Genomic DNA, 112,564 nt, shown 5'->3' with positions numbered 1-112,564 from the left:
ATGCCGTGCAGCCCGTTGGTGTCGATCATCGCCGGAACTTCGACACAGATCCACTCCGGCAAGTTGGCGATAAAGCCCTTGTTTGGGATGTTGACGGCGGCCTCTTCGTAGGCGGGCGCGCCCAGCAGGGCTTCCATGATGGGCACCACGCGCTCTTTCAAAACGGGTTCGATCACCGGGTCCGTTTTGCCGAGGAAGTTACGGTAGTAGGTGTAGAAATCCAGAATACCCTGATGGTCAGAGCAGTCATGTGCCCACTGAATATATTCGCCAAAGTGGCTGTCATAGGTGATGGGAAGCGCGCCGAATTTCTCAAGGATTTCGGCAAACAACCAACGGTCAGACCATGGGCGAACGGTGTCGATCATGCTGAGGTCGATGTCCATCCAGCCCTCGGTTTCAATCGACGTGCCGGTTTTGCGCGAAGCTTGCAGAATTTCTGAGTAGCCCGGCATTTCCCCGAAATAGCCCTCTGCCTTGGCGCGGACATCTCCATAGGCGTCCGAGCCATCTTTGACATAGGTGCAATCCGTCATCACCGAGAAGTGGTTTAGTCCGCCCGCACGATAGCTGATGTCTGCGCGTTCAACGCCCAAGAGCGGCGCGAGGTGACGCTCCAGAGACGCGATTTCGTGGCACATGCCCACAAAGGTGAGCTCTGGGAATTTGCGGTGCACCGTTGTGCAGATCCTGCTCATCGGGTTGGAATAGTTGAACACTGTGGCGTCAGGGCAGATGTCCATGACCTGCTGGCAGATGTCGAGGATTGGCGGGATGATGCGCAGGCTGTGAAACAGACCGCCGGGTCCACCATTTTCGCCGTAGACCTGTTGAATTCCGTATTGTTGCGGGATCTTCCAGTCCATGTCCCAAAGGGCAAAACGGTCGCCAACCTCGATAGAGATGACGACAAAACGTGCGCCTTTGAGCGCTACTGGAAGATCTGTGGTCGCCGTGAGCGCATGTTGGAGGTTGTTGCCGGCCACATACCCTTCAGCCACTTTCAGCGTGCGCTGGGCGGCGTCCAGATTGATGTCATGCAGGACAATCTCGGCTTGCTCCAAATGAGTGCTTTGGAAAATATCGCCCAGCATCCCGGTGCCAAATTGCAGGCTGCCTGCCCCCACGAGTACGATTTTGGTCATGCAGTTATGTCCTTTGAGATGCCTCAGGAGGCTTGGATTGGTTTTGCAATATGAGAGATGCCCGCGTGACCTTTCGGGAAAGTCCAGTGGGTCGCGCAGGCTGGTCGGCGAAGGGCCGTTATCGGTAACATGTGCGGCGAAATTGGTTTCGGCAAGTGTGTTTTTGAACGTGCATGCTGCGAAACATGTTTCGGACGGATTTGGAGCGGAGTGAAGCATGCGAGCGCGTGATTTCAGTTGCCCCAAGGGCGGCCTTTTGCCATAGCATATTGGACAATGTTAGCGCTAATGGTCGGCTTGCTTGGGGCATCCCATATGTGAGAGGCCAGTTTGCGAGGGAGATTGCGATGAAACGCTCAACCATCAATGAGATCATGGCTGCTGCGGACGAGATGATCCGTTCTTATGGTTTCAAGCTGCCACCATTTGCCTATTGGACGCCAGACGAGTTCGTAGCGCGCAAGCAGGCTGCCAAAGCGCTGGTTGATGCGCGCTGCGGGTGGGACATCACCGACTACGGCGCTGGCAATTTTGATGAAATGGGCTTGTTCCTTTTCACGCTACGCAATGGCCGATTGGCTGATCTTCAGCGAGGTGGTGGCATGTGCTACGCGGAGAAGCTCCTGATTTCACGTCAGGATCAACTGTCTCCGATGCACACGCATGTGATCAAGGCCGAGGACATTATCAATCGTGGTGGGGCGACCATGGTGGTGGAGCTTTACGGCTCTGATGATGACGGGAACTTTGCCGAAGATCGCGGTGGTATGATCATGTGCGACGGTATCGCGCGCGAGTTTGCACCAGGTGAAAAGCTTAAGTTCGCGCCTGGAGAAAGCCTTACGCTCATGCCCGGCGATTGGCATGCCTTCTGGGGCGAAGGGGGCGATGTTCTGATTGGGGAGGTCTCGACTGTAAACGACGATGAGACCGACAATATCTTTCGTGAGCCGATTGGGCGGTTTGCCGATATCGAGGAAGATGTGGATCCGACACATCTGCTCGTGAGCGACTATGCCAAGTGGCTTGGGTGAGGAAGCACCATGATCCTGTGTTGCGGAGAAGCGCTGATTGATATGATCCCGGAAGCGACGGTGGGCGGAGCGGAAGGTTTTGTGCCACATGTCGGAGGCGCGGTGTTTAACACAGCGGTCGGGCTTGGTCGACTTGGCGCCGATGTCGGGCTTTTGAGTGGTATTTCAGAGGATCGATTTGGCGCGCAATTGATTGCGCGGCTTGAACAAAGCAAAGTTGCGACAGGGGCTGTTGTGCGCTTGGACCGCCCCACAACAATGGCCTTTGTGCACCTCGAAGACGGCCATGCGACCTATGATTTTTATGATGAAAATACGGCAGGCAGGATGATCGCAACTGAGGATGTTGCGCCGGTTTCTGACGATGTACATGCGCTCTTCTTTGGCGGCATCAGTCTCGCTGTGGAACCCTGTGCCGATACATATGCAGATGTTTTGGAGCGCGAGGGCCAAAGCCGTGCGGTGATGATTGATCCCAATATCCGCCCGGGGTTCATCCGAGATGAGGCAACCTATCGCGCTCGATTGGCCAAGATGTTTGCCAAAGCGGATGTGGTTAAAGTCTCTGATGAAGATCTGACGTGGTTGATGCCAGAGCTTGCCGATATGGAGGCGCGCGCCGCGCAGCTTCTGATGCAAGGGCCAGCCTTTGTGATTGTCACTTGTGGCGGCGACGGCGCGCGCGGGTATTTGGCTTCTGGGGAAGCGTTTTCTGTGGCGGCGGAAAAAGCCAACGTGGTGGACACCGTGGGCGCGGGCGACACATTCAACAGCGGGGTACTCGCGAAGCTTTCGGAACTTGGTGTCTTGAGCAAAGACCGGGTGCGAGCGGTTACGGCTACCGAAGCCCAGGCGGCGATGGCATTCGGGGCTAAAGTCGCTGCTGTGACGGTGGCTCGGGCTGGGGCCAATCCGCCTTGGGCAGAGGAGCTTGGCTAGGGCTCGTCTAGCAACGGTGCCGACAAGCCATGTGGAGGGCAAGACCGCAGGAGGCGGTGCTCATATCCTCTGAGAGCACGGCGCCAGATAGAGGGCGTGGTGAGCTCTTGTCTTCCGCGAGGTTGCGCGGCATGAAGCTGTGATGGTTTCAGGAGGCTGGAAATGACACCGCAGGATGTTGAAGCGCTTTTTACCCGTGCCGATGGCAGCTATGGTTTTGCCCGCTGGGGACGCCCGATTGCCCCCGTGGTGTTCGGTGTAGAAGACGCAACCCTGCGCACAGTCAAAGGCGCTCTGGAGGCGGTTGCCACGCTGGTTGGCCATCAAATGGCGGAGACGGATCCGGAACTTGGCAGCAACCTGATGATGTTCTTCTTCCGCGAGTGGGAGGAGCTGTTGGCGGTGCCGGATCTGGATCGTTTGATCCCCGACTTACCAGCTTTGGTTGCGCGTTTGCAGGCGGCAGATGCGACCCAGTACCGCGCATTTCGCTTTGACAACGACGGGGCGATTCAGGCGGCCTTTGTGTTTTTGCGCATGAGTGGCGAGATGACGAAGCTTCCTGCAGAGGCGCTCGCGCTCGGGGAGGCGGTCCAGACCATCGTGACCTGGGGGCCGGCGGCCTTTGCCGAGACGTCACCATTGGCGGTCGTGCCTGAGAGCGGAGCTACAGTGCTGCGCCCTGAGGTGGCGGCGGTGATTGCCGCAGCCTATGACCGGATGATGCCGGCCGCAGCCGAAGATCCAAGTCATGCCCTGCGCCTCTTTGCTCGGTTGCGATTGGAATAAACACCGCTTTGTTCCGCTTGCATTGAACACGTCTGCGGCCTACCCATAGAGTAGCCGAATTTGGAGCAAGTTCAATGATCTACACCCTGCCAGTCCGCATCTACTACGAAGACACCGACATGGCGGGGATTGTGTATTATGCCAACTACCTCAAATTCATCGAGCGCGGCCGCAGCGAGTGGGTGCGCGAGATCGGGCTTGATCAAAAAGAGATGAAAGACGAAGGCATCGTCTTTGTCGTGCGTCGGGTCGAGGCGGATTATCTGGGGTCTGCCGTGTTGGACGATGAGCTGACCGTTGAAACCGAAGTGCGGAGCGTGACCGGCGTGCGGCTGACAATGGATCAGCGGGTTAAGCGAGGCGAAGAGCTTCTGTTTCAGGCTGTGGTGACCGTGGTTTGCATGAATGAGGCAGGGCAACCGGTGCGTTTGCCGGCAAATATTCGCCAAATGATCCATTAGAGCGCGCAAATTTTCGCGATTGATGCCAATTCATTAGATTTCCCAGTGGAAACCCGCTAGGTTTGCTCTCAAACAAGGCTCCACAAGAGAGCCTCAGAAAAGAGCAGGCAAAATGGAACACGCAGCAGTCGATTTTTCGATGTGGGCGCTTTTCGCGCGCGCAACCCTCACCGTAAAGCTGGTCATGGTGATGCTTATTGTAGCGTCGTTCTGGTCTTGGTCGGTGATCATCCAAAAGCACATCATGTACCGCAAAGCCCGCCGTGAAGCGGCGCGGTTTGATCGTGCGTTCTGGTCTGGCGAACCACTCGATCAGCTCTTCGAAGAGCTCGGGCCTGAGCCCAGTGGGCGGTCTGAGCGTGTGTTTGCCTCAGGCATGGTGGAATGGCAGCGCAGCCATCGGCAGGATGGCGGTTTGATCGCGAATGCCACCAGCCGGATTGATCGGTCGATGGATGTGGCGATTGCCAAGGAAGCGGATGAACTGCAGCATGGCTTGCCGATCCTGGCCACAGTTGGCTCCACCGCACCATTTGTTGGGCTGTTTGGGACGGTCTGGGGCATCATGAACGCGTTTATTGAGATCGCTGCCCAGCAGAACACCAACCTTGCAGTGGTTGCTCCGGGCATTGCAGAGGCGCTTTTGGCCACGGGCCTTGGCTTGTTGGCGGCTATTCCGGCCGTGATCTTTTACAACAAACTCAGCGCGGACAGCGATCGGATCGTTTCAGGCTATGAAGCCTTTGCCGATGAGTTTGCCACCATCCTCAGCCGCCAGCTGGACGCATAAAAGATGGGTGCGGGTGTGATGAAATCTGGCGGAGGAGGCGGCAAGCGCCGCCGCCGCAATCGCCGCAGCAGCCAGCCGATGAGCGAAATCAACGTGACGCCTTTTGTGGATGTCATGTTGGTGTTGCTGATCATCTTTATGGTGGCGGCGCCGCTACTGACAGTGGGTGTGCCGGTTGAACTGCCAAAGACAGCAGCCAATCCGCTTCCCGGTGAACAGGAAGAGCCTTTGACGGTAACCATCGACGCAGATCTTGGCATCACCATCATGACCACGCCCGTTGCAGCGGAAGAACTGGTGCCCAAGCTTCGCGCGGTTGCTGCCGAACGCAGTTCGGAACGGGTTTATCTGCGCGCAGATGGCGCTATTCCTTATGAGGCTGTGGTGCAGGTGATGGGCGCGCTCAATGCGGGTGGTTTCAGTGATGTCGGCCTTGTGACCGATGTTGGCGGGCCGACGCTCAGCGGCGCGGAGCCTGCAGCGGCCGCTGGTACGGACAACTAGGACGCAGGCGTGCATATCGGCCACTATATATCCGGCATCGCCCACACCGGTCTGATTGGTTGGGTGTTGTTTGGCGGGGTGCTGAACCCTGATCCACCTCCGATGGAGGTGACGGATGTGTCCGTGATTTCCTCTGCAGAGTTTGACGCTTTGGTGCGCTCTCAGGAGTCGCCGGATACGGTCACGGAAGTTGCCTTGCCTACGCCACCTGAAGAGTTGGAGCCGACACCGGAGCTGACATCTCAAGCGGACGACACACCTGAGCAGGTGACGCCGCCTGAAGCGCTGCCCACAGAGCCGGATGTGACTCCTGAGCTGACAGAGGTCACGCCACCAGCGCCAATTGAGCCGGACGATGCTGCGCAAGAGGCGCCTGAGTTGCCGACTCCGGTGAGTGACAGCGCGGTGATCATCCCCGATGCACCTGTCCGTCCAGCCGCCCCGCAGGCAGAGCGGGTGGCGCCAGAGCCAGTGGCCCCGCCGGAGCCTGAAACAGCTATTGCGGATACATTGCAGGAAGCGACACAGCCGGACGAAAGTGCTGAGGTGCAGGACGAGGTGCAAGAAGAGACAGCGCCAGAAGCCGCCAGCACTGAAATAGCGACGGAACCCAAACAAGAAGAACTCGCCAGCGCAGCGCCAAGCCGATCCTTACGTCCACGTGTGCGCCCAACAGCGCAGCCGGCACCAGCAGCCGAAGCTCCGACAGCTGAGACAACCGATGACGCCATTGCCGCGGCCTTGGCAGAAGCCAGCGCGTCTGAGGCCACTGAAACCACCGCTGCGCCTTCGGGGCCACCCCTGAGCCAAGGGGAACGGGATGGTCTGAGAGTTGCTGTGCAGCAATGCTGGGTCGTGGATGTGGGCTCGCGTGCAGCAGACGTGACGGTGGTTGTCGGTCTTTCCTTGGACCGCAACGGTAAAGTGCAGGGCGATATTAAGTTGCTGAGCGCAGAGGGCGGCGATGACGCTGCCACGCGGACGGCTTTTCAGGCCGCAAGACGCGCGGTTTTGCGCTGTCAGAAAGACGGATATGACTTGCCAGTGGAAAAATATGACCATTGGCGAGATGTTGAGATTACATTTAACCCAGATAATATGAGGCGCCGATGAGCAGACTTTTTGCCACAGTGATGATCGGGGTGATGGCCCTGACCCCTTGGGCGCATAAGGTAGAAGCCCAAAGCACCCCTCTGCGCATCGAAATCACGGACGGGGTGATTGAGCCTTTGCCTTACGCGGTGCCAGATTTTGTTGCGGAAACGCAGGGCTCTAATCAGGTGTCGCGCGACATCAGCCAGGTGATCGCCGCAGATCTGAATGGCACGGGGCTGTTCCGTCAAATCCCGGCCAGCGCGCATATTTCAAGCATCACAAACTTTGACAGCCCGGTGCAATACGCCGACTGGAAAGCCATCAACGCTCAGGCTCTGATTTCCGGAGGCGTCTCTGTGAGCGGCAATCAGCTTGAGGTGCGCTTCCGGGTATATGATGTGTTTGCAGGGACCGAGCTGGGCAGCGGCCTGCGGTTCAAAGGCACCCTCGACGGCTGGCGGCGCATGGCCCACAAAGTGGCGGATGAAGTCTATGCGCGCATCACCGGTGAAGGTGGATACTTTGACAGCCGCGTGGTGTTTGTAAGCGAGACAGGCCCCAAGAGTGACCGCAAAAAACGACTGGCGGTGATGGACTATGACGGCGCCAATCTACAGTTTTTGACCGACAGCCGCGCGATTGTGTTGGCACCACGGTTCTCTCCGAAAGGAGACCGCGTGCTCTACACGAGTTACGAAACGGGCTTCCCGCAGGTGTATGTTCTGGATGTTGGCTCTGTGCAGCGCCGGGTGCTGTCCAATGAGAGCGGCACCATGAGCTTCGCGCCGCGTTTTTCGCCGGATGGCTCAAGTGTTGTTATGTCCGTGACCGAAGGCGGCAACACTGACCTCTACAAAATGAACATCGCAAGCGGGCAGCGCCAGCGTTTGACGTCGACTCCGTCGATTGAAACCGCACCGAGTTACAGCCCGGATGGCAGCAAGATTGTATTCGAGAGCGACCGCTCCGGCACACAGCAGCTCTACATCATGAATGCCAATGGTGGCGAGGCGACGCGTATCAGCTTTGGCAAAGGGCGTTATGGTACGCCTGTCTGGAGCCCGCGCGGTGATCTGATTGCGTTCACCAAGCAGAACAAGGGTCGTTTCCACATTGGCGTCATGCGCACCGATGGCAGCGAAGAGCGCCTGCTGACGGCTTCTTTCTTGGATGAGGGGCCAACATGGTCGCCCAATGGCCGTGTGATTATGTTCACACGCGAGACCAAAGGCTCCGGCGGTGTGTCGGCGCTCTATTCGGTGGACGTGTCCGGACGGAACCTGAAGCCGGTAAGCGTAACGGGGGGCGGTTCTGACCCAAGCTGGTCGCCACTCCAATAACGCTTGAGCGAGCAAAGCACGGCGGCGTTTTCTAAAACGCAGGCTTGTGATACACGAATGGCACAACAGGCAAGAGACGAAAGAACTTTCGGGATAAAAGGCGAGGCGATTTCATGAAAACTTGGACAAAAGCGGCGTTTTTGGTGGCCGCGGTGGCGCTTGGCGCTTGTACGGATGCCGATCGGTTTGGCGGCGGATCTGGTGGCTTTGGCGCCGATGGTACTGGTGGCGTAGCGGGAAGCAGCGCGGATCCAACCTCCATCGCCTATTTCCAGGAAGCTGTCGGAGATCGTGTGCTCTTTGCGGTGGACCAGTCCACGCTGAGTGAGCAGGGGCGTCTGACGGTTCTTTCGCAGGCAAACTGGCTGCTTGAGAACACGGATTATGTGGCGGTCGTGGAAGGCCATGCCGATGAACAGGGCACCCGTGAATACAACCTCGCGCTTGGTGCGCGGCGCGCGAGTGCTGTGAAAGAGCTGCTCGTGTCCCAAGGCGTTGCGTCCAATCGCGTGCGCACTGTGAGCTACGGCAAAGAGCGCCCGATCGAGGTTTGTTCGCAGGAAAGCTGCTACGCGCAGAACCGTCGCGCGGTGACCGTGCTGACGGCAAATGTTTCGGGATAAGTCACGATGCGAGCGCAGGTATTTGCAGGACTAAGCGCACTTGCGCTTGTATTGGCCCCAGTGATGGGCAGCGCGCAGACGCGCGAGGAAACGCTGGCGGATGTGCGCCAACAACTCTCGGTGCTCTATGTCGAAATTCAACAGCTCAAACGAGAGCTTTCGACAACCGGTGCGCCGGGCACTGTAGTGGCGGGTGCCTCCACGTTGGAGCGCGTCGATGTGATTGAGCAGCAGCTTCAGGTGCTGACCAACAAAACCGAAGAGCTGCAATATCGCGTGGCACGCATCGTTGAAGATGGCACCAACCGCATTGGGGATCTGGAGTTTCGTCTTGTGGAGCTTGAAGGTGGAGACCTGAGCCAGCTGGGCGAAACCACCACGCTGGGTGGTGATATCGAGGCTGTGCCCGATGTCACCGAAGGTGAAGATGATGGATCGGGTGATGGCGAGCCGACAGAGCTGGCCGTTGGGGAAGAAACGGATTTCAATCGCGCGATGACCGCTTTGGACAACGCAGAATATGCGTCTGCGGCAGATCAGTTCGCCTCATTTGTGCAGACCTATCCGGGGAGTCCGCTGGAATCTGAGGCGCATTTGCGGCGCGGGCAGGCGCTTGAAGGCACAGAAGACAAAACCGGCGCGGCGCGTGCGTTCTTGGAAGCCTATTCGGGTGCGCCTGTGGCGGGCACAGCCCCAGAAGCGCTGTTTCGCCTCGGAAAATCCCTTGGCGCGCTTGGTCAGGTCAACGAGGCCTGTGTGACGCTGAATGAAGTTGGTGTGCGCTTCCCGGGTGGTGTGTTTGTCTCTGAGGCGCAGGCCGAGATGGCCAACCTGCAGTGCCCCTGATCGCGCTAGCTGATGCCTTGTCAAAGGCACTTGATACGGCTTTCGGACACGACTTCCCCGACAAAATTGGCGTCGCCGTCAGCGGTGGCGGAGACTCCATGGCGCTTCTGGATTTGCTGCGCGCATGGGGCAAAGCAGAAGTTTTTGTCGCAAGCGTCGATCATGGGCTTCGGCCGGAAGCGCGCGATGAAATCGCCTTGGTTGCGGAGTACGCGGCGTGTCATGGATTGTACCACAGCGTTTTAAATTGGCGGTGGGATCGGCAAGGCAATCTGCAGCAAGCGGCCCGAGACGGGCGGCGCACGGCTTTGCGCAAATGGGCTGAAGAGTGCGGGTTGACCTGCGTTGCCTTGGGGCACACCGCTGATGATCAGGCGGAAACATTTCTGATGCGGCTTGCGCGTGGATCGGGTGTGGATGGGCTTTCTGCCATGGAGCTGACACGTCATGACGGAGAATTGACGTGGTTGCGCCCTCTCTTGAACGTGCGCCGTCAGGCACTTCGAGATCATCTGCGGCAGGCTAATGTGCCTTGGGCGGATGACCCCAGCAACGAAGATCCAGCGTTTGATCGTGTTAAAGCGCGCCAAATGATGGAGACATTGGAGCCGTTGGGATTGAGCGTGGCGCGCCTGACCCAAACCGCTGATCATATGAGAGAGCAGCGGGCGCTGGCGGCTTGGGCGGCAGAGCGTGCCGCGCAGGATTTGGTTTCACGGGATGCAGGCGACGTGATTTTTGATCACGCAGGGCTGCTAAACCTGCCCGACGCTCTGAAATCACGATTGCTCGCCGACGCTTTGGGGGCGGTGTCCGGAAATCTCTATCGGCCGCGTTTCAAGACGCTTTCGGGTGTTTGGAACATTGAGGTCCCCAAGCCCTTGCACGGATGTTTGGTGATCCCGAAAGCTGGACGGTTGCGTATCACACGTGAATGGCAGGCTGTGAAAGATTTGCGTACGTCGACAGACAGCCTTTGGGACGGACGGTGGCGCTTGGCCGCACTCGTAGAGGGTAATGAGACTGGCCTTGAAATTGCTGCGCTTGGCGAGGCGGGGCTGGCAGACGTTCCAGACTGGCGCGCCACCGGGCGTCCGCGCCAGAGCCTGCTGTCTTCACCTGCAATCTGGCAGGGCTCAAAACTGATCGCGGCCCCCATCGCAGGCCTTTCTAACGGATGGGATGCGCAGGTTTTGGCGCTTTAGTTACAAAATGGCGCGACTTGCGAGTGTGTTTGCCAAATATCGCATTGATAACGAGGCAGCGATCTCTATTTAACTGTATACGCGCCCGTGATAGGGAACGGGCGTACTTAAAGGGAGACTTGCCTTGGGCAATGCGCGAAATGTAGCTTTCTGGGTCGTGCTTTTTCTGCTGATCCTTGCCTTGTTCAATCTGTTCAGCGGTGACAGCAGCACTCTGCAAAGCCGGGAAATCAGCTATTCTGACTTTGTTGCGTCTGTGCAAAGTGACCAGGTGGCCAGCGTGACGCTTGATGGCGAGAAAGTGCGCTATGCCACGAAAGATGGCTCCAACTATGTGGCTGTGATGCCTGCGGATGCCGAAGTCACGGGCCTGCTGATCGAGCAGGGTATTCCGGTGCGCGCTGAAAGTCAGGAAACCTCCGGGTTCCAAGCCTTCCTGATCAGCCTTCTGCCCTTCCTGCTTTTGATCGGCGTCTGGGTCTACTTTATGAACCGCATGCAGGGCGGTGGCAAAGGTGGTGCAATGGGCTTTGGCAAATCCAAAGCCAAGATGCTGACCGAAAAGCAAGGCCGCGTGACATTTGATGATGTGGCAGGCATTGATGAAGCGAAGGAAGAGCTCGAAGAGATCGTTGAGTTCCTGCGCAACCCTCAGAAATTCTCCCGTCTTGGCGGCAAGATTCCAAAAGGCGCGCTGCTTGTTGGCCCTCCTGGCACCGGTAAAACATTGCTCGCGCGTGCCATTGCAGGCGAAGCGGGTGTGCCTTTCTTCACCATCTCCGGTTCTGACTTCGTTGAGATGTTTGTGGGTGTTGGTGCGTCACGTGTGCGCGACATGTTTGAGCAGGCCAAGAAAAACGCGCCTTGTATCGTGTTCATCGACGAGATCGACGCGGTTGGTCGCCATCGTGGCGCGGGTTATGGCGGCGGTAACGACGAGCGCGAACAAACCCTCAACCAGCTACTTGTTGAAATGGACGGCTTTGAAGCCAACGAAGGCGTGATCATTCTGGCGGCAACCAACCGTCGTGACGTGCTCGATCCTGCGCTTCTGCGCCCGGGCCGCTTTGACCGCAACGTGACCGTGGGTAACCCAGACATCAAAGGCCGCGAAAAGATCCTTGGCGTGCACGCACGTAAAACACCCCTTGGCCCTGACGTTGATCTGCGCATCATTGCGCGTGGTACACCGGGCTTCTCTGGTGCGGATCTTGCCAACCTCGTGAACGAAGCCGCGCTAATGGCCGCACGTGTTGGCCGTCGTTTTGTCACCATGGAGGATTTTGAATCCGCCAAAGACAAGGTGATGATGGGTGCGGAGCGTCGCTCTATGGTGCTGACGCAGGACCAGAAAGAGAAAACAGCTTACCACGAAGCCGGTCATGCGCTGGTTGGCCTCAAGCTGCCAGAATGTGATCCGGTCTATAAAGCAACCATCATTCCGCGCGGTGGTGCGCTGGGTATGGTTGTGAGCCTGCCAGAGATGGATCGTCTGAACTGGCACAAGGCTGAATGTGAGCAGAAGCTTGCTATGACCATGGCCGGCAAAGCGGCTGAGATCATCAAATACGGCGAAGACCATGTGTCCAACGGCCCTGCAGGCGACATTCAGCAGGCAAGCCAATTGGCGCGTGCGATGGTCATGCGCTGGGGTATGTCGGAGAAGGTCGGCAACATCGACTATGCCGAAGCGCATGAGGGCTATCAGGGCAACACTGGCGGTTTCTCTGTCTCCGCGCATACAAAAGAGCTGATCGAGGAAGAGGTGAAACGCCTGATCCAGGAAGGCTATGACAAAGCGCACCAGCTGCTCACCGATTTCAATGATGAATGGGAGCGTCTGGCGCAGGGGCTTCTGGAATATGAAACCCTGACAGGCGATGAAATCAAACGCGTGATGGACGGCGAGCCGCCACAATCGGGCGATGATGACAGCAATGACGCAGATGAGGGCAACGCGCCAAGCGTCACCGCGATCCCGAAGACCAAACCGCGCAGCAAACCAAGCGGTGATGGTGGGATGGAGCCGGAGCCGTCGGCCTGATCTGACCTTACTTACAAAACAAGACCCCGGAGCGATGAAACGCTCCGGGGTTTTTCGTTTTGTGCGCTCTGTTGTCTGCGCAGTTAGGGGCAGGCCAAAGGTGAGAAACGTCACCTATATTGATATTTGCCATCAAGGCTCGTCGTTTGTTGTGCTGCCCGCCTGTTGTTAGGTTCGTATGGTAGACACTCAGGAGAAGACCCAATGCCCGCGCTCAAACCCACCTCTTTTGAAGCAGAGATCACCTGGTTGGGGCGCGTTGCTCCCGCGGGAAAAGATCTGCGCGCGACTGCTGCGGAAACACTGACCTTGTCGATTGGGGGCGCGGTCGGCGAGGCGCACTCAGGCGTGACGCGGAAATCCTGTGTGCGGGTGAAGGCGCTTTATGAGAAAGGCACAGAGATTGCCAATGTGCGCCAATTGTCGGTGTTGTCACAGGAAGAGCTGGATCTGATTGCGCAAGAAATGGGGCTGGAGACAGTGAACCCGGCGTGGCTCGGTGCCTCTATCGTGGTCAAAGGCATTCCGGATTTCACCCATGTGCCTCCTAATGCGCGGCTTCAGGGGCCGAATTGGACGACCATTACGATCGATATGGAGAATCGCCCCTGCGTGTTGCCGGGGCGTGTGATCGAAGGTCACCATCCGGGGCATGGCCCGAAATTCAAGGCGGCGGCTGAAGGGCGTCGGGGCGTGACTGCCTGGGTCGAGCGGGAAGGGCATTTTGCGGTGGGCGACAAACTGCGGCTGTTTGTGCCTGATCAGCCTGTTTGGGCGCATTTAGACGCCGCGCGGGCGGATTGACCGCTGCATCGCAGCGCGCGTCGGTCCGTTGAAGCCTATATTGACGTAACGTTTCCTAAAAGAAACCGCCGCCACGATCGCCGACGCAACAAGCGCGGGAAATGTCGGAATTGCATCCCTCGGGCGACGTTGTGAGCGCTAGAAGTGGGTCAGAACGTCAACATCCTTGTGACAGGGACCGCCATGAGTTTCAAAACCGACATCGAAATCGCCCGTGAAGCCAACAAGAAACCGATTCAGGAAATCGGTGCAAAGCTGGGCATCAGCCCTGATGACCTGCTGCCATATGGCCACGACAAAGCCAAAGTCAGCCAGGAGTTCATCAACTCCGTCAAAGACAAAGAAGACGGCAAACTGATTCTGGTGACCGCCATCAACCCGACACCTGCGGGCGAAGGCAAAACCACCACCACCGTGGGTCTGGGCGACGGCCTGAACAAGATCGGCAAAAACGCCATGATCTGTATCCGCGAAGCGTCTCTCGGCCCGAACTTCGGCATGAAAGGCGGCGCAGCGGGCGGCGGCATGGCACAGGTTGTGCCAATGGAAGAAATGAACCTGCACTTCACAGGTGACTTCCACGCCATCACTTCCGCACACTCCCTGCTGTCGGCCATGATCGACAACCACATCTACTGGGGCAATGAGTGCGAAATCGACATCCGCCGCGTGGCATGGCGTCGTGTGGTCGACATGAACGACCGCGCTCTGCGTCAGATTACGGCTTCCCTGGGCGGCGTGTCCAACGGTTTCCCACGCGAAACCGGCTTTGACATCACCGTGGCGTCCGAAGTTATGGCGATCCTGTGTCTGGCAAACGATCTGGAAGATCTGGAAAAGCGTCTGGGCGACATCATCGTGGCCTACCGTCGCGACAAGACCCCGGTTTACTGCCGCGACATCAAAGCAGAAGGCGCAATGACCGTCCTGCTGAAAGACGCGATGCAACCAAACCTCGTGCAGACTCTGGAAAACAACCCAGCGTTTGTACACGGCGGCCCATTCGCCAACATCGCACATGGCTGTAACTCCGTGATCGCAACCAAAACCGCTCTGAAAGTGGCCGACTACGTTGTGACCGAAGCGGGCTTCGGTGCCGACCTCGGTGCTGAGAAGTTCATGAACATCAAGTGCCGTAAAGCAGGCATTGCGCCTTCCGCGGTTGTTCTGGTTGCCACTGTGCGCGCCATGAAGATGAACGGCGGCGTTGCCAAAGCTGATCTGGGTGCGGAAAACGTTGAAGCTGTTAAAAATGGCTGTGCCAACCTTGGCCGTCACATCGAGAACGTGAAGTCCTTCGGCGTGCCGGTTGTTGTGGGCATCAACCACTTTGTGACCGACACCGACGCAGAAGTGCAGGCCGTCAAAGACTACTGCGCAGAGCACGGTGTGGAAGCGGTTCTGTCCCGTCACTGGGAGCTGGGTTCTGAGGGCTCCGCACCGCTGGCAGAGAAAGTTGTGGAAATCGTGGAAGGCGGCTCCGCCAACTTCGCACCGATCTACCCTGACGACATGCCGCTGTTTGAGAAGATCGAAACCATCGCGAAGCGCATCTATCGCGCAGACGAAGTTCTGGCGGACAACAAAATCCGCAACCAGCTGCGCGAGTGGGAAGAAGCGGGCTACGGCAACCTGCCGGTCTGTATGGCAAAAACCCAGTACTCCTTCTCCACCGATCCGTCCCTGCGTGGAGCGCCAACCGGCCACTCTGTCCCGGTGCGTGAGGTTCGCCTGTCTGCCGGTGCTGGCTTCATCGTGGTTGTCTGCGGTGAGATCATGACCATGCCGGGTCTGCCCCGCAAGCCTGCGTCGGAAAGCATCCGTCTGAACGACGAAGGCTTGATCGAAGGCCTGTTCTGATCCGGATTGCGGTTTGGGCATAGGCAGGGTAGGGCATGCGCGACACGTTCTGGAGAACAGCGATGCTTGCCCCTGCCAATTGCCCCGACATGCCAACTTTGCGAGAGCAAATCGATATGCTGGACCGCACATTGGTCCAGCTATTGGCCAAACGGGCGAGCTACATCGACCGGGCGGTTGAGATCAAACAGGGGGTCGGTCTGCCGGCCTCCATTCCGGCCCGCATCGAAGATGTGGTGGCCAAAGTCCGCGCCACAGCCGAGGCCGAGGAACTGGATCCAGACCTCATAGAAACCTTGTGGCGTCAATTGATTGATTGGTCGATTGCGCGAGAGGCGCAGACCATAGAATTCGAATAGCGGAGCACGACATGCGCGCAGCAGTGATTGATGGGAAAGAGATTGCAGCGACGCTGCGCTCAGAGGTCAGGGCAGAGGCGCAAACGCTGAGCGAACTGGGGTGGGCCCCACGCTTGGTCTCGATTTGCGTTGGCGATACGGCCGCCGCCGAGATCTACGTCCGCAACCAGCAGAAACAAGCCGAAAGCGCGGGTGTTCAGTTTGAGGCGCGCAGCTATCCGGCAGAGACCTCTTTGGAGCAGCTGATTGGCATCCTTCAGGGGCTCAACCACGACCCACGCGTGAATGGGATCATCATCCAGCGCCCATTGCCAGAGCATATTCCGGTGAAGGCGCTGCAGAAAACGGTGCACCCGCTCAAGGACGTTGAAGGCATGCACCCGGCCTCTATCGGCAACATTGTTTACAACGATTTGGCGCTTGGCCCCTGTACGGCTGTGGCTGCGGTCGAGATCCTGAAAACCCTGCCTTTGCAGATGGAAGGTCTCAATGTCACCGTGATTGGCCACAGCGAGATCGTGGGCAAGCCAATTGCCTTCTTGATGATGGGCCTCGGTGCAACGGTTACCGTATGTCACCACATGACCCGCTCGGTCGCCATGCACAGCCGTGCCGCAGATGCGGTGTTTGTCGCGGTGGGCAAGCCGGGTCTGGTGACCGGCGACATGATCAAGCCGGGCGCAGCTGTGATTGATATTGGCATCAACCGTGTGGAGACGCCGGACGGCCCGCGCACGGTTGGCGACGCAGATTTTGCCAGCTGTTCTGAGGTGGCGGGCTGGATCACACCGGTGCCCGGCGGCGTCGGCCCTGTGACAGTGGCCACACTGATGAAAAACGCCGTGTTGGCAACACGGATGCAAATGGATCATTACCGGGCGTCTTATGCCCGGGCGGATGCGTAAGGGGAGACCAAGATGACTGCGCAAGTGATTGACGGAAAGGCCTTTGCGGCCACTGTGCGCGAGAAAGTAGCGGGCCATGTGGCACGCCTGAAAGAGGAGCATGGGATCACGCCGGGCCTCGCGGTTGTGCTGGTGGGTGAAGATCCTGCGAGCCAAGTGTATGTGCGTTCCAAGGGCAAGCAAACCGTGGAATCAGGCATGAACAGCTTTGAGCACAAGCTTGACGCAGACACGTCTGAGGCCGATCTGCTGGCGCTGATCGATCAGCTCAACAACGATGAGACCGTGCATGGCATTCTGGTGCAGTTGCCGCTGCCTGGGCATCTGAACGAAGATTTGGTGATCAACTCCATCGCGCCGGAAAAAGACGTGGACGGCTTCCACATTTCCAACGTGGGACTTCTTGGCACTGGTCAGAAATCCATGGTGCCTTGCACACCGCTGGGGTGCCTGATGATGCTGCGTGATCACCACGGCTCGATCTCCGGCATGAATGCTGTGGTGATTGGCCGTTCCAACATCGTTGGCAAGCCAATGGCGCAGCTCTTGCTGGGTGACAGCTGCACCGTGACCATCGCACACAGCCGCACCAAGGATCTGCCCGGTGTGGTCAAACAGGCCGACATCGTTGTTGCCGCTGTGGGCCGCCCAGAAATGGTGCCAGGCGACTGGATCAAAGAAGGCGCAACCGTGATTGATGTGGGCATCAACCGCATCGACGCGCCTGAAAAAGGCGAAGGCAAAACCCGCCTTGTGGGCGACGTTCACTATGAAAGCGCCGCCAAAGTGGCCGGTGCAATCACCCCGGTTCCCGGTGGCGTTGGTCCGATGACCATCGCCTGCCTGCTTGCCAATACCGTGACCGCCTGCTGCCGTGCAAACGGTTTGGAAGAGCCCGAAGGGCTGACAGCGTAAGCCTTTGGCGACACAAGATTTTAAGGCGGTCCTTTGGGCCGCCTTTTCTATTTGGGCAGGATCGGCACCATTGTGCCGGTGAGTAGAGCAATTTGCGTGCGCAGGCCTTTGTCTAAAGCAAACACTTCGGCTTGCACGATCACCAGACGGCGGCCGGGTTTGACCACGCGACCAATCGCTTCAAGATGGTCCCCCTGGGCAGGAGCCAGCAGGTGAATTTTCATTTCGCTTGTGAGAACCTCTGCCTCTTCAGGCATCATGGAAAGCGCCGCATAGCCCGCTGCGCTATCGCCCAGCCCAAAGGTCAGCGCGGCGTGGCCGAAACCATGCTGTTGCGTGCAAGTGGGCAGAATAGGCGCGCTGAGCGTCACTGTGCCAGCATCCAGGTTGGTCAGATTAGCACCCAGAGTTGTCATCATGGCCTGCTTGGCAAAGCTGTGGTGAATTTTCTGCGCGATTGGTTCTGATAGTGGCATTTGTTTTCCTCTCCCAAAGGCAGAAGAGGGCAGACAAACCCGAGCGTCAACCTTGTCAGCGCGGCATGGTGACGAGCCGTGGCGTTTGACCGGTGATCACCGCCATCGCCTCTGGCCGCATCAGCTCTGACAGCACCTTGTTGTCGCTTCGCAAACCTCCGGTATAGGTGCCAAAGGCCGGCAGGATGATGCGATCTCTGTCAAAGAGAAAGGCAGGACGAGAGATTTTTCGCAGCCGGGTCTGGACCGTGACCTTAGGGTGGTAATGCCCTGAAACCTCGCCACTTTGGCCAGGCTGCGCAATATGGCGAAAGGCCAGAGGGGGCAAAGGGAGTTCTGACAAATGTGCGCCGCCCAGATCGACGGGGCCGGGATCGTGGTTGCCCTCAATCCACACCCAACGCCGACCAGCTTGCAATCGCGCGATCCAGAGGCGTTCACCCTCTGAAAGCGCACGGGCAGCTTCTACATCGTCAAAACTGTCCCCCAGACACACCACGGTGTTGGCCTCTGTCGCTTCAAGGACCTCTTCCAAACGCAAAAGGGTGTCTCGCGTTTCATAGGGGGGAATGGCAGGCCCGCCGCGCCGCAAAACGCGTTCTGATTTGCCAAGGTGCAGGTCAGAGACCACCAAAAGCCGCTGATCTTCCCACCACAATGCGCCGGATCCCAGCGCGGAAAGCGTGCAGCCTGCAAGAGTGATCGAAACGCCGTTCATGGTACGTTCTTATGGGCTGAAGATAGCCAGATCAATGGGTATCTCTTTGTTTCTTTGACGCTTTGCACAGGTTCCGTTCAAACGCTGGCAAGGCCACTGTCTTGCATCAGCGCTGCGGTTTCTTCTGCGAGCAGGCGCTCTTCGGCGCTGCCACTCTGCACGGGGACTTTACCCACTTCCAAAAGCAGAGGTGCGGCGAGGGGCGTGACATGTGGCGCGCGCACGTGGTCGATCTGGTCTCCGACTTGGGACAGCATCGTCTCGATCCGCGCAAAGTCGACGAGCCCACGCATGGCCTCAACCCGTGTGACCTCCATCAACAAATGATCTGGGTCGTATTTGAGCAGGGTGTCGTAGAGGATGTCTGAGCTGAAAGTGGCTTGGCGGCCTGATTTCTTTGTACCCGGTGTGTTGCGTTCGATCAGTCCCGCAATTGTCGCTGAGGCTCTGAAGGTGCGTTTCATCAGCGCGTTGCCCGCCAGCCAACCGTCCAGCCCGTCGCGCAACACATTGAGATCAAAGAGAGGTTTGGGCTCTATCACCTCATCCAACCCCCAGATCAAAGTGGCATAGTCTGAAGCGACAAACCCCATGGGAGCGAGGTCCAAGTCTTCCATCCGCTTGGTGAGCAGCAACCCGAGTGTTTGCTGCGCATTGCGCCCAGCAAACCCATAGACGCACATGTTCTGCCGCCCGTCCCGTTCAAAGGTCTCGACCAGCAACCGGTCAGGCTCCGGTAGCTGGGAGATCTCCCGTTGGAGCCGCAGCCAGTCGGCGGTGTGCTCTGGCAGGTCCGGCCAATGCGCTTGCTGGAGATAGCGCAGGGTGCGTTGTGAGAGCTGTGTGGATGTTGAGAATTTGGTGCCGGAGAAGACGGCGACGCGCGGCTTGCGTGCGGCATTTCGCGAGACTTGCACCGTCATGTCGCGCAGGCCCTCATAGCGCACGATCTGCCCGCCGATGAGGAAGGTGTCTCCTGCGGAAAGCGTCGCGGCAAAAGCTTCCTCAACCTCCCCAAGCGGCTTGCCACCCCGATTGCGTTTCAGCTGCACCTTCAGGGTGTCGCTGTCCTGAATGGTGCCTGCGTTCATACGGATGCGCGCGGCGGCGCGGGGATCGCGCAACTGCCACAGCCCATCGGGGCGCTGTTGCAACCTTTGCCAACGATCATAAGCCTTTAGCGCATATCCCCCTGTGGCACAGAAATCGAGGCAGGCGTCAAAACCTGAACGGGTCAGGTCTGTGTATGCGCCGACACTGGCGACCTCATCAAAGAGGGCGTCAGCCGCAAACGGGCCAGAGGCCGCCGTGAGCAATATGTGTTGGCAGAGCACGTCGCGCGGGCCGGGGCCGCGGGGATCGCCATCTAGATCGCCGGCACGGGCTGCTTCCAGCGCATTGACGCACTCCACCACCTCCCAGCGGTTGGCAGGCACCAGCAGTGCCTTGGAAGGCGCGTTGTAGCGGTGGTTTGCGCGCCCGATGCGCTGGATCAGGCGTTTGACGTTTTTGGGGGCACCGACCTGGATCACAAGGTCCACATCGCCCCAGTCGATACCGAGATCCAGACTGCCGGTGCAGACAATAGCGCGTAGGTCGCCGCGCACCATGGCGGCCTCAACCTTCTCCCGCTGCGCGCGGTCGAGGCTGCCATGGTGGATGCCGATCGGAAGGCTCTCATCATTGGCAAGCCACAGATTATGAAAGAAAATCTCAGCCTGTGCGCGGGTGTTGTGAAAGATCAGCGTGGTCTTATGCGCTTTGACTTGCTCAAGCACCGCGGGGATGGCGTAGGCGGCTCCTCCACCCGACCAGGGTGGGGCCTCCTCGGTTGTCAGCATGGCGATGTCCGGTGCGGGGCCCGGGTCTGCATAGAGGATGTCGCAAGGGTCAGGATTTCGCGCGAGCAGGCGGGCGATTTCCTCGGGATGGTCGACGGTTGCAGACAGGCCGACACGGCGCAGATCGGGGCAAAGCGATTGCAAACGGGAGAGGGCTAGGAAGAGTTGATCCCCGCGTTTGCTCTCTGCAAGTGCATGAATTTCATCAACAACCACGCGCTTTAGTCCAGCAAAAATGCGTGGGGCATCTTCGTAAGATGTCAGGAGCGCAAGGCTTTCGGGGGTGGTCAGCAGAATGTGGGGCGGGTCGACCCGCTGGCGTTTCTTCACGGTTTGTGAGGTATCGCCGGTGCGATCCTCAATGCGAATCTGAAGGCCAATCTCCTCGACGGGTGCGCGGAGATTGCGCTTGATGTCGGCAGCTAAGGCCTTGAGAGGAGAGACATAAAGTGTGTGGAGCCCCTCGTGATCATTGCGTGCGAGGTCTGCGAGGGTGGGCAGAAAACCGGCGAGGGTCTTGCCGCCACCTGTGGGAGCGATCAGCAGTGTGCAGGGGGCGTCAGCGCGTTCCAGCATGGCGCGCTGGTGGGGATGGGGTTGCCAGCCGCGCGCTGCAAACCAATCCTCAAGGGCGGTTGGAAGCGCTTCAATCAATCAGATCTACTCCGGCTTGGGGGCGCAAAAGATGTTGTAAAGCAACGAGATAACCTGAGAGGTGTTTGAATCTGCCAGACGGTAGAAGATGGTTTTACCTTCGCGCCGGGTGGCCACCAAGCCCTCTTCGCGCAGGCGTGCGAGCATCTGGCTGACCGCCGCTTGACGCACTTCCAGCAGGGCTTCCAATTCGCCGACCGATTTTTCTCCACCCTCCAGATGACACAGAATCATAAGACGCCCGGAGTGGGCCAGAGTTTTGAGGTAAGTCGCTGCAGCATCGGCGTTTTTCGCCATTTCGGACTGCGGCGCGGTGGGGTCTTGAAGGGTCACGTCTGTTGGTTCCGGTATGGCAGAAAGTTCGTTGTCCACTTCTCATATAACATGTGTAGCATCCGGTTGCGAGATGGCTCAGACTTTTGGTGGTGCGCCTCCTTCAAAGCTGTTTCCATTGACATAATCGCACGGCGCGTCCTGCATCTGGAGGTGTAAGCCTTTGCCATCAAAGGGATTTTCACGAGCCAGAGCTTCGTCCACGTCGATGCCGAGACCGGGTTCGGTTGGCGGGATCACATATCCGCCTTCAACTTTGACGGTAGATTTGATCAGCGCATCGTGGAACGGCGTTTCGATGGTTTCGATCATCAGCAGGTTGGGAATGGAGGCGGCCAGATGGATATTGGCGGCCCATTCTATTGGCCCAGCATAGAGATGCGGCGCCATTTGGGCGTTGTAACACTCTGCAATTGCAGCAACTTTTTTCATTTCCCAGATGCCACCCGCGCGACCCAGAGCGGGTTGCAGGATCTCGGCGGCGCCGGTGCGCAGGACGGTGGCGAACTCCGATTTGGTGGTCAGACGTTCACCGGTGGCGACGGGAATGCGGACGTTACGGGCCACCCGTGCCATGTCTTCGATGTTGTCGGGCGGGGTGGGCTCTTCGAACCAGAGCGGGCTGTAGGGTTCCAACGCCTGACCAAGCCGAATGGCGCCTGCTGTGTTGAATTGGCCATGGGTGCCAAAGAGCAAATCTGCTTTGTTTCCAACGGCTTCACGGATCGCTTTGCAAAAGGCCACGGACATGGAGATGTCGCTCATGGCGGGCATGTGGCCACCGCGCATGGTGTAGGGGCCAGCGGGGTCGAACTTGACGGCGGTGTAGCCTTGATCCACAGCGGCCAGCGCACTTTCGGCGGCCATCTCAGGTGAGGTCCAGAACTCGGAAATCTTATGATTTTCAAGAGGGTAGAGATATGTGTAGGCGCGCAGGCGTTCGTTCATCAGGCCGCCCAGCAGCGCATAGACGGGGCGGTCGCGGTCTTTGCCGAGGATGTCCCAGCAGGCGATTTCCAGACCGGAAAACGCGCCCATCACTGTCAGGTCGGGGCGCTGGGTGAAGCCTGAGGAATAGGTGCGGCGGAATAATCGCTCAATGTTTTCAGGGCTTTCGCCCAAAAAGTAGCGCTCAAACACGTCGCGGATGACATGGGTCATCGCGTCGGGGCCAACGGAGGAGGCATAGCATTCGCCCCAGCCGATGATGCCGGTGTCTGTGGTGAGCTTCACCAAGATCCAGTAGCGCCCGCCCCATCCGGGGGCTGGGGGGGCGGTGATGATCACGTCCAGATCGGTGAGTTTCATGGCGCGGCTCCTCAATGCAACGGGCAAAATTAACCATAAAATTGCACGTCGGTATCGCGACTGTATTGCGACGGTGCGAATTTTGGCGAGCAAAAAACCTTACCGCACCGTGCGTTGCGTGGATTTACAGCCCTTTGGCGGCGGCGAAAGCCTCCAGTTCCTGCTCAATCTCCTGCACCGCCTCCAGCGTGCTGAAGAAGGAGAGATCCGGGGCGTTCACATCATCCATGAAGGCTTCGATTTCCAGATGAATCGGCTGACGGTCGAGATCGCAGGTCAGTTTCCAGCGCCGGGTCTCCTCGACCGCCATTTCTTGCAGATCCTGCTGCACGAGCTGCGCCACGCCTTCGGGAAACACAAACCGGGGGTTGTTGGCGAGCTGGATGAGGAAGGGGGTGACTTCCTCGGTGTCAAAATTCATGGATGTCTGCGAGGAGATCGGTGCTGGCGGTTTGGGCGCCGAAGGTTTGAAAAGATCGGTGACAAATTTCAACACAGGGGGTCTCCTCGCAGTGAGTGGTCAGTCGGCAAACACAATCACATTGCGCTTGGCGCTGCCGGTTTTGGTGTCCGCAATGGCTTCGTTGATCTGATCTAACGTCCAACGGCCAGAGATCAACTCATCAAGTTTCAATCTGCCCTGCTGATAGAGATCGACCATCCATGGGATGTCGCGCTTGATCACCACATCGCCCATCTTGGAGCCTTGCATGCCCTGACCGATGGCGGCGAGGATCACCGGCTCATAGCTCGACTTCTCGCCGGAATGCGGCATGCCAACCATGATGACCTTGCCACCCGGGGCGAGATAGCGGGGGGCCTGATCATAGGCGGGGATCGCGCCAACGGTGACGATCACCGCATCAGCGCCGCGGCCCATGGCGCGGATCGCCTGCACAAATGGTTTTTTGTCGGTGGCGAGCACGCCGTCGGTGGCACCAAACTCCTTGGCGATTTCGAGCTTCTCTTCGCTCATGTCCACGGCGACGATGCGGCGGGCTCCGGCGATGCGCGCACCCTGAATGGCGTTGAGGCCAACGCCGCCTGCGCCGATCACCACCACATCCTGACCGGCTCGGATCTGAGCCGCATTGACCACAGCACCCACGCCGGTGATCACGCCGCAGGCGATGAGGCTGGCGGCCTCCATGGGGATGTCATCAGAAATTTTCACAACTTGGGACTGATCCACCACCACCTTTTCGGCAAAGGCGCCACAGGCCATGGCCTGATGCAGGGTGCCGCCATCGGCGGTGGTCAGCGGGCCTTTGTCACCATCATAAGGCGTGCCGCAGATGGTGGGTTTGCCTTCGGCGCAGCTTGGGCAGCTGCCACAGGCACGGATCAGAGTGACCACCACCGGGTCACCTTCGGCCAGACCCACCACGCCCTCGCCAACAGAGGTCACATGACCCGCCGCTTCGTGGCCGTAGACAGCGGGCAGGCTGCCGCCCCATGCGCCTTCGGCAAAGGAGATGTCGGAATGGCAAACGGCCACAGCTTTGAGGGTGACCTCAATCTCGCCCATTTGCGGTGCGCGCAAAGTGATGTCTTCGACCACTAGGGGCTCGCCAAACGCATGGCAAACGGCGGCTTTGACTGTGCTCATGTGGATCTTTCCTCCTCCGGTCCCTGTCACTCTGGCAGCTTAGAGGTGATCGGTTGGTCAGTTCCAGACAAAGCACGTCGTTTTCAGGTTAAGTTCCCCTACGTGAGTTCATGAAGACACCAAGGGAGAGGACCATGAGCACGGCGGCCAGCAGGAAGGGCGCGCCGGGCAGGTAGAGCGGGGCGTGATCGGCGGAAAAATAGGCAAATGCCTGCGTCATCACCAAAGGCGCAAGCACATGCGCCAGTGAGGTCAGCGAGGAAGAAATGCCCTGCAGCTCGCCCTGCGCATCATCGGCAACGCGGCGGCTCATGATGCCTTGCAGCGCGGGCAGGCCCACCGAGGCGAGCGCGGCGATGGGGATGCCCATCAGGAGCAGCATGCCGGTGGGGACAAAGCCGATATAGATCAGCGCAAAGACCTCCAGCGCGAGGCCGATGATCACGGCGCGGCGGTTGCCAAACCATTTGATGGTGGGGGCAATCAGCGCGGCCTGAACTATGGCGTAACAGAGCCCGTAGGTGGAGAGAGACAGGCCGATCATGCCTTCTTCCCAGGCAAAGCGCTCGGTCACGAAATAGGCCCAGATGGCGGGATAGACGGCGGCGGCCACCTGATAGAGGAAGAACACCACCAGCAGTTTGGTCATCGTCGGCAGATGGTTGAGCGCATAAAGCGCGCCCAGCGGGTTGGCGCGGCGCCATTCAAAGGTGCGGCGGTTGGCGGCGCTGACGGTTTCCTTGAGCACCATGTAGCCCAAAAGCGCGTTGCCACCTGCCAGAAGGGCGGCGGCCCAGAAGGGGGCGCGGGTGCCGAACTGCCCAAGGATGCCGCCCATCGCGGGGCCCAGCACAAAGCCGATGCCCACACCTGCGCCGACGATGCCAAAGGCGCGGGCCTTGTCCTGCGCGCTTGAGATGTCGGCCATATAGGCCATGGCGGTGGCATAGGTGGCGGCGGTGATGCCGGCGACGATGCGGCCGACCACCAGAACCCAGATATTTTGCGCCAGCGCCATGATCACATAGTCAGCGGACATCACGGCGAGCGATATCAGCAGGACCGGGCGGCGGCCAAAGCGATCGGACAGGTTGCCCAGAAGCGGGCCGCAGAGAAATTGCATGAAGGCAAAGACCGTGGAGAGCACGCCGCCCCAGATCGCCGCCGCGCCGAGATCGCCTCCGGTGACCTCGCGGATGAGATCGGGCATGACCGGCAGGATCAGCCCGATGCCCATGGCATCAATGATGACGGTGGCGAGGATCACCAAAACGGGGAGCCGGTTTTTCATAGGTCTGTTGTCTGTCCTGCGGATGGCCGGGGCCGGGATTCTGGTGTGAGTACGCAGGGAGCGGGCCTCTGGATGTGCCGCTCTTTGAAGTGCCTCCCCACAGCTCCAAAAGTTGCGGGCAGGCTGGCGCAAGCCTTTGAAGGGTGCAATGTTTCCCTTACGGCACCTTTGGCGCGAGTGGGGTTTTTCTTACTCTTTCGGCCTTGGTGGCAATCCGTATGCGTCAGGTGTTGGGCGCGGCCATCAAGAGGAGCGACAGGCTGCCCAGAGCGATCTGCGGCAGGTGCAGGGCTTCGGCCATGGCGGCGTGGGGTTCAACCGCGCTGAGTTGCAGGGTGCCGTTGAGGGTTTGCACCTGTTGCAGTAGGGCTGCTGTGGCGGTGCAGTGGGGCATCTGAGTGGCGGCGGCCTGCGCGGCGGCAGTGAGCCATTGCGAAATGCTGCGGGTGCTCTGACGGACATCCCCAGTCGTCCCAAGGGAGAGGGCTTTGGCGATCTCACCACCGAGCTCTGTATCCTTGGCAAACGCCGCGTGGATGCTCTCTGCGCGCAGTGCGGGCAATTCCGCCAGGGCGGCGGCGGTTTGATTGGTCTCGGGCAGCGCCTTGAGGGCGGTTTCCGCGAGGCCCAACAGTTGGCGCAGGCGCAGCATCAGGGCGGTGTCGGCGATGTCCTGCGGGTCTGCGTTTTGACCGATGAAGCGGCTGTGCTCCGGCGCTTCCATGGCTTTGTCAAAGGCGGCCATCAACGCAGGCACGTAGGTTTGATCCGTGGCGAGACCATCAGACAGGCCTGCGGGGTCAACCTGCACCTCCATCGCGCTGCGGTGGATGAAAAAGCCGCTGTCTTCGGGGATGTCACTACGGGTGGCCTGAACCTTGGCCAAGGTGCCCAGCACCAGCAGGGCGGCGCGCAGCTCGGCGCTGTGGGTGAAAAGACGCCCGGCTTCCCCGACGGGGAAGCGTTTGGTGAACATCGGGCTATCAAAGACGGAAGCGGTCATCAGGAGGCTTTCAGAATGCGGTCGATCAGCGCGGCGAGCCCGGCTGGATCGGCGAAGAAGGGGGAGTGGCTTGTGGCCATCTCATAAACCTCCGCGCTTGGCCAGTCCTGCGTCATTGTGACCTGAAATTCCGGCGGGATGGTCTGGTCATCAAGGCAGCGGATGTAGCTGCGGGGCAGGGGGCGGTGGCCGTCGCCCAGCGTGATCGGATCGGATTGCGCGCGGATCGACTGGGGGCAGAGGTGTGCGTTGGCAAAATCCTCGGTGCCAGCGGGGCAGTCGTGATAGAAGGCCGCGCGGGTTTGGGCGGGATCAATGGTGTAGCTGAGGCCGTCCTCGGATTTGACCACGGCCTGCATCAGCGGCTGGCGCGGGGCTGCGCGGCGCATGTCGGCAAGGGCATGGCCATCCCACGGGGTGTAGGCACAGAGGTAGATCAGGCGCGCGATCTGTGCCGGCGCAATGTCGGCAGCGCGGGTGATCGGGAAACCGCCCCAGCTGTGCCCCAGCACCACGGTGTTCTCGCCAAGAGCATCCACAACAGCTTGCGCGCAGCTTTCCAGTGTCACCTCGGAAACGGGTGTTTGATCCTCGCCATGCGACGGCAGGTCGATGGCGCGGGGATGGTGGCCAAGCGCTTTGAGCGCGGGGATGAGGTCTCGCCAGCACCATGCGCCGTGGCAGGAGCCGTGTACCAGAAGAATGTCAGCGCCAGAGGTGGAGGTGTCAGACATGGCCGGTTTCTTTCATGAAGTCGGTGAGGAGCTGGGCGTATTCGACGGGCTTTTCCACGCAGGGCAGATGGCCTGCGCGGCGCAAAAGCGCCATGCGCGCGCCGGGGATCAGCTCGACGGTTTCGCGCACCAGATCAGGAGGCGTGGTTTTGTCCTCCGGCCCCGCGATACCAAGCGTTGGCAGGCGCAGCCCGGAGGTGGGCGTATAGAAGTCTGTGCCCTTTATGGCCGCGCAGCAGCCGATATAGCCCTCTGCCGGGGCGGCCGCCAACATCGCTTGCCAATGGGCCATCTCGGGACGTGCCTGAAAATCGCGGCCAAACCAGCGGGTCATGATCTCCGGCGCGATGGCGGCAAGCCCTTTGGTCTGAACCGCCTCGATGCGTTCATCCCACATCTTGGGGGAGCCGATCTTGGCGGCGGTATTGGAGAGCACCATGGCGCGCACCAGATCGAGCCGTTTGACCGCCAAACCCTGCGCAATCATGCCGCCGATGGAGAGGCCGACAACCAGCGCGTCTTTGACGTTCAGATGATCGAGCAGCGCCTCGGTGTCTTTTACCAATTGGCCCATGGCGTAGGGCGCGGGCGGCACGTCGGTCTGCCCATGGCCGCGCATGTCGGCGCGCAGGATGCGCAGACCGCTGGGCAGATGTTGCAGGACCGGATCCCAGAGCTGCAGCGTGCTGCCCAATGAGTTGATAAACACCACAGGCGCGCCGGTTGGGTCTCCTTCGTCGCGGTAGTGGATTTGAATGCCGTTGAGCGTGGCAAAAGGCATAGCTGTCAGTCCTTCAGGCGCATGTGGGCCATGATCTGCCCGTGATCAGACGCGAGCTTGTTGTAGGGCGCTTCGGCGTGGCTGCCATCGGTGAGATGGTCGTTCAGAACGCTGAAGTATTCCATATCGCCCAAGCGCTCGGGGTTGTCCGGGTGGAAATGGCGCGAAAGGTAGATTTGGTCAATGCTTTCATAGACCCCGCCAAAGGCTGTGGTGTAGACCATGTCGCGCAGGGATTTGCGGATGAAGAGCGCCTCGGCAGAGGTGAGGCGCACCGCACCAACGGCTTCCTGAATGGCATCGTTTTCGCCGCGCGTGTAGCGGTCGTTGGCGTGTTTGGCGTCATGGCGCAGCATCCAGCTGTAGTTTCGGAAGGGCACCTCGCCTGAGATGATTTCCGAGCTGACCGCATGCTCGCCGTCGTTGAAATCTCCGAGCACCATGACAGGGCGGCCAAGGTTCAACTCTTCGACAATGGCGCGGCGCAGCACCCAAGCCTCGGCCATGCGGCGCAGGCTGGCGCGGATCGCCCCCATGGCGCGGCCAAGCGGGTCATAGGTGGTGAGATCAGCCTCAGTGGCGGCACCGGTTTCGGGATCGCGCGGGAACTCGCCCAGCTTTGATTTGAGATGGCAGTTGAAGACGGTGATGATCTGATCGCCCACGGGAATGCGCGCCTTCAGGATCGGGCGTGAGGTGCGGGCGAGCGTGAAATGCCCAGCGTCGCCACCGCCCAAGGCCGCAAAAGGGATTTTGATCGGTTCGGCAAGTTCCTGAATGATCTCTGGTGGTTCCGCAAAGCCGAAGCGGGACAGGATGGCCACGCCCGGGCGGCGGTTGCCGGGTTCTCGCGTGTCATTCACGTTGGGGGCCACAAAGAGGCCCTCGGTGCCATAAGGCGTGTAGCCCAGTTTGCGGAAGATGGCTTTGCGGTGATAGCGCTTGGAGCGGTCGGGGATGACGGCCTCATTAGAGGCGGCCCCGATGCGGTCGGCCTCTGCCACCACATCGCGCAGCGCGCTTTCCTCAAAGATTTCCTGAAAGCCGATGATGTCGGCGTCCATGGAGAAAAGCTGGGAGGCGGTCCAGTCTTCTTTCCAGGCGTATTCCTCAGGCGTGTAGGATTGGAAGGTGTAGTATTCCTGATCCGGGCCGATGAGGTTTTTGACGTTGAAAGAGGCGATGGTGAATTGGGTCATTGAGCTACCTCTGGAACTGTGGTTCCCGGAAGGACAACAAGTGTGTGGTCCAGCCCCGAAAGCGCCTTGTCTATCGATGGAGCTATGATCGACCAGTCGCCACCTGCAAGGCCCGCCCCGATGAGGGGGTAGCCTATGCGGTGCCCCGCGAATTCAGAGGCAATACGCGCAAACACGTCGGCGACGGCTTCATAGCTGACGCGCGGCTGGGGGCCTCTGAAGTTGAACTGGGTGTAGGCGTTTACGATGTGGAAGCTGTGGTCTTGAAAAGCGACGTTGGCCACGGAGTAACTGCCGAGTTTTTCCCGACTGCCTTCGTCAGTTTTGCGGTCCGCGTTGAGTGCTTCTGGAAATTCGGCGGCGATGGCCTTGGCGATGCCAGCGCCCATCGTGCAGAAGCAATTGCAGCCATGTACCATAACATCGAACTGGCCGGATTTTGTTAGGGCAATCAGGTCGCCTTCGATCACTTGCATGGGCTGAAAATTCCTTTGTTCGCTATATAGTTTCTCAGATCGCGCCCAGCCCTTCGGGGCCGGGCGCGATCCTTTTGTTAGGCGTATTTGGCAAGAGCATCCGCGAACACATCCGCGTCCACATTGCCGCCGGTGCAGATGGCCACAACCGCGTCCCCTTCGATCTGATCGCCATGAAACAGCGCGGCGGCCAGGGCGACGGCGCCCCCCGGTTCCACGATGATTTTCAGGCGCTTGAAGGCAATTGCCATGGCGTGCAGGGCGTCGTCTTCGGTGACCACAAGGCCGGGGCCGCAGAGGCGGGACATGATCGGGAAGGTGATCTCGCCCGGGCTTGGCGTGATGATCGCGTCACAAAGCGAGCCGGAGAGGCGGGTGTTGCTTTCAATGTCGCCTGAGGCCAGCGAACGGGCCACATCGTCAAACTCTTCCGGCTCGGCGGTGCGCACGCGCATCTTAGGCGCTTCGGCCTCAAGCGCCAGCGCGATGCCAGAGGACAGTCCGCCGCCACCGCAACAGACCAGAACGTCGCCTGAGGTCACGCCCAGTTCCGCTGCCTGCTCTGCGATCTCAAGGCCGGTGGTGCCTTGACCGGCGATCACCTGCGGCTCGTCATAGGGGCGGATCAGGGTCAGGCCGCGCTCTTGGGCAATGGTGCCGCCAACCTCTTCGCGGTTCTCGCCGCCGGCGCGGTCATAAAGCACGACCTCGGCGCCAAGCGCGCGGGTGTTGTCGATTTTGAGCTGCGGCGCGTCTTTGGGCATGACAATCACGGCTGGCGCGTCATGAGCTGCCGCCGCCATCGCGACGCCTTGGGCGTGGTTGCCGGAGGAATAGGCGATGATGCCGCGTTTGCGGGTTGCCTCGTCCAAAGCGGAGACCGCCGACCAGCCGCCGCGAAACTTGAACGATCCGGTGTGCTGCAGGCATTCCGGTTTCACCAGAACGCGGCGGCCTGCGATCTCATCCAGAAAGGGTGAGGTCAGCATGGGGGTGCGCCGCGCGTGGCCGTTCAGGCGCTTCTGGGCGGCGCGGATCATGTCGATGTTCATTTGGTTTCACGCTCTTTGAGGTTGGCAATCCATTGGTGCAGCACCGCGAGGCTTTCCGGCTCGTCCAGAAACGGGACATGGGCGCGGTCTGGCACCTCTGCGAAGAGCATGGGCGCGCGGGCCTGCATCTCTTCAACGGTGTCGCGGCTGAGGATGTCGCTGTTTTCGCCGCGCAGCACCGCGAGGGGCAGGCCCGCGAGTTTGTCAAACTGGGGCCACATGTCGCTTGCGGGGGCTTTGGGATCAAACTCCGCCAACACGGCGTTGCGCAGTTTGGGGTCGTAGTTGATCGCGAGGCCCGTGTCTGTTTCGACAAAGTGGTGTTCGGCCTCTTCCGCCCAACGGCTGGCGGGGACGTTGTGAAAGCCGGGCAGGCGCTGGGCGAGGGCTTCGGCGGCTTCTGCGCGGGTTTTCCAGACCGGGTTGCGGCCAATGAAAACAAGGATGACCTCAAGCCCTTCGGTTTCAATCACCGGGCCGACGTCATTGAAACAGACGCCGGTGATGCGATGCGCGGCCATCTCCATGAGCAACAGCGCGATGAGGCCTCCGCGAGAGGTGCCAAGGATGGCAGTTTTCTCAAGGCCGAGATGGTCAAGCAGCTCCAGCGCGTCCTGGGCTTCGCGGGGCAGGCTGTAGGTGTTGAAATCCTCGGCCCAGTCCGACTGCCCACGGCCGCGGTAGTCCATACGGATCACACGGGCGTCGGACAGGTGCGGGAGGACGTAATCAAAATCGGTGGCGTTGCGGGTGAGGCCGGAGAGGCAAAGCACTGCGGGGCCGTCGCCGCCGGTGTCGTCAAAGTAGATCGACAGGCCATCAGACGTGGTAAAGTGGGGCATCAGGCGCTCGCAAGATCGGGGATGGTGGTCAGGTCAGACAGGATGTGGGCCGGTTGCCAGGGCAGGCGGTCCACCGGTTCGCCCGCGCGGTTGACCCAGGCGGTGGTGAAACCGTAGCCGGTGGCGCAGCCTGCGTCCCAGCCATTGGAGGAGACAAAGAGCACCTCGTCTTTGGCGCAGTTAAACCGTTTGCCAACAAGGTCATAGACGGAGGCGGCGGGCTTGAAGATGCCCACGTCTTCGACGCTGAGCACATCATCCAAAAATTCGCCAACCTGCGCTGATTGCACCGCGCCGTTGAGCATATCGGGCGAGCCATTGGACAGGATTGCGGTGTTGAAACCGGCGGCCTTCAGTTTGGCCAGCATGGCGGGCACTTCGGGATAGGCAGAAAGCTCCCAATAAAGCGCCAGCAGACGCTCGCGCAGCTCTGCATCTCCCTGCAGGCCCGAGGCTTCCAACGCCCAGTCCAGACCGTTTTGGGTGACTTCCCAGAAATCGGTGTGGGCATCCGCCACGGCGCGCAGCCATGTGTATTGCAGCTGTTTGAGACGCCAGTTGTTTGCCACATCCATCCAATGCGCGGCAAAAGCCTCTCGTCCCGGTTCGCTTGCGGCTTCCCGCGCGGCGGCGGCGACGTCAAAAAGCGTTCCGTAAGCGTCAAAAACACAAGTTGTGATGGCCATGTGATCCTCCCATTTAAAGTGCAGACTGGCAGGTTTGACGCAGGGCGAAAAGGCCTGTTTGCCAATTAACACCAAGGTCTATAGGGTGCGCCTTTAAAGCCGACGCTTTGGTCGGGACATGCTGACAGATGGGACATTTTATGACCGCAGCGAAATCGGGCGACACCGTCCGCATCCACTACACTGGCACCCTGAGCGACGGGTCTGTTTTCGACAGCTCTGAAGGGCGCGACCCGCTGGAGTTCACCCTTGGCTCCGGACAGGTGATTGCGGGCTTTGACAGCGCCGTGGATGGCATGAGTGTGGGCGACAAGAAAGTCGCTGAGATCCCAGCGGATCAGGCCTATGGCCCGCGTAATGATGAGGCGGTGCAGGATGTGCCGCGCGAGCAGATCCCAGCGGAGATCCCGCTGGAAATCGGCCTGCAGCTGCAGATGCAATCCCCGACAGGTCAGGTTGTGCCTGTGACCGTGGTTGAGATCACCGAAGAGATCGTGAAGTTGGATGCCAACCACATGCTGGCGGGCAAAGATCTGACCTTTGCGATCGAGCTGGTCTCGATCAACTGAGCCTGCGCTCACCAGAATAAAGTGAAGAGCCCGTCTTTTATGGCGGGCTTTTTTTGTGGGCTCAGCGATGCAGGCAGGCGACGGAATTGGGCTCTTTCGCGGGGCAACACTGAAAATTGCCTTGCTGCGTCAGCGGCCCGCCTGCCTTGGCAGGACAAGAAGAGGCCCATTGCAGCTTGGACAAATTGGCATGGGCGATGCTTTCGGAAAACGGCTCTGACTTGCCGGTGGAGGAGGTGAGCAGCGCCCAGAACACGATGCCCAGACTGAGGCCGACAAACAGCGGCTCAAGCTTTTTCAAACGCGGGGTGTCGCTGAGGATATTCGCGGCCAGAAAGACCATGAATGCCACGCCAGTGATGGCCAATAAGAGTGTGTAAAGCTGCATTTTAAAGAACGTCCGGGCAAAGACAAAATGAAGCCCTCTATATTGCGCCCAAAACCGGGGTTCCAAGGGGGGCGCTATGCTGTTTGTGACGTTCCGTTATGTAAAATTTGAAAGGCTTTACACCTTGTCAAACGAGAGGGTGCGCACGGCGTTGTCGGCTGCGCCGTGTCAAAAGATCCGCACGGCGGCGTTTCTCGGGTTTTCTTTTGGTCGCGCTGCAGTAGCGTGAGTGCAAGGAGGAGTGCTCATGGATTTGGTCACGCGGTTGGGGCTTAAGTGGCCCCTATTTCAGGCCCCGATGGCGGGGGTGTCCACGCCGGAAATGGCGGCAGCGGTCAGCAATGCGGGCGGTTTGGGCGCGCTGGGGCTTGGCTCAGCCGGTGTAGAGGGCGCGCGCGCGATGCTGCGGCAGGCGCGGGCGCTGACGGGGCGCCCGATCAATGCCAATGTGTTCTGCCATGCGCCCGCTGTGCGCGATGCGGATGTGGAAGCGGCCTGGCTGGACGCGCTTGCGCCGACCTTTGCCAGATTTGGCGCCAAGCCACCGGACGCGCTGCATGAAATTTATCAGAGTTTTGCCGTGGATCGGGCCATGTGTGAGATGTTTCTGGAGGAAAAGCCTGGCGTGGTGAGCCTACACTTCGGTCTGCCGGAGGTGGGTTGGATCAAAGAGCTGCAGGCGGCGGGCAATCTTGTTTTCGCCAGCGCCACCAGTGTGGCTGAGGCCTTGGCCTGTCAGGCGGCAGGCGTGGATGCGGTGGTGGCGCAGGGCATCGAGGCGGGTGGGCACCGGGGCGTGTTTGATCCGGATGCGGAAGATGCGGCGTTGCCAACGCTGGCGCTTGTGCGGCTGTTGGCAGAGGCCGTGGATGTTCCGGTCATTGCCGCTGGCGGGCTGATGGATGGCACGGATGTGGCGCGGGCCTTGGCGGCGGGCGCCTCTGTGGCGCAGCTTGGCACTGCGTTTCTGGACAGCGCGGAATCCGCGGCGGATTCGGGATACCGTGCAGCGCTTAAGGATGAGGCATTGCGGCCTTCGGTGCTGACACCGGTGCTGTCAGGGCGTCCGGCGCGGTGTTTGCAGAACAAATATGTGGCGTTGGGGGAGCAGCTTGGCGCACGTCTGCCGGATTATCCGGTGGCCTATGATGTGGCCAAAGCGCTGAATGCGGCGGCGAAATCGGCGGGCGAAGCGGGCTTTGGCGCGCAATGGGCCGGTGCCGGTGTGGCTCGGGTGCGCCAAGGCGGTGCCGCAGAGATCCTTCAGGCCATTGGCGCGGAGCTGGAGGCGGCCTCGGCCTAGAGGTTTTCCGTCAGCGGCATGCCCAGCACGTGGAAGCCGCCATCCACGCGCAGCACTTCGCCGGTGGTACAGGCCCCCGCGTCGGAGGCCAGATAGACGGCGGTGCCGCCCACGGCATCAAGCGTTGCGTTGGCGCGCAAAGGGGCGTTCTGCTCGGCATGTTTGAAGGTGGCACGTGCACCGCCGATCGCGGCCCCAGCCAGGGTTTTCATCGGCCCCGGCGAGATCGCGTTGACGCGAATGCCGTCAGGGCCGAGATCATTGGCGAGATAGCGCGTGGCGCTTTCAAGGGCAGCTTTGGCGACGCCCATGACGTTGTAGAATGGGGTCACGCGGTTTGCGCCCTGATAGGTCAGGGTCAGAATGGTGCCGCCGTTTTTCGCCATCATCGGATGGGTGCGGCGGGCGACTTCGATCAGGGAATAGCAGGAAATATCCAGCGAATTCTTGAAGTTGCCCCGCGTGGTGTCAACAAAGCGTCCGGTCAGCTCGTTGCGGTCTGAATAGGCAATCGCATGCACCACAAAGTCGATGGTGGGCCATGCGTCTGCCAATGAGGCAAATGCCGCATCAAGTGAGGCATCATCGGTCACATCCACGTCGAGCAGCAGATCGCTGCCGACACTTTCGACAAGCGGTTTGACCCGCTTGCCAAAGGCGTTGCCTTGGTAGGTGAAGGCGAGCTCGGCTCCGGCCTCATGCATGGCGCGGGCGATGCCCCATGCAATCGAGCGCTCGTTTGCGACGCCCATAATCAGGCCGCGCTTGCCCGCCAGAACACCTGTCATGGCGTTACCCTTTGTATTTACTGAGAACCATGGAGCCGTTGGTGCCGCCAAAGCCGAAGCTGTTGGTCATCACGCTATCAAGGCCCGCGTTCTCCACCAAAGAGGTTGCCACTTCGCCCGGCTCGATGCCGGTGGCCAGTGTGTCCACGTTGATCGACGGGGCGATGAAATCCTGATCGAGCATCAGAAGGCAGAAGATTGCCTCCAGCGCGCCTGCCGCGCCCTGTGCGTGGCCGGTCATGGATTTGGTGGAGGAGATCGGTGGCACATTGCCTGCGCCAAACACGCGGCGCGCAGCCTCAACCTCACCCACATCCCCCACAGGCGTGGAGGTGCCGTGGGCGTTGATATAATCCACTTTGCGCCCCTCAGGCAGGGTCGACAGCGCCAGACGCATGGCGCGCTCGCCGCCTTCGCCGGATGGGGCCACCATGTCATGGCCATCAGAGGTCGCGGCAAAGCCGGTGACTTCGGCGTAGATTTTTGCGCCACGGGCCAGTGCGTGCTCCAGATCCTCAAGCACCACAATGCCGCCGCCGCCGGAGATCACAAAGCCGTCGCGGTCCTCGTCAAAGGCGCGGGAGGCTTTTTCCGGGGTGTCGTTGTACTTGCTGCTCATCGCGCCCATGGCGTCAAACAGGCAGGACAGGGTCCAATCGAGCTCTTCGCCGCCACCGGCAAACATCACGTCCTGCTTGCCCATCATGATCTGCTCTGCGGCGTTGCCGATGCAGTGCAGCGAGGTCGAGCAGGCCGAGGTGATGGAGTAGTTGATGCCTTTGATCTTAAAGGCGGTGGCGAGGTTCGCCGAAATGGTCGAGCTCATGCATTTTGGCACGGCAAAAGGCCCGATGCGCTTGGTCGCGCCGGTTTTCTCCACGGTCTGGTGCGCAACCAGCATGGAAGAGGTCGAAGGGCCACCGGAGCCTGCCACAAGGCCGGTGCGCTCGTTCACAACCTGCTCTTCGGCGAGGCCGGAATCGGCAATCGCTTGGCTCATGGCGATATGGGCGTAAGCGGCACCGGGGCCCATGAAGCGCAGGGTGCGCTTGTCCACATGTTCCTTGGGGTCGATGTCAATATGACCGGCGATCTGGCTGCGGAAGCCATGCTCAGACATTTCCGGGCTGGCAGAGATGCCAGATTTGCCTGCTTTCAGCGAGGCGGTGACTTCTTCGGCATTGGTGCCGATCGAGGAAACGATACCCAGTCCGGTAACGACGACGCGACGCATGTGCGCTCTCCCTTAGTTTGCTGGCGTCTATGTAGGGGATTTGTGCAGGCAGGCGCAAGGTGGGTTGGGGTGGGAGGTAAGGCACGGTTGCGCGCTACTCGAGCCGTATTAACAATGAAATGCATCTCTGGGTTGCGTTTTAGTGCGGTGGTGCCTAATCAGGCGTGCAGAAATACTGGGGATTGCGATGTTGAACAAAACGATTGAGATACGAAATGTAAAAAGTGTTTCCAGCTTGAGGTTTGAGATGCCTCCTCCAGGCACTTGGTTGCTGACTGGACAAAACGGCGCTGGTAAAACAACGCTGTTGGCTTGCTTGGATCGTCTTGGAAACAGGCTGGCTTTTCCTCAACACTTTATGACGTCAAGAGTATCTGATCGCTTAGATTCATTTTCAAAATCTAAAGTATCTTTCTCGATCAATGAGGAAACAGTGACTTACTCTTATTCAGGTGTCAGGTGGATGCCTAAGCCTAAGAATAAGGCAAAGATTGTTGCTGGCTTTGGATATGCAGGAGTACTTTATGTCGGCGCAAATGCAGAGCGAGTGACACCTAAACCAGAAGACTTTGAACCGAAAAAAATACATTCTGTCCCTCAGCCCATCAAAGATGCGGCTAACCGGATCTTTGACACTAAAAAGTTTGACCAACTACGAAAGGTTAATGTGACGCGAGGGAATAATCAGGCTTTTGTATTTAGGGTTGGGGCCAGCTACTATTCAGAAAAGAATTTCAGCTTAGGAGAGCTTTGCACCTTAAAATTGATTTTAAAGGTTCAGCACATGCCTGCAAATAGTCTAATCGTCGTCGATGAGCTAGAAATGGCTTTGCATCCATCAGCACAGGTACGACTCTTTCAATACTTGGATCAGGTTGGCAGTCAAGCTGGCCATACAATTATCTTTTCAACTCATTCGGTGAGTTTGATTAAATCTGTTGATCGTAAACAGATTTTATATCTGAGAAGAGAAGGTGACGGTGTCATCGTGGAAAAGGAGCCATACCTTTCTGCGGTTCTGGGTGGGTTGGCATTCGTTGAGGAAAAGTCCGCAGATACAGTGATTTATGTTGAGGACTATATGGCAGAACTGGCAACCCGAACGCTTGTCCGTTTGGTGGCAGCGGAGAGGCTGAAGCATAAACAGAACTCGCGGCCCAAAGTCGAAGTTGTGCCCATAGGTGGTTTCGCTCAAGTCGTGGCTTTTCTCAAAAGGCATGACGCATTGCATCGCGCAAGCGTGAAGAGCTATGCATTGCTCGACCTTGATGTTAAGGATGAAACAGTTTCTGGATGGGAAGCTGAGAACAATCATATCAAACTTGCATGGTTTCAAGAGTACGAAAATCGGATCGAGTATCTCCCTTGGACACCCGAAAAGGGGATCGTAGATTTGTACCTAAGACCTGAAAATCAGTTGCTCGAATTTCTGCGCTCCAATCTCGATGACGCGCAACTCAGTTTTCCGCCAAAAGCCGGAGAAATTAAACTCTCAGCCAACCGAAAAGAATGTAAAAATTGGGTCCGTGAGGTGGTTGAATATTGGAGTGAACACTTTGCTATCGAGCCGAATAGGTCAAGGGAGGCGTTGTGCGCAGCGATTGCTACGACTTATTTTGAGGAGCATCGGTCTGCGGCGCTCTCAAAGATCTCTCCGCTGATTTCATGAAATAATTAATGTGTCGATCTTTTCACCCAACAAAAAAAGGCCCCTTGGGGCCTCTTCCTTATCTTCACATGTCGCTGAAGATCAGCTCTCGCTGAGCGCGACTTTCATGTCTTTCACTTCGTAGATCACTTCGCCGTCGGCTTCGACGATGCCATCCGCAACACCCATGGTCAGGCGGCGGGTTTGGACGGCTTTGGTGAAGTCGATCTTATAGGTCAGCATCTTGCGGTCCGGGCGCACCATGCCTTTGAGTTTCACTTCGCCCACACCCAGCGCGTAGCCGCGGCCGGTCCAGCCGCGCCAGCCGAGGTTGAAGCCGGTCAGCTGCCACAGGCCATCAAGACCGAGACAGCCGGGCATGATCGGGTTGTTTGGGAAGTGGCAGTCAAAGAACCAGAGGTCGGGCGTGATGTCGAATTCTGCCAGAATGTGGCCTTTGCCATGGGCGCCGCCGTCGCTGGAAACCTCGGTGATGCGGTCCATCATCAGCATGGGCGGGGCAGGGAGCTGTGCGTTGCCGGGACCAAAGAGCTCGCCACGGGCGCATTTCAGCAGATCGTCTTTGTCAAAGCTCGTTGGGTAGTCGGCCATTCTGGGAGTCCCTTGTCCATCTATCTTGATTTGGACCCCTCTAGCACTTGCTCCTATGCTCCTGCAAGGCGGCTCTCGTGCCGCAAAAGAAGCACTTTGGAGGTGCGACATCTGGTGTTGCGACTCATTTTCAATTGAAACTGCCCCTAAGGCTGCGTTAAACATGACGCGCACAAGCAGGATTTGACCCATGAGCACGACAGACGGCACACAGGCACATATCTCCGATGACCCCACCCGCGTGGGGACAAAGTGGCTGGCCTCCGGTGGTCTGCGCCCGACCCGGCAGCGGGTGGCGTTGGCGGCGTTGTTGGTGGGCGATGGCAATGACCGGCATGTGACGGCCGAAAGCCTTTATGCCTCGGTGCAGGATTCGGGGGATCGCGTGTCTCTGGCGACGGTCTACAACACCCTGCGCGCGTTCTGTGATGCGGGGCTGATGCAGGAAATCACCGTGGATGGCGCCAAAAGCTATTTTGACACCAACACCGGCGATCACCCGCATTTCTTCTGGGAAGATGACCGTATTCTGACCGACGCGCCCTCTGAAGAGCTGAAGATCGCGCGCCTACCCGATGCGCCTGAAGGTGCTGAGATCTCCAAGATCGACGTGGTGATCCGCCTGCGCCGCACCTGAGCGACGACCCAGCCAAGTTCCTTTTTCCTATTGTGACGTGGCGACGCGCGGCGACGCCCTGTGATTGTGCGCGGCTGTGGCCTGTGACAGCATGAGTGCGGCTCAGATTGGGGCGGACCACGAAGGAGAGGGCAATGAAGGCAGTGACTTGGCGCAGGTTTGGCGCAGCGCAGGATGTTTTGCAGGTTGAGGATTTGCTCAAGCCGACCCCGGCAGAGGGCGAGGTTCTGGTGCGCGTGGCGTTTTCCGGTGCGAATCCCTCGGATGCCAAGGCGCGCAGCGGCACACGTCCGGGTGTGACCAAGCCGCCCTTTGAGGTCATTGTGCCCCACAGCGACGGCTCCGGCGTGATCGAGGCGGTGGGCGCGGGCGTGGATGCGGCCCGCGTGGGCGAGCGGGTCTGGATCTGGAATGGCCAGTGGCAACGCCCTTTTGGCACCTGCGCGGATTATGTCGCCTTGCCAGCCGATCAAGCAGTGGCTTTGCCGGATTGTGTCTCCCTTGAAGTTGGGGCGGTGCTGGGCATTCCCGGGCTGACGGCGGCGCAGACGGTGTTTGGGGGCGGGGATGTCACGGGGCAGACGGTGCTGGTGGCTGGCGGCGGTGGCGCTGTGGGTTACCTGGCGGTGCAGCTTGCGGTTTGGGGCGGGGCCACGGTGATTGCCACTTGCGGCGCGCGCGATGTGGATCGGGTCCGGGCAGCAGGGGCAAGCCATGTGTTTGACTACGCGAGCCCGACATTGGCGGAGGATATTCTGGCGGCCAGCGGCGGGGGCGTGGACCGTGCTGTGGAGGTGGAGCTGGGGCCAAACCTGCCGCTGCTTGCAGAAGTTATGAAGCCGCTTAGCACCATTGCGGCTTATGGATCGGCAAAGGACATGGCGCCTGAGATGCCTTTTGGCCCAATGCTGTTCAAAGCGCTGAAGCTTGACATCACCCTGATTTATATTCTGCCAAAAGCGGCCCGCGATGCGGCGATTGCCCGCCTGCATGAGGCGCTGGAGGCGGGGGCGCTGACCTTGGAGGCTCCGAACGTCTTTGCGCCAGAAGAGGCGGGGCGCGCGCATGATCTGGTCGAAGCGGGCGGACGCAAAGGTGCGGTTTTGGTGGGGTTCTAGTGCATCGCTCAACAAATCTGAAACGGCTGTATCCGGTCACATAGGCCAGCCCCCGGCCCTGGGTGGGGGTGAAGCCCCCTCCCTTGGGGAGGGTCGGGGTCTGGTCGGCTTTGCCTCCTGAGCATTGGTTGAGACCGTGTGATCCACGATTTCAGGACGATGCTCTAAGTCAATTCTCTGGTGGGGCGATTGTGGCTGGCGACAGGCCTCCTAAAGCCCTCAGAACGCTTATCCCTAAAACCACTGCCCCGGTTCCATCAGGCCGAGGTCGAGCAATTGGCGGGAGTGCCACTCAAAGCGCACGGAGTTGTGCCAGCTGAATTGTTGAATGTCGAAAGTTGAGCCGGGGTTGGACTTCAGCGCCTTGGCGGTGCGGAAGGAGCAGACGGCGGCGGTCAGGTTGTTGTGCCACGGGCAGGCGTAGGTGTTGTATTCCTGATCGTTGAAGGTGAAATCCTCGTTCAGGATCAGGTCCGGCTTGCTGCGGAAGATCGAAATCCGGTCGATTTTACGGCGGTTGGCGGGGATATGCTCCTCAAAGCGCCAGCGCAGGCCGCCAAAGAAATCGAGTTGCCGCTCTCTGGGATGGTTGTGGTTGTCGGCATCCAGCCGTGCCAGCGCGTAGTAGCCGGAGCGGTCCAGCTGTGCGGTGTCCAGCGCCACAGCGTTTGGCGTCTGGTAGAGGTCGGCGGCATAGAGATCGATCACATAGGTGAGCATCGCGTCGCGGCGCTCCTCGGTGTGAAAGGTCAGCATTTCGCCAATGCCGCGCGTTTCACAGAACGGGAAGAACAGATACTCGGCGTTAAAGCAGTAGTAGATCCAGATGTCCGGCGCGGCCTTGGTGATCGCATTGACCGTCTCGCGCATCGGCGGGCCGGAGGGTCTGTCCATGGTCACACGCTGACAGCGGTCCACAAGATCCGTTGCCATCTCAAAAGACGCGGGCATGAAGGCGATGACGGCTTTGAAACCGAGCGACAGATGGTGGCGCAGGGTGCTGTCCACCTCCACGTCATCTTCGGCAAAGATCAGCGCCACCGGCCCCTTGGCGAGATGCTCTTGGCCGGTTTGCAGGAACTGCTCCAGCGAGTCGTATGTCATACGCTGCCCCACATGCGATTTTTGCCCGTTCTTTCATACTCTTGTTTCCGTCAAAATCAGGTAAAAGCCTCCGCATTGCAAGCACCCCTCATTTTGATGTAGGGAAACGCCTTGAAACCGCGAGACGCGACAGGATGTGAGCCATGGCCGAGAACACTGCAGCTGAGAAAAAGAAGCTCTTCATCAAGACCTACGGGTGTCAGATGAATGTTTATGACAGCGAGCGGATGGCCGAAGCCATGGGCGGCGCGGGCTATGAGACCACCGACAGCGCGGATGATGCGGATATGATCCTGCTCAACACCTGTCACATCCGGGAAAAGGCAGCCGAGAAGGTCTATTCCGAGTTGGGCCGCTTCAAGGGGCTGAAGGCGGAAAAGCCCAACCTGAAGATCGGCGTGGCGGGCTGTGTGGCCCAAGCTGAGGGCGAAGAGATCATGCGCCGCCAGCCGTTGGTGGATCTGGTTGTGGGGCCGCAGGCCTATCACCGCCTGCCGGAGATGGAGGCCAAAACCCAAGAGGGGGTGAAGGCGCTCGACACGGATTTCCCGGAAGAAGACAAATTCGAAAAGCTCAAAGGCCGCTCCAAAGCCAAGCGCGCGCCCACTGCGTTTCTGACCGTGCAGGAAGGCTGTGACAAATTCTGTGCCTTCTGCGTGGTGCCTTACACCCGTGGGGCCGAAGTGAGCCGCCCTGTGGATCGCGTGCTGACCGAGGCGCGTGATCTGGTGGAGCGCGGGGTGCGTGAGATCACTCTCCTGGGGCAGAATGTGAATGCCTATCATGGCGCCTATGGCGGCGGCGATATGACCCTCGCGGGGCTGATCTGGGAGCTCGATAAGATCGACGGGCTGGAGCGCATCCGCTTCACCACTTCCCACCCCAACGACATGATGGATGACCTGATCGAGGCCCATGGCACCTGCGAAAAACTGATGCCTTACCTGCACTTGCCGGTGCAATCAGGCTCCAACAAGATCCTCAAACGTATGAACCGCAGCCATGACCGTGACAGCTATTTGCGGCTGATCGAGCGCATTCGTGCGGCACGGCCGGACCTGCTGTTGTCTGGTGATTTTATCGTTGGCTTCCCGGAAGAGACCGAAGAGGATTTTCAGGACACCATGGATTTGATCAAAGAGGTCAAATACGGGCAGGCCTACAGCTTCAAATATTCCACACGTCCGGGCACCCCGGCAGCAGAACGTCCGCTGGTGGACGAGGCCGAGGCCAACGACCGTCTTCAGCGCCTGCAGGCCCTGCTTGGCACCCAGCAGCGTGAAATTCAGGACGGCATGGTGGGGCGTGAAGTGAGCGTGCTTTATGAAAAGCCCGGTCGCCTTGAGGGGCAGATGGTGGGCAAGTCCGACTATCTGCACGCAGTCTATGTGCAGGACCCCAAGGGCCGGGTTGGGGACATCAAACGCGTGAGAATCGTTGAGAGCAGTGCGAACTCGCTTGGTGCGGTGCTGCTGAGCGATTGATCGCGCTCTGGAAACATTTCCATACACGGTAAAATATTGGTCACGGCGTCTCATATCGGGTGGGGCGCCGTCGTCACATTCTGACCATATTTTTGTGATCTGCGCCCGAAAATGCTGCATTTTTTCTTCACTTAGGGGGCTTTTCACGGCATCTTAAGCTAATTGTGAAAGCCTTGATTTAGAACGTGTTTCAACTGAACCGGGGCCTTCGGGGGATATGGAGAGGTAATCGCAGTGGCGAAAAATTCCAAAAATATGGCGCGGGCAATTATGACAAGCGCGGCAGCTGCCTGTGTTGCGCTTATGTCTATTGCTGAACCCGCCGTCGCGCAGAACCAGCGCACCGTCTTGGGGCAGCGCTATGTGCCCACCGTCTGGGTTGATCCGGATGGCTGTGAGCACTGGGTGATGGACGATGGCGTTGAAGGCTACATGACCCCCCACGTGAACCGTCAGGGCATTCCGGTCTGCCGCCGGGGCAATGTCTGTGGCGTGATGAACTCTGACCAGTTCTTTGCCACCGACAAACATTACATCAACGCGGCCAACCGGCAGCGTCTGGCGGAATTCTTCCAGAATGCGACCGCTTCCGCCTTCATCATCACCGGTCACACCGACAGCCGGGCGAGCGATTCCTACAACATGCGCCTGAGCTACAACCGCGCCAATGCGGTGGCCAAAGTGGCCCGTCAGAGCGGTGTACGCGTTGCGGATGTGCGCGGTTATGGCGAGCGCCAGCCTCGTGCCACCAACAGCACTTCGGCGGGTCAGGCGGAAAACCGTCGCGTCGAAATCATCTGCCTGCGCTAAGGGGAGCGAATATGAAACTGATCAAAGGTGTTCTCCTTCTTGGGCTGGCCGCGAGCGTGTCTGCCTGTGTGGAGCCAAAAATTGACAAGACCGTGGACAATGGCCGCGACTCCGGCCACCTGAGCAACCTTGTTGCCGGTGTCTGGGTGGATCCAAACGGCTGTGACCACTGGATCATTGATGACGGTGTGGAGGGCTATCTGTCCCAGCGTCTTGACCCCTATGGCAAGCCGGTGTGCTCCGGTGCAGCCCCTCCCGGCGTGGCGACCGGGCCTTATAAAGAAGGCTCCGGCTTTGGCGATTGGATCTGATCCCAGCAAGCTGACATAGTGAAATGGAGCGCCGTCTGCGGATTGCAGGCGGCGTTTTCTTTTTGCGCGAGGAGGTTGGCATCGGCATTGGCAGGTGGTGACACAGCGAGGCCAAGTGGTTGCGTTTGGGATTTCAGCGCCTGTGCTGAAATTTGCCTGCGTCATGGAAAATTCATTGGCCTGCGCTTGCACGTGGCCGCGCAACTTGGCACGATAAAGACAGACCCTTCGCTACAGGAGATGTTATTGCCCACCGGCACCAAGTCCCAACCGCTCGCCGCCACCGCACCCAAGCCAACTTCGGTGGAGTTCCCAGACAACCGTTTGTTGATCGAACTCTGCGGTGAATATGATCGCAATCTCGCAGACATTGAGCAAAAGCTTGGGGTGCAGATCCTGCGCCGGGGCAATCAGCTTGATATTCATGGCGAAGAACCTGCCCAGGCAGAGGCCGTTGAGGTGCTGACCGGGCTCTACACACGTCTTGAGAGCGGAAAATCCGTGGATCCCGGCGATATTGACCGTGAGATTCGCATGGGGCCGTCTGAGGCGGAAACCGGCGCGCGTGATGGCGACCAGCTGGAGATGTTCAAAGGTGGCCCTGTTGAGATCAAGACCCGCAAAAAGCTGATTGAGCCGCGCACAGACGCACAAAAAGCCTATGTGCTGTCGCTGTTTAACAATGAGCTGGCCTTTGGCATTGGCCCGGCGGGCACCGGCAAAACCTACCTCGCCGTGGCTGTGGGCGTGAGCATGTTTATCTCCGGTCAAGTGGACCGGATCATCCTGTCCCGGCCCGCTGTGGAAGCCGGTGAGAAGCTCGGCTATCTGCCTGGGGACATGAAAGACAAAGTCGACCCCTACATGCAGCCGCTTTACGATGCGCTGAATGATTTTCTGCCCGGCAAACAGCTCGCCAAGCTGATTGAGGAAAAGAAGATTGAAATCGCGCCATTGGCGTTTATGCGGGGGCGCACGCTGTCTAATGCTTTTGTGGTGCTGGATGAGGCGCAGAACGCAACCACCATGCAGATGAAGATGTTCCTCACCCGTCTGGGCGAAGGCTCGCGCATGGTGATCACCGGCGACCGCAGCCAAATCGACCTGCCGCGCGGCGTGCCGTCCGGTCTGAAAGATGCGGAGCGTCTGCTCAAAGGCATTCCCAACATCAGCTTCAACTATTTCACGGCTGACGACGTGGTGCGCCATCCGCTGGTCGCGGCCATCATCAAGGCCTATGACGCCGATGCGGTGCGCGCTTTGGCGGAAAAAGAAAAGAAAGCATGAGCGTTTCTCATTCGGAAAATATCCACGGGGGTGCGGGGGCAGTCAGCCCCCGTGCGACGCCTGCATGCTGACCGACACGATCCTGGAAGATCCGCGGTGGGACACGCTCGATTTTGAAACCCTTGCCGAAACCGCCGCGCACGCGACCCTTGCGCATCTTGCGCTCAAGGCAGAGGATTTCGAGATTGCCGTTCTGGCCTGTGATGATGCGCGCATTGCGGTTTTGAACGCGGATTTTCGCGATAAGGACAAAGCCACCAATGTGCTGAGCTGGCCAAGTGAGGAACGCGGCGCAGAAGATGACGGGGCAGATCCGCTGCCACCGGAACAGAGCCTGCCGGGCATGCCGGAGGAGCTTGGCGACATTGCGATCTCCTATGACACCTGCCTGAAAGAGGCGGATGCGGCGGGCAAATCGCTGGCCGATCACTGCACGCATCTTGTGGTTCATGGCGTGTTACATCTTTTGGGCTATGATCACATTCGTGACAAAGATGCCACTTTGATGGAAGGTCACGAGGTGGCCATACTTGGCAAACTGGGTCTGCCGGACCCATATGACGACACTTAAGGGGCAGAAAGCCTCCAGACACAGACCAATGACACCGATCATCGGAAAGGACAGATGGGCGACAGTATAGACGGGTCTTCTAACGCAGCGCCCCGCGCGCAGCCGGAAGGCCAGAGAACCGCGTCAAAAGGCTGGCTTGGCCGCCTCTTTGGCTCAAATGACACCGCAGAACCTGGTGCAGAGCGCCCGGTCGCCCCCTTGGCACCTGCTGGGCAGGTGCATGGCATGGTCAACCTGCGCCGCATGCGCGTTGAGGATGTGGCCGTTCCCAAGGCAGATATCATCGCGGTGCCCAACACCATCACTAAGGCCGAGTTGGTGCAGCTGTTTCGCGACAGCGGCCTGACGCGCCTGCCGGTTTATGACAACACGCTGGACACGCCGGTGGGCTTTGTCCACCTGAAGGACTTTGCCCTGCGCCACGGCTTTAACGGCAATGGCGACGGCGATTTTGACGTGACCCGCGTGTTGCGCCCGCTGCTGTTTGTGCCGCCTTCGATGACCATTGGCGTGCTGCTCACCAAGATGCAGACCGAGCGGCGGCATATGGCGTTGGTGATTGATGAATATGGCGGTGTGGATGGCCTGGTGACCATCGAAGACCTGATTGAACAGGTGATTGGCGACATCGAGGACGAACATGACATCGAGGAGGCGGACCTTTTTGTCGAGGAAAAGCCCGGATGTTATCTGGCGCTTGCCAAAACCCCGCTGGAGGATTTTGAGGCTGCCATCGGCCGCTCGCTGACCCACCACGAAGAGGTGGATCGCGAAGAGATCGACACATTGGGCGGGCTGGTCTTTATGCTGTCTGGCCATGTACCCGCGCGCGGCGAGGTTGTGGAAAGCCCTGACGGTGTGGAGTTTGAGGTGGTGGACGCGGATCCGCGCCGGATCAAACGCCTGAGGGTCTTTGTGCCAAGCCCGTCGGTGGTTGTGCAGGATGGCTGATATCAACAGCTCGGAGGGGCGGCGCGGCTGGCGCGCAGTGCCCTTCCGAATTGCGGCGGGCGGGGCCATGCTGGGCTCCATGGCCGGACTGGGCCATCCGCCCTTTGATCTGTGGTGGGCAACCCTTCTGGCTTTCGCGGCGGTCTTTTACCTGCTGCATGAAGTGCAGCGCGGGCGGGAGACCGTCTGGCTTGGGCTGGGATTTGGCACCGGTTACTTCGCCATGTCCCTGCATTGGATCGTCGAGCCGTTTTTTGTCGACCCATTGCGCCACGGCTGGATGGCGCCCTTTGCCATTGTCTTTATGGCGGTGGGCCTGAGCCTGTTTTGGAGCGCGGCCTTTTGGCTGGCCAAGCGGTTGCACCCTTCGGGCTGGCCGGTTGTGCTGACACTGACCGGGGCGGAGCTGTTGCGGGCCTATGTGTTGACGGGCTTTCCTTGGGGGATGCCGTCTTATGCGCTGGTGGACCGGCTGGCAGGGCAAGGCGCGGCCTTTGTGGGGCCGCATGGGCTGAACCTCATGTTGTTTGCTGTGAGCCTGGCGCTGGGGCTGGCGGCGGTGGCGGCGCGCGGGCGTTTGCCGTTGGCGGCGCTGGGCGTGAGCGGCGCGGTGGCCTTGGCCTGGCCGATGGCTCCGGCAGAGCCTGTGGCGCAAACGGCGCAGCCTGTGGTGCGTCTGGTGCAACCCAATGCGCCGCAGCATCAGAAATGGGATCCGGAATACACCGGCCTTTTCTTTGAGCGGCTGGTGCGCGCCACCGCAGCGGGGGAGAACCGCCCTGATCTGATCGTCTGGCCGGAAACAGCGGTGCCGGTTCTTTTGAACTACGCTGAGGAGACGTTGCAGATCATCAGCCGGTCGGCTGCAGGTGTGCCGGTCGTGCTGGGCATCAATCGTTTTGAAGGCACGCGCATCCACAACGCTGCGATCTTGCTGGATGGCACTGGCGAGGTTGCCGCCACCTACGACAAACATCACCTTGTGCCCTTTGGCGAATATATCCCGCTTGGCAATCTGATGGCGCGCATTGGCATTACCGGTTTTGCAAGCCGCAGCGGGGACGGGTTCTCGCCTGGGCCGGGGCCTGCGCTGATGGATCTGGGGGCGCTGGGCAAGGCGCTGATGCTGATCTGTTATGAGGCGGTCTTTCCGCAGGATGTATTTAACGCACCGGAGCGCCCCTCATTCATTCTGCATCTGACCAATGATGCGTGGTTTGGCTCTTTCTCCGGCCCGTTTCAGCATCTCGCGCAGGCTCGAATGCGAGCAATTGAAAGCGGCTTGCCGGTGCTGCGCGCAGCCAACACGGGTGTTAGTGCCGCAATTGATGCTCAGGGGCGCGTTTTGCAGGCGCTGGAGCTCAATACCGAGGGGTATCTGGATGTTGCCTTGCCCGCGCCGCGCCCACGCACGGTTTATGCGCGCAGCGGGGATTGGCCGATCATTGCAGTGGTGTTCTTGCTGCTATGCGCGACAAGCTTAAGCCTGTGGCGTAAAAGCAATTGACCTGACATTTTTGCTCGGGTAGGGCGGAACACACTTTGTCGTCACAACGGCTTCCTGACGTGGCGATCGACTTTCTAATGGAGCACTTCATGACACGACAGAACTACACGTTTACTTCCGAAAGTGTTTCGGAAGGGCACCCAGACAAGGTCTGTGACCGTATCTCGGACGCCGTACTTGATGCCTTTTTGGCGGAAGAACCGGAGGCCCGGGTGGCCGCAGAGACCTTTGCCACCACCAATCGCGTGGTGATCGGCGGGGAGGTGGGCCTGTCAGATCAGGACAAGCTGCACGACTATATGGGCAAGATCGACGAGATCGCGCGCGCCTGTATCAAAGACATCGGCTATGAGCAGGAGAAATTTCACCACGAGACGGTGGAAATCACCAACCTGCTGCATGAGCAATCTGCCCATATCGCGCAGGGCGTGGATGCGGCCGCGGACAAAGACGAAGGTGCCGGGGATCAGGGCATCATGTTTGGCTATGCCACCACGGAAACCGAGGCGCTGATGCCGGCCCCCATCCAGTATTCCCACGCGATCCTGCGCCGTCTGGCGGAAGTGCGGAAATCTGGTCAAGAGCCAACTTTGGGCCCGGATGCGAAGTCTCAGCTTTCTGTTGTCTATGAAGGCGGCAAGCCGGTGGGTGTGAGCTCCATCGTGCTCTCAACCCAGCATCTGGATGAAAACATGTCCAGCGCGGATGTGCGCGCCGTGGTCGAGCCTTACATTCGCGAAACCCTGCCTGAAGGCTGGATCACGGATGCCACCGCATGGCACGTGAACCCGACCGGCAAGTTTGTGATCGGTGGCCCGGATGGGGACGCAGGTCTGACAGGGCGCAAGATCATCGTGGACACCTATGGTGGCGCAGCCCCACACGGCGGCGGCGCATTCTCTGGCAAAGATCCAACAAAGGTGGACCGCTCGGCCGCCTATGCGGCGCGCTACCTCGCCAAAAACGTTGTGGCTGCGGGCATGGCGGAGCGCTGCACCATTCAGCTGTCTTATGCGATTGGTGTGTCTGAGCCGCTGTCGGTCTATGCTGACACCTTCGGCACCGGTGAAGTGGCCCCGGCAGAGATCGAAAAAGCGATCCGCAAGGTGATGAGCCTGACCCCGCGTGGCATTCGCGAGAAGCTGCAGCTCAACAAGCCGATCTATCAGCGCACCGCCGCCTATGGCCACTTTGGCCGCACACCGGATGCGGATGGTGGCTTCAGCTGGGAGCGCACAGATCTGGTGGACGATCTGAAAAAAGCGATCTGAGCACCGCTGTGATCTGAAATTTGAAAGGCCCGCCGGTGATTTCGGCGGGCTTTTTTGTTGCGCACAAGGTCAGGCAGGGACCTGTGCAGTAGCTCTGCTAAGGAGCGCATTGGTTTTGCCGCGTTTTTGTGCGAGTTTTGCAAAAAACGAGGGAGGACAAAGGGATGCTGTTGGAAGTGGCACTGCCGCTGGCGCTGGCCATTATCATGTTTTCGCTGGGCTTTGGTCTGACTTTTGCGGATTTTGGCAGGGTCTTCAGCCTGCCGCGCGCGGTTCTGACGGGCATCCTGATGCAGGTGGTGGCCCTGCCTGTGGTGGCCTTTGTGTTGGTCAGCCTCACCAGCCTGCCGCCCGGTCTGGCGCTGGGGGTGATGATCCTGTCGTTCTGCCCCGGCGGCGTGACCTCCAGTATTCTCACCAAGCTCGCGGGCGGGACGGTGGCCCTGTCGATCACGCTCACAGCGGTGGTTAGCTTGCTGTCCGTGCTGACGGTGCCTGCGCTGGTGGGCTGGTCCACCGGATATTTCCTTGGCAGTGCGGCACCTGAGCTCAATGTCACGGCGATTGGCATGAGCATGTTTGTCATCACGGCGGTACCGGTGATGATTGGTTTGCTGTTGCGCTTTGTCGCACCTGCTTTTGCCGACCGTCACGAGGGCAAAGTTTCTTTGGTGGCGCTGGTGCTGTTTGTGATCATGGTGGCGGCGGCGCTGGCGGACAATTGGGCGATGTTTGCCGCCAATGTGGGCACGCTCGCGCCGGTCCTGATCGGGCTGAATGCGGTGTTGTTGCTGTTGGGGGTGGTCGTGGCACGGGTGGTTGGCCTGTCCGGTGCGGACGGCCTCTGTATCTCGGTGGAGATGGCGGTGCAAAACGCGACACTTGGCATCACCGTGGCTGGTATGGTGGCCGCAGTGGTAGGCATCCCGGAATATGCGGTGCCCTCGGCGGTTTACGGCATCACGATGTTTGTGGTGACCATTCCCGGGGTGTTCCTGTTGCGCCTGATCTTCGGCAAAACTTGACCTTTGGCGCGGCTTTGGGCAAAGGCTGCGCGCAAAGATCGAGGATCAAGCTGCCATGTCTGACGACACCAAACCCACCAACCATCCCTCAGGCGCGCCCTGGCGCAACTTTTACGGCCGCTTCAAAGGCAAGGGGCTGCGCCCAAGCCAGGAGGCCTATCTGGATGAGGATCTGGCGGTGCTGTCACCGGGCAAGGTGAGCTGGGAAGAGAACCCGGAGCGCGACCATATCGATCTGAAGGCGCTGTTTGGCGACAAGGACGTCTGGCTTGAGGTCGGCTTTGGCGGCGGTGAGCATATGGTGCATCAGGCGGTGCAGAACCCGGATGTGGGCATCATCGGCTGTGAGCCTTACATCAACGGGGTGGCCATGCTGCTGGGCAAGATCCGGCAGGCGGGGGCAAACAACATCAAGGTGCATCCCGGTGATGCGCGTGACATGTTTGACGTGCTGCCCGACCAGAGCCTCAGCCGCGCCTTTCTGCTCTATCCTGATCCATGGCCCAAGAAGCGCCACCACCGCCGCCGTTTTGTGACGCCGGACCATCTGGAGCCGCTGTCACGCAAGCTCAAGCCCGGTGCGATTTTCCGTGTGGCCACCGACATTGAGGATTACGTGCGCCAGACACTGGAGCAGGTGCCGCGCCACGGCTTTGAATGGCTGGCCGAAAAGCCCGAAGATTGGCGGGAGCCTTGGGAAGATTGGATTTCCACGCGCTATGAGCAGAAGGCGTTTCGCGAAGGCCGCAAGCCGCATTATCTGACTTTCAGGAAGGTGTGAGGGGGCCAGCCCCCTCAGCCTGCGGCTTCACCCCCGGGATATTTTTTGAATGAGAAAGCCCCACGCATTTACGGGGGGGCTTTGTTGCGCTAACAGCTTTGGCAACTGAACAAAGGATGACGCGCATATGTCCGGCCATGGCACCCCGATCCCGATGACTTCTTCCCCCTGCGGCCCGCTTTCTGGTGAGGCGCATGTGCCGGGTGACAAATCCATCAGCCACCGCAGCCTGATCCTTGGCGCGATGGCGGTGGGGGAGACCAAAATCAGTGGTTTGCTTGAAGGCGAAGACGTGCTGGACACCGGCAAGGCGATGCAGGCTTTTGGCGCGGAGGTGATCAACCACGGCGAAGGCAGCTGGTCTGTGCATGGGGTTGGTGTGGGCGGTTTTGGCGAGCCGGACACGGTGATTGATTGTGGCAACTCCGGAACCGGTGTGCGCCTGATCATGGGGGCGATGGCCACCAGCGACATCACGGTGACGTTTACCGGCGACGCAAGCCTCAATGGCCGCCCCATGGCGCGGGTGACCGATCCGATTGCGCTGTTTGGCGCCACCTCTGTGGGCCGCTCCGGTGGGCGTTTGCCCATGACCATTGTGGGCGCGCATGATCCGGTGCCGGTGCGCTATGAGGTGCCGATGCCCTCGGCGCAGGTGAAATCTGCGGTGTTGCTCGCTGGCTTGAACGCGCCGGGGCAGACTGTGGTGATCGAGAAAGAAGCCACACGCGATCACACCGAGCGGATGCTGGCAGGCTTTGGCGCGGAGATCACGGTTGAGGAAACCGATGAGGGCCGCGTGATCACCCTGACGGGCCAACCTGAGTTGAAGCCGCAGACCATTGTGGTGCCCCGTGATCCAAGCTCGGCGGCCTTCCCGGTCTGTGCGGCGATCATCACGCCCGGCTCTGATGTGCTGGTGCCCAATATTGGTCTGAACCCGACCCGTGCGGGCCTGTTTTATGCGCTGCAATCCATGGGCGCGGATCTGACCTTTGAAAACGAGCGTGAAGAGGGCGGCGAGCCTGTGGCCGATCTGCGCGCGCGGTTCTCACCTGATTTGAAGGGCGCCGAGATTGACCCGCTGCGCGCCGCCAGCATGATTGATGAATATCCGGTGCTGTCTGTTGTTGCGGCCTTTGCCGAAGGCGACACGGTCATGAAAGGCGTGAAGGAGCTGCGGGTCAAAGAAAGCGACCGGATTGACGCCATGGCCAAAGGTCTGCGCGCCAATGGCGTTGAGGTGGAAGAAGGCGAAGACTGGTGGATCGTCAAAGGGCGTGGCCACGGCAATGTGCCGGGTGGGGCGACCTGTGAGAGCTTCCTGGATCACCGCATTGCCATGAGCTTTATGGTGATGGGCATGGCCACACAGAAGCCGGTGAGCGTGGATGACGGCAGCCCGATTGCCACCTCGTTCCCGATATTTGAGCCGCTGATGGCTGGGCTGGGTGCCGCAATCACGCGGAGCTGAGGCCCGCGCTCTGGCGCTCTACATTCGATAAGACACAAAAAACGGCTCGGGTTTCCCGGGCCGTTTTGCGTTTGGGATGTCTGCGTGAGGGCTGAAAGGCGAGGTGCCTCGCGTCAGCTTTCAGGCGCGTTCAGCATATTGTCGATCATGGTGAGATGATCGCTTTTGAGCGGCTTGTTGATATAGCCGCGGACAACCGGGAAAGATTTTGCGCGCTCCATATCCGCCTCTGAAATAGAGGTGGTGAGCATGATCACAGCGGCGCGGGCAAAATCATCGCCAAATTCTTGGCTGGCGGCTTCGAGGAATTCAAAGCCGTTCATGCGGGGCATATTGATGTCGAGCAGAATGGCGTCTGTTGTGATGCCATTTTTTGAGCGCAGGAATTCCAATGCGGATTCTGGTTCATAAAACTGTTCCAGCGAGCCGACGATCTGCGAGCGCTCCACAATTTTCTGATAGATTTTTTGTTCGACTTTGCTGTCGTCGATCATCATCAGATTATTGATCATCTTAGCTTTCCTTAATGCGCACCCGGAATTGGCTGCCCTCGCCAACGTCGGACGTCACCTCAATTTTGCCGCCATGGTTCATCGCTATGCGTTGACATATCGCAAGGCCGAGCCCAGAGCCAGCATAGTCTTCTTGCGCATTAAGTCGTGTAAAAGGCGTAAAGATGCGCCCCTGAAGCTCACTTCGCATGCCAATACCGTTGTCAGTGACCGCGAAAGCCACTTCGCCGCGCCGGGATCTCTCTGTGGTGACAGAGATTTTGGGGGGCCGGTCGGGTGCACGGAATTTGATCGCATTGCTGATCAGATTTTGCAGAAGCTGCCGCATTTGCGCCGGGTGGGCGTTGATCTTGGGCAGGGGGGCGCGCTCGATTTCTGCACCGCTTGCGATGATGTCGGCTTTGAGGTCATCCAGAATCTCGCTCAGAAGCACATCCATATCCACCTCAGAGCGCTTCATCTCGCTGCCGATCGCGTTGGTGTATTCCAGCACATCGTCGATGAGCTGTGCCATGCGCTGATTGGTGGCGGTCAGATCTTCAAACATCTCTGCATCATCTTCCGACATATGCGGCGCGAGGGCTTCGCCCAGTTCAGAGATGAGCAGAGAGGTGGTGTTGGTCGGGGCCTTCAGATCGTGGGAGGTGGCATAGGCAAAGGCGCGCAGCTCGGCGTTGGCGGCGCTCGCGAGGCTCACCTGCTGAAGCAGTTTGGCATTTAGGTTGCGGATTTCAGTCAGCTGGCGGCGGTCCTCTGTCACGTCGGCGTAGGTGAGCAGCGTCCCGTCAGCACCCAGCGGCAGTGTGGTGCGCACATAGGTCTTGCCGCCGGAGAATTTGAACTCATTGGCGCTGTGCAAGCGCAGCCCATTGCCGTCGAGCTGTCCGAGAAAGGCTTCTTTGGTCCTGCCGTTCATGGAAATCGTGCCATTGTCGATCAGGGTCTCGACCATTTTTTTGAAGTTATTCCCGCGTTTCATGAGCGCGTGACCGTCTGGGGTGCGGTCTTTGACAAATTGGTTGGCGAATTCGATGACACCTTGAGGCGAGACCAGAACCATGCCGAGGGGGATCTGATCCACCAGCGTGGAGGCGAATTTGCGGCGGGCCTGCGTGGTGCGTTTTTGGCGCCAGCGGGCCCAGGCGATAAACAGCAGCAGAAGGGAGACGGCGCCGATGATCAGCGCGTTTCTGACAAATGTGATGCGGCTGTCTGTCCAGAACACCGGTGTGCCGAAATATTCTTCGCGGATTTGGGTGTCCATGGAGGAGGCGAGATAGCCGGGGATCACCGCATTGAGGCGCTCGCGGGTCTGGCCGAGCCCAAAGCGCAGCGCGATGGCGCGGTCGACGCTGTGGATCGGGGTTTCGATTTCGCGGATCTGATCCTGCACGCCGAGACGGGCGGCGGCCACGGTGATGGCATGTCGGGGGTACAGGATCGCATCAACCTGTCCAACCAAGAGACCATTTAGCAAAGCGTCCGGTCCGTCAAAGATGCGCAGTTCCAGACCTTCATGGTTTTCCGCCAGTTGCCGGGCCACGCCAACGGCCTCGACACCGAGGCGTGAGCCCATCAGGGAATAGAGGTCGGAAATCTGGCGGCCTTCGCCAACCCGCGTGAAGACCGCAAAGGAGGCCCGGTCAATCGGCGCGGTGAAATCCATGCGCTGGCGGGCCTCTTCGTTGACCGCCGCCTGAGGCAGCAGATCATAGCGGTCTGGCGCGGGGCCGAGGGCGAGGCTTTCCTCGTCGATTTCCACAAACTCGATGGCGATCCCGGCGGATTTTGTGAGATGGCGGATGGTGTCGACGGAAAACCCGGAAAAGGTGCCATCCGGATTGATCATGGAGTAGGGCGGGGCGTGAAACACCCCCACTTTCAGCACGTCAGGCTCCAGAGGCGCAACGGAAACCCGATTGATGCCGCGCAGCTCCTCTAGGGTGCCATCTGCCTCCAATTCGGCGATCGCCTGATTGATAGCGGGCATGAGGTCTGCGAGCTCGCGGCGCAGGGTGATGACACGATCAAAACTCCGAAGCGGCGGGCCGACTGCGAGGATGCGGTGATCAAGGCGCAGCGCATGGGCGTCTGCAATGGTGACGTTGTCACTGGCAATCAGCGCGTCGACTGTGCCGCGCAGGAGTTCCATGATGGAATTGGTTGAGACCGGAATGGCTACGGGGACGTTGCGCGCAATAAAGGAGGTGCCTTCGGTGCCGACCGGGACGCCGGGCACAGCGATACGGACATCTGCCATTGTGGCGGGGTCGAGGGTTTCCGCGTCTTCCGTGCGGATAAATATCCGCATGTGGGTTTGGGCTATTGGATCTGAAAAGATATTGTTTTCCGCCAGCACCGGCAGGGCGGCAATGGCCGGCATCAGGTCGATGTTGCCAAGAACCTGTGCGCGGATCAGATCTTCGGCGCGGGAAAATTTCCGAAACGAGATGTGAAAGCCTGCGCGCTCCGCCACTTCCCGCATGATCTCGGCGCCGAAACCGCCAGCCCGGCCGTCCGGCTCCGCGCGAAACAGGGGGGCGATTTCCGTCCAGCCCACAACCAGCGGTTCTTCGGAGTGCTGCGCACTTGAACGTTCTGCCACGCCAAGCATCACCAGCAGCGCGAATACAAGGATCGCAAGGTACTTATTCATAGTCGCTCTCGTATTGCGCGAATGGTTGTGGAAGGTTTAACCGTTTGACCGCTTTGCAAGATATCTGGACAATTCATGGACGATACCAGCATCTGTCGCGATGATCTACCTTTGGGTGAGGTGCATACAACTTTCGGATAGTTGCGTATTTATCACGGTCTGGCGACGCTAAGGACAGATTTGAGCCGGACTGCCTGCAGGGATTGGGTGAAAGGGTCATGAGGCGGAGGAAGCTTGCGCGCTGAGCAGTGCATTGAGAGTGGCGATCAGAAGCGGTTTGTCCTCTTGCCAGTCCGCATCGGGGCAGTGTTGCAGAGTCTGCAGCGTGTCCCACATGTCGGTTTGTCCCAATACGGCGGCAGAGCCGGAGATCTTATGCGCGGCGTCGCGGTCTGCCTCGGTCAGGTGCGTCTTCTGCTCAAGGGTTGCAATGAGTTGCGTCAGATCTGCGTTCATTTCCGCAAGCGCGCTGGCAAAGCGTTCGGGGCCAAAGCGGGCGAGATATTCGTTTTCCGGCGCGGCAGGCGCGTCGGCGGGCTGACCGCTCAGCCGCATGTCAAAGACGCCTGCGAGGCATTGATGCACCGAGGCGCGGGAGACGGGTTTGACCAGCAGGTTGTGAAAACCGGCGGCAAGGATCTTTTTGTGATCCGCGGGTGCCGCGTGCGCGGTCACGGCGATTGCCGGGAGCGGCAGAGTGCCCTGAGCGTCCTCGCGAATTCTGCGCAGGGTCTCGATGCCGTCGATTTCCGGCATGCTGATGTCGAGCATCAAAACGTCAAAGTCCTGTGCTACAACCTCGGCGATGGCGTCAAACCCGTTGGAGACAGAGGTGACGGTGGCCCCAAGCTCTTCAAGGATTGCGGACAGGATGTTGCGGTTGATCTGGTTGTCGTCACAGACCAGAGCGTGAATGGCGCGCGGTAGGCTTGTAAGCGTTGACGGGGCGGAGGTGCTTTGTGGTGCGGTTTGCGCATCGGCAACGGGAAGCGGCAGGCGCAGGACAAAGAGGCTGCCTTCGCCCAAGAGGCTGTCCGCGTCGATGTCCCCGCCCATCTGGGTGATCAGCCGTTTTGTGATCGCCAACCCGAGCCCCGTGCCGGAGTTGGTGCGGGCAAAGGCGGTGTCGATGGTGACAAACTCTTCAAAAATCCGTTCGAGATTTTCAGGGGCGATGCCCACGCCGGTGTCGGCAACACGGATTTCGACGTCGCCACCTGAGAGACGCTCGACCTCAACGTTGACGACGCCGTTTTGGGTGAACTTATTGGCATTGCCGACCAGATTGACCAGGCAGCGCTGAAGCGCGCGCGGAGCGCCGCGCACATAGCCAAGGTCCTCGGACTGGAACGAGACCGAAAGCGTGTTGTTCTGCGCTTTTGCGCCCGGTTGAAGACTGTCCGTGACTTCGGTGATCAGGGCGCTCAGATCAAAGGTGGCGCTTTCGTCGAAATCCGCGTCTGAGGTCAGCTTGGAGAAATCGAGCACGTCGTTGACATGTGACAGAAGCAGATCGCCGGAGACGGCGATGGCGTTGAGGTGCTGTTTCTGACTGTCGCCAAGTGACGTCTGATCAATCAGGTCGAGCGAGCCGAGGATGCCATTGAGAGGGGTGCGCATCTCGTGGCTCATCACGGTGAGCAGGTTTGATTTGGCCTTTTCGCCAAGTTGGGCTTTTTCCAGCGCATCCTTGAGCGCTTCTTCGGCTTCAAGCTCGGCCGTAATGTCGCGCAGGTAGGAGACAAACACAGTTTCCCCCGCCGCCAGCGACAGGGAAATGGAGAGCTCGACCGGAAAGACCTCGCCGGATTTGCGCAGGCCCTGCAGGCGAACACGGCCCGCGTCGATGACCTTGCGCTCTCCTGTGCGCAGGAAACGGGCCATACCTTCGCGGTGGGCATCGCGCAGGTGTTGCGGCACGATCAGGTCAACCATGTCCTGCCCAAGAACCTCTTCGCGCTGATAGCCAAAGACCGACTGTGCAGCGCCGTTAAACTCGATGATGTGACCCTTGGCGTCCACAACCAAGACCGCATCAAGGGAAGAAGAAATGGCCGCCTCAAAGCGGGCGCGGGCGATGTCGCTGATCAGGGAAATGGATTTGCCCTGCCGATGCAATCCGATCAGCGTGGCCAGCGCCCCAAACAGCACGGTGATCAGAACAACGATGCCAATGGCAAGGCTGCGCAGGGTGTCAGAAAAGCTTTCCCGACGGGCCGCTTCTTGCGCCGTGAAGCTTGCGATGCCGGAGTGCGCCAGGCTACGCACCGCCGGGGCCAAGGCGGTGATGTCGCGATAGATGCCATCAAGTGCTGCGCGTAAGGCCGCGTTGTCCGCGTCGATGGCGGGGGTGGTCTTGTCCAGAAAGTCGGTGGCCATCTTCAACTGGCCGACAATTTCGGGCTCGTCCTTGAAGGACTGATACAGCGCGATTTGCCGCAGGGTGGTGATGCGGCTGTAGAAGATGTCATAGCGTTTGCGCAGGACATTCAGCTCCGCCTGCGGGTCGTTCAATGCGTCCAGCGTGACATTCTGCAACCGCAGGAGTTCGACCTCCAGCTGCGACATGCGCCAGCTAACATCATCGTGCTGCGCGGTGGACAGCACGCGCAGGTCGGTGGTCACAGAGCGGCCAAGCAAGCCGATGATAATCAGACTTGCGATCAAAAGCGCGCCAAGCGCTATGAGTGGCCACCGCCCCAGCATCAAAGAGTTTCGATCGCGTATCGTGCCTACCCCAGATGGTTAATTGGCAACCACTTCAATCTGACTGAGCTGCCATATGCTGCGAGAATAATATTCTTCAGACTTATACGCCGCGTTGCCTGCGAATGGGTAAACGATCCAAAGTGGCCCTTTGTCGCGCAGGGACATTTCTTCGCCGTTGCGCAGATAGGCCACGATGGGGCCGTTGGGCACCGCGTCAGTTGTCGGGATCGACACAGCATAGTCATTGGCAGCAATGGCAATCAATTTGCCGGTGCTTGCGCCGACATGTTCCAAAAGGCTGTGAAGGGGGACGCCCACAAAGGTTTGTTCGCCTTCGGTCCAGATGGTTTCGGTCTGAAAGCTTTCCCTGGGCAGGGTGCGCAGGTCTTCAGCGCTGAAGCTCCAGGCACCGCCATCGGAAGAGGTGGCAACATCGCCGTAGACCGCAAGGATGGTTTCGCTGGCTGCCGAGGTGGCAAGGCAGGCTGCAGCGGCGGCAGAGAACAAAACGGATTTCAACATATTCATGGGGCCGACTCCTGTGGATTTCTTACATCGCAGGACTGTTGTGCCACGGCTTGATTTTGGGCGGGGACGCGCATTGGGTTACGCGACTAACCTTTCGTATAGTCGCCCATACCTTTCGCCGCGCGGGCGCACCGGAAGTGTGCCTCGCCATGGCGCAATCTATGCGGGTTTACTCAAACCTATCGAATTTGCGTTGTTTTTGACCTTGGGTCTTAGGGGAAAGGTAAGATTACTATGCCATTTGAGTACTATAAGGATAAGGGAGCGCTCTCTGGTTCTGGCACCGCTTGCGAGTTAGGCTCGGGTCAGGCCAATCACATAGGGCGACCGGTTTCGATGCGAATTTTACTTGCTGATGATCATGGAATGGTTCGTGAAACCATTTCTGCCTACCTCACCTCTGAGGGGCGGGCGGCCGTTGTTGCGGTGTCTGACTACTTTGAAGCCATGAAGGCGCTGGAGCAGAAGGGGACTTTTGATCTCGTTTTGCTGGATTTCAGCATGCCCGGCATGAACGGGCTTCAGGGATTGACCGACGCTTTGGCCAAATATCCGGAACAGCCCATTGCGATTGTCAGTGGCACCGCCCACAACAAGGTGGCGCAAGAGGCGCTGGATGCGGGGGCGATCGGGTTTCTGCCCAAAACCATGGGTGCCAAATCCTTGGTGAACGCGGCGCGCTTCATGATCGCGGGAGAGAGCTTTGTGCCGCCCAGCGTGATGGCGGGGGGCGAAGCGGATGAGGAAACCGCTTTTGCCAAGCAGTTCAGCCAGCGTGAAAAAGAAGTGCTGACCGGGCTGTGCAAAGGGCAGTCCAACAAGGAAATCGCGCGGGATCTGGATCTTCAGGAGGTCACGATCAAGCTGCATGTGCGTACCCTTTGCAAAAAGCTGAATGCGAAGAACCGCACGCAGGCGGCGCTGATCGCCAAAGAGGCGGGCTTTGAGTAGGGGCTTGCGCCCCCAAGCCCACCTCTAAGAGCCTGTCAGAACAGGATGGTGTCATAGAGATCGCCGAGATCTGCGGCTGTGCCGTCCAGCACCAGCGTGGTGCTGTTTGACAGGGAGATCTGCAGATCATCGCCAGAGCTTGTGACATGCGTGGCAAACCATTGCAGATGTTCCGCGTCACTTGCGCCCAACTCCAGGCGGCGGAAGTCCAGACGGTCGCCTCCATCTGTGTCGAAGTCCAGAATGCGGTCGGTGCTGCCATCCAGATCATCGCTGCGGAAGATGAAACGGTCAGCGCCGCTGCCGCCGGAGGCGAGGTCTGCGCCAGCCCCGAGGTAGAGCCGGTCGCCGCCTGCGCCGCCGTCCAGAGTGTCATTGCCTGACGCGCCGCTGAGATAGTCGCGATCATCGCCACCGTTCAGGACGTCGTTGCCGCTGTCGCCGCGCAGGCTGTCGCGACCCACGCCGCCGGTGAGCACATCGTCGTTCACACCGCCGCGCAGATCGTCACTGCCTGCGCCGCCATCCAGCTGGTCGTCGCCGGAACCACCTCGGAGAGAGTCTGCGCCGTCCTCGCCGTTGAGCGAGTCGTCACCTGATCCACCCACAAGACTGTCATCGGCTGCGCCGCCTGAGAGTGCATCATGGCCGCTGCCGCCTTCGAGCGTGTCAGCGTCTGCGCCGCCGTTGAGGGTATCGTAGCCGGACCCGCCGCGCAGCAGATCAGCGCCTGCGCCACCTGAGAGCGCATCGTCGCCCGAGCCGCCGTCGAGGGTGTCCGCGCCGGTGCCGCCCTCCAGCGTGTCGTCTTGGCCGCCGCCTGACAACACATCGTCGCCAGTGCCGCCATAGAGGGCGTCTGAGCCGGATCCGCCATTCAAGACATCATTGTTTGCGCCGCCATCCAGCGTGTCGTGACCCGCGGAGCCTTCTAGTGTGTCGTCTCCGGCACCGCCAAGAAGCAGGTCGTCGTCCTCCGGCAGGAGGTTGCCGTACTGGTCATAGCGCAGCCCGCCGTCGTAGTCGGATATGATGCTGCTTTCATAGTTGGGACCAGCTCCGCCGTGCAGATAGTCGTTGCCGTCGTCACCGCGCAGCGCGTCTCCGGCGCTGCCGCCGAACAGGGCGTCGGTGCCGATGCCGCCGTTGATGGTGTCATGCCCCGCATTTCCCGAGAGATGGTCATCATAGGTCAACGCGCCTTCGGTGGTGGCGACAAGCTCCAGATCGCGCAGAAGCACGGAGGAGCTGAGATCCACCTCGGCAAAGGGGCTTTCTGCGGTTGGGTCTGCGGCACCATCGTTGGAATAAGACCGCGGTGCATTGGTGATTAGGTGCAAGGCCGCTTCGCCGGTGTCCGGATCAATGATGACCTGATAGATGCCGCCGGAGCTGCGGGTGCTGTTGTTCATATCGTGATCGCCGGAGTTGCCGCCCACATAGAGCGTGCCATCGGCATCCACGATCGCAGCACCAAAGGTGATCGCAGGCGCGCCAGAAAGGGTCTGTCCATCCACCACGGTTGATGTGACCGGAACGGTGGAGAATGTGGGCTCACCAGAAGAGATGTCGACGACCAGAAGGATGGTGTCTTGACCTTCCCCCGGTGGGCGGGCAACGCCGTAGAATTTCTGGCTGCCGGCATCGTAAGCCACATCATAGACACGATGCTGCACCAGAGAGCGGGGCAGGTGATGCACGGTGACCTCGGGATTGCCGTTTTCGTCAAACGTATCGACGTCGATCACCGCGATGCGGTCCATGCTGGATTCAAAAGACCAGAGATTGCCCTGATCATCAAAATCCCCAGTCCAGGAGCGGTAAGGCGTTTCACCGATCCGGTAGCTGTGGCCTTCAGCATCGAGCATGATCAGGTCAGAGCGCTCTACCGCATTGCCAAGGCTGTCGACACCGTTGCTGACCGCAATCGCATAGAGCAGATCGTCTTCGGCGTTGTAGCCCATGGAGTTCACATTGATCGTGCCTGCGGCGCCTGCGATCTCATAGCTTTGGGTTTCCACGTCAAAGACGTGCAGCGTGCCGTTGAGCACCTGATAGAGATTGGATTGGCCATCCGCAAAGGCCGCGACTGTCACAGTCTGCCCGCCGATCTCCATCTCTTTGTCGTAGTGAAACGCGGGGCCAGAGGTGTCGATGACCGGGCCTTGGCCCTCGCCCTGAACCGAGCGGATGGTGATTTCAGGCGCATTGCTTTGCGCGGTGAAGGTGGTCTCAAAGGTGGAGAAGGCCCCGCTTTCTGAAGAGAAGTCGCCGACCACCACGCCGTCCACCAGCACCTCGATTGAGGCGTTGGTCAGACCGGCGGAGAAGTTGGCCGCGAGATCAAAGCTCAGGCGGTAGACGCCGTTTTCAGCCAGAGAGAGGCTTTGGCTCATGGATTGGTGGCCGCCATCCAGGTCGGTGATGGTCCAGTTGCCGCTGTTGGCATAATCCTGAAAGCCGGAGGCGCCAGAGGTGCCAGACAGCAGGTTTTCCTGAGCGTGATCGCCGTGGATGATATCGTTTCCTGCAGAGCCGGTGAGCGTGTCATCCCCATCCAGCCCGACCATGAGGTCGCTGGCTTGTGTGCCATCAAAGGCGTCGGACAGAATTGTCCCGATGAGTGTGTTTTCTGTTGGATCAGGCATAGCCGTTCCTTTCCTGTTTCTCGGAGGCGTGCGGGCTTACCAGCCGATGCCGTTTACGGCGATGTTGCGGGGAGCGGTGTCAAAGAGGCGCACCACGTCGATCACCTCGATGTCCGGGTGGCGGGTGACGGCCTCCCTATAGGTGTCGCTGGCGTGGCAGACGATCACCGCATCCACCGAACGCATCAGGTGGTCGATGTCGTCACACAGCATGTCTTTGAGCTGTGCCGAGAGGGTCGCCAGACCCTGGCTGCCATGTTTGGTGTAGCTGGCGAGGCCTTCCAGCGGGGTGTCTTTGGTGACGGCGGCGTCATGGGCCAGCAGCTCCACGCCCTGGGATTGCAGGGTGGCCATCGCCTCAAGGATCGGGCTTTCGCGCAGATCGTCGGTGCCCGGCTTAAACGCAAGACCGAGGACGCCGACGCGCCGGGCACCTGTGGCCGAGGCCATTTCGACTGCGCGGTTTATCTGTTCGGCGTTGGAGCTTTCCAGATTGCCGATCATCGGCAGCGACACACCGTGCTTTTGTGCCACATATTGCACCGCGCGCACCTCTTTGGGCAGGCAGGAGCCGCCATAGGCAAAGCCGGGTTTGAGGTAGTAGGAGGACAGGTTGAGTTTCTGGTCCTGAGTGAAGATGTCCATCACGGCGTGGCTGTCGACACCCAGAGGTTTGCACAGACGACCGACCTCATTGGCAAAGCAGACCTTGGTGGCGTGCCAGACGTTGTCGACATATTTGATGGTTTCCGCCACTTCGATGGTGGTGAGGATCGGATTGTCATCCACGGGGGCATAGATCCGGCGCATGATTTCTGCGGTGGCAAAATCGGTGGTGCCGATCACGGTTTTGGGCGGGTGGTGGAAATCAGAGATTGCCACGCCTTCGCGCAGAAATTCCGGATTGAAGCAGATGCCGAAATCGCGGCCCGCAACTTTGCCGGAGACCTCCTCCAGAATAGGGGTCATCACAGACATGGTGGTGCCCGGCGGGATCGAGCAGCGCATGGCGAAGACGTGAAACCCCTCTTTGTCACGCAGCCCTTCGCCCATCGCGCGGGAGGCGGCCCGAATGTATGTGTCGTCACAGCCGCCATCGGCAGCGGTTGGCGTGCCAACGGATACAAAGGTCACATCCGTCTCGCGCACAGCGGCGGTGAGATCGTCGGTTGCAGAGATCAGCCCATCCTTGACGCCCTGCGTGAGGGTTTCGTTCAGATCTGCCTCATGGATCGGGCTTTTGCCGCGGCCGATTTGCGCCACTTTGCCAAGATCAAGATCGACGCCGATCACACGGTGGCCAAGTGCTGCGAGGCAGGCGGTGGACACTGCGCCGACATAGCCGAGGCCTACGATGCTGATGCTGGACTTCTCGCTTGGGATGGGGGTGACAAGTTCAGCTGGTTGGTTTGAAAAGTCGCGGAATTCCATAAATACGTCCTCCTGTTTGAATTGAGCTTAGGAGGAAGCCCGCGGTCGTTTTGCTGGCGATAGATCAGGTGGGGATGGCTTTGGGTCACGAGGCTATCCTTTTGATAAGATTGGAGATACCTCCAAAAACGACAAAGCCTGCATGAGGGGACATGCAGGTTTGCCGCGTGGGCTGCATCGGGGTCGGCGTTGCCACAACCCACGTTGTGTCCTTCACTTTAGAGCAGGGGCGGGCCAAGCGGATTTGCGCGAAAGGATAGAACGCCCCTCAAAACGGCAGCTCGATCAGCCCGACGTATATCATCAGCAATGTCAGGAAGCCTGTGACCGCTGTGACCAGCTGGAACTTGGCAAAACCGTTGCGCAGCTGCTCCAGAAGACCATCGCCATCGCCTGCGCTTTGATTGCCCCGGTTGGACCATTTCTGCTTGGAGAGATGGAAGATCATGTAAATCTTGACCGACGCGTTGATGACCTGATTGAGATAGAGAATGAACGGCCAGGTCATGTCGGCGCGGCGGCTGTAGCCAAACAGGAACATGCAGAGCACGACGCGGGAGAAGATCACCCAGATCAGGCAGTTCCAGATGTAGCCGGGGGCCACGATGCTGCCGAGCACGGCCATGAAAGGACTTACCATCATGGTCCACATGGCGATGCGCTGATCGACCACGCACCACCAGATGAAAAACGGCATCCGGCGCGGGCCAAGCGCGATGGCGCGGCTGCCATTGCGCAACATATTGCCGGACCAGCGGCGGAAGTTCTGCACCATGCGCAACAGGCCGTTTTCTTTGATGACTTCGATGGTGTAGACTGTGGCGTCCGGCACATAGGTCATCTTGGCGCCCACGCTCAGCAGCCGGTACCAGGTGGATTTGTCATCCCCTGACAGGAAGCGGAAGCGCCCCCAGAGCCAGTGATTGAGGTGGTCGGCCTCAATGGTGCGGATGAACTTGGGATCGACAATGTGGCGGGCGCGAAAGACGCTCATCCGGCCGGTGAGGGTGAGCACCCGATTGGACAGGGCGTGGCTCTGCATGGCGAGGCGGCGCTGGGCAAAGCGCATGTCGAGCCATTTGGCGATCCATGTGGGGCCGTAGCAGATCACCTCTTCGTCGGTGGTGAGCGCCTGAAGCTCCGGATCATAGGCAAACATCGACAGGGTTTTCTTGAGAACGTCCTGCCCGTAAAGCGCGTCGCCATCCATAAAGATGACCATATCGTCGGGGTCCGCACCGGCCCGTGAAATGGCGCGTAGGATCAGCCCAATGGCCATGCGCTTGCCCGGTTGGTTTTGCCGGATAAAGACCAGCTCAGCCAGATCATCGGGGATGTCCTGGGCATAGGTGTCTACGAATTGGCGGATGATGTTTTCATCATAGGCGCTGCCGGTGCCAATGTAGAGCGTGGTGGGAATGCGCTCGCGTTTGATCTGGCCAAGGATGGAGCCGATCACCCGTTTGGTGATCGAAGGTTCCTCATAATAGGTGGTCATCTGGATGTGCAGGCGCTTGGGGCGCCAGCCTTCCTGCCAAAGCGCGTCGGCGCGGGCGCGGATGTGGGGCCACTTCAGGCGGGCGTAGATCATGGCGCGCACCGAATGGGTAAACCACCAGCCAAAGCGCCACAGGCCCAAAGCGCCTAGGATCACGGTGATATGCAAAGCGTTGGGATCGACAAAGCGGTTGGGCACATTCACCAGCAGCCAGAGCAGCGCTGCGATCACCGCCATGAGCGCCAGCATGTTGGGCAATGTCCAGCGCGCCCAATAAGGTTTGATCGGAGTCTGCAGATCGCGCAGCTTGAGGGTCAGATCCTTGTCAAAGGCGAACTCGGACAACTCACTCATCGCGGCTCACCAGGGATTGAATGCGCGCAATCATGCGCTGGCCAACCGCGCGGCGGGTCTGGATATTGACCGGCGCGTCGCGGCGCAGCAGGGATTTGGTCTGAGCCGGAGTGATGTCTTGGGGGGTGACGGTGACGATGATGCCAAATTCGCCGGGGCGGCGGGGATCAGCGCCCGCCCGCACATCGGTGACAGTGCCTGCGATGGTGGTTTTCTGACCAAGGCTGTTGACGCCGATATGCGCCTCCATCCCGATGAAGATGGCCTCTGAATACCGCTCGGAGACCCAGCCCATGGCCACGCGCGGTGTGTCGGACTCAAAGACAACCGCGAGATCATCATGGCGGTAGGGCTGCCCCTTGCGCACCAGAACCTCGTGCACCACCCCATCTGAGGGCGCGCGCACGTGGCTCATGGAGATCGCCGATTTGTTGGCGTCGCGGGTGGCGCGCAGGCGGCGCACTTTGGCGTTGTGTTCAAATTCCAGCTCTATGAGTTTATCCAGCGCAAAGGCAAAAGGGTCAAAGGCTGTGGCAGCTTCGGGATCATGTGTTTGAATATCGAGCCAACGCTTCCAGAGGGCGTCAAAGCCGCGATCTCCGATGAACTGTGCATAGATCTGGGCTGCGAGCGCGCCCCGCACCTGCAGGGGCTGAGATTCATCTAGGGCCTCCAGCATGGCGCGGGCCTCAATGACGCGATCGAGCTCCTTCTCCGCAAGGCTCAGGCGGGCGCGGGTCTGGGACAGCTCTGCCTGTGCGGCCGGATTGCGCAGGCGCACCATGACCTCGCCTGCCTCAACCCGCTGTCCGGGGACCACGTGGATGGATTTCACAAAGCCTTCGCTGGCAGGCAGGTCTTCGGCGATGGGCGCGACGACGCGGCCGTGCTGGATGTTGATGCGGGTGAGGCCGTTGAAGAGAGCCGATCCAAGAACGGTGGCGATCAGGCCTGCCAGCAGCAGGTAGATCACCACATGTATCACCGCACGCACAGAGCCGGGCATCCTGGATTGCTGGTTGGTGGTTTTCTCTTCTTCGGTTTCTTCCATGGGCACGAGATCAACGGGCGTATCAAGGCTCATGATCACGTCTTCGCTGCTGGCCATACGACCGGACAGGATGGAGCGGTAAAACAGCGCCAGCGTTTCGCGCTGACGCCCGCTGAGGCCTTCAAAGGCCACTGTGCCGTCGGCATCCGGTGCGGTCAGACGCACGTCAAAGCGGACATCAACCCCCTGAAAAGGCACGCTGAGGGTGCCGGATTGCGGGGGCGATCCGGCGTCCTCGGGCCAGTCAAAGCCAGCCAGAGACCACGCCTCAATGCGGATTTGGTCGCCGTCTGGCGTGTCCAAAAACAGCGGGGCGTGCACCTTCCAGCTGAGCTGGGCGCTGGGGTTTTCATGGCGGATTTGCACGGGCACTCTCACAGGTTGAATGCCCAGAAGGTAGCTGGCCGGTAGCGCAAGCGCGCGCCGCGCTCAGGTATGGTTGGGGTGGCAAAAGGCAGGGCGACTATACACAGGTATAGGTCAGCGCACTTTGGGTGCGACAAAGCCGGGTGCTTCGGCTCAGCGGGACAGTCCGGCGTGGGTGTTGAGGAAGAACTGCGAGAAGATCGGGCCGCTGGCGGCGCCAATTTCGCGGGCGTCCTGACCCACCACAGCCTCTTCGATACGCGGCACGATCAGGCCGCGTGTGTCCTGATTGACCAGATAGCGCCGGACCCGCTCCACCAGCTCTTGGCGGACATCGGCGGGAAAAGCCCCGTCGATCAGAATGGCCTCAAAATCGACCACGGAGCAGACAGACAGTGCGGCCTTGGCCAGCTCCTGCGCGGTCTGGCCCAGCCACGGATCGACATAGCGGCTGAGCACTGACCAATCTTGTGGCTGGCTCCAGAGCATGTCGGGGTTGAGGCCGGCCTCAATCAGCCGCGTTTCCAGAAGGTGGATCGAGGCCACATCAATGAGCTGGCGGCTTTCGCCCATAGGGCCTGTGGCGCGCATGGAGCCAAGCGCGCCTGCGTTGCCCTGATTGCCCTCAAACACACTGTCATTCATGACGATGCCGCCGCCAACAAAGGAGCCAACGAAGAAATAGGCATAGTCGCGGAACTCTTTGCCACGGCCATAGAGATGTTCGGCGCGGCAGGCGGCAGTGGCGTCATTGCCAACAAAGATGGGCAGGTCGCTGAAGCGCGCCACCTCTTCGGCAAAATCGATGTCTTTCCAGAGCTTGAATTGCTCTGCGGCGGGGCCTGCCAGATCGCTCCAGCGCCAGAGCTCAAAAGGGGCGGCGACGCCGATGCCACAAATGCGCGCGACCTCCTCGGTGCTTAGGGCGGCGAGCAAAGTCTCAAGGCTGTCATGCAGGAAGGAGAAGACATCTGCGGGCAGAGGGTAGTCGTAGGTGGTGTGCTCTGAGGCACGTACATTGCCCGCAAAATCCAGAAGCAAGAGATCCGCAGTCCGGCGGCCGATCTTCAATCCCAACGCCAGGACCCCGTCGGGGTTGAGGTGCATGGGGATGGAGGGCTTGCCCACCTTGCCGCGCGTGGGTTCGCCGCGCTGAAGCAGGCCATCGCTTTCCAGTTTGCGCAGCATGGTGGAGATCGCCGGTGGCGTCAGCCCCATGCGCTTTGCGAGGTCGATGCCGGGCAGGGCGCCCTGCCGCTGCAGGATGGACATCAGAAGGCGTTCATTGTGGTTGCGGACGCGCCGTTGATTCACGCCGCCGCTGAGTGCTCTGATTTTTCCGCCATCCATATGGCTGACCATAAAAGGCTCCTCCCAGCTTTGGAAGATAGGGCGCTTCGATTATTTAATAAAGTTAATTTATTTATTGACAGCTCTCGGGGAATCGCCGTTACCTATGGGGGCATCCTGCGTCACGAATTAGAGGCAGGCCTGGAGCTGGAGGGAGCCAGATCCAAATATTGCGAACCTTGGGAGGACATTATGAAAAAGCTACTTGCGACATCGGCCCTTGTTTTGGCCGGAATGACGGTCAGTGCGGCGGCGGATGTGAGCGCGTGCCTGATCACCAAAACAGACACCAATCCGTTCTTTGTGAAGATGCGCGAAGGCGCGACGGCAAAGGCCGAAGAGCTGGGCATCACGCTCAACAGCTATGCCGGTAAGGTGGATGGTGACCACGAAACTCAGGTGGCGGCGATTGAGACCTGCATTGCCAATGGCGCGAAAGGTATTTTGCTGACCGCCTCTGACACCAGCTCGATTGTGCCAGCGGTGCAGCAGGCGCGGGATGCGGGCCTTTTGGTGATTGCACTCGACACGCCGCTGGAGCCGATTGACTCTGCGGATATGACCTTTGCCACCGACAACTTTCTGGCCGGAGAGCTGATCGGCAAATGGGCCGCAGCGGCGCTGGGCGATGAGGCGGCCAACGCAAAGATTGCGATGCTTGATCTGGCGGTGAGCCAGCCCACTGTGGGTGTTCTGCGCGATCAGGGCTTCCTGAAAGGCTTTGGCATTGAGCTGGGCGACCCCGGTAAATGGGGCGATGAGACCGATCCACGCATCGTGGGCAATGACATCACCGCTGGCAACGAGGAGGGTGGCCGCCGCGCCATGGAGAACCTACTGGCCAAAGATCCGATGATCAACGTGGTCTACACCATCAACGAGCCTGCCGCTGCCGGTGCTTATGAAGCGCTGAAGGCGATTGGCCGTGAAAATGACGTGCTGATCGTGTCTGTGGATGGCGGCTGCCCCGGTGTGGACAACGTCAAGGACGGCGTTATTGGCGCAACCTCACAGCAATATCCGTTGTTGATGGCGTCCAAAGGCATTGAGGCGATTGCCGCCTGGGCCAAAGACGGCACCAAGCCGCAGGCCTCTGACGGCAAGGAATTCTTTGACACCGGCGTCTCGCTTGTCACCGATCAGCCGGTTGATGGTGTGGACAGTATCGACACCGCCAAAGGCACCGAGCTTTGCTGGGGCTGATCGCGGCCAAGTCGTGTTAACCTGACGCGAGAGGGTGGGGGCAGCCTCACCCTTTTGCACAAGCTCAGACAGAATGCCGGGGGAGGGCTCACATGTCTCAGTCGGAGAATTATGAGGCTGTGGTGACAGATTCAGCGTCCGAAGTTGCTCATTTTGACGAGGGCAAAAAGGGGATTGTCGGGCGGTTTCACCACGCCTTGCACACCACACCGGCGCTGGTGCCGCTGATCGTTCTGGTTGGGGCGGTGGTGATTTTTGGCCTGCTGCTGGGCAGCCGGTTTTTCTCACCCTTCGCGCTTACCCTGATTTTGCAGCAGGTGCAGATCGTCGGCATTGTGGCGGCGGCGCAAAGCCTTGTGATCCTGACCGCAGGCATCGATTTGAGTGTCGGGGCCATTGCGGTGATTTCCTCCGTGGTGATGGGGCAATTCACCTTTCGCTATGGCTTGCCACCTGCGTTGGCGGTGGCCTTCGGGCTGGCTTTTGGTACCGCGATTGGCGCGCTCAATGGCTGGCTTGTGGCACGCATGAAGCTGCCGCCGTTTATCGTCACATTGGGCATGTGGCAGATCGTTCTGGCGGCGAATTTCCTTTATTCGGCCAATGAAACCATCCGCTCACAGGACATCGCCGCAGAGGCGCCTTTGTTGCAGCTCTTGGGGGCGAAATTCAAACTGGGCGGGGCCGTTTTCACGTTGGGCGTGGTCTTCATGGTGCTTCTGGTTGTCGTACTGGCCTATGTGCTGAAACACACGGCTTGGGGCAGGCATGTCTATGCGGTGGGCGATGACCCTGAAGCGGCGGAGCTGTCGGGCGTGAATGTGAAAGGCGTGCTGATCTCTGTCTATGCGCTAGCCGGGCTGATCTGCGCCTTTGCGGGCTGGGCGTTGATCGGGCGGATTGGCTCTGTTTCGCCAACATCGGGGCAACTTCTGAACATCGAGAGCATCACCGCGGTGGTGATCGGGGGCATCTCGCTCTTTGGCGGGCGCGGCTCCATTCTGGGCACATTCTTTGGCGCGCTGATTGTGGGGGTCTTCACACTGGGGCTGCGACTGGCCGGGGCGGATGCGCAATGGACCTTCCTGCTCATCGGCGCACTCATCATCGGCGCGGTGGCCGTGGATCAGTGGATTAGAAAGGTGGCGGCATAATGGAACCGATTTTGAAAGGCCGCGGCCTGGTCAAACGCTATGGTCGTGTGACGGCGCTGGATCATTGTGACTTTGACCTGATGCCGGGCGAGATTTTGGCGGTGATTGGCGACAACGGTGCCGGGAAAAGCTCGCTGATCAAGGCGGTCTCCGGTGCGGTGATCCCCGATGAAGGCACGGTGACGCTGGAGGGCAAAGAGGTGCGCTTTACCTCCCCCATTGAGGCGCGGGAGGCGGGGATTGAGACGGTTTATCAAACTCTTGCGATGTCGCCTGCGCTGTCGATTGCTGACAATATGTTCATGGGGCGAGAACTGCGCAAACCCGGTTTTCGCGGCAAATGGATGCGCCAGCTCGACCGGCCCGCCATGGAGAAATTTGCCCGCGACAAGCTGAGCGAGCTGGGTTTGATGACCATTCAGAACATCAATCAGGCGGTGGAAACCCTCTCTGGCGGTCAGAGACAGGGCGTGGCGGTGGCGCGTGCGGCGGCGTTTGGCTCCAAGGTGATCATTCTGGATGAGCCCACCGCGGCGCTGGGGGTGAAAGAGAGCCGGAAAGTGCTGGAGCTGATTCAGGATGTGAAGGCGCGGGGCATTCCGATCATCCTGATCAGCCATAACATGCCGCATGTGTTTGAGGTGGCCGATCGCATTCATGTGCACCGTCTGGGCAAGCGGCTCTGTGTGATTGATCCAAAGGATTACACCATGTCAGATGCGGTGGCCTTTATGACGGGGGCGAAGGCTGCGCCATCGGAGGCGGCGTGAGCCGCGTGTTGCAGGATTTGGAGGTGCTGGTTGCGGCCATAGGAGCCGCGCCGCGCAAAGGTGCGCGCCGGGTTGTGGCTGTGGCGGGCGCCCCGGCGAGCGGGAAATCCACGCTGGCAGAAGAGATTGCTGTGCGGTTGAGTGCCGCCGGATCAGCGGCGCAGGTTGTGCCGATGGACGGGTTTCACATGGACAATCAAGACCTCGTGGATCTGGGGCTTCTGGCGCGCAAGGGCGCGCCAAATACCTTTGATGCCGAAGGGTTTGTGGCCTTGGCGGGCCAGCTGTCTCAAGGCGGGGTGCTGGCCTACCCAACCTTTGACCGTGCCCGCGATGTGACCATACCCGGTGGTGGCGCGGTGTCGGCGGATTGCGATACGGTGGTGGTTGAAGGCAATTACCTGCTGTTTGACGCGCCGGTCTGGCGGGCGCTGCCAGGCATTTGGGATGTATCGGTTTTTCTGTCGGTGCCAGAGGAAGAGCTGCGTCGGCGTCTGGTGGAGCGGTGGCTGACCCACGGGCTGTCACAAGAGCAGGCGGTGCAGCGCGCAGAGGAAAACGACCTGACAAACGCGCGTTTGGTGCGGAGCCAGCGATTGCGCGCGGATGTCGAGTTTCAAAACACCGGCGCTTTTTAGAGCGGGGTCTTAGCTGCGCGGCACTTCATGATCAGAGATCAGGCGCAGCCCGAGATGAGCGGGCGGGGAGCCGACGGCGCATCCACCGCGGGCTGGATCGCGGATCAGATAAGACATCGCGGCGACGTGTTCACCGCCCACAAAATATGCCGGACAACTGGCGCGGTCGATACCTTCCTCGGCACCAGCGTAGCATTCCATGGTCCATTCCCAGACGCTGCCATCCAGATCAACCACACCCTCAGGAGAGGTGGAAAAGCTGCCTTGAGGTTTCAGCGCGCGGGGTGTTGTGCCTTCGGTCAGGTAGGTTGAAGCCCAGGTGAGCGACGGATCAGTGAAGAGCGGATCGGGTTCTTCTGGTAGAACATCGACCGCCATATGTTCCCACTCCGTGGCGGTGGGCAGGCGAAAGCGCTGTCGGGTCTGCGTGTTGAGCCAGCTGATATATTGCTGCACATCTTCGTAGCTGAGGCCGGTGGCCGGTGTGGTCTCGGGCTTTTGGTCCGGCCGCACCCGCAACGACACCGCGCAGCGGCCTTCTGCCGCGCATATGTTCCACTCCGCGACAGAGACCTCAAAGCGCTGCGCAAAAAACTGTTGCCCGTCTGGCATGACAACTGCATGGGCGGCCATCTGCGGCAACAGTTCAGGCCGTGATGGTGATTTGGGGGCAAAGTGCAGGGCAGCAGCCCCTAAAAGAGCCACCGCCAAGACACCAAAAACCGCAAGACGAAGGGAGGGTCCGCTTGTGTGGTTCGGGCGCTTGGCGGCGGGCATGGGCTTATCCTTTCAGATCAGGTTTCAAAGTATCTGGGAGCGACCACCTGCTCCATCAGTTCGTTGTTCCACGTGCCATTGACAACGAAGTGGGCCGTGGCACCAAGCATGACACCTTCGATCAGGTTGTGGTTGACGTAGGCATAGACGCCCGGTTGCTCGAAGGTATACATCGCCGCCACCGCGCAGCCGCCACGCACGAACCAGGTTTCCATGTCCTGCAAGGGCGCATCAGTGAAGGAGCTTTCCCAGACATAGTTACCGTGCCCACCGATCAGGTGCGGACGGGAGTCGCGGTTGGCCTGATTGTGGATCATCAGGACCGTTTCACCCACCTCGGCTTTCAGGGCATTTTCGCCGGTCAATGCGCCCACGGCTCCGTTGAAGACAGAGTGCGTCGGGATCAGGGTGCGCATGGCGTCAAGGCTGTCAGAGAAGTCTTCGCCCGCTTGCTCATACTGAATGAAGTCGCCGTTTTCGTCTTGTGGCAGGTAGTAGTCCTGCTCGCCGATGTAGGCGATGCGGTCATAGCGCAGCGGATTGCCGTCTTTGTCCTTCAGTCCGTCTCTTGGCAGCACCATCACAGCGCCGTTCATGCCGTGGGTGACGTGGTAGGGGATCATCGCGCCGCCGGGGGCACAGTGATAGGTGAAACAACCGGGTTTGGTGGCCTTCCACCGCAACACTACCTCTTCGCCGGGCAGAACATGGGACAGCCCGCCACCGCCAAGCGCCCCGGTGGACGCGTGGAAATCGATGTTGTGCTCCATCATACTGCTCTCAGGATTGCGCAGAGTGAGCTCGATCATGTCGCCCTCGTGGCAGATGATCAGCGGGCCTGGCACCGAGCCGTTGTATGTCAGCGCCCAGATGCTGGCGCCGGTGTCTTCGTCCACCACCATCAGACGCTCTTCGGTGATCATGGTGATTTCGATGATTTTTGGCCCACCAGTGGCGACCTGCTCATGTTCAGGTGCAAAGGGCGGCGCAACCAGCTCCTGTTTCACACGGGTGTAGCCGGACAGATCTGCTGGCTTCGCGGCGCTCGCTGTCTCTTGTTTGCCAGCTGTTTTGTAAAGGTGTGTGGAGGTTGCATTGATCGCGTCGATTTTGGGCGCACGCGGTGTCGCTTTTACCGAGGCACCCGCCATAACGGCGGCCCCTGCGAGCATGCTGCCGCGCAAAACATTGCGGCGGCTTGTTTTCATGAGACCGGGATTGATGATTTTGGCCATTTTACCCTCCATGAGGTGGTTGCTTGGCACCGGGTGGTCGACCCATGTGCTGCTTTTGAAAAGAAACGCGCAGTCACGCCTTGAAAGTTTTTGCAGTGTTCAAAGTGGGCTGTGTGTTGAGGCGAGATTTACCGGGTTTGAAAATCTGAACTTTGTTCCAGCGCAAAGAACTTTGGTTTTGTCGGCGCGCGGGCCTTGCGGCAGGTGGTCTTCGCCTTGGTGTTCTGGCACAACTCATGCATGGACCGTACGCCGCCGCATAAAACGCTGCCTAGGCTGGATGAAAGCCTGCTCACGCACTTGCCGCCGTTTTCCGAACTTGAAAAACGGCAGATCCGCAGGATTTTGGATCAGGCGACCTCCAAGCGTTATGAAGCGGGGGTGGCGATTTTTGACGAAGGCGCTCCGGCAGAGCGCTTTTATATGCTGCTCGATGGGTATGTGCGCGTTGTGCGGATCACGGCGACCGGCGAGCAGGTGACTTCCCTGTATATCCCGTCGGGCCAGCTGCTCGGGATTGCAAAGGCCATTGGGCGCGAAACCTATCCCGCAACTGCAGTGACGGCGACGGAGTCGATTGTGCTAAGTTGGTCGATGGGGCTGTGGGAGAGCTTTGTTTCCGACTATCAAGGGTTTGCCGTGAACACCTATAAGACGGTGGGCAAGCGCGTCGGAGAGTTGAACACCCGCATTGTGGAGCTTGCCACGCAGCAGGTGGAACAACGTTTGGCCAATGCTTTGCTGCGGCTGATCAATCAGACCGGACGCAAGACACCCGAGGGCATTGAAATAGACTTCCCGATCACGCGGCAGGATCTTTCCGAGCTCACAGCGACCACGCTGCATACGGTTAGCCGTTTGTTGAGCGACTGGGAAAAGCGTGGGCTGGTGCAGAGCAAACGCAAACAGATCAAGGTGCTTGATCCCAGTGCGCTTGTGGATTTGAGCCAGGCCTAAACGCGGCTTTGGCCTTTACTGGCGTGCCTGAGCAACCTGCAGCGATCTCTTCTCGTCCGACATTTTCTCCGCAGGCATTGGTGTGCTGCGTTTTGAGAGCAGGTTTGCCCCAATAACCGTTTCAAAGGTTGTGCTGGCACAAACTTCCACGTGAGCTGCCCCGCTATGACAAGGCCATCCCGAATCCAAGGAGGCCGGCTCATGGCTGAATTTCTGACAAAGTCGCGGGCGCGAAACATCTTCTACGGAGGTTCGATCTTTTTTGTCGTGATCTTCGTGGGGATGACCGTCCAATCGCACAAATACGTGGTGAACACCTCGACCGCCGGAATGGCGCTGAGCGAGGCGGTGATCCACGGCAAACATGTCTGGGAAGAGAACTCCTGTATCAATTGCCACACCCTGCATGGCGAGGGCGCCTACTTCGCGCCGGAAGTGGGCAATGTGATGACTCGCTGGGGTGTGCAGGACAGCCCCGAAGACGCCTTTGAAACGCTGAAAGGGTGGATCGAAAGCCAGCCCAGCGGGATCGAAGGGCGTCGCCAGATGCCCCGCTATGAGTTGAGCGATGAAGACATACGCGGGCTGTCTGAGTTTTTGCGCTGGGCGGATCAGACAGACACGCAGGGCTGGCCGCCCAATGACGCCGGATAAGGAGGCGAAACCATGAAATATCAATCTCAAAAAGTGGCCCTTTACTATTTCGCCGCAGCGCTGGCGCTGTTTGGCGTGCAGGTATTGGGCGGTCTGCTCGCAGGTTGGGTTTACGTTTCTCCCAACTTCTTGGCGGAAATCCTGCCTTTCAACGTGATCCGTATGATCCACACCAATGCGCTGGTGGTCTGGCTGTTGCTGGGCTTTTTTGGCGCGGCTTATTTCCTGATTCCCGAAGAATCTGAGCGAGAGCTATGGTCACCCAAGTTGGCCTATATCCAGCTGATTATTCTGACAGTGGGCGCGCTGGGCGCAGTCGGCTCTTACCTTGTGGGCATCCACGGTGGCCGTGAGTTTCTGGAGCAGCCGCTGTGGGTGAAGTTCGGCATTCTTGTTGGGGCGCTGATCTTTCTGCTCAACATCTCGATGACTGTGCTGGCGGGAAAGAAAACTGCGATCACCAATGTGCTCCTGATGGGGCTTTGGCTGCTGTCGCTGTTGTGGGTATTTGCCTTCATCAATCCGGCTAACTTGAGCCTTGATAAAATGTACTGGTGGTTTGTGATCCACCTCTGGGTAGAAGCCACCTGGGAATTGGTGATGGCCGCAATCCTCGCCTTTCTGATGCTGAAGTTGACCGGCGTGGACCGTGAGGTGGTTGAAAAATGGCTCTATGTCATCGTGGCCACGGCGCTCTTCAGCGGCATTCTTGGCACGGGGCACCATTTCTACTGGATTGGCTTGCCGGGCTATTGGCAGTGGGTTGGTTCGATCTTCTCCACCTTTGAGGTGATCCCATTCTTCCTGATGATGTCCTTTGCCTTTGTGATGGTCTGGAAGGGCCGCAAGAACCACCCCAACAAAGCCGCGCTCCTGTGGTCTTTGGGGGCAAGTACAGTCGCCTTCTTTGGCGCAGGGGTCTGGGGCTTTTTGCACACGCTGCATGGTGTGAATTTCTATAGCCATGGCACGCAGATCACCGCAGCTCACGGTCACCTGGCCTTCTACGGTGCCTATGTTGCGCTCAACCTTGCGGTCTTTACCTATGCGATGCCGATGCTGCGCAACCGGATGCCGTATAATCAGGTGCTGAACATGGCGTCGTTCTGGCTGATGACCGGTGGCATGGCCTTCATGACATTTGTGCTGACCTTCGCAGGTACGATCCAGACCCATATGCAGCGCGTGGTTGGCGACTACTTCATGGACGTGCAGGAGAGCCTGTCGGTCTTCTATCTGATGCGCTTTGGCGCGGGTGCCGCTGTGGTGATTGGCGCGCTTCTGTTCATCTACTCGCTGGCCGTTGTGCGTGAAAAAGAAATCATCGCACCGGGCTCTGCCAAAATTGTTGCAGGAGAATGAGTATGAATATCGCAACTGTTCCTTCGCTGCCGTTTTATCAAGAAACCGGCCGTGAGTGCGATCTGTTTGAGACCGCTTATGACAATGGTTTGCCCCTTCTTTTGAAGGGGCCGACCGGCTGCGGCAAAACCCGCTTTGTTGAGCACATGGCCGCCAAACTAGGCAAGCCGCTTTATACGGTGGCCTGCCATGATGATCTCTCTGCGGCAGATTTGATCGGGCGTTATTTGCTCAAAGGGGGTGAGACTGTCTGGGTCGATGGACCGCTGACACGCGCGGTGCGCGAGGGCGGGATCTGTTACCTTGATGAGGTGGTCGAGGCCCGTAAAGACGTGACCGTGGTGCTTCACCCGCTCACAGACTCGCGGCGCACATTGATGATCGACCGTACCGGAGAGGAGCTGGTGGCGCCAAAGGACTTTATGTTGGTCGCCAGCTACAACCCTGGCTATCAGAACGTGCTTAAGCGGTTGAAGCCGTCTACACGCCAACGCTTTCTGTCTATCTCCTTTGACTTTCCGGATGCGGAAACCGAAATCTCGGTTGTTGCACAGGAAAGCCGTCTGGAAGTGGGGCGGGTCGCGCCCTTGGTGCGGCTTGCCGGGCATATCCGGAAGCTCTCCGGCATGGATCTTGAGGAAGGCGTTTCGACCCGTTTGCTGATCTATGCCGCCAGCCTGATGGCGGGAGGCATGGGCGTGGATCGCGCGCTTGAGGCGGCGATCATTGAACCTTTGAGTGATGAGCCAGATGTGCAGCAGTCCCTCAGGGATCTGGTTGCAACGATCTACGGGTGAGCGGTATGCGACTTCTCGATTTGATGGAGCCGGAAGAGACCGTGGGCAACCTCTGGCATGAGATGGCCAGCGGATTGGGTGCGGAGGCACATTATCCGGAGGCGGCGGTCACGTTGGCGTCTGTGCGCCCAAGTCTTGCGGTTCTGTTCCGTGCGCTGGGGGGCGATGCGGCAGTGGAACTGGGGGAGGCCGCTGCAACAGTGATGCGGCATCGCCGTCCGCTGCGCCGCAAGTTGGGTGCGGAGCGCGAACAGGAATATGTGGCGCGTTTTGATGGCGAGCGTCTGGCACTGCCGCCACAGATCGCAGTCTTTCCCGAGAAGTGGTTGAACCGCGCGGCCTATTTCTGGCTGACCGCGCTGGCGGCCAAGGCAGACATCACGCCAAACACATTCTCTGGCGATGGTGCCGCACTTGATTGCGCGCAAATTCGGGCAAATGTGCAGGCCGCAGATGCCGCTTTTGAGGCCTGCCCAGGATTGCGCAAGGGCTATGCCCAGATGGCGCGGTATTGCCTGAGTATGCGGCCCGAGGTTGCCCGCCCCGCGCAGGAGGCCGCCCTTGAGCAGGCTATCCGCGATCAGCTGTGCGGCACACAGGCCACTCTGGAAGCTGGTGTGGCAACGCGGGGCTATATGCCCTTTGCGCCAGTACCAATTTGGCTGCGTTTTGCGGCCCCCGGCACAGGTGCGGCGGCTGGCGAGGAAGACGCTGCGGATAAGGCCCCGCCAACGGCAGCGGTCTATTCAAAACGCAAAGCTGGTGAGCGCAAAGATCAGGAACAGCAAAGCCGTAAGGACAGTTTTATCATTCACCGTTTTGAATCCATCCTGTCCTGGGTGGAGTCGATGAACATCAACCGCAGTGTGGATGATGATGACGACGAAAACGCACAGAAAGCCGCGGATGATCAGGATCGCATCACTCTGTCCAAACAAAATCGCAAGGCGGCAACGCGCTTGCGCCTGCACCTCGACCTGTCCCCCGCGGATGCGGATCATGAGGCGCTTGCTGGTGTGCATACCTATGACGAATGGAACCACCGGGCGCGCAGCTATATGAAGGATCACTGCCGTGTGCTGGAAGCGCTCGCGCAGCCTGACGGTACCGAATTCATTCCCCATGCACGCACAGTGCGCGAGGTGCGCAGGCAGTTTGAAGCCTTGCGACCGCGCCGGATTTTGCAGGCCCGCCAAATCGACGGCAACGAGCTGGATCTGGAGGCTGTGCTGACGGCAAAGGCGGATCTTGCAGCCATGGGGCGTGGCTCTGATCGCATCTGGCAGGCTGCGCGCAAAGTTGAACGCGATGTCTCGGTTGCCTTCTTGATTGATGTGTCCCGCTCGACTGAGGCAGCGATTGGCGACACCAGCGTTATTGAAGTGGCCCGTCAAGCCATGGCCGCTTTGGCCGTGGGTGTGGATGCTGCCGGTGACCGGATCGGCATCTGGGGCTTTTCCTCCCTGCGCCGGGATCGGGTGTTTTTGACGCGTTGCAAGGATTTTGAGACGCCGATGACCCGTGAAATGACCGACAACATAGGCGCGCTGCGGCCCGGACACTTTACGCGGCTAGGGGCCGCGATACGGCATGTGACCGCGCAGCTGGCTGAGGAGCCGAGCGCCCATAAGCTGTTGATCGTGCTGACCGATGGCAAGCCCAACGATCTCGATCACTACGAGGGGCAGCATGGCATTGAAGACAGCCATATGGCCGTGCGGGAAGCGCGAGACATAGGGCTGAACCTGCATGGTGTGATCATTGATGAAGACGGCCAGGATTGGTTTGCCCGCATCTTTGGGCGCGGCGGCTTCACGCTATTGCCAAACCCGATGCGACTGTCGCGCGCATTGCCCGACATTTACCGCAATCTGACACAGGAGACTTGAGATGAAACATTCTGTCGCTCTTTTTGCATTGATGGCTTCGCCTGCAATGGCAGAGGCGTTTGACCGCCCGATTCCGCAGGCGCAATCTGCCACAGCGGAGTTCTGGTATGCGCTGGCCTGCCTGACGCTGGTTGCGTCCATGGCTGCGGTGCAATGGCTGGTGTCGCGGCGATGACACAAGCGGGCTGGTCAACACAGAGAATTGCGCTGGCGCTGTACCCGTTGGGGGCAGGGGCCGCAGCAGTGAACGTGTTTTTCCTATCTTTGATCTTCAGCTGGGTAGGTGGTCCGGTGGTATCGACCGGCCTTTCGATCTTGCTTGGCGCGCTGATTGGTGCGCCTGCGACATGGTACTTTGCCCGCCACATTCGCCATCTGATGGATGTGGCCGACGGCACGGATGCGCGTTGAGCGCCATCTCACACATAAGGAGGCCGCAACATGGCCCTGTCTTCTTCTGAACAAATGCGCCGCTGGTCGGGACCGGCGTTGCTGAGCTATGGGTTTCGCCCGTTCTTTCTGTTTGGCGCGCTGTGGGCGGCGCTTGCGATGCCGGTCTGGATTGCCGCGCTGAGCGGCGCCGTGGAGCTGCCGTCACGCTTTGACCCGGTGACATGGCATGCACATGAATTTCTTTTTGGCTATCTTGGCGCGATCTTGGCGGGGTTTCTGCTCACCGCGGTGCCAAATTGGACAGGGCGTTTGCCTCTGGTGGGCTGGCGGCTGGGTGGGTTGTTTGCGCTTTGGGGAGCAGGGCGCTTGGCAGTGCTTTTCTCGGCAAGCTTACCCCTAGGGGGCGCTGCCGCTGTTGATCTGGCTTTTCCCATCGTTTTGGGCGGCGTGATTTTGCGAGAGATCATTTCTGGTCAGAATTGGCGCAACCTGATTGTACTGGCGATGCTGGCCGTTTTCACGCTTGCGAATGGGGTGTTTCACCTTGAGGCGCTGGTGGACGGCTTTGCCGCGCAGGGGCTGGGCCTTCGTTTGGGTCTCGCGACCTCTGTGATGATGATTGTCGTGATCGGTGGGCGCATCGTGCCATCGTTCACGCGCAACTGGTTGGTCAAGCAGGGCAGCGATGTGCGCCCCGCACCTCCGATGCCGCGCTTTGACAAGTTTGTACTGCTGACAACGGTTGCGGTGCTTCTGCTTTGGAGTTTTTGGCCAGAGGAGGCTGGCGTAGATGGGCTGTTGATCGGTTTGGCACTGCTGCATGTGGCGCGCCTCTGGCGTTGGAAAGGCACGCATACGCTGGCTGAACCGTTGCTGTCGGTGCTGCATGCTTCCTATGCTCTGATCCCGCTGGGAGCCTTGGCGTTGGGAGTCTCCATTCTGGGAGGCGGGGCAAGGCAGGCTGCCGCGCAACACATATGGATGGCAGGTGCGATCGGGGCAATGACCTTGGCGGTCATGACGCGGGCGACGCTGGGCCATACTGGGCGCGCGTTGAAAGCGGATGGGCCCACACTTGCGATCTATCTTAGCCTCTTTGGCTCCGTCATCGCACGGTGGCTGGCGGGCGAAGTGCCTGTGTTTCTGGAGATTTCCGCCGTGCTTTGGGTTGCGGCATTTGGCGGATTTGCGCTGTGCTATGGCGCTGCGCTGATGCGGCCAAAACCGCGCAAAGAAGGTTAGTGGCCCTTCCCACAAAAAAATAGCCGCCGCAGAGGGTGTCTGCGGCGGCTATATTTTTCGCTAAGCGCTGGGCTTAGAGGTTCGGGTAGAGTGGGAAGCGTGCGCAGAGATCTGCCACTTTGGCTTTCACAGCCTCTTCCACTTCGCCGTTGCCCTCTTCGCCATTGGCGGCCAGACCGTCGACCACTTCCACAATCATGTCAGCAATCGCGCGGAACTCTTCCTCGCCAAAGCCACGGGTGGTGCCGGCTGGGGTACCCAGACGGATGCCGGAGGTGACCATTGGCTTTTCAGGGTCAAACGGGATGCCGTTTTTGTTGCAGGTGATGTGCGCGCGGCCGAGAGCTTTCTCGGTGGCGTTGCCTTTCACACCTTTGGGGCGCAGGTCGACCAGCATCACGTGGGTGTCGGTGCCACCGGTGACGATGTCCAGACCACCTTTGACCAGCTGATCCGCCAGTGCCACAGCGTTGGCGCGAACCTGCTTCTGGTAGGCTTTGAACTCAGGACGCAGCGCTTCGCCAAAGGCGGCGGCTTTGCCTGCGATCACATGCATCAGCGGGCCACCCTGAATGCCGGGGAAGATCGCGGAGTTCACTTTCTTGGCAATTGCCTCATCGTTGGTCACGATCATGCCGCCGCGCGGGCCGCGCAGGGTTTTGTGGGTCGTGGTGGTCGCTACATCCGCATATGGGAATGGGGAGGGGTGCTCACCTGCGGCCACGAGGCCAGCGAAGTGTGCCATGTCGACCATCAGGTATGCGCCAACGGAGTCCGCGATTTCACGGAACTTCGCGAAGTCGATTTGACGCGGGATGGCGGAACCGCCTGCGATGATCAGCTTTGGCTTGTGCTCGTTGGCCAGCTCTTGAACCTGATCGTAGTCCAGCAGGCTGTCTTGCTTGCGCACGCCGTACTGCACCGCGTTGAACCATTTGCCGGACTGGTTTGGTTTTGCGCCGTGGGTCAGGTGGCCACCTGCGTCCAGGGACATGCCGAGGATAGTGTCGCCAGGCTGCAGCAGTGCGGTGAACACACCCTGGTTGGCCTGGGAGCCGGAGTTTGGCTGTACGTTTGCGTACTCAACGCCAAAGAGCTCTTTTGCGCGGTCGATGGCGAGGTTTTCCGCCACATCCACGTGCTGACAGCCACCATAGTAGCGGCGGCCCGGGTAGCCTTCTGCGTATTTGTTGGTCAGCACAGAGCCCTGCGCTTCCATAACGGCCGCAGACACGATGTTTTCAGACGCGATCAGTTCGATCTCGTCGCGCTGGCGGGCCAGCTCATCGGTGATGGAGCCAAACAGCTCCGGGTCGCGGGATGCGAGGGTTTCTGTGAAAAAGCCAGAATCACGGGAGGTGCTCATGGACGTTTGCTCCTGTTGAACGGTTCGTGTTGCGAGTTTCCTAATGGAAACATGCCCGGCTTGAAAGGTCCCAAAGCGACGCAACACCTTGCCTGAGCGCCGCAGATGGTGCAGGGGGTAAACATATGTCGCTATCGGAAACCTTTGGCGGCGCAGGGAAACCTGCTTTTTGGGAGTTGGGAGCATGAGCGACGATGTCTGAAAGAATCGCTTTTATGGCCAGCGATGCGCCAGTTGCGCAGACCGCACGGGCGGCCCTGATCGGGCGTTACGGCAATGTCGCGCCTGAGGAGGCGGATGTGATTGTCGCGCTTGGCGGGGATGGTTTCATGCTTCAGGCCCTGCACATGACGCAGGCGATGTCTGCGCCGGTCTACGGCATGAACCGCGGCACGGTGGGCTTTTTGATGAATGCCTATTCCGAAAGCGATCTGCTGGAGCGGCTGGGGGCCGCAGAAGAAGAGATGCTCAATCCGCTGGCGATGCGCGCCACAGCTGCGGACGGATCGGTGCATGAAGCGCTCGCCATCAACGAAGTCTCGCTGCTGCGGGCAGGGCCACAGGCGGCCAAGCTGAAGATTTCGATTGATGGGCGTCTGCGCATGGAAGAGCTGGTCTGTGACGGGGCATTGATCAGCACCCCAGCGGGTTCCACAGCCTACAACTATTCAGCCCACGGACCCATTTTGCCCATCGGGTCGGATGTGCTTGCTCTGACGGCGATTGCGCCGTTCCGCCCGCGGCGCTGGCGCGGGGCGCTGCTGCCAAAATCTGCGGCAGTGACCTTTGATGTTCTGGAGCCGCAGAAACGCCCGGTGATGGCCCATGCCGACAGCCGCGCGATTGAGAATGTGTCGCGGGTTGAAATCCGCTCGGACGCCCAAATCGCGCACCGCATTCTGTTTGACCCGGGCCATGGGCTCGAAGAGCGGCTTATTCGCGAACAGTTTGTCTAGAAACAAAAGAGGCGCGCGAGCGGGGTGCGCGCCTCTCTGACACAGGTCACGCGGATGCGTAGCCTATGGTTTTCAGGGCCTCGGTGATTTCATCGAGGATGACGGGATCGTCGATGGTGGCGGGCATTTTCCAGTCTGTGCCATCGGCGATGGAGACCATGGTGCCGCGCAGGATTTTGCCCGAGCGGGTTTTGGGCAAACGATCCACCACAACCGCGAGCTTGAAGGCGGCAACGGGGCCGATTTTCTGGCGCACCAGAGCGACAACCTCTTTGACCACATCGTCATGGGCGCGGTCGCTGCCAGCGTTGAGGCAGAGGAAACCGACGGGCATCTGGCCCTTGAGCTGATCCGCCACGCCAATCACCGCGCATTCCGCCACATCCGGGTGCTCTGCAAGCACCTCTTCCATGCCACCCGTGGAGAGGCGGTGCCCAGCGACGTTGATGACGTCATCGGTGCGCGCCATGATATAGACGTAGCCGTCCTCATCCTTCATGCCCGCATCGCCGGTCTCATAGTAGCCCGGGAAGTGGGTGAGGTAGGAGGATTTGAAGCGCTCTTCGGCATTCCACAGGGTGGGCAGCGTGCCGGGAGGCAAGGGCAGTTTGATGGCGATAGCGCCAAGTTCGCCAGCCGCGACGGGATGGCCGCCTTCGTCCAGAATTTCGACGTCATATCCGGGCATGGGAACGGTTGGGGACCCCAGTTTGATGGGCAGCTCTTCGATGCCGAGCGGGTTGGCGGCAATCGACCAGCCGGTCTCTGTTTGCCACCAGTGGTCCACGATTGGCACGCCCAGTTGCTCCTGCGCCCAGACGATGGTGTCCGGATCAGCGCGTTCCCCCGCGAGATAGACCTGCTCGAGGCAGCTGAGATCATATTTCTTGACGTATTCGCCTGTTGGGTCTTCACGCTTCACGGCGCGGAAGGCGGTGGGGGCGGTGAAGAAGCTCTTGACGTTGTGCTCTGAAATCACGCGCCAGAAGGTGCCCGCATCCGGCGTGCCAACCGGTTTGCCCTCAAACACAATGGTGGTGTTGCCATGGATCAGAGGGGCGTAGCAGATATAGCTGTGGCCCACGACCCAGCCCACATCGGAGGCCGCCCAGAACACATCGCCGGGGTCGACATTGTAGATGTTTTTCATGGTCCAGTTCAGCGCGACCAGCTGGCCTGCGGTGTGGCGGATCACACCTTTGGGCTGCCCTGTGGTGCCGGAGGTGTAGAGGATATAGGAGGGGTGGTTGCCTTCGACCGGAACACATTCGGCCGGCTCCACGCCATACTGAAAGCCGTGCCAGTTGACGTCCCGCCCCTCGACCAGCTGCGCCACCTCTTGTTCGCGTTGGAGGATCACGCAAAAATCGGGCTTGTGTGTGGAGAGGTCGATGGCGCCGTCGAGCAGAGGTTTGTAATGCACCACGCGGCCCGGCTCCAACCCGCAGGAGGCGGCGATGATGGCTTTGGGCTTGGCGTCGTCGATGCGCACCGCAAGTTCGTTGGCGGCAAATCCGCCAAATACCACGGAATGGATGGCCCCCAAGCGGGCACAGGCCAGCATGGCTTCCAGCGCCTCGGGGATCATCGGCATGTAGATGATGACGCGATCGCCTTTCTCAATGCCTTTGGCGCGCAGGGCGCCTGCGAGTGTGGCGACACGGTTGCGCAGCTCAACATAGGAGATTTCGCGTTTGGTGTGGGTGATCGGGCTGTCATAGATGATGGCGGTCTGCTCGCCGCGCCCGGCTTCGACGTGGCGGTCCACCGCGTTCCAGCAGGTGTTGACCTTTGCGTCCGCGAACCACTCATAAAGATGGTCACCTTTGTCTGTCAGAGCCTTACTGGGCGGCGTATGCCAATCAATTGCTTCTGCCGCCTGCATCCAGAAAGCTTCCGGATCATTTTTCCAGCGTTCGTATACGTCTTGATATGACATGTGGTCCTCCTCTTCCTGCCAAAAGCCATAGAGGAGGTATTGCCGTGGCGGCAAGTCCGGGGCGAAAAAGCGGGACAGATTATCGCATTTGTCGGGCCAGTTTTCGGGCTTTGAAATTGCAAAGTTTAGTAAAGTCGCCAATTTTTGCAGGAAAAATTGAGAAATTTAGCGTTTTTGCAAATTTGCAAATTTTGCGACAGTGGCTGATGGCCGGCTCACCTTTTCTCGCAGAAACGTGCAACTCTGTAACGGTTTTCTCTGCCATAGTGAGGGGGACTTGCCCATCCGGGCCTGTGAACTGGGAGGAAGATCATGATTGGGACATTGGTTAGCGTGAAAGGAAGACGTCATGGTCTTTGGAGTGGCTTGCGCGTTTTGGCGGCTGTGACACTGCTTGGTGGGGCTGTTGCGCAACCCGCGCAGGCGGCGCCCGTGCAATATGAGCTTGATAAATCGGCCAGCGTTGTTGGCTTCACCTATTACTTCAATCAGGACGGCACAGAAGGTCAGATGCCGGTTGAGGCAGCAGATCTGCAGTTGGATCTGGGCAATGTCTCCCGCAGCAAGATTGATGTGACCCTGAGCCCCAAGCGGGCAAAGGCAGGGTTCCTCTTTGCCACAGAGGCGCTTAAGGGCGCGCAGGTGCTTGATGCCAGCAACCACCCCACCATCCGTTTTGTTGCGCGTGAAATTTCGGGCACGATTCACGGGGCCAAGGTGCTGGGGGATCTGACAGTGCGGGGCGTGTCGCGCCCAGTGACGCTGGCGGCGCAGCTGTTCCGTCAGCGCGGGACTGATGCTGGCGATCTGGACAAGCTGTCGATTTTGCTGACGGGCAGTCTGGATCGGCGGGAGTTCGGCGCGGATGGCTATCCCGATCTGGTGGGGCCAACCATTGATTTGCGCATCCTTGCGCGGGTGAACCGCTCAGACAGTTGAGCGGTACGGCGGGCTTTGGGCGCCCGCCGCTAAGTGCTTCAGACGTTAGCCGTAGTGGGTGACCGGAGAGCCAGCAATAGCGGCCATGTTCAGCAGGCCGCGTGGCGTGATGGATGGGCTGACAATATGGGCGCGGTTGCCCATGCCCATCAGGATCGGCCCAACTTCCAAGGCATCAGCGCGCATTTTCAGGATGTTACGCACCCCTGACGCCGCATCGGCGTGGGCAAAGACCAGCACGTTGGCGGCCCCTTCAAGGCGCGTGCGCGGGAAAATGCGGCTGCGCAGCTCTGGGTCAAGCGCGGTGTCCACGTTCATTTCCCCTTCATAGGCAAAATCGCGCGGCTTGCTGTCCAAGATTGCGATGGCTTCGCGCAGACGCTTGCCGGAGCCCTGACGGTGGTTGCCAAACTGGCTTTGCGAGCACAGGGCGATTTTTGGCTCCAGACCAAACCGGCGCACGTGACGCGCGGCGCCTTCCGCGATGCGGGCGATGTCCTCAGGGCTTGGCAGCTCATGCACCTGCGTATCGGCGATGAAGAGCGGACCATCTTCCAAAATCATCAAGGACAGCGCGCCATGCGGAGAGAGTGTGCCTTTGCCCAGCACCTGTTCAACATAGTTGAGGTGCCAGCGGTATTCACCAAAGGTGCCGCAGATCAGGCTGTCGGCCTCCTCGCGGTGCACCATAATCGCGCCGATTGCCGTGGTGTTGGTGCGCATGATGGCCTTGGCCAGATCAGGTGTGACCCCCTCGCGCTCCATCAGCTCATGATAGCTGTTCCAGTAGTCATAATACCGGGGATCGTTTTCCGGGTTCACGATCTGGAAATCACGGCCGGGGCGGATTGATAGGCCCGCGCGTTCACAGCGGGCTTCGATCACCTCGGGACGGCCAATCAGGATGGGGGTTTCGGTGGTCTCTTCCAGAATTGCCTGCGCGCCGCGCAGCACGCGCTCATCTTCGCCTTCGGCAAAAACGATGCGACGGGAGGCTTTCTGGGCGGTCTCAAACACCGGACGCATCAGCAGGGCGGATTTGAAGACCGATTGATTGAGCTTGTGGACATAGGCGTCGATGTTTTCAATCGGGCGGGTCGCGACGCCGCTGTCCATGGCCGCTTGGGCCACGGCGGCGGACACCACGCCGACAAGGCGCGGGTCAAACGGTTTGGGGATCAGATACTCTGCGCCAAAGGTCAGCTGTTCGCCTTTGTAGGCTGCCGCGGCCTCAGCTGACGTGGTCGCGCGGGCCAGCTCGGCAATTCCGTTCACGCAGGCGACGCACATTTCATCGTTGATCTCTGTTGCGCCCACATCAAGCGCGCCGCGGAAGATGAACGGGAAGCACAGGACGTTGTTGACCTGATTTGGGAAATCGGAGCGGCCGGTTGCGATGATCGCATCCGGTGCCACTTTGCGTGCCAGATCCGGCATGATTTCTGGAGTTGGGTTTGCCAGAGCAAAGATGATCGGCTGGCTGGTCATCTTTTCGACCAGCTCAGGTTTGAGGACGCCCGGCCCGGACAGGCCGAGGAACATATCCGCGCCGTCGATCACCTCTTCGAGCGTGCGCAGCTCGGAGTTTTGGGCAAACTCGGCTTTTTGCGGATTCATATCCTCTTCGCGGCCTTCATAGACGAGCCCGTGGATGTCGCAGAGCCAGATGTTCTCGCGTTTGACGCCAAGCTTCACCAGCATGTTGAGGCAGGCAATGCCCGCCGCGCCGCCACCGGTGGAGACAATTTTGATGTCTTCAAACTTTTTGCCCGCCACGCGCAATGCGTTGGTGGCTGCGGCGCCGACCACGATGGCGGTGCCGTGTTGGTCGTCGTGAAACACCGGGATGTTCATCCGCTCGCGGCAGATTTTTTCCACGATAAAGCAATCAGGGGCTTTGATGTCTTCAAGGTTGATCGCACCAAACGTTGGCCCCATGGCGCAGACGATGTCCGCCAGTTTTTCCGGGTCTGCTTCGTCCAGCTCGATGTCAAAGCAGTCGATGTTGGCAAATTGCTTAAAGAGAACAGCCTTGCCCTCCATCACCGGCTTTGAAGCCAGCGCGCCAATGTTGCCAAGGCCAAGCACGGCGGAGCCGTTGGAGACCACCGCCACAAGGTTTTGGCGCGCAGTGTAGAGCGCGGCATTTGCCGGATCATCTTTGATCTCAAGGCAGGCCTCGGCCACGCCGGGGGAATAGGCGCGCGACAGGTCGCGCCCGTTGGCGAGCGGTTTGGTCGCGCGGATCTCCAGTTTGCCGGGTTTTGGGTTGGCGTGATAGGCCAGCGCCGCCTCGCGCAGGGATTGGTTGCGGTTTTCAGACATCGGAGACCTCTGTTTGGCACTTTGGGTGCGGTCAAAAAGAAATTAGTTCAGCCTTAAACCAATTTTCTCCCAGTTAAAATGCACAAATCTGACGCAACGGCACAAGCTTGTATTTTTGACCATTTGGTCTCAATCTCGCGCAATCAAATGAGCGGAGAGTGACACCTTGGAGATCAAAGCCGAATTTCGCCTGCCAACGCAGGAATTGCGCGACGATATCCCGTTTTACACCAAAGTGCTGAAAATGCGGATGGACATGATCTATCCCGCGGATGACCCGACGATTGCGGTGTTTTCCGGCCATGGACTGCGGCTGCGGATTGAGAAGGGGGCTGAAGAAGCGCCGGGCACGCTGCGGATTTTAACCGATGATCCGGACGGGTTTGCTGACGGACAGCGTCATCTGACCGCGCCCAATGGCACAAAAATCGAGATCGAAGAGCTGAACCCGCCGCTGGTTTTGCCCAAGGTGCAGCATTCTTTTGTTGTGCGGCGGCTTGCGGATCAGGCGCCCTGGGTGATCGGGCGGGCCGGAATGCACTATCGGGATCTGGTCCCTGATCGGCTGGGCGGTGCGATGATCGCGAGCCACATTCGCATTCCTGACGGCGGGCCGGTGCCGGATATGGTGCATTATCATAAGGTTGGATTTCAGCTGATCTTCTGCGTCAACGGGTGGGTCGACGTGCTTTACGAAGATCAGGGGGGTATGCGCCGCCTGAATGCGGGCGATTGCTTTATTCAGCCGCCTGAAATCCGCCATCGGGTTTGTGAGGCGAGTGATGATCTGCAGGTGATCGAGATTGGCGTGCCAGCCGATCATGTCACTGAGATTGATCATGAGATGGAGCTGCCGACACCCCATGAGCAGCCTGAGCGTGAATGGGATGGCCAGCGTTTTGTGCACAATCTGGCAGAAGGTGCGGCGTGGGAGCCGTTCCGCTTGCCCGGATTTGAATGCCGCGACACCACCATTGCGGCCAACACCAAAGATGTTGCGGGTGTGCAAGTTGTGCGCCGGGGCGCGGGCACACCACAGTGGAGCCGCCATGACGCGGATATCCACTTTACCTTTGTGATGAAGGGCACGATGCTTTTGGAAGGGGAAGAGCGCGCGCCATTCCCGCTTGAAGCCGGTGATGCCTTTGTTATCCCGCCGGGCATGAAAACCCGCTACGCCGAGCCAAGCGACGACATCGAACTGTTGGAAGTGACCTTGTCAGGTGCGTTTAAGACGAAAGTGATCGAGACATGAGCCAAGACAAAAGCCTTGAAACCCTTGCATTTGAGGTGCGTGAAAACGCCTATGCGCCTTATTCCAACTTCAAGGTTGGGGCGGCGATCCTGTCTGAAGGCGGCGTGAAATACGCAGGCTGCAATGTGGAGAACATTGCCTATCCTGAGGGCACATGCGCGGAGGCCGGAGCCATCGCGGCCATGGTGGCGGCAGGGGAGACCCGTCTGACCGAGGTTTTTGTGGTGGCCGACAGCAAACAGCCAGTGAGCCCCTGTGGCGGATGTCGTCAGAAGCTGGCGGAGTTTGGCGGCAAGGACACCAAGGTCACTTTGGCCAATCTGGAGGGCGTGCGGGTTTCCATGACCATGGCAGAGCTGCTGCCCGGTGCCTTTGGCACAGATCATATGGGCGCTGATCACAAGGACCGCGACTAAATGGACGCGCGGGCGATTATCGCGCATCTGCGCCGCGGAGAGACGCCAAGCCGAGAGGAATTGGCGTGGTTTGCCAAGGGCCTCGCGGATGGCACTGTGTCTGATGCTCAGGCCGGGGCCTTTGCCATGGGCGTTTGCTTGCGCGGACTTTCAGAGGAGGGCCGCGTCGCGCTGACACTTGCGATGCGCGACAGTGGCGACCGTATGGCGTGGGATTTGCCCGGCCCGGTGTTGGACAAACACTCCACCGGTGGCGTTGGCGATTGCGTTTCGCTGGTGCTTGCCCCGGCTTTGGCGGCCTGCGGGGCTTATGTGCCCATGATTTCCGGGCGCGGCCTGGGGCATACGGGTGGCACGCTCGACAAAATGGAGGCCATTCCGGGGCTGTCCACGAACCTGACGGAAGAACGCTTCAAAGAGGTGGTGGCCGATGTGGGCTGCGCCATTGTCAGCGCCACGGCGGAGATCGCCCCGGCTGACAAGCGCCTCTATGCCATCCGCGATGTGACCGCGACTGTTGAAAGCCTCGATCTGATCACCGCCTCCATTCTGTCCAAGAAACTTGCGGCGGGGCTTGAGGGCTTGGTGCTTGACGTGAAAGTCGGCTCTGGCGCGTTTATGAAGTCCGTTGAGGATGCGCAGGCCCTGGCGGACTCGCTTGTCAGCACGGCGAACCTTGCGGGCTGTCCCACAAGTGCGGTGATTTCCGACATGAACCAGCCCTTGGCGGCGTCACTGGGCAATGCGCTTGAGGTTGCAGAATGCATGAAGGTGCTCTGCGGACAAAATGGCGGGCCGCTTGCAGAGCTGTCTGTGTCACTTGGCGGCGTGCTCTTGGCCAACGCCGGGTTGGCGGCGGATGCAGAAGAGGGTGTCGCGCGAATGCTTGACGCGCTGTCCAGCGGTAAGGCCGCAGAGATCTTCGGGCGCATGGTCGCCGCGATGGGTGGCCCGATGCGCTTCACAGAAGAGTGGCAGAGGTTCCTGCCGGAAGCGCCGATCATTCGCGAAATTGCGGCACCGCAAGCTGGCGTTGTGCAAGCCATTGATGGTGAGGCGCTTGGGCTGGCGGTTGTTGGTCTAGGCGGCGGCCGCCAGGTGGAAAGCGACGTGATTGACCCTGCGGTTGGCCTGTCAGACGTGGTGCGGCTTGGCGAAACAGTGCAGGCGGGGCAGCCCCTGCTGCGTTTGCATGCGGCGCGTGAGGATGCGGCGGCAGTGGCTGAGGCGGCGGTGCGAAAGGCCATTGTCATTGGCGAGGGAATGCCCGATATACCCCCGCTTATTCATGAGAGGAGCCGGTAGGGCGATGGCACGTGTGTTTCTGGTGGTGATGGATTCCGTTGGCTGCGGCGGGGCAGTGGATGCTGCGCGGTTCTTCAACGATGATCTGCCGGACACGGGTGCGAACACGGTTGCGCATATCGCGCAGGCCTGCGCCAAGGGGCTGGCGGAGGAGGGGCGGTCCGGCCCACTGACTGTGCCACATCTTGATGCGCTTGGCTTGGGCGCGGCGGTGCGGTTGGCGTCCGGAGATGAAACGCCCGGATTGGATGCAAAGCCAACTGGCTTCTGGGGCGCAGCCAGCGAGCAGAGCCCCGGCAAAGACACGCCATCGGGCCATTGGGAGCTCGCCGGACTGCCTGTGCCGTGGGATTGGGGGTATTTCCCCAAAGGCGCGCCATGCTTCCCGGATGAGCTGGTCGCAAAGGTCTGCGAGTTGGCAGGAACGGACGCGATCTTGGGCAATTGCCACGCCTCTGGCACGGTCATCATCAGCGAACTTGGGGCCGCGCACGTGAAATCCGGCGCGCCGATTTGTTACACCTCTGCGGACAGCGTGTTTCAGATCGCAGCGCATGAAGAGCACTTCGGGCTGGAGCGTTTGATTGATCTGTGCCGCGATCTCGCGCCGATCCTGCATGAGATGAAAATCGGCCGCGTGATTGCGCGTCCGTTTGTCGGCAATGCGGAAGAGGGTTTCACCCGGACCACCAACCGGCGCGACTTTGCGATTGCGCCGCCAGCGCCGATCCTGACCAACTGGGTACAGGACGCGGGCGGTGCGGTGCTGGGTGTTGGCAAGATTGGCGACATCTTCACGATGGCAGGAATTGACAGCTGCACCAAAGGCAGTGACGCGAAGCTGATGCAGGATTTGCATGGGCTGGCCGAGACCGCGCCGGACGGCAGCTTGATATTTGCGAATTTTGTGGAATTTGACAGCCTTTACGGGCATCGCCGCGACGTGGCGGGATATGCACGCGCTTTGGAGTGGTTTGACCGCGAGATTGGTGCCTTCATCGCGAAGATGCGAGAGGATGATTTGCTGATCCTGACGGCCGATCACGGCAATGACCCGAGTTGGCCGGGCACAGACCACACCCGGGAGCGCGTTCCGGTGCTCTGTGCCGGTGTTGGCTCCGGTGAGGCTGGATTGATTGATTTTGTGGATGTGGCCGCGACTGCGGCGTCCCATCTTGGCGTGACACCGCCGCGTGGAAGGAGTTTCCTATGACAGTGGCAGACCTGAAAAAGATCGAGCTGCACATTCACCATGAAGGCGCGGCTCCGCCCGCTTTCATCAAGCAGCTGGCGCATGAAAAGAAGATGGACCTGAGCAAAGTCTTCACAGAAGACGGTGGTTATGCGTTTGAGAACTTTGTGCATTTCCTCAGCGTCTATGAGGCGGCGACCAGTGTTCTGACCGGCCCGGAAGAGTTTGCGCGGCTGACATCTGCCTGGCTTGAGGAAAGCGCAGCGAATGGTGTGGTCTACACCGAGAGCTTCATCAGCCCCGATTTCTGCGGAGGCGGCGATGTGGGCGCGTGGCGTGAATATCTGCACGCCATTGAAGAAGCGGCGAGCGCGGCGGAAGCCAAGCATGGCATCACATTGCGCGGTGTTGTCACGGCGGTGCGCCACTTCGGACCAGAGAAATCTCGTGCCTCCTCGCTCTGTGCGGCGGAAACGGCGGGCGATTTCATTGTTGGCTTTGGTATGGGCGGTGATGAAGGGCAATTCACGCAAGGCGATTTTGCCTATGCCTATGATCAGGCGCGTGAGGCTGGTTTGAAGCTCACCACCCATGCGGGCGAGTTTGGCGGGCCGGAAAGTGTTTGGAATGCGATCAACGACCTGAATGTGGAACGTATCGGCCATGGCGTGCGCTCGATCGAAGATCCTGATCTGGTCAAGGAACTGGTGGCGCGTCAGGTGACGCTTGAAGTGTGCCCCGGATCCAATGTGGTGCTGGGGGTCTATCCCGACTTTGCCTCTCACCCGATCCAGAAATTGCGGGACGCGGGTGTGAGGGTCACTGTAAGCACGGATGATCCGCCGTTCTTTCACACCACCATGCGGCGCGAATACGAGATGCTCGAAAAGGCCTTTGGCTGGGGTGAGGCAGATTTTGCCGAGATCACCAAAACCGCGCTTGACGCCGCGTTCTGTGACGCAGATACGAAGGCAATTGTGGCCAAGAGACTGGAGAAAACCTGATGGATCATTTGACCGTAGTGAACCACCCACTTGTGCAGCACAAGCTCACGATCATGCGGGATGAGGCAACCTCAACGGGCGAGTTCCGTCGCTTGCTGCGCGAGATCAGTCAGCTGTTGGCCTATGAGGTGACACGCGAGTTGCCGATGACAACCAAACGCATCAAGACGCCTATGGTCGAGATGGATGCGCCGACACTGGATGGGCGCAAATTGGCGCTGGTGTCGATCTTGCGTGCGGGCAACGGCCTGCTGGACGGCATGCTGGAACTGGTGCCTTCTGCACGTGTTGGCTTTGTTGGTCTTTACCGCGACGAAGAAACGCTGGAGCCGGTGCAGTACTATTTCAAAGCGCCTAGCGAGCTTGGCGAGCGTTTGGTGATTGCTGTGGACCCGATGTTGGCAACCGGGAACAGCTCTGCGGCAGCGATTGATCTTCTGAAGAAAGAAGGCGCGACCAATATCCTGTTCCTTTGCCTGCTGGCGGCCCCTGAGGGTGTCCAACGTATGAAAGAAGCGCATCCTGACGTTCCAATCGTGACAGCAGCGCTGGATGAGCGTCTGAACGAAAAAGGCTACATCCTGCCGGGTCTTGGCGATGCGGGCGACCGCATGTTTGGCACAAGATAGGCCGAATTTGGGCTTTTCAGTGGTTTACTCACTGTAAAGATTTTGGCTAATGTACCCCTACATCTTGTGGGGGCAAAATGACATTAGGCAAATTTCTTGCGATTGCTGCAATCGCAACCGCTTCTGGATTCGGCGCAGCCCATGCGCAATCGATCAGTGACAGGCAAACACCGGCGGAGTTTCCGCCGGCGAATTTCCAGGGCAAGCAGTTCGTGGACAGCCGCGGCTGTGTTTACATCCGTTCAGGTGTGGACGGGGTGACCACATGGGTGCCCCGTGTGACCCGCGACCGCAAAGTGATCTGCGGGTTTAAGCCGACCTTCGACGCCGCGACCCGCCCGACCAATGCAGCGCCGCAGCTTGATGGCGACGTGGTTCAGATCGAGCCAGCCGCGCCACCGACAGAGCGGCCTTCGCTGTTTGGCAATGCGCGGCCCACGCCACAGGCGGCACCCACGACGACGCCAAAAGCACCAGCGGCGACAGTTGCGACTCCGGCACCAAAAGCCGCGCCGGTTGTGATCCAGCCCAAAGCGCAGCCTGCGCCCACCAAATCGACCGCAAAGGCTGCCCCCAGCACGGTAAAAGCTGCACCGGCAAAAACCACTGCAGCAGCTGCGGCGCCGTCACCTGCGCCCGCAAAAACAGTGGTTTCAACAACCGTACCGGCACAAGCGGAGCGTCGCACCACTGGGCAGGCCCCTCGGGCCTCCGGTATTATCTCGCCATGTCGCGAAGGCGTGACCCAATACAAAGGGTCCACCGTGCGCTGTGGTCCGCAGGCGCAATCGCCTGTGACGCCCGGCGTTGGCGGCCCGATTGCGACCCCGCCGCAAATCAATCTGGGGCAAAGCAGCGCGCTGCCGCGTCCACCTGTGGGCACTGTGGTGCGCGTTGGCGAAGCGGCGCCGGACGTGCGGATTGTGCCCAAGCATGTCTATGAGGCGCGCCTGACCAACGCGGTGTCTTCCTATGTGCCGGAAGGCTATCGCCGCGCCTTTGAAGATGGCCGCCTGGACACCGAGCGCGCGGTGATGACCTTTGCCGGGCACGCACAGACCAACCTGATCTGGACTGAAACAGTGCCGCGCCGCTTGATCCAGGTGAAGCTGGACTCTGATACGTCCGAGCAGACCACCACCAGAGTGAAAACCGGTGAGCGGGTTCAAACCAATACGGTGTCCACCAGGTCGGAAGCCCCGCAGAAGTCTCTGCGTCTTGCGGGCACACCTTATGTGCAGGTGGCGCAGGCCACTGATGCGGCGCAGGCGCAAGCTTTGGCGCGGGACGTGCGCAGGCTGGGCGTGCCTGTGCGGATCGGGCGGTATGAGCGCAATGGCGCAACCCAACGCATTGTGCTCGCAGGGCCTTTTGCCACACAGGCAGAGGCGGCCTCTGCGCTGGCCAAAGCCAAAAGCGCCGGGTTTGGCAGCGCGTTCCTGCGTAAGTAAGTTGACAGTTTTTGAGATTTGCGGCGGTCAGCTGTCGCAAATCTCCTGAAGCGCCACCCAATAGCGGTCAATCAGCACCGGCTCTGGCAGATTGTCTGTGAACGGAGCCGCTTCAATCAGTGCCAGCGTGCTTTCCCCGGACGGATCCTGGGCCAAAGCATAGGGTTTGAGCCGCACGCGCTTTTCCTCAAAGGCAGCAATCAGAGTGTCATCCGGTGCCGCCATTGGCGGAGCGCTGATCAGCTCTTCAATGTGGCTGCTGAGCAGCGTGTCTGGCAATGTGCCAGTGGTGAGTAGCCGGAGGCTGGCGCGAATGCCGCCGCTCTCCAGAAGGCCGCGAAGCGGGTCTGCGACCGCGGCTTGCGCGGCAATCACATAGCCTGCAGCCACATCCGGCTCTTCAAAATCTTCCACCGTGTCGCGCCCCAAAAGCACGATGTTGCCAGGCAGGGCGACCGCGTCCCGCAGGGCGCTTGGCACCACCGTGATGGCGCGCACTTGCAGGCGTTTTTGAAAGGCATCAAGCGCAGGCAATGCCTGCGGGCCGGTGCAGGCTTTGCCGGTCAGCCGCAGTGCATGGGTCTGCATCTCCTGACCAATTGTCTGGCGGGTCACATTGGGCACAACCCGCAGCGCGTGGTTGACCAACGCATTTGGCAGCCAGAACACGCCCAAGGCGGCAATTGCGGCCACCGATCCGCCGAGAATGAACTTGCGCAGCCTGCCTGTGGCCTGGCCCGGGTTGGCGACCGCTTTGCGCAGCTTCTCGATGGCTTCGACCACCTCGGGGTGATCTGCACCGATTTCCAAGGTCTCGCTTGGGTCGCCGTCCGGATAAAACACGGCAGGCCGTTCGCCGGGGTTGAGCCTGCGCACGGCGGGAAGAGACCAATGGGTCAGCGCCCGATCATTGCTGTCTTTGATCACCAACGTCGCATCTCCCAGCGACACAATCACATCCCTGCGTTGTGCGTCAGGTGTCTCGCGCCACAGGGCTGTGGCTTCCAGACGTTGGAATTTTTCAAGTGCAGTGCTCATGGTGGGTCTGCTCAGGCCTCTGATTGGCTCAATCCCTAGCATGGGCGCGAAGGGCGGGGCAATCACTTGCCCTTTGAAGGCGAGGCATAAAAAAAGGCCCGCGCGCGATGCCGGGCCTTGAGGATTTTTATTGCTGATCCTGGATCAGAGGATCTTGATGTCCGCCGCTTTGATGTCCGCGAGGAAAGCATCAAGACCTTTGTCGGTCAGCGGATGGTTGATCATGGATTTGATCACGCCGGGAGGGGCGGTCATCACGTCGGCACCAACCAGCGCACATTGGGTGGCGTGGTTCACGGTGCGCACGGAGGCGGCGAGGATTTCGGTTTCAAAGCCGTAGTTGTCATAGATCTGGCGGATGTCGGCGATCAGGTCCATGCCATCAAGGTTGATGTCGTCCAGACGGCCGATGAAAGGCGAGATGAAGCTTGCGCCCGCTTTGGCGGCCAGCAGCGCCTGATTGGCGGAGAAACACAGGGTAACGTTCACCTTGTGGCCCGCATCGGTCAGGGTTTTACAGGCTTTCAGACCGTCCCAGGTCAGCGGCACTTTCACGGCGATGTTTTCAGCGATCTCAACCAGCTTGCGGCCTTCAGCGATCATTTCGTCAGCGTCGGTCGCGGTGACTTCGGCGGAAACCGGGCCTTCGACCAGATCACAGATCTCTTTGGTCACTTCGAGAATGTCGCGGCCGGACTTTTTGATCAGGGAGGGGTTGGTGGTGACACCATCCACCATGCCAAGGGCGTTGAGCTCGGCAATGGCGTCGATTTCGGCAGTGTCTACAAAGAATTTCATGTCAGGTCCTTTGCTGGGTTTGACAAGTGCATGGATGATTGGTGCAACTGCGGGATTGCGCTGCGGCTGTGATGGCTTTACCCGATAGAAGGCCGCGCCGAAAGCTGTAATGCGCCATTTGGGCGCAATTATCGTTAGCGATAACGGCATTTGGTGGGCAAAGCTGGCAAGAGGGTCTGTTGAGCGACGCAGAGTTTTATCCCGAAGGGGCTTTGATTGCGGTTCTGACCACGCAACCGCTGGACCGGGTTTTGGATTACAAAGCGCCGGAGGGAGGCGTTTTTGCGGGCAGTTTTGTCGAGGTGCCGCTGGGGCCGCGCAAGGTGCTTGGTGTGGTCTGGGGACCGGGCAAGGGCGATTATGACATCTCCAAAATCCGAGCGGCCAATAAGGCGCTGGATGTGGCGCCCATGCGGGCCGATATGCGCAATTTCCTGCAGCGGGCAGCGGATTACACTCTGACGCCGCTGCACGCGATGTTGCGCCTGGCAACCCGTGCGCCGGGCCTCAGCGATCCGCCCTCGATGCGCAAAGTCTATCGCCGTGGCACAGGGGAGCCCGACCGGCAGACCGATGCGCGGCGGCGGGTTTTGGCGACATTGGAAGACTACGGCGGGCTCGCCTTCACGCTGGGCGAGCTTGGCGAGATGGCGGGGGTCACAAATTCCGTCATCAAGGGGCTGGTGAAACAGGGCGTGGTGCTGGAAGAAGCCGCGCCTCGGGACACACCATATTTGCGGCTTGATCCGGACTACGGTGGCAAAGAGCTGACGGCGGATCAGGAAGCCGGGGCGGCGGAATTGCGCGCGGGTATTCAGTTAGGCGTCTATGGCACCACTTTGCTGCGCGGGGTCACAGGCTCCGGCAAAACAGAAGTTTACCTTGAGGCCGTCGCGGAATGCCTACGCAAAGGGCGGCAGGCGCTTGTGCTCTTGCCGGAGATCGCGCTGACCGCAGAGTTCCTGACGCGCGTTGAGGCGCGGTTTGGCGCTCGGCCCGCAGAGTGGCACTCCGGTGTGACCATGACCGAGCGTCGGCGGGCGTGGAAAATGGTGGGAGAGGGCGGCGCGCAGCTTGTGGTCGGCGCGCGCTCTGCGCTGTTTTTGCCGTACCGTGATCTTGGATTGATCATTGTCGATGAAGAGCATGACACCTCCTATAAGCAAGAAGACGGCGTGCTTTACAATGCACGCGATATGGCGGTGCTGCGGGCTGCGATGTGTGACGCGCAAGTGGTGCTGGCGTCTGCCACCCCTTCGCTGGAAACCTGGGCCAATGCGGAAGCGGGCAAATACAAACGGCTTGAGCTGACCAGCCGCTATGGCGCGTCGGTTTTGCCGGAGATGCGGGCGATTGATATGCGCACGCAGGAGCTGCCGGCCAGCCGCTGGATTTCGCCTGCGTTGAAACAGGCGGTGGACGCGCGCATTGCTAAAGGCGAACAAGCGCTGTTGTTCATCAACCGGCGTGGCTATGCGCCGGTGACGATTTGCCGGGCCTGCGGGCATCAGATCGGCTGTGATCATTGTGACGCGCGGATGGTGGAACACCGCTTTCTCAAGCGTTTGCTGTGCCATCAGTGCGGTGAGACAAAGCCGATGCCGGAGGCCTGCCCGAGCTGTGAGGTCGAAGGCAAGCTGGCTCCGGTCGGGCCGGGGGTGGAGCGGCTGGCCGAAGAGGCGCAGGCGCTTTGGCCGGAGGCGCGCCAAGCGGTGCTGAGTTCGGATCTCTTTGGCTCGGCGCGCGCGCTGAAGGAGAGCATTGAGACCATCGCCAACGGTGGCGCAGATATCATCATCGGCACGCAGTTGGTGGCGAAAGGCCACAATTTTCCGTTGCTGACGCTGGTGGGCGTCATCGACGCGGATCTTGGCCTGCAAGGCTCTGACCTGCGCGCAGCAGAGCGGACCTTTCAGCTCATGCGACAGGTTGCCGGGCGGGCAGGGCGCTCTGAACGCGCGGGGCTTGCGCTGTTGCAGACCTTCCAGCCGGAACATCCGGTGATCCGCGCGATCCTGACCGGCGATGAAAACGGCTTCTGGCGGGCTGAGGCGGATGAGCGGCGTCACGCTGTGGTGCCGCCTTTTGGCCGTATGGCGGGGATCATCCTCTCAGGCAGCGATGTGGGGCAGGTGTTTGATCTGGGCAATGCGCTGGCGCGCAATTCGGACGCTCTGCGCGCGATTGGCGCTGAAGTCTACGGTCCGGCCCCGGCACCGATTGCGCGGGTGCGTGGACGGCACCGGGTGCGGCTTTTGGTGAAAGCCGACAAATCCGCGCCGCTTCAAGCCGCCCTGGCGCGTTGGATTGGCCAGTTCCGCCTCAAGGGTGATCTGCGTCTCGCCGTCGATATTGACCCGCAGAGCTTTTACTGAGCGCAGGGTTTCCTCTTGCTGCCAATATCCCGGAGCGCGAGGCAGAGCCTCGCATCTGTCTTGCGTGCAAATACGCAGCCCACCCTGTGCATCCTTTCGCTCTCGCCTTTTTGGGTATTTCCCCGTATGCGCTAGGCATGTTCGAAAAAATTGCCATTGATGACGCACAGGCTTTGCCATGGTGGCGTCGCCCGATTGCGCTTTTGTTCCTGATGGCGCTGGCCATGCCCATCGCGTTCAATACATGGAGCGCGCTGCTCAACAACTTTGTGGTTGAGGTGGCAGATTTTGACGGCTCCGACATTGGCCTCTTGCACACTGTGCGGGAAATTCCGGGCTTTCTGGCGATTGGGGTGATCTTCCTGCTGCTTTTTATTCGCGAGCAGGTGTTGGGCATGATCTCCCTACTGCTCTTGGGCGTAGCGACAGCGTTGACCGCCTATTTCCCGAGCATGGGCGGCATTTTGATGATCACGCTGCTGAGCTCTATCGGGTTTCACTATTATGAAACCGTGAACCAGTCTTTGCAGCTTCAGTGGCTCGACAAAAAGCGTGCGCCCAAGGTGCTGGGCTGGCTGGTGGCTGCAGGCTCTGGCGCAACGCTGCTTGCCTATGGGCTGATTGTGCTGAGCTGGAAGCGGTTTGATCTGAGCTATGAGCTTGTTTATCTCGCTGGTGGCGGTGTGACCGCGCTGATCGCGCTCTACTGTATTTTTGCTTTCCCGCAGTTTGAAGGCCGCACGCCACAGGCGCGCAAGATGGTGCTCAAAAAGCGCTACTGGCTCTACTACGCGATGCAGTTCATGGCCGGTGCACGCCGTCAGATTTTTGTGGTTTTTGCAGGTTTCATGATGGTCGAGCGTTTTGGCTTTGACGTGCATGAAATCACGGCTCTCTACCTCATCAACCTTGTGGCCAATATGATCTTTGCCCCGATGATCGGCGCGGCTGTGGCCCGGTTCGGGGAGCGACGCACGCTGATCTTTGAATACGCCGGTCTGGTGATCGTGTTCCTCGCCTATGGTGGCATCTACTTCTTTGGTTGGGGGCTTGTGCTGGCGGCCACGCTCTATGTGGTGGACCATTTGCTGTTCTCCCTCGCGCTGGCGCTGAAGACCTATTTTCAGAAGATTGCCGACCCTGAAGATATGGCGCCGACCGCTGCTGTGGCCTTTACCATCAATCATATTGCGGCGGTGTTCCTGCCGGTGCTGCTGGGCTTGCTCTGGTTAGCATCCCCCGGCGCGGTGTTTGTGCTGGCGGCGTCTATGGCGGCGGTGTCGCTTGGCTTGGCCTGCCTGATCCCGCGCTACCCTGAGAAGGGCAATGAAACCCGCCTGACACGCCCTTTGGCCGCCGCTGCAGAGTAGTTTGCCCCCGTCAGGCTTGACGAAGCTGGGCCAAGACCCTAGGCCCGGCACAAAGTTTCTGGAGATCTGTTATGGCCACATTCACCGCGCTGACCACGCTCGTCGGGAAATCCCAAGCTGAGGCGCTTGGCGAAGCCATGGAGCGTCTGGTGCCGGAACCCACCGGTGTGGGCGTCTTTGAGATCGAAGACGGCTCTGGTCTCTGGGAAGTGGGCGGCTATTTCACCGAGGCGCCTGATGAGGCAGGCCTTGCGGTTCTCGCAGCTGCTTTTGAGGCAAAGCCCTTTGTGGTTTCTGAGCTTCCGGAAACCGACTGGGTGGCCCATGTGAAGCGCGAGCTGGCCCCTGTGGAGGCCGGTCGCTTCTTTGTCTACGGCAGCCATGATGCGGACAAAGTGCCCGAAGGTGCGGAGCCTCTGTTGATCGAGGCGGCGATGGCCTTTGGCACCGGTCACCACGGCACCACCCTTGGGTGTCTGAAGGCGCTGGACCGCCTCGCCAACGAAGGCTTTGTCGGCGAGAACGTTGCTGACATCGGCTGCGGCACAGCTGTGCTGGCCATGGGCGCGGCGCGCATCTGGCCCAACAAGGTGCTCGCCAGCGACATTGACGAAGTTGCCGTGGATGTGGCGAAGGCCAATGCAGTTGCCAATGGTCTGGAAGACAAGCTGATCTGTCTGGAGGCGGCCGGTTTTGGCCATCCGGATCTGGCAGCAAAAGCGCCCTATGATCTGGTGTTCGCCAATATTCTGAAAGCCCCGCTTGTGGATCTGGCACCGGACATGGGTGCCAATATCGCGCCACAGGGCCACGCGATCCTGTCCGGTATCCTGAATGAGCAGGCGGATGAGGTGGTTGCGGCCTATCAGGCAGCGGGCTTTGCCGTGCATACGCGCGAGGAAATCGGCGAATGGACCACTTTGACCATGACCCGCAATAGCGCAGGCTGACACTTCCAGACGGATAAGGCGGGTTGAGATAAATTTCGCAATCAGCCCTTGTCGAATCATGGATAAGGCGTTCCGCGACGGAGCGCCTTTGTTATATGTTTTTGCGGGATTGTTTGGCTTGCGGGGATAGTCAGAATCGCCGCTCTGCGACTGTTTCCAAATGAGCGTGATCTGTTAAGCATAAAAACAAGTTTTGTCTCGAATTTGCCTTATTTGTCAGGGCTCGCCTTGATTTTAGGGCAATTTTTGGTCAATTTTATTCATGTTTGGTGGGGGCCAAACCTGAGTATTTGCTATGAGTGAATCCAACGCTGAGTTTCATGAGCGTCTCGCACGGATTTACCGCAATCAAGCGGAAGCCGGGCCTAAGGCGCGTGAGGCAGTTGCTATTGACCGCAATGGCTACGTCATCGTGCGCGGTGCAGGACGCAGACGCACGATCCCGTGGCACGGTCTGAGCATGGTCGTAGTCTCTTTTTTCGTCATCAAAGGCTTGATGATGTCCCAGCTTGGTCCTGACTTCTATTCGCAGGATGTGGCGCGTTTGAGCGGCGGAAATGCTGTGGAGAAAGCCGCAGCCTGGACCATGCGCCCCGATCCGGTCTCGCGCTGGATCGCGCTCAAGATCAATTCACTGGGCTAACACCCTTCTTTTTCATGGATCCCTCCAAGATCCTTGCGGCCTCGGGTTCTCTCCCCCGGGGCCGCGTTTGTTTTGGGCACTAAAAAACCGCAGCCTCCCCAAGCAGGCTGCGGTTTCCGACCCGAAGGCCCGACCATGTGAGTGGTGAAGTGCCAGACTCAGCGATAGCGGGGGATGTCGGCGCGAGACATGCCGATGTCCTCCAGCTCGCGATCGCTGAGCTGTTCCAGGGCTTTCCGGGTCAAACGTTTCTCGTTCCAGTCTGCAACCTGAGCAGCGAACACAGTGAATGTGTCGCGGATACGGCCAGCAAAACTGGGGGTCGACGTCGTTTCAAAAGAGGCCATATCAGTGTTCCTTCTGCCAATTTGGTATGGTCTATTCTTCAAGATGGACGGCAAATATGGAGGTCGATCAACGCTCACAAGACGGATTCCGGCATAGGTCCTATGCAGGTTTTGCATGGGTCGGATCGGCTTGGAAAAATGCGCGTTGATTTGGTTTTTGCGACAATTTTGGTGACAAAAACGACCGCTTTGTAACAGTTATGTAACGGGTGCAAGGCGGGGCTGCAGAAAACGCATGCAGCTATTGGAATGGGATTGGTCTTGGCGTTTGTTCTCGTTTCGTGCTACTCCGAGGCACAACAGAACAAAAAGAGCAGAATGGGGCGGCAGATGCGCGTATTGGGAATTGATCCCGGCTTGCGGAATATGGGCTGGGGCGTGATCGACGCTGATGGCAGCCGGTTGAGCCATGTGGGCAATGGAATCTGTCATTCGGTTGGCGAGGATCTGGCCGCGCGCCTGCTGTCTTTGCATGAACAGCTGACGGATGTGGTGGCACGCTTCCTGCCGGATCATGCGGCGATTGAGCAGACCTTTGTGAACAAGGATGGCGCGGGGACGCTGAAGCTGGGGCAGGCGCGCGGGATCGCCTTGCTGGTGCCTGCACAGGCGGGTCTGATCATCGGGGAATATGCGCCCAACAAAGTGAAGAAAACCGTGGTTGGGGTCGGCCACGCGGAAAAGCATCAGGTGGAGCATATGGTGAAGCTGCAATTGCCCGGTGTGCAGATTGCCGGGCCTGACGCTGCAGATGCGCTGGCCATTGCCATGTGCCATGCGCATTATGCGCGGGCAGGGGCCGGATATGCGGCCGCATTGAAAAAGGCGCAGGCATGATAGGCAAGATTTCTGGAACACTGGAATACCGCAGCACGGATCACGTTCTGATCGACGTGCGCGGGGTGGGCTACATGGTCTACTGCTCTGACCGGACGCTGGCGGCGATGCCGGCCGCTGGGGAGGCCGTGGCGCTTTATACCGATCTTTTGGTGCGCGAAGACCTTTTGCAGCTCTTTGGATTTGGCAGTCTGTTTGAAAAAGAATGGCACCGGCTTTTGATGAGTGTGCAGGGCATCGGCGCAAAGGCCAGTCTCGCCATTCTGGGCACGCTGGGGGCCGAGGGGGTCAGCCGCGCTGTGACGCTGGGCGATGTGGCGGCGATCAAGGCGGCCAAAGGGGTTGGCCCCAAAACCGCACAGCGGGTTGTCATTGAGCTGAAGGACAAAGCGCCTGAAATCATGGCGTTGGGCGGCAGTCTCAGCAATGCGATGGCCACAGCCACCGGCGAGGCGGCACAGAGCGCACCTGAGAAAGATGACGCCGTGCTGGAAGATCCGGCACATGCACCGGTCACCCAAGGCGGCGCTTCCGGCGCGAGCGGCTCGGCGGCTGCGGCGTCCATGAGTGTGCAGGCGGACGCTTTGTCTGCACTTGGCAATTTGGGCTACAGCCCCTCAGATGCGGCAACTGCAGTGGCGCAAGCGGCGGGCGAAGATCCCGAGGCGGATACGGCAACCTTGATCCGCACAGCCCTCAAGCTCTTGGCGCCGAAGGGATAATCTATGGATCAACCAGACCCGACATTGCGCCCGGAGCCACGGCCTGAAGATGCGGATCGCGCCCTGCGCCCACAGGAGCTTGACGCCTTCATTGGCCAAGCTGAGGCGCGGGCTAACCTGCGGGTGTTCATTGAGAGCGCCCGGCGTCGTGGCGAAGCGATGGACCACACCTTGTTTCACGGGCCTCCGGGGCTTGGGAAAACAACGCTGGCGCAGATCATGGCACGCGAGCTTGGTGTAAATTTCCGGATGACCTCCGGCCCCGTGCTGGCCAAAGCGGGCGACCTCGCGGCGATCCTGACCAATCTGGAAGCGCGCGATGTGTTGTTCATCGACGAAATTCACCGTCTGAACCCGGCGGTGGAAGAGGTGCTTTACCCGGCGATGGAAGACTTTGAGCTTGATCTGGTGATCGGCGAAGGCCCTGCCGCGCGGACCGTGCGCATCGAGCTGCAGCCGTTTACCCTGGTTGGCGCAACCACCCGACTGGGGCTTTTGACCACGCCGCTGCGCGACCGTTTCGGCATTCCGACACGTCTGCAGTTTTACACCGAAGATGAGCTCAACGAGATCGTCACCCGCAATGCACGCAAGCTTCATGTGCCTGCACAGGATGGCGGCGCGCGTGAAATTGCACGCCGGTCGCGTGGCACGCCAAGGATCGCAGGGCGGCTGTTGCGCCGGGTGGTGGATTTTGCGCTGGTGGAGGGCGACGGCGTCATCACCAAGGCGCTTGCGGACGGGGCGCTGACGCGGCTTGGGGTGGACAATCTCGGGCTGGATGGGGCGGATCGCAGATACTTGCTTTTCATCGCAGAGAACTACGGCGGTGGCCCTGTTGGGATCGACACGATCAGCGCTGCGCTGAGCGAGAGCCGCGATGCGATTGAAGAGGTGATCGAACCGTTTTTGCTGCAGCAGGGGCTGATTCAGCGGACACCGCGCGGCCGGATGCTGGCGCAAAAAGCGTGGCGACATCTGGGGCTTTCGGCCCCCAAACGCCCGGATCAGAAAGATTTGTTCTCGCCCGGCAAGGGGTAAGAGAGGTCTTTAAGCGGGTGAAGGTGGCGCAGTTGTTCAGATCTGTGGAGTGTGTGAATGAGTGAAATGGATCGGCCCACGGGGCGGAGCGTCGCGGATCTGACGGCTCGGGCCAAACAGGTCAGCGACATCTATGCTGAGACCTTTGAGATCGCGCGCGACTCTGCTTGGTATCTTGCAAAACTGACGGAAGAGCTGGGCGAGATGCAATCCGCCTATCTTGCGTCCATTGGCAATCAGCGTGGCAGTGGCTCTGGTCAATGTGCCAAAGAAGCTTTGGCGGACGAAGCCGCAGACCTGTTTGGGTTTCTAATGGTCTTTGCCCAATGGCAGGGGATCGATTTGGAAGCCGCCTTTGAGCGGAAGTGGGGGAAGTATCTGAGTGGTGCTCCCGGCACGCAAGCTGCTCCAGATACCTCTCAACCAGCCGTCTGACGCTTGGCTTTTGCCTGCAAGCTCGGAAGCGCTGCGGAGAGCACGCCCGCGCTCAGGATCAGCGCCAGACCGAGCCAGGTGAGGGCGGCGGGCAATGTGCCAAACACCACCCATCCAAGCGCTGTTGCGCTCAGCAGTTGAAGGTAGACCAGAGGCGCAAGCTGTGCGGCTTCGGCGCGGCGATAGGCGAGTAACAGGAGGAGGTTTCCTCCCATCGAAAAGGCCGCGCTGCCAAAGGTGAGCAGGCTGAACTCCAGTGAGGTGGTGGTCGGCAGATGCGGCAGGCCAAAAGGTGTCAGGATCAGAGCGCTGAGCGCCAGTTGCGTGACAAGCAGGTCGGTGGCACGCACCGTGCCTGAGAGCCAGCGCGAGGCTGTGAGAAAGGCACCATAGCAGAGGCCTGCCGCCACCGCGTAGAGAAGACCGGCAGACATGTCAGCACTTGGTCGCACCACGAGCAGAACCCCGAGAAATCCAAGCGCCATCAGAAGGTTGCGGCTCCGCGTTGCCGGCTCTTTGAGCAAGAGAACAGACAAGATGTAGGAAAAGATCGGCCCGATGAAAAACGCGGCAAAGACGTCGGCGATGGGCGCGGTCTGCAGGGCGTTTTGAATGCAGAAGATGCCGCAGCTCATCAATGCGGCGCGCAGCCAGATCGCCCAATGGCCAAGCGCGCGCAGGGTTGTTGGTCGCAGCAAAGGCAAGGCCATCAGCGCGCCAAGAGCAAAGCGGGACCAGGCAACAAATATCGGGCTGGCACCATGGGTCTGCATCATGAGTTTGCCTGCCGTATCCCCTGCGGGGATCATGGACATGGCGACAAACATTAAGGCAAAGACTTTCCACATGGCACAGCGGTAACATGTTAACAGCCTCACCAAAAGCCCGCTGATTTTTGTATATTTTGTGAAGTCGCACGGGCACTCTGCCGGTTGAACCATCAAGCGGTTCAGAGGTACGGTTGCGGCTATGAAAAAGAGCTTCACACGCCGGTCGTTTCTGACCTTGAGCGCCGCCAGTTTGGGGACACCTCTTTGGGCCAATGCGCCGAGCCGATCATTGCGGCCCGTGCTGCGCCCGGATGCGCAGAGACTGATCAACAGTGCGCCTTCTGCAGAAAGTTTGATCCGCGACAGTGGCCTCACTGGCAAGGTGAGCTACGCGGTGGCGCGCGCCGGAGATGGCGGCATTCTGGAAGGGCACAATGCGGCCTCGGGGTTGCCACCCGCCAGCGTGACCAAAGTGCTGACGGCGCTTTATGCGTTGCACTATCTGGGGCCAAACCACCGCTTTCTCACAAGCCTGGTGGCTGTTGGGACAGTGGAGAACGGTGTTCTGAATGGCGATCTTGTGTTGCGCGGCGGCGGGGACCCGACACTTGACACAAACGGCCTTGCTGACTTGGCAAGAACGCTGAAGGCCTCAGGCATTCGTGAGGTGACCGGGCGGTTTCTGGTGTGGGGCGGGGCGCTGCCATCGGTCAAGAGGATCGACAAGAAACAGCCCGATCATGCGGGCTACAATCCAGCGGTCTCTGGCATCGCGTTGAACTACAACCGGGTCCACTTTGAGTGGAAGCGTGGTGCAGACGGTTATGGCGTGACCATGGATGCGCGCAGCAACAAATACCGTCCGGCCGTGACCGTGGCGCAGATGAAAATTGTCAATCGTGCGGTGCCCGTTTACACCTATAAATCGGCGGGGCAGACGGATCAGTGGACCGTCGCCAAAGGCGCGTTGGGACAGAGTGGCGCGCGGTGGCTTCCGCTGCGCCAGCCGGAGCTTTACGCAGGTGAGGTGTTTCGGACTCTGGCTCGGGCGCATGGCATTGTGTTGCAGGCACCTAAGGTGGCGCAGGGCGCACCACGTGGCACGATTGTCGCCCGCCAGCAAAGCCCTGATTTGAAGACCATCCTCACCGGCATGCTGAAATACTCCACCAACCTCACCGCGGAGATGGTGGGGCTGGCGGCCTCTCAGGCGCGCGGGGCGCAACCTTTAACACTGAAGGAGTCCGCTGCAGCGATGAATGCCTGGGCCAAGGAGCAGCTTGGTATGCAGGCGGCTGCATTGGTGGACCACTCAGGACTGGGCGAGGCGTCGCGACTGCGTGCGGATGAAATGGCTTTGATGTTGGCGCAGGCGGGGCAACATGAGGTGCTTCAGCCGATCCTGAAAGACATACCTGTGAAAGACGCCAAGGGACGGCCGATCAAAGCCCATCCGGTGAAGGTCCGTGCCAAAACCGGGACGCTGCATTTTGTGAGTGCGCTGGCGGGCTACATCAATGCGCCTGACGGCAAAGTTCTGGCCTTTGCAATCTTTGAGGCCGATGTCAGCGCGCGCCAGCGTCTGATTGGCCCGGACCGCGAACGCCCGAAAGGCGCGCGCACCTGGAATGGGCGGGCCAAGCGGTTGCAGCAGGCGCTGATCGCGCGGTGGGGCACGGTCTACGGGGCGTAGAGCGGGCAGGATTTAGCGTGCGCACTTCTTGAGGGGCCTGCCGGATTTCAGGAAAGCGTTTGACCGCTATGATGCGGCACCCAGCCGCCAAGGCTCTTCGTTGAGTGACAAAGATCCATGGCGCGTGCAGGCGTATGTAGAAATACGGCGCGTGTTGTATTTGGCGTTTGGTAGCAATAGTTTCGTAATTATTGCTAAGTAAATGATTTTGTACCCATGTTTTGGAAAGGGCTGTTGCTCTAGTGTGATGAATACCCCCAGGAAGCCCAGTAATCTCTCAAACCATTTCGCGTTTCTGGACGCGGCTCAGGGTGCGATCTTCGTCTTGGAGGTCGGCACGGATGGTATGCCGCGTTATGTGAAGGTCACCAAAGAGTGGGAGCGACGCACAGAGGTCGCCGCCAAGGATGCGCTCGGCAAGACTGCCCTTGAGATTTTTGGCGGTTGGAATGGGGAGCGCGGGCTCGCGCTGCATCTTGAGGCTGTCAAGGCGCAGACCGAAAGCGTGCATTTTGTGACCATCCCGTTTGATGATCGTATCGCTGATTTTCGGACGACACTGAGGCCGGTGTTTGATGACGCTGGGCAGCTGACGCATATCGTTGGCACAACAGAAGACATCACCTCGCAGCGGGAGCGCGATCAGGCGCTTGAGCTGAACAAGCTGGCGCGCGAGGAGGCTGAGGAGGCCAACCGCGCCAAAGAGCGCTTCTTGGCAAATGTCAGCCACGAAATTCGCACGCCGATGAACGGGATCATGGGGATGTGCGAGCTGTTGTCGGAGACCGAGCTGGACGACCACCAGCGCCTCTGCACCAACACAATCTACAATTCCGCCAACGCGCTGCTGACCATCGTCAATGATGTGTTGGATTTCTCAAAGATTCAGGCGCAGAAAATCTCTCTGACGGATGAGCCGTTTTCTTTGCGTGAGCTGGTGCGGGAGTGTTGTGCGCTTCTTTCTCGGCATTCTGATGCCAAGAAGCTGGAGTTGGTTTTTGACTATCCGGAGGATATGCCGAGCAGCTTCATAGGTGATATGAGCCGCGTGCGTCAGGTTTTGCTGAACCTCATTGGCAACGCGGTGAAGTTCACAGAAGTGGGGGGCGTGTCGGTGAAGGTCTCATTCGCTTCAGGAGCGGATGAGATGCCGCTTAAAATTGCCGTGTCAGACACGGGTGTCGGCATCGAGCCGGCTCAGCTTGAGATGATCTTCACAGCCTTTGAGCAAGTGCACGAAGATGGCAAAATGCGGGGCAAAGGCACAGGGCTCGGCTTGGCGATCAGCAAGGCGTTGGTGGAACGTATGGGCGGAAAACTCTCGGTTGAGAGTGTGCCTAATGAGGGCACCACGTTCCTTGTGGCCTTGAACTTGACCCCGACAGATGCGGTGACGCCCAAAGTGGGGGCAGGCCAAGGGAGCCATAGTGAACCGACAGAGAGCGTCATCTGGGATAGTCGCAAGATTGCCCGAACCGATGCGAGCCTGGCTGTCGGGAAGGGGCCGCTCTCAGGGCGTCAAATCCTTGTGGCGGAAGACAACAAAACCAACCAGATGGTTGTGCGGAAAATGTTGGAACCTACCGGTGCCGACATGCGTTTTGTGCAGGATGGGCTGGAAGCCTTGGAGTGCTGTCGCAATCAGGCCTACGATGTGATCCTGATGGATCTGTCGATGCCGGTGATGGGCGGACTGCAGGCGACGCGGGAAATTCGCCTTTTTGAGAAGGAAAGCGGAAGAGCGCCCTGCCGTATCGTCGCGTTGACCGCAAATGCGCAGCCCACCGATACGGAGGCCTGCTTTGAGGCGGGAATGGATGGGTTCCTCAGCAAGCCGTTCCGCAAGCAGGCTCTGATCGACATCCTTCAATAGCCGCGCAAGCGTGTGACCTGCGCAGCTCATTTTGTTACCGAAATCTGCTTAGGTCATGTGGCGCGCTCGCGCACCGCGCTCGATTGCGGCTGCGTGCAGGCGGTCGATGTTCAGCTCATAGCGGATCTCTTCAAGCAGGCGCAGCTCCGGCTCAGCCAGAGTGCCATCCGCAGCCCCGACATCACAGGCCAGCGCATAAGCGGTTTCAAAGAGCCGTTCATCCAGATTGTCGCGCA

The 112,564-nt window shown here is 59.5% G+C and carries 107 protein-coding genes and 1 riboswitch (2 of these 108 running past the window's edge); of the genes, 66 read left to right on the top strand and 41 right to left on the bottom strand.

All coding sequences use genetic code 11. The annotated features are described in order from the left end of the window. Positions 1-1,145, bottom strand: the 5' portion of a protein-coding gene (locus ACO07T_RS00815; protein ID WP_422047848.1) for a hypothetical protein. Its footprint begins 211 nt before the window's first position; the window shows 1,145 of its 1,356 coding nt (coding positions 1-1,145); its start codon is at positions 1,143-1,145; the stop codon falls past the left edge of the window. 347 nt (positions 1,146-1,492) lie between these two features. Between ACO07T_RS00815 and ACO07T_RS00810 the strand changes: the two genes are divergently transcribed. The 17 genes from ACO07T_RS00810 (at position 1,493) to folD (ending at position 17,658) form a co-directional block, all read left to right on the top strand. Continuing rightward, positions 1,493-2,179, top strand: a complete 687-nt coding sequence (locus ACO07T_RS00810; RefSeq protein ID WP_422047847.1) for a D-lyxose/D-mannose family sugar isomerase — start codon at positions 1,493-1,495, stop codon at positions 2,177-2,179. A 9-nt stretch (positions 2,180-2,188) separates the two neighbouring features. Continuing rightward, on the top strand, positions 2,189-3,118 hold the full coding sequence (locus ACO07T_RS00805; protein ID WP_422047846.1) for a carbohydrate kinase family protein: 930 nt from the start codon (positions 2,189-2,191) through the stop codon (positions 3,116-3,118). Between the two features lie 162 nt (positions 3,119-3,280). Beyond that, positions 3,281-3,907 (top strand): hypothetical protein, encoded by a 627-nt coding sequence (locus ACO07T_RS00800; RefSeq protein ID WP_422047845.1) that lies wholly within the window; start codon positions 3,281-3,283, stop codon positions 3,905-3,907. Positions 3,908-3,981: 74 nt separating this feature from the next. Next, a complete protein-coding gene (gene ybgC, locus ACO07T_RS00795; RefSeq protein WP_209061946.1) occupies positions 3,982-4,368 on the top strand; it encodes a tol-pal system-associated acyl-CoA thioesterase in 387 nt (128 codons plus the stop codon). A gap of 112 nt (positions 4,369-4,480) precedes the next feature. Further along, a complete protein-coding gene (gene tolQ, locus ACO07T_RS00790) occupies positions 4,481-5,158 on the top strand; it encodes a protein TolQ (protein WP_209061944.1) in 678 nt (225 codons plus the stop codon). A 3-nt stretch (positions 5,159-5,161) separates the two neighbouring features. Continuing rightward, on the top strand, positions 5,162-5,662 hold the full coding sequence (tolR, locus tag ACO07T_RS00785; protein WP_422047844.1) for a protein TolR: 501 nt from the start codon (positions 5,162-5,164) through the stop codon (positions 5,660-5,662). Positions 5,663-5,671: 9 nt separating this feature from the next. Continuing rightward, on the top strand, positions 5,672-6,775 hold the full coding sequence (locus ACO07T_RS00780) for an energy transducer TonB (protein WP_422047843.1): 1,104 nt from the start codon (positions 5,672-5,674) through the stop codon (positions 6,773-6,775). Between the two features lie 20 nt (positions 6,776-6,795). After that, positions 6,796-8,097 (top strand): Tol-Pal system beta propeller repeat protein TolB, encoded by a 1,302-nt coding sequence (tolB, locus tag ACO07T_RS00775; RefSeq protein WP_422048587.1) that lies wholly within the window; start codon positions 6,796-6,798, stop codon positions 8,095-8,097. 113 nt (positions 8,098-8,210) lie between these two features. Further along, complete coding sequence (gene pal, locus ACO07T_RS00770) at positions 8,211-8,720, top strand: peptidoglycan-associated lipoprotein Pal (protein WP_209061936.1); 510 nt, start codon at positions 8,211-8,213, stop codon at positions 8,718-8,720. A gap of 6 nt (positions 8,721-8,726) precedes the next feature. After that, positions 8,727-9,566, top strand: coding sequence for a tetratricopeptide repeat protein (locus ACO07T_RS00765; RefSeq protein WP_209084246.1), 840 nt, complete (start codon positions 8,727-8,729; stop codon positions 9,564-9,566). Positions 9,567-9,583: 17 nt separating this feature from the next. Beyond that, positions 9,584-10,771 (top strand): tRNA lysidine(34) synthetase TilS, encoded by a 1,188-nt coding sequence (gene tilS / locus ACO07T_RS00760; protein ID WP_422047842.1) that lies wholly within the window; start codon positions 9,584-9,586, stop codon positions 10,769-10,771. Between the two features lie 124 nt (positions 10,772-10,895). Next, positions 10,896-12,815, top strand: coding sequence for an ATP-dependent zinc metalloprotease FtsH (gene ftsH, locus ACO07T_RS00755; RefSeq protein ID WP_209077598.1), 1,920 nt, complete (start codon positions 10,896-10,898; stop codon positions 12,813-12,815). A 204-nt stretch (positions 12,816-13,019) separates the two neighbouring features. After that, the gene (locus ACO07T_RS00750; protein ID WP_422047841.1) at positions 13,020-13,619 is read left to right on the top strand and encodes an MOSC domain-containing protein; all 600 of its coding nucleotides are present in this window, start codon (positions 13,020-13,022) and stop codon (positions 13,617-13,619) included. Between the two features lie 183 nt (positions 13,620-13,802). Beyond that, positions 13,803-15,479, top strand: coding sequence for a formate--tetrahydrofolate ligase (locus ACO07T_RS00745; RefSeq protein WP_422047840.1), 1,677 nt, complete (start codon positions 13,803-13,805; stop codon positions 15,477-15,479). 62 nt (positions 15,480-15,541) lie between these two features. Further along, positions 15,542-15,838 carry a chorismate mutase gene (locus ACO07T_RS00740; RefSeq protein WP_422048586.1) on the top strand — a complete coding sequence of 99 codons (297 nt, stop codon included), beginning with the start codon at positions 15,542-15,544 and terminating at the stop codon, positions 15,836-15,838. 11 nt (positions 15,839-15,849) lie between these two features. Continuing rightward, positions 15,850-16,743 (top strand): bifunctional 5,10-methylenetetrahydrofolate dehydrogenase/5,10-methenyltetrahydrofolate cyclohydrolase, encoded by an 894-nt coding sequence (locus tag ACO07T_RS00735; protein WP_209061923.1) that lies wholly within the window; start codon positions 15,850-15,852, stop codon positions 16,741-16,743. A gap of 12 nt (positions 16,744-16,755) precedes the next feature. Continuing rightward, entirely contained in the window at positions 16,756-17,658 is a 903-nt protein-coding gene (gene folD / locus ACO07T_RS00730) for a bifunctional methylenetetrahydrofolate dehydrogenase/methenyltetrahydrofolate cyclohydrolase FolD (RefSeq protein ID WP_209077606.1), read from the top strand. A 47-nt stretch (positions 17,659-17,705) separates the two neighbouring features. Here the strand turns inward: folD and ACO07T_RS00725 are convergent, their stop codons facing one another. From ACO07T_RS00725 to ACO07T_RS00650, 16 genes are all read right to left on the bottom strand, one after another. Beyond that, on the bottom strand, positions 17,706-18,134 hold the full coding sequence (locus ACO07T_RS00725) for a PaaI family thioesterase (RefSeq protein WP_422047838.1): 429 nt from the start codon (positions 18,132-18,134) through the stop codon (positions 17,706-17,708). Positions 18,135-18,189: 55 nt separating this feature from the next. Further along, positions 18,190-18,852: a ligase-associated DNA damage response endonuclease PdeM gene (pdeM, locus tag ACO07T_RS00720; RefSeq protein ID WP_422047837.1), complete on the bottom strand. Its 663-nt coding sequence runs from the start codon at positions 18,850-18,852 to the stop codon at positions 18,190-18,192. 77 nt (positions 18,853-18,929) lie between these two features. Next, positions 18,930-21,344 (bottom strand): ligase-associated DNA damage response DEXH box helicase, encoded by a 2,415-nt coding sequence (locus tag ACO07T_RS00715; protein ID WP_422048585.1) that lies wholly within the window; start codon positions 21,342-21,344, stop codon positions 18,930-18,932. A gap of 9 nt (positions 21,345-21,353) precedes the next feature. Beyond that, on the bottom strand, positions 21,354-21,644 hold the full coding sequence (locus ACO07T_RS00710) for a metalloregulator ArsR/SmtB family transcription factor (RefSeq protein WP_422048584.1): 291 nt from the start codon (positions 21,642-21,644) through the stop codon (positions 21,354-21,356). A gap of 114 nt (positions 21,645-21,758) precedes the next feature. Then, positions 21,759-22,988 carry a mandelate racemase/muconate lactonizing enzyme family protein gene (locus ACO07T_RS00705; protein ID WP_422047836.1) on the bottom strand — a complete coding sequence of 410 codons (1,230 nt, stop codon included), beginning with the start codon at positions 22,986-22,988 and terminating at the stop codon, positions 21,759-21,761. A 124-nt stretch (positions 22,989-23,112) separates the two neighbouring features. Next, entirely contained in the window at positions 23,113-23,484 is a 372-nt protein-coding gene (locus ACO07T_RS00700) for a hypothetical protein (RefSeq protein ID WP_209061913.1), read from the bottom strand. Between the two features lie 24 nt (positions 23,485-23,508). Next, positions 23,509-24,597 (bottom strand): Zn-dependent alcohol dehydrogenase, encoded by a 1,089-nt coding sequence (locus ACO07T_RS00695; protein ID WP_422047835.1) that lies wholly within the window; start codon positions 24,595-24,597, stop codon positions 23,509-23,511. An 88-nt stretch (positions 24,598-24,685) separates the two neighbouring features. Continuing rightward, the gene (locus ACO07T_RS00690) at positions 24,686-25,888 is read right to left on the bottom strand and encodes a TCR/Tet family MFS transporter (RefSeq protein WP_422047834.1); all 1,203 of its coding nucleotides are present in this window, start codon (positions 25,886-25,888) and stop codon (positions 24,686-24,688) included. A 223-nt stretch (positions 25,889-26,111) separates the two neighbouring features. After that, positions 26,112-26,891, bottom strand: coding sequence for a hypothetical protein (locus tag ACO07T_RS00685; RefSeq protein WP_422047833.1), 780 nt, complete (start codon positions 26,889-26,891; stop codon positions 26,112-26,114). Continuing rightward, positions 26,891-27,625: an alpha/beta fold hydrolase gene (locus ACO07T_RS00680; protein WP_422047832.1), complete on the bottom strand. Its 735-nt coding sequence runs from the start codon at positions 27,623-27,625 to the stop codon at positions 26,891-26,893. The genes ACO07T_RS00685 and ACO07T_RS00680 overlap by 1 nt, the downstream gene beginning before the upstream one ends. After that, positions 27,618-28,406, bottom strand: a complete 789-nt coding sequence (gene pcaD / locus ACO07T_RS00675) for a 3-oxoadipate enol-lactonase (RefSeq protein ID WP_422047831.1) — start codon at positions 28,404-28,406, stop codon at positions 27,618-27,620. The genes ACO07T_RS00680 and pcaD overlap by 8 nt, the downstream gene beginning before the upstream one ends. A gap of 5 nt (positions 28,407-28,411) precedes the next feature. Further along, positions 28,412-29,605 (bottom strand): endonuclease/exonuclease/phosphatase family protein, encoded by a 1,194-nt coding sequence (locus ACO07T_RS00670; RefSeq protein WP_422047829.1) that lies wholly within the window; start codon positions 29,603-29,605, stop codon positions 28,412-28,414. Beyond that, positions 29,602-30,081, bottom strand: a complete 480-nt coding sequence (locus ACO07T_RS00665; RefSeq protein WP_422047828.1) for a macro domain-containing protein — start codon at positions 30,079-30,081, stop codon at positions 29,602-29,604. Before ACO07T_RS00665 ends, ACO07T_RS00670 begins: the two co-directional genes overlap by 4 nt. Before the next feature lie 77 nt (positions 30,082-30,158). Next, positions 30,159-31,133: a threonine ammonia-lyase gene (locus ACO07T_RS00660; RefSeq protein WP_422047826.1), complete on the bottom strand. Its 975-nt coding sequence runs from the start codon at positions 31,131-31,133 to the stop codon at positions 30,159-30,161. Continuing rightward, positions 31,130-31,975 carry an alpha/beta fold hydrolase gene (locus tag ACO07T_RS00655; RefSeq protein WP_422047825.1) on the bottom strand — a complete coding sequence of 282 codons (846 nt, stop codon included), beginning with the start codon at positions 31,973-31,975 and terminating at the stop codon, positions 31,130-31,132. Before ACO07T_RS00655 ends, ACO07T_RS00660 begins: the two co-directional genes overlap by 4 nt. Next, entirely contained in the window at positions 31,975-32,661 is a 687-nt protein-coding gene (locus ACO07T_RS00650) for a haloacid dehalogenase type II (RefSeq protein ID WP_422047824.1), read from the bottom strand. Before ACO07T_RS00650 ends, ACO07T_RS00655 begins: the two co-directional genes overlap by 1 nt. Positions 32,662-32,801: 140 nt before the next feature. On the opposite strand from ACO07T_RS00650, the gene ACO07T_RS00645 reads away from it, so the two are divergent. Continuing rightward, positions 32,802-33,230 carry an FKBP-type peptidyl-prolyl cis-trans isomerase gene (locus ACO07T_RS00645; RefSeq protein WP_422047823.1) on the top strand — a complete coding sequence of 143 codons (429 nt, stop codon included), beginning with the start codon at positions 32,802-32,804 and terminating at the stop codon, positions 33,228-33,230. Between the two features lie 61 nt (positions 33,231-33,291). On the opposite strand, the gene ACO07T_RS00640 is transcribed toward ACO07T_RS00645, so the two are convergent. Then, positions 33,292-33,618, bottom strand: coding sequence for a hypothetical protein (locus ACO07T_RS00640; protein WP_209061876.1), 327 nt, complete (start codon positions 33,616-33,618; stop codon positions 33,292-33,294). A 76-nt stretch (positions 33,619-33,694) separates the two neighbouring features. On the opposite strand from ACO07T_RS00640, the gene ACO07T_RS00635 reads away from it, so the two are divergent. Continuing rightward, positions 33,695-33,847: a hypothetical protein gene (locus tag ACO07T_RS00635; protein WP_422047822.1), complete on the top strand. Its 153-nt coding sequence runs from the start codon at positions 33,695-33,697 to the stop codon at positions 33,845-33,847. A gap of 18 nt (positions 33,848-33,865) precedes the next feature. After that, positions 33,866-34,921, top strand: a complete 1,056-nt coding sequence (locus ACO07T_RS00630) for an NAD(P)H-dependent flavin oxidoreductase (protein WP_422047821.1) — start codon at positions 33,866-33,868, stop codon at positions 34,919-34,921. On the opposite strand, the gene ACO07T_RS00625 is transcribed toward ACO07T_RS00630, so the two are convergent. Continuing rightward, the gene (locus ACO07T_RS00625; RefSeq protein WP_422047820.1) at positions 34,918-35,709 is read right to left on the bottom strand and encodes an enoyl-ACP reductase FabI; all 792 of its coding nucleotides are present in this window, start codon (positions 35,707-35,709) and stop codon (positions 34,918-34,920) included. The two genes, ACO07T_RS00630 and ACO07T_RS00625, sit on opposite strands and share 4 nt — an antisense overlap. A gap of 4 nt (positions 35,710-35,713) precedes the next feature. Further along, positions 35,714-36,943 carry a beta-ketoacyl-ACP synthase I gene (gene fabB / locus ACO07T_RS00620; RefSeq protein ID WP_422047819.1) on the bottom strand — a complete coding sequence of 410 codons (1,230 nt, stop codon included), beginning with the start codon at positions 36,941-36,943 and terminating at the stop codon, positions 35,714-35,716. Between the two features lie 187 nt (positions 36,944-37,130). On the opposite strand from fabB, the gene ACO07T_RS00615 reads away from it, so the two are divergent. After that, entirely contained in the window at positions 37,131-38,612 is a 1,482-nt protein-coding gene (locus ACO07T_RS00615) for an ATP-dependent nuclease (protein WP_422047818.1), read from the top strand. A gap of 81 nt (positions 38,613-38,693) precedes the next feature. Here the strand turns inward: ACO07T_RS00615 and fabA are convergent, their stop codons facing one another. Further along, positions 38,694-39,203 (bottom strand): bifunctional 3-hydroxydecanoyl-ACP dehydratase/trans-2-decenoyl-ACP isomerase, encoded by a 510-nt coding sequence (gene fabA / locus ACO07T_RS00610; protein WP_209061866.1) that lies wholly within the window; start codon positions 39,201-39,203, stop codon positions 38,694-38,696. Between the two features lie 190 nt (positions 39,204-39,393). On the opposite strand from fabA, the gene irrA reads away from it, so the two are divergent. Both irrA and ACO07T_RS00600 read left to right on the top strand, forming a co-directional pair. Next, the gene (gene irrA, locus ACO07T_RS00605) at positions 39,394-39,840 is read left to right on the top strand and encodes an iron response transcriptional regulator IrrA (protein ID WP_247738676.1); all 447 of its coding nucleotides are present in this window, start codon (positions 39,394-39,396) and stop codon (positions 39,838-39,840) included. 134 nt (positions 39,841-39,974) lie between these two features. Next, positions 39,975-40,958: an NADPH:quinone reductase gene (locus tag ACO07T_RS00600; RefSeq protein ID WP_422047817.1), complete on the top strand. Its 984-nt coding sequence runs from the start codon at positions 39,975-39,977 to the stop codon at positions 40,956-40,958. A gap of 234 nt (positions 40,959-41,192) precedes the next feature. Here the strand turns inward: ACO07T_RS00600 and ACO07T_RS00595 are convergent, their stop codons facing one another. Beyond that, complete coding sequence (locus ACO07T_RS00595) at positions 41,193-42,062, bottom strand: hypothetical protein (RefSeq protein WP_422047815.1); 870 nt, start codon at positions 42,060-42,062, stop codon at positions 41,193-41,195. 143 nt (positions 42,063-42,205) lie between these two features. Here ACO07T_RS00595 and miaB point away from each other — a divergent pair, with 143 nt between their 5' ends. From miaB to aroA, 11 genes are all read left to right on the top strand, one after another. Next, a complete protein-coding gene (gene miaB, locus ACO07T_RS00590) occupies positions 42,206-43,546 on the top strand; it encodes a tRNA (N6-isopentenyl adenosine(37)-C2)-methylthiotransferase MiaB (protein WP_422047814.1) in 1,341 nt (446 codons plus the stop codon). Between the two features lie 303 nt (positions 43,547-43,849). Then, positions 43,850-44,356 (top strand): OmpA family protein, encoded by a 507-nt coding sequence (locus ACO07T_RS00585; protein ID WP_422047813.1) that lies wholly within the window; start codon positions 43,850-43,852, stop codon positions 44,354-44,356. 11 nt (positions 44,357-44,367) lie between these two features. After that, positions 44,368-44,667: a hypothetical protein gene (locus tag ACO07T_RS00580; protein WP_209061849.1), complete on the top strand. Its 300-nt coding sequence runs from the start codon at positions 44,368-44,370 to the stop codon at positions 44,665-44,667. A gap of 240 nt (positions 44,668-44,907) precedes the next feature. Continuing rightward, positions 44,908-45,954: a PhoH family protein gene (locus tag ACO07T_RS00575; protein WP_422047812.1), complete on the top strand. Its 1,047-nt coding sequence runs from the start codon at positions 44,908-44,910 to the stop codon at positions 45,952-45,954. Between the two features lie 64 nt (positions 45,955-46,018). Beyond that, complete coding sequence (ybeY, locus tag ACO07T_RS00570) at positions 46,019-46,525, top strand: rRNA maturation RNase YbeY (protein WP_422047811.1); 507 nt, start codon at positions 46,019-46,021, stop codon at positions 46,523-46,525. Positions 46,526-46,579: 54 nt separating this feature from the next. Continuing rightward, positions 46,580-47,476: a hemolysin family protein gene (locus ACO07T_RS00565; RefSeq protein WP_209061837.1), complete on the top strand. Its 897-nt coding sequence runs from the start codon at positions 46,580-46,582 to the stop codon at positions 47,474-47,476. Next, positions 47,469-48,983: an apolipoprotein N-acyltransferase gene (gene lnt / locus ACO07T_RS00560; protein WP_422047810.1), complete on the top strand. Its 1,515-nt coding sequence runs from the start codon at positions 47,469-47,471 to the stop codon at positions 48,981-48,983. Before ACO07T_RS00565 ends, lnt begins: the two co-directional genes overlap by 8 nt. A gap of 35 nt (positions 48,984-49,018) precedes the next feature. Beyond that, positions 49,019-49,068: riboswitch (SAM-SAH riboswitch) on the top strand. Between the two features lie 4 nt (positions 49,069-49,072). Then, positions 49,073-50,254 carry a methionine adenosyltransferase gene (gene metK / locus ACO07T_RS00555; protein WP_422047809.1) on the top strand — a complete coding sequence of 394 codons (1,182 nt, stop codon included), beginning with the start codon at positions 49,073-49,075 and terminating at the stop codon, positions 50,252-50,254. Between the two features lie 128 nt (positions 50,255-50,382). Next, complete coding sequence (locus tag ACO07T_RS00550; protein ID WP_422047808.1) at positions 50,383-51,279, top strand: bile acid:sodium symporter family protein; 897 nt, start codon at positions 50,383-50,385, stop codon at positions 51,277-51,279. A gap of 55 nt (positions 51,280-51,334) precedes the next feature. Then, complete coding sequence (trmB, locus tag ACO07T_RS00545) at positions 51,335-52,060, top strand: tRNA (guanosine(46)-N7)-methyltransferase TrmB (protein WP_422047807.1); 726 nt, start codon at positions 51,335-51,337, stop codon at positions 52,058-52,060. Between the two features lie 127 nt (positions 52,061-52,187). Then, positions 52,188-53,534: a 3-phosphoshikimate 1-carboxyvinyltransferase gene (gene aroA / locus ACO07T_RS00540; RefSeq protein WP_422047806.1), complete on the top strand. Its 1,347-nt coding sequence runs from the start codon at positions 52,188-52,190 to the stop codon at positions 53,532-53,534. Positions 53,535-53,647: 113 nt separating this feature from the next. Here aroA and ACO07T_RS00535 read toward each other — a convergent pair whose 3' ends face one another. The 4 genes from ACO07T_RS00535 to ACO07T_RS00520 all read right to left on the bottom strand — a co-directional run bounded on the left by ACO07T_RS00535 (position 53,648) and on the right by ACO07T_RS00520 (position 59,939). Then, positions 53,648-54,046 carry a response regulator gene (locus ACO07T_RS00535; RefSeq protein WP_422047805.1) on the bottom strand — a complete coding sequence of 133 codons (399 nt, stop codon included), beginning with the start codon at positions 54,044-54,046 and terminating at the stop codon, positions 53,648-53,650. A 1-nt stretch (position 54,047) separates the two neighbouring features. Beyond that, a complete protein-coding gene (locus tag ACO07T_RS00530; protein WP_422047804.1) occupies positions 54,048-56,702 on the bottom strand; it encodes an ATP-binding protein in 2,655 nt (884 codons plus the stop codon). A 216-nt stretch (positions 56,703-56,918) separates the two neighbouring features. After that, complete coding sequence (locus ACO07T_RS00525; RefSeq protein WP_422047803.1) at positions 56,919-59,369, bottom strand: PAS domain S-box protein; 2,451 nt, start codon at positions 59,367-59,369, stop codon at positions 56,919-56,921. A 78-nt stretch (positions 59,370-59,447) separates the two neighbouring features. Further along, complete coding sequence (locus ACO07T_RS00520; RefSeq protein WP_422047802.1) at positions 59,448-59,939, bottom strand: molybdopterin-dependent oxidoreductase; 492 nt, start codon at positions 59,937-59,939, stop codon at positions 59,448-59,450. Between the two features lie 336 nt (positions 59,940-60,275). Here ACO07T_RS00520 and ACO07T_RS00515 point away from each other — a divergent pair, with 336 nt between their 5' ends. Next, a complete protein-coding gene (locus tag ACO07T_RS00515) occupies positions 60,276-60,890 on the top strand; it encodes a response regulator transcription factor (RefSeq protein ID WP_422047801.1) in 615 nt (204 codons plus the stop codon). A gap of 35 nt (positions 60,891-60,925) precedes the next feature. On the opposite strand, the gene ACO07T_RS00510 is transcribed toward ACO07T_RS00515, so the two are convergent. The 5 genes from ACO07T_RS00510 to ACO07T_RS00490 form a co-directional block, all read right to left on the bottom strand. Continuing rightward, entirely contained in the window at positions 60,926-63,538 is a 2,613-nt protein-coding gene (locus ACO07T_RS00510; RefSeq protein ID WP_422047800.1) for a calcium-binding protein, read from the bottom strand. Between the two features lie 36 nt (positions 63,539-63,574). After that, entirely contained in the window at positions 63,575-64,969 is a 1,395-nt protein-coding gene (locus tag ACO07T_RS00505) for a nucleotide sugar dehydrogenase (RefSeq protein ID WP_422047799.1), read from the bottom strand. A gap of 268 nt (positions 64,970-65,237) precedes the next feature. Beyond that, on the bottom strand, positions 65,238-66,821 hold the full coding sequence (locus ACO07T_RS00500; RefSeq protein ID WP_422047798.1) for a glycosyltransferase: 1,584 nt from the start codon (positions 66,819-66,821) through the stop codon (positions 65,238-65,240). Then, on the bottom strand, positions 66,814-68,238 hold the full coding sequence (locus tag ACO07T_RS00495) for an HlyD family secretion protein (RefSeq protein ID WP_422047797.1): 1,425 nt from the start codon (positions 68,236-68,238) through the stop codon (positions 66,814-66,816). Before ACO07T_RS00495 ends, ACO07T_RS00500 begins: the two co-directional genes overlap by 8 nt. A gap of 153 nt (positions 68,239-68,391) precedes the next feature. Next, positions 68,392-69,588: an ROK family transcriptional regulator gene (locus ACO07T_RS00490; RefSeq protein ID WP_422048583.1), complete on the bottom strand. Its 1,197-nt coding sequence runs from the start codon at positions 69,586-69,588 to the stop codon at positions 68,392-68,394. Between the two features lie 192 nt (positions 69,589-69,780). Here ACO07T_RS00490 and ACO07T_RS00485 point away from each other — a divergent pair, with 192 nt between their 5' ends. The 4 genes from ACO07T_RS00485 (at position 69,781) to ACO07T_RS00470 (ending at position 73,353) form a co-directional block, all read left to right on the top strand. Then, complete coding sequence (locus ACO07T_RS00485) at positions 69,781-70,791, top strand: sugar ABC transporter substrate-binding protein (protein WP_209061812.1); 1,011 nt, start codon at positions 69,781-69,783, stop codon at positions 70,789-70,791. A gap of 92 nt (positions 70,792-70,883) precedes the next feature. Beyond that, on the top strand, positions 70,884-71,945 hold the full coding sequence (locus ACO07T_RS00480) for an ABC transporter permease (RefSeq protein ID WP_422047796.1): 1,062 nt from the start codon (positions 70,884-70,886) through the stop codon (positions 71,943-71,945). Further along, entirely contained in the window at positions 71,945-72,715 is a 771-nt protein-coding gene (locus ACO07T_RS00475) for an ATP-binding cassette domain-containing protein (RefSeq protein ID WP_209061808.1), read from the top strand. The genes ACO07T_RS00480 and ACO07T_RS00475 overlap by 1 nt, the downstream gene beginning before the upstream one ends. Beyond that, entirely contained in the window at positions 72,712-73,353 is a 642-nt protein-coding gene (locus tag ACO07T_RS00470; protein ID WP_422047795.1) for a nucleoside/nucleotide kinase family protein, read from the top strand. The genes ACO07T_RS00475 and ACO07T_RS00470 overlap by 4 nt, the downstream gene beginning before the upstream one ends. A gap of 9 nt (positions 73,354-73,362) precedes the next feature. Here the strand turns inward: ACO07T_RS00470 and ACO07T_RS00465 are convergent, their stop codons facing one another. Together ACO07T_RS00465 and nirK are read right to left on the bottom strand one after the other, a co-directional pair. Beyond that, positions 73,363-74,130 (bottom strand): formylglycine-generating enzyme family protein, encoded by a 768-nt coding sequence (locus ACO07T_RS00465; protein ID WP_422047794.1) that lies wholly within the window; start codon positions 74,128-74,130, stop codon positions 73,363-73,365. 17 nt (positions 74,131-74,147) lie between these two features. Then, entirely contained in the window at positions 74,148-75,365 is a 1,218-nt protein-coding gene (nirK, locus tag ACO07T_RS00460) for a copper-containing nitrite reductase (protein ID WP_422047793.1), read from the bottom strand. 240 nt (positions 75,366-75,605) lie between these two features. On the opposite strand from nirK, the gene ACO07T_RS00455 reads away from it, so the two are divergent. The 8 genes from ACO07T_RS00455 (at position 75,606) to ACO07T_RS00420 (ending at position 82,659) form a co-directional block, all read left to right on the top strand. Next, positions 75,606-76,322, top strand: a complete 717-nt coding sequence (locus tag ACO07T_RS00455; RefSeq protein WP_422047792.1) for a Crp/Fnr family transcriptional regulator — start codon at positions 75,606-75,608, stop codon at positions 76,320-76,322. A gap of 201 nt (positions 76,323-76,523) precedes the next feature. Beyond that, a complete protein-coding gene (locus ACO07T_RS00450) occupies positions 76,524-76,976 on the top strand; it encodes a c-type cytochrome (RefSeq protein WP_422047791.1) in 453 nt (150 codons plus the stop codon). Between the two features lie 12 nt (positions 76,977-76,988). Further along, positions 76,989-78,338, top strand: a complete 1,350-nt coding sequence (locus ACO07T_RS00445) for a cbb3-type cytochrome c oxidase subunit I (protein WP_209061802.1) — start codon at positions 76,989-76,991, stop codon at positions 78,336-78,338. A 2-nt stretch (positions 78,339-78,340) separates the two neighbouring features. Then, complete coding sequence (locus tag ACO07T_RS00440) at positions 78,341-79,135, top strand: CbbQ/NirQ/NorQ/GpvN family protein (RefSeq protein WP_247742708.1); 795 nt, start codon at positions 78,341-78,343, stop codon at positions 79,133-79,135. 5 nt (positions 79,136-79,140) lie between these two features. Further along, positions 79,141-81,024: a nitric oxide reductase activation protein NorD gene (locus ACO07T_RS00435; protein WP_422047790.1), complete on the top strand. Its 1,884-nt coding sequence runs from the start codon at positions 79,141-79,143 to the stop codon at positions 81,022-81,024. Position 81,025: 1 nt separating this feature from the next. Further along, the gene (locus tag ACO07T_RS00430) at positions 81,026-81,199 is read left to right on the top strand and encodes a protein NnrT (protein WP_422047789.1); all 174 of its coding nucleotides are present in this window, start codon (positions 81,026-81,028) and stop codon (positions 81,197-81,199) included. Then, positions 81,178-81,435 (top strand): NnrT protein, encoded by a 258-nt coding sequence (locus ACO07T_RS00425; RefSeq protein ID WP_422047788.1) that lies wholly within the window; start codon positions 81,178-81,180, stop codon positions 81,433-81,435. Before ACO07T_RS00430 ends, ACO07T_RS00425 begins: the two co-directional genes overlap by 22 nt. A gap of 30 nt (positions 81,436-81,465) precedes the next feature. Continuing rightward, positions 81,466-82,659 carry an NnrS family protein gene (locus ACO07T_RS00420; protein WP_422047786.1) on the top strand — a complete coding sequence of 398 codons (1,194 nt, stop codon included), beginning with the start codon at positions 81,466-81,468 and terminating at the stop codon, positions 82,657-82,659. A 73-nt stretch (positions 82,660-82,732) separates the two neighbouring features. Here ACO07T_RS00420 and glyA read toward each other — a convergent pair whose 3' ends face one another. Further along, complete coding sequence (gene glyA, locus ACO07T_RS00415; protein WP_209077690.1) at positions 82,733-84,025, bottom strand: serine hydroxymethyltransferase; 1,293 nt, start codon at positions 84,023-84,025, stop codon at positions 82,733-82,735. A gap of 194 nt (positions 84,026-84,219) precedes the next feature. Here glyA and ACO07T_RS00410 point away from each other — a divergent pair, with 194 nt between their 5' ends. After that, the gene (locus tag ACO07T_RS00410; protein ID WP_209077691.1) at positions 84,220-84,981 is read left to right on the top strand and encodes an NAD kinase; all 762 of its coding nucleotides are present in this window, start codon (positions 84,220-84,222) and stop codon (positions 84,979-84,981) included. Positions 84,982-85,027: 46 nt separating this feature from the next. Here the strand turns inward: ACO07T_RS00410 and prpE are convergent, their stop codons facing one another. Next, complete coding sequence (gene prpE, locus ACO07T_RS00405) at positions 85,028-86,920, bottom strand: propionate-CoA ligase PrpE (protein ID WP_422047784.1); 1,893 nt, start codon at positions 86,918-86,920, stop codon at positions 85,028-85,030. A 312-nt stretch (positions 86,921-87,232) separates the two neighbouring features. On the opposite strand from prpE, the gene ACO07T_RS00400 reads away from it, so the two are divergent. Then, positions 87,233-87,859 carry a YceI family protein gene (locus ACO07T_RS00400; protein ID WP_422047782.1) on the top strand — a complete coding sequence of 209 codons (627 nt, stop codon included), beginning with the start codon at positions 87,233-87,235 and terminating at the stop codon, positions 87,857-87,859. Positions 87,860-87,904: 45 nt separating this feature from the next. Here ACO07T_RS00400 and ACO07T_RS00395 read toward each other — a convergent pair whose 3' ends face one another. Continuing rightward, a complete protein-coding gene (locus tag ACO07T_RS00395; RefSeq protein ID WP_422047781.1) occupies positions 87,905-90,184 on the bottom strand; it encodes an NADP-dependent malic enzyme in 2,280 nt (759 codons plus the stop codon). A 166-nt stretch (positions 90,185-90,350) separates the two neighbouring features. On the opposite strand from ACO07T_RS00395, the gene ACO07T_RS00390 reads away from it, so the two are divergent. The 7 genes from ACO07T_RS00390 to ACO07T_RS00360 all read left to right on the top strand — a co-directional run bounded on the left by ACO07T_RS00390 (position 90,351) and on the right by ACO07T_RS00360 (position 97,436). Further along, entirely contained in the window at positions 90,351-91,439 is a 1,089-nt protein-coding gene (locus ACO07T_RS00390) for a cupin domain-containing protein (RefSeq protein ID WP_422047779.1), read from the top strand. After that, entirely contained in the window at positions 91,436-91,855 is a 420-nt protein-coding gene (locus ACO07T_RS00385; RefSeq protein WP_422047777.1) for a cytidine deaminase, read from the top strand. Before ACO07T_RS00390 ends, ACO07T_RS00385 begins: the two co-directional genes overlap by 4 nt. Beyond that, complete coding sequence (locus ACO07T_RS00380) at positions 91,856-93,160, top strand: thymidine phosphorylase (protein WP_422047775.1); 1,305 nt, start codon at positions 91,856-91,858, stop codon at positions 93,158-93,160. Between the two features lie 4 nt (positions 93,161-93,164). Further along, entirely contained in the window at positions 93,165-94,373 is a 1,209-nt protein-coding gene (locus tag ACO07T_RS00375; RefSeq protein ID WP_422047773.1) for a phosphopentomutase, read from the top strand. Further along, the gene (locus ACO07T_RS00370; RefSeq protein ID WP_422047771.1) at positions 94,370-95,356 is read left to right on the top strand and encodes an adenosine deaminase; all 987 of its coding nucleotides are present in this window, start codon (positions 94,370-94,372) and stop codon (positions 95,354-95,356) included. Before ACO07T_RS00375 ends, ACO07T_RS00370 begins: the two co-directional genes overlap by 4 nt. After that, positions 95,353-95,985 carry a uracil phosphoribosyltransferase gene (gene upp / locus ACO07T_RS00365; protein WP_422048582.1) on the top strand — a complete coding sequence of 211 codons (633 nt, stop codon included), beginning with the start codon at positions 95,353-95,355 and terminating at the stop codon, positions 95,983-95,985. Before ACO07T_RS00370 ends, upp begins: the two co-directional genes overlap by 4 nt. Before the next feature lie 77 nt (positions 95,986-96,062). After that, on the top strand, positions 96,063-97,436 hold the full coding sequence (locus tag ACO07T_RS00360; protein ID WP_422047769.1) for an SPOR domain-containing protein: 1,374 nt from the start codon (positions 96,063-96,065) through the stop codon (positions 97,434-97,436). A 27-nt stretch (positions 97,437-97,463) separates the two neighbouring features. Here ACO07T_RS00360 and ACO07T_RS00355 read toward each other — a convergent pair whose 3' ends face one another. Together ACO07T_RS00355 and fsa are read right to left on the bottom strand one after the other, a co-directional pair. Continuing rightward, positions 97,464-98,474 carry a hypothetical protein gene (locus tag ACO07T_RS00355; RefSeq protein WP_422047767.1) on the bottom strand — a complete coding sequence of 337 codons (1,011 nt, stop codon included), beginning with the start codon at positions 98,472-98,474 and terminating at the stop codon, positions 97,464-97,466. 144 nt (positions 98,475-98,618) lie between these two features. Next, on the bottom strand, positions 98,619-99,272 hold the full coding sequence (gene fsa, locus ACO07T_RS00350) for a fructose-6-phosphate aldolase (protein WP_209061765.1): 654 nt from the start codon (positions 99,270-99,272) through the stop codon (positions 98,619-98,621). A gap of 179 nt (positions 99,273-99,451) precedes the next feature. Here fsa and ACO07T_RS00345 point away from each other — a divergent pair, with 179 nt between their 5' ends. The 4 genes from ACO07T_RS00345 (at position 99,452) to ACO07T_RS00330 (ending at position 104,610) form a co-directional block, all read left to right on the top strand. Continuing rightward, on the top strand, positions 99,452-101,647 hold the full coding sequence (locus ACO07T_RS00345) for a primosomal protein N' (protein WP_422047765.1): 2,196 nt from the start codon (positions 99,452-99,454) through the stop codon (positions 101,645-101,647). Between the two features lie 137 nt (positions 101,648-101,784). Next, positions 101,785-103,017 carry an MFS transporter gene (locus ACO07T_RS00340; protein WP_422047763.1) on the top strand — a complete coding sequence of 411 codons (1,233 nt, stop codon included), beginning with the start codon at positions 101,785-101,787 and terminating at the stop codon, positions 103,015-103,017. A gap of 71 nt (positions 103,018-103,088) precedes the next feature. Further along, positions 103,089-103,967, top strand: coding sequence for a 50S ribosomal protein L11 methyltransferase (locus ACO07T_RS00335; protein ID WP_422047761.1), 879 nt, complete (start codon positions 103,089-103,091; stop codon positions 103,965-103,967). A gap of 295 nt (positions 103,968-104,262) precedes the next feature. Next, positions 104,263-104,610, top strand: a complete 348-nt coding sequence (locus tag ACO07T_RS00330) for a hypothetical protein (RefSeq protein ID WP_209061757.1) — start codon at positions 104,263-104,265, stop codon at positions 104,608-104,610. Between the two features lie 158 nt (positions 104,611-104,768). Here ACO07T_RS00330 and ACO07T_RS00325 read toward each other — a convergent pair whose 3' ends face one another. Continuing rightward, positions 104,769-104,957 carry a DUF1127 domain-containing protein gene (locus ACO07T_RS00325; protein ID WP_209077705.1) on the bottom strand — a complete coding sequence of 63 codons (189 nt, stop codon included), beginning with the start codon at positions 104,955-104,957 and terminating at the stop codon, positions 104,769-104,771. A gap of 330 nt (positions 104,958-105,287) precedes the next feature. Here ACO07T_RS00325 and ruvC point away from each other — a divergent pair, with 330 nt between their 5' ends. Genes ruvC through ACO07T_RS00305 form a run of 4 tightly spaced genes read left to right on the top strand, consistent with a single transcriptional unit; the run spans position 105,288 to position 107,992 of the window. Continuing rightward, positions 105,288-105,794, top strand: coding sequence for a crossover junction endodeoxyribonuclease RuvC (ruvC, locus tag ACO07T_RS00320; protein ID WP_209061753.1), 507 nt, complete (start codon positions 105,288-105,290; stop codon positions 105,792-105,794). Then, complete coding sequence (gene ruvA, locus ACO07T_RS00315; protein ID WP_422047759.1) at positions 105,791-106,516, top strand: Holliday junction branch migration protein RuvA; 726 nt, start codon at positions 105,791-105,793, stop codon at positions 106,514-106,516. The genes ruvC and ruvA overlap by 4 nt, the downstream gene beginning before the upstream one ends. A gap of 3 nt (positions 106,517-106,519) precedes the next feature. Next, positions 106,520-107,557: a Holliday junction branch migration DNA helicase RuvB gene (ruvB, locus tag ACO07T_RS00310; RefSeq protein ID WP_209061749.1), complete on the top strand. Its 1,038-nt coding sequence runs from the start codon at positions 106,520-106,522 to the stop codon at positions 107,555-107,557. Between the two features lie 57 nt (positions 107,558-107,614). After that, positions 107,615-107,992, top strand: a complete 378-nt coding sequence (locus tag ACO07T_RS00305; RefSeq protein WP_422047757.1) for a hypothetical protein — start codon at positions 107,615-107,617, stop codon at positions 107,990-107,992. Here the strand turns inward: ACO07T_RS00305 and ACO07T_RS00300 are convergent. Further along, a complete protein-coding gene (locus tag ACO07T_RS00300; protein ID WP_422047756.1) occupies positions 107,977-108,819 on the bottom strand; it encodes a DMT family transporter in 843 nt (280 codons plus the stop codon). The genes ACO07T_RS00305 and ACO07T_RS00300 overlap by 16 nt on opposite strands. A 142-nt stretch (positions 108,820-108,961) precedes the next feature. Between ACO07T_RS00300 and dacB the strand changes: the two genes are divergently transcribed. Together dacB and ACO07T_RS00290 are read left to right on the top strand one after the other, a co-directional pair. Beyond that, positions 108,962-110,455, top strand: coding sequence for a D-alanyl-D-alanine carboxypeptidase/D-alanyl-D-alanine endopeptidase (dacB, locus tag ACO07T_RS00295; RefSeq protein ID WP_422047755.1), 1,494 nt, complete (start codon positions 108,962-108,964; stop codon positions 110,453-110,455). 202 nt (positions 110,456-110,657) lie between these two features. Next, complete coding sequence (locus tag ACO07T_RS00290; RefSeq protein WP_422047754.1) at positions 110,658-112,328, top strand: ATP-binding protein; 1,671 nt, start codon at positions 110,658-110,660, stop codon at positions 112,326-112,328. A 48-nt stretch (positions 112,329-112,376) separates the two neighbouring features. Here the strand turns inward: ACO07T_RS00290 and ACO07T_RS00285 are convergent, their stop codons facing one another. Beyond that, a protein-coding gene (locus ACO07T_RS00285) for a tellurite resistance TerB family protein (protein WP_209061742.1) crosses the window boundary here: on the bottom strand, positions 112,377-112,564 show its end. Its footprint extends 235 nt past the window's final position; the window shows 188 of its 423 coding nt (coding positions 236-423); its start codon lies off the right edge, out of view; the stop codon is at positions 112,377-112,379.

Origin of the sequence: Shimia sp. (assembly GCF_965227725.1) — a bacterium.
Classification (GTDB): domain Bacteria; phylum Pseudomonadota; class Alphaproteobacteria; order Rhodobacterales; family Rhodobacteraceae; genus Shimia.
The sequence above is the reverse complement of the archived record's forward strand: the minus strand, read 5'-3'. Positions and strand labels throughout refer to the sequence as shown.

What these genes read in the sequence shown, in the direction of transcription:
- ACO07T_RS00420 (WP_422047786.1), top strand. Translation starts at nt 81,466, where the DNA reads ATGGCCCTGTCTTCTTCTGAACAAATGCGCCGCTGGTCGGGACCGGCG.
- ACO07T_RS00630 (WP_422047821.1), top strand. Translation starts at nt 33,866, where the DNA reads ATGGATTTGGTCACGCGGTTGGGGCTTAAGTGGCCCCTATTTCAGGCC.
- ACO07T_RS00400 (WP_422047782.1), top strand. Translation starts at nt 87,233, where the DNA reads ATGATTGGGACATTGGTTAGCGTGAAAGGAAGACGTCATGGTCTTTGG.
- ACO07T_RS00435 (WP_422047790.1), top strand. Translation starts at nt 79,141, where the DNA reads ATGCGACTTCTCGATTTGATGGAGCCGGAAGAGACCGTGGGCAACCTC.
- ACO07T_RS00480 (WP_422047796.1), top strand. Translation starts at nt 70,884, where the DNA reads ATGTCTCAGTCGGAGAATTATGAGGCTGTGGTGACAGATTCAGCGTCC.
- ACO07T_RS00695 (WP_422047835.1), bottom strand. Translation starts at nt 24,597, where the DNA reads ATGAGCACAGTCAAAGCCGCCGTTTGCCATGCGTTTGGCGAGCCCCTA.
- ACO07T_RS00505 (WP_422047799.1), bottom strand. Translation starts at nt 64,969, where the DNA reads ATGGAATTCCGCGACTTTTCAAACCAACCAGCTGAACTTGTCACCCCC.
- pal (WP_209061936.1), top strand. Translation starts at nt 8,211, where the DNA reads ATGAAAACTTGGACAAAAGCGGCGTTTTTGGTGGCCGCGGTGGCGCTT.
- pcaD (WP_422047831.1), bottom strand. Translation starts at nt 28,406, where the DNA reads ATGCCTTTTGCCACGCTCAACGGCATTCAAATCCACTACCGCGACGAA.
- ACO07T_RS00650 (WP_422047824.1), bottom strand. Translation starts at nt 32,661, where the DNA reads ATGGCCATCACAACTTGTGTTTTTGACGCTTACGGAACGCTTTTTGAC.
- ACO07T_RS00395 (WP_422047781.1), bottom strand. Translation starts at nt 90,184, where the DNA reads ATGTCTGAAAACCGCAACCAATCCCTGCGCGAGGCGGCGCTGGCCTAT.
- ACO07T_RS00490 (WP_422048583.1), bottom strand. Translation starts at nt 69,588, where the DNA reads ATGGATGGCGGAAAAATCAGAGCACTCAGCGGCGGCGTGAATCAACGG.
- irrA (WP_247738676.1), top strand. Translation starts at nt 39,394, where the DNA reads ATGAGCACGACAGACGGCACACAGGCACATATCTCCGATGACCCCACC.
- ACO07T_RS00305 (WP_422047757.1), top strand. Translation starts at nt 107,615, where the DNA reads ATGAGTGAAATGGATCGGCCCACGGGGCGGAGCGTCGCGGATCTGACG.
- ACO07T_RS00575 (WP_422047812.1), top strand. Translation starts at nt 44,908, where the DNA reads ATGTTATTGCCCACCGGCACCAAGTCCCAACCGCTCGCCGCCACCGCA.
- miaB (WP_422047814.1), top strand. Translation starts at nt 42,206, where the DNA reads ATGGCCGAGAACACTGCAGCTGAGAAAAAGAAGCTCTTCATCAAGACC.
- ACO07T_RS00330 (WP_209061757.1), top strand. Translation starts at nt 104,263, where the DNA reads ATGAGTGAATCCAACGCTGAGTTTCATGAGCGTCTCGCACGGATTTAC.
- ACO07T_RS00690 (WP_422047834.1), bottom strand. Translation starts at nt 25,888, where the DNA reads ATGAAAAACCGGCTCCCCGTTTTGGTGATCCTCGCCACCGTCATCATT.
- ACO07T_RS00735 (WP_209061923.1), top strand. Translation starts at nt 15,850, where the DNA reads ATGCGCGCAGCAGTGATTGATGGGAAAGAGATTGCAGCGACGCTGCGC.
- metK (WP_422047809.1), top strand. Translation starts at nt 49,073, where the DNA reads ATGACACGACAGAACTACACGTTTACTTCCGAAAGTGTTTCGGAAGGG.
- ACO07T_RS00660 (WP_422047826.1), bottom strand. Translation starts at nt 31,133, where the DNA reads ATGAACATCGACATGATCCGCGCCGCCCAGAAGCGCCTGAACGGCCAC.
- fabB (WP_422047819.1), bottom strand. Translation starts at nt 36,943, where the DNA reads ATGCGTCGCGTCGTCGTTACCGGACTGGGTATCGTTTCCTCGATCGGC.
- ybeY (WP_422047811.1), top strand. Translation starts at nt 46,019, where the DNA reads ATGCTGACCGACACGATCCTGGAAGATCCGCGGTGGGACACGCTCGAT.
- ACO07T_RS00645 (WP_422047823.1), top strand. Translation starts at nt 32,802, where the DNA reads ATGACCGCAGCGAAATCGGGCGACACCGTCCGCATCCACTACACTGGC.
- ybgC (WP_209061946.1), top strand. Translation starts at nt 3,982, where the DNA reads ATGATCTACACCCTGCCAGTCCGCATCTACTACGAAGACACCGACATG.
- ruvB (WP_209061749.1), top strand. Translation starts at nt 106,520, where the DNA reads ATGGATCAACCAGACCCGACATTGCGCCCGGAGCCACGGCCTGAAGAT.
- trmB (WP_422047807.1), top strand. Translation starts at nt 51,335, where the DNA reads ATGTCTGACGACACCAAACCCACCAACCATCCCTCAGGCGCGCCCTGG.
- pdeM (WP_422047837.1), bottom strand. Translation starts at nt 18,852, where the DNA reads ATGAACGGCGTTTCGATCACTCTTGCAGGCTGCACGCTTTCCGCGCTG.
- ACO07T_RS00380 (WP_422047775.1), top strand. Translation starts at nt 91,856, where the DNA reads ATGGACGCGCGGGCGATTATCGCGCATCTGCGCCGCGGAGAGACGCCA.
- ACO07T_RS00670 (WP_422047829.1), bottom strand. Translation starts at nt 29,605, where the DNA reads ATGACCCAATTCACCATCGCCTCTTTCAACGTCAAAAACCTCATCGGC.
- ACO07T_RS00300 (WP_422047756.1), bottom strand. Translation starts at nt 108,819, where the DNA reads ATGTTTGTCGCCATGTCCATGATCCCCGCAGGGGATACGGCAGGCAAA.
- dacB (WP_422047755.1), top strand. Translation starts at nt 108,962, where the DNA reads ATGAAAAAGAGCTTCACACGCCGGTCGTTTCTGACCTTGAGCGCCGCC.
- lnt (WP_422047810.1), top strand. Translation starts at nt 47,469, where the DNA reads ATGGCTGATATCAACAGCTCGGAGGGGCGGCGCGGCTGGCGCGCAGTG.
- ACO07T_RS00465 (WP_422047794.1), bottom strand. Translation starts at nt 74,130, where the DNA reads ATGCCCGCCGCCAAGCGCCCGAACCACACAAGCGGACCCTCCCTTCGT.
- ACO07T_RS00290 (WP_422047754.1), top strand. Translation starts at nt 110,658, where the DNA reads ATGATTTTGTACCCATGTTTTGGAAAGGGCTGTTGCTCTAGTGTGATG.
- ACO07T_RS00655 (WP_422047825.1), bottom strand. Translation starts at nt 31,975, where the DNA reads ATGCCCCACTTTACCACGTCTGATGGCCTGTCGATCTACTTTGACGAC.
- folD (WP_209077606.1), top strand. Translation starts at nt 16,756, where the DNA reads ATGACTGCGCAAGTGATTGACGGAAAGGCCTTTGCGGCCACTGTGCGC.
- ACO07T_RS00680 (WP_422047832.1), bottom strand. Translation starts at nt 27,625, where the DNA reads ATGTCTGACACCTCCACCTCTGGCGCTGACATTCTTCTGGTACACGGC.
- ACO07T_RS00340 (WP_422047763.1), top strand. Translation starts at nt 101,785, where the DNA reads ATGTTCGAAAAAATTGCCATTGATGACGCACAGGCTTTGCCATGGTGG.
- ACO07T_RS00360 (WP_422047769.1), top strand. Translation starts at nt 96,063, where the DNA reads ATGACATTAGGCAAATTTCTTGCGATTGCTGCAATCGCAACCGCTTCT.
- ACO07T_RS00625 (WP_422047820.1), bottom strand. Translation starts at nt 35,709, where the DNA reads ATGACAGGTGTTCTGGCGGGCAAGCGCGGCCTGATTATGGGCGTCGCA.
- ACO07T_RS00765 (WP_209084246.1), top strand. Translation starts at nt 8,727, where the DNA reads ATGCGAGCGCAGGTATTTGCAGGACTAAGCGCACTTGCGCTTGTATTG.
- ACO07T_RS00485 (WP_209061812.1), top strand. Translation starts at nt 69,781, where the DNA reads ATGAAAAAGCTACTTGCGACATCGGCCCTTGTTTTGGCCGGAATGACG.
- ACO07T_RS00515 (WP_422047801.1), top strand. Translation starts at nt 60,276, where the DNA reads ATGCGAATTTTACTTGCTGATGATCATGGAATGGTTCGTGAAACCATT.
- ruvA (WP_422047759.1), top strand. Translation starts at nt 105,791, where the DNA reads ATGATAGGCAAGATTTCTGGAACACTGGAATACCGCAGCACGGATCAC.
- ACO07T_RS00385 (WP_422047777.1), top strand. Translation starts at nt 91,436, where the DNA reads ATGAGCCAAGACAAAAGCCTTGAAACCCTTGCATTTGAGGTGCGTGAA.
- ACO07T_RS00810 (WP_422047847.1), top strand. Translation starts at nt 1,493, where the DNA reads ATGAAACGCTCAACCATCAATGAGATCATGGCTGCTGCGGACGAGATG.
- ACO07T_RS00805 (WP_422047846.1), top strand. Translation starts at nt 2,189, where the DNA reads ATGATCCTGTGTTGCGGAGAAGCGCTGATTGATATGATCCCGGAAGCG.
- ACO07T_RS00445 (WP_209061802.1), top strand. Translation starts at nt 76,989, where the DNA reads ATGAAATATCAATCTCAAAAAGTGGCCCTTTACTATTTCGCCGCAGCG.
- fsa (WP_209061765.1), bottom strand. Translation starts at nt 99,272, where the DNA reads ATGAAATTCTTTGTAGACACTGCCGAAATCGACGCCATTGCCGAGCTC.
- ACO07T_RS00450 (WP_422047791.1), top strand. Translation starts at nt 76,524, where the DNA reads ATGGCTGAATTTCTGACAAAGTCGCGGGCGCGAAACATCTTCTACGGA.
- ACO07T_RS00665 (WP_422047828.1), bottom strand. Translation starts at nt 30,081, where the DNA reads ATGCAAGTGATCGAAGGCGACCTGATTGCCCTAACAAAATCCGGCCAG.
- ACO07T_RS00585 (WP_422047813.1), top strand. Translation starts at nt 43,850, where the DNA reads ATGTCTATTGCTGAACCCGCCGTCGCGCAGAACCAGCGCACCGTCTTG.
- ACO07T_RS00800 (WP_422047845.1), top strand. Translation starts at nt 3,281, where the DNA reads ATGACACCGCAGGATGTTGAAGCGCTTTTTACCCGTGCCGATGGCAGC.
- ACO07T_RS00640 (WP_209061876.1), bottom strand. Translation starts at nt 33,618, where the DNA reads ATGCAGCTTTACACACTCTTATTGGCCATCACTGGCGTGGCATTCATG.
- ACO07T_RS00410 (WP_209077691.1), top strand. Translation starts at nt 84,220, where the DNA reads ATGTCTGAAAGAATCGCTTTTATGGCCAGCGATGCGCCAGTTGCGCAG.
- ACO07T_RS00355 (WP_422047767.1), bottom strand. Translation starts at nt 98,474, where the DNA reads ATGAGCACTGCACTTGAAAAATTCCAACGTCTGGAAGCCACAGCCCTG.
- tolB (WP_422048587.1), top strand. Translation starts at nt 6,796, where the DNA reads ATGATCGGGGTGATGGCCCTGACCCCTTGGGCGCATAAGGTAGAAGCC.
- ACO07T_RS00740 (WP_422048586.1), top strand. Translation starts at nt 15,542, where the DNA reads ATGCTTGCCCCTGCCAATTGCCCCGACATGCCAACTTTGCGAGAGCAA.
- fabA (WP_209061866.1), bottom strand. Translation starts at nt 39,203, where the DNA reads ATGGCCGACTACCCAACGAGCTTTGACAAAGACGATCTGCTGAAATGC.
- aroA (WP_422047806.1), top strand. Translation starts at nt 52,188, where the DNA reads ATGTCCGGCCATGGCACCCCGATCCCGATGACTTCTTCCCCCTGCGGC.
- ACO07T_RS00335 (WP_422047761.1), top strand. Translation starts at nt 103,089, where the DNA reads ATGGCCACATTCACCGCGCTGACCACGCTCGTCGGGAAATCCCAAGCT.
- ACO07T_RS00530 (WP_422047804.1), bottom strand. Translation starts at nt 56,702, where the DNA reads ATGAATAAGTACCTTGCGATCCTTGTATTCGCGCTGCTGGTGATGCTT.
- ACO07T_RS00725 (WP_422047838.1), bottom strand. Translation starts at nt 18,134, where the DNA reads ATGCCACTATCAGAACCAATCGCGCAGAAAATTCACCACAGCTTTGCC.
- ACO07T_RS00440 (WP_247742708.1), top strand. Translation starts at nt 78,341, where the DNA reads ATGAATATCGCAACTGTTCCTTCGCTGCCGTTTTATCAAGAAACCGGC.
- ruvC (WP_209061753.1), top strand. Translation starts at nt 105,288, where the DNA reads ATGCGCGTATTGGGAATTGATCCCGGCTTGCGGAATATGGGCTGGGGC.
- ACO07T_RS00325 (WP_209077705.1), bottom strand. Translation starts at nt 104,957, where the DNA reads ATGGCCTCTTTTGAAACGACGTCGACCCCCAGTTTTGCTGGCCGTATC.
- ACO07T_RS00475 (WP_209061808.1), top strand. Translation starts at nt 71,945, where the DNA reads ATGGAACCGATTTTGAAAGGCCGCGGCCTGGTCAAACGCTATGGTCGT.
- tolQ (WP_209061944.1), top strand. Translation starts at nt 4,481, where the DNA reads ATGGAACACGCAGCAGTCGATTTTTCGATGTGGGCGCTTTTCGCGCGC.
- ACO07T_RS00370 (WP_422047771.1), top strand. Translation starts at nt 94,370, where the DNA reads ATGACAGTGGCAGACCTGAAAAAGATCGAGCTGCACATTCACCATGAA.
- ACO07T_RS00455 (WP_422047792.1), top strand. Translation starts at nt 75,606, where the DNA reads ATGGACCGTACGCCGCCGCATAAAACGCTGCCTAGGCTGGATGAAAGC.
- ACO07T_RS00425 (WP_422047788.1), top strand. Translation starts at nt 81,178, where the DNA reads ATGGCTGGTGTCGCGGCGATGACACAAGCGGGCTGGTCAACACAGAGA.
- ACO07T_RS00500 (WP_422047798.1), bottom strand. Translation starts at nt 66,821, where the DNA reads ATGAGTGAGTTGTCCGAGTTCGCCTTTGACAAGGATCTGACCCTCAAG.
- nirK (WP_422047793.1), bottom strand. Translation starts at nt 75,365, where the DNA reads ATGGCCAAAATCATCAATCCCGGTCTCATGAAAACAAGCCGCCGCAAT.
- ACO07T_RS00705 (WP_422047836.1), bottom strand. Translation starts at nt 22,988, where the DNA reads ATGAAACTCACCGATCTGGACGTGATCATCACCGCCCCCCCAGCCCCC.
- ACO07T_RS00520 (WP_422047802.1), bottom strand. Translation starts at nt 59,939, where the DNA reads ATGAATATGTTGAAATCCGTTTTGTTCTCTGCCGCCGCTGCAGCCTGC.
- ACO07T_RS00580 (WP_209061849.1), top strand. Translation starts at nt 44,368, where the DNA reads ATGAAACTGATCAAAGGTGTTCTCCTTCTTGGGCTGGCCGCGAGCGTG.
- prpE (WP_422047784.1), bottom strand. Translation starts at nt 86,920, where the DNA reads ATGTCATATCAAGACGTATACGAACGCTGGAAAAATGATCCGGAAGCT.
- ACO07T_RS00565 (WP_209061837.1), top strand. Translation starts at nt 46,580, where the DNA reads ATGGGCGACAGTATAGACGGGTCTTCTAACGCAGCGCCCCGCGCGCAG.
- ACO07T_RS00375 (WP_422047773.1), top strand. Translation starts at nt 93,165, where the DNA reads ATGGCACGTGTGTTTCTGGTGGTGATGGATTCCGTTGGCTGCGGCGGG.
- ACO07T_RS00685 (WP_422047833.1), bottom strand. Translation starts at nt 26,891, where the DNA reads ATGACCGCTTCCGTCTTTGATAGCCCGATGTTCACCAAACGCTTCCCC.
- ACO07T_RS00595 (WP_422047815.1), bottom strand. Translation starts at nt 42,062, where the DNA reads ATGACATACGACTCGCTGGAGCAGTTCCTGCAAACCGGCCAAGAGCAT.
- ACO07T_RS00535 (WP_422047805.1), bottom strand. Translation starts at nt 54,046, where the DNA reads ATGATCAATAATCTGATGATGATCGACGACAGCAAAGTCGAACAAAAA.
- glyA (WP_209077690.1), bottom strand. Translation starts at nt 84,025, where the DNA reads ATGAGCACCTCCCGTGATTCTGGCTTTTTCACAGAAACCCTCGCATCC.
- ACO07T_RS00600 (WP_422047817.1), top strand. Translation starts at nt 39,975, where the DNA reads ATGAAGGCAGTGACTTGGCGCAGGTTTGGCGCAGCGCAGGATGTTTTG.
- ACO07T_RS00635 (WP_422047822.1), top strand. Translation starts at nt 33,695, where the DNA reads ATGCTGTTTGTGACGTTCCGTTATGTAAAATTTGAAAGGCTTTACACC.
- ACO07T_RS00430 (WP_422047789.1), top strand. Translation starts at nt 81,026, where the DNA reads ATGAAACATTCTGTCGCTCTTTTTGCATTGATGGCTTCGCCTGCAATG.
- tolR (WP_422047844.1), top strand. Translation starts at nt 5,162, where the DNA reads ATGGGTGCGGGTGTGATGAAATCTGGCGGAGGAGGCGGCAAGCGCCGC.
- ACO07T_RS00510 (WP_422047800.1), bottom strand. Translation starts at nt 63,538, where the DNA reads ATGCCTGATCCAACAGAAAACACACTCATCGGGACAATTCTGTCCGAC.
- ACO07T_RS00615 (WP_422047818.1), top strand. Translation starts at nt 37,131, where the DNA reads ATGTTGAACAAAACGATTGAGATACGAAATGTAAAAAGTGTTTCCAGC.
- ACO07T_RS00710 (WP_422048584.1), bottom strand. Translation starts at nt 21,644, where the DNA reads ATGGCGAAAAACGCCGATGCTGCAGCGACTTACCTCAAAACTCTGGCC.
- ACO07T_RS00750 (WP_422047841.1), top strand. Translation starts at nt 13,020, where the DNA reads ATGCCCGCGCTCAAACCCACCTCTTTTGAAGCAGAGATCACCTGGTTG.
- ACO07T_RS00745 (WP_422047840.1), top strand. Translation starts at nt 13,803, where the DNA reads ATGAGTTTCAAAACCGACATCGAAATCGCCCGTGAAGCCAACAAGAAA.